This window comes from Streptomyces sp. NBC_01166 (assembly GCF_045039765.1).
Classification (GTDB): domain Bacteria; phylum Actinomycetota; class Actinomycetes; order Streptomycetales; family Streptomycetaceae; genus Streptomyces.
Map to the genome: position 1 here is coordinate 5,347,647 of NZ_CP108613.1, position 114,486 is coordinate 5,462,132.

102 protein-coding genes and 1 pseudogene (2 of these 103 running past the window's edge) are annotated in these 114,486 nt (G+C 70.8%); 55 read left to right on the top strand and 48 right to left on the bottom strand.

The annotated features are described in order from the left end of the window. The 3 genes from OG379_RS24785 to OG379_RS24795 all read left to right on the top strand — a co-directional run. Nucleotides 1-236: the 3' end of a 2-phosphosulfolactate phosphatase gene (locus OG379_RS24785; RefSeq protein WP_405665211.1), read on the top strand. Its footprint begins 466 nt before the window's first position; the window shows 236 of its 702 coding nt (coding positions 467-702); the start codon falls outside the window, past its left edge; its stop codon occupies nt 234-236. Between the two features lie 86 nt (nt 237-322). Next, nucleotides 323-757 carry a VOC family protein gene (locus OG379_RS24790; protein ID WP_405665212.1) on the top strand — a complete coding sequence of 145 codons (435 nt, stop codon included), beginning with the start codon at nt 323-325 and terminating at the stop codon, nt 755-757. Nucleotides 758-882: 125 nt separating this feature from the next. Further along, on the top strand, nt 883-1,440 hold the full coding sequence (locus OG379_RS24795; RefSeq protein WP_405665213.1) for a GNAT family N-acetyltransferase: 558 nt from the start codon (nt 883-885) through the stop codon (nt 1,438-1,440). Between the two features lie 142 nt (nt 1,441-1,582). Here OG379_RS24795 and OG379_RS24800 read toward each other — a convergent pair whose 3' ends face one another. The 3 genes from OG379_RS24800 to OG379_RS24810 form a co-directional block, all read right to left on the bottom strand. Beyond that, nucleotides 1,583-2,164: a hypothetical protein gene (locus tag OG379_RS24800; RefSeq protein ID WP_405665214.1), complete on the bottom strand. Its 582-nt coding sequence runs from the start codon at nt 2,162-2,164 to the stop codon at nt 1,583-1,585. Between the two features lie 17 nt (nt 2,165-2,181). Next, nucleotides 2,182-4,077 carry a hypothetical protein gene (locus OG379_RS24805; RefSeq protein ID WP_405665215.1) on the bottom strand — a complete coding sequence of 632 codons (1,896 nt, stop codon included), beginning with the start codon at nt 4,075-4,077 and terminating at the stop codon, nt 2,182-2,184. A gap of 236 nt (nt 4,078-4,313) precedes the next feature. Next, nucleotides 4,314-5,576: a benzoate/H(+) symporter BenE family transporter gene (locus OG379_RS24810; RefSeq protein WP_405665216.1), complete on the bottom strand. Its 1,263-nt coding sequence runs from the start codon at nt 5,574-5,576 to the stop codon at nt 4,314-4,316. Between the two features lie 226 nt (nt 5,577-5,802). Here OG379_RS24810 and OG379_RS24815 point away from each other — a divergent pair, with 226 nt between their 5' ends. The 6 genes from OG379_RS24815 to OG379_RS24840 all read left to right on the top strand — a co-directional run bounded on the left by OG379_RS24815 (nt 5,803) and on the right by OG379_RS24840 (nt 11,020). Further along, nucleotides 5,803-7,299: a Hint domain-containing protein gene (locus OG379_RS24815; protein WP_405665217.1), complete on the top strand. Its 1,497-nt coding sequence runs from the start codon at nt 5,803-5,805 to the stop codon at nt 7,297-7,299. Continuing rightward, nucleotides 7,289-7,810: a hypothetical protein gene (locus OG379_RS24820; RefSeq protein ID WP_405665218.1), complete on the top strand. Its 522-nt coding sequence runs from the start codon at nt 7,289-7,291 to the stop codon at nt 7,808-7,810. The genes OG379_RS24815 and OG379_RS24820 overlap by 11 nt, the downstream gene beginning before the upstream one ends. 28 nt (nt 7,811-7,838) lie before the next feature. Next, the gene (locus tag OG379_RS24825) at nt 7,839-8,324 is read left to right on the top strand and encodes a hypothetical protein (protein ID WP_405665219.1); all 486 of its coding nucleotides are present in this window, start codon (nt 7,839-7,841) and stop codon (nt 8,322-8,324) included. A gap of 182 nt (nt 8,325-8,506) precedes the next feature. Next, the gene (locus OG379_RS24830) at nt 8,507-8,950 is read left to right on the top strand and encodes a hypothetical protein (RefSeq protein WP_405665220.1); all 444 of its coding nucleotides are present in this window, start codon (nt 8,507-8,509) and stop codon (nt 8,948-8,950) included. A gap of 31 nt (nt 8,951-8,981) precedes the next feature. Next, nucleotides 8,982-10,169, top strand: a complete 1,188-nt coding sequence (locus OG379_RS24835; protein WP_405665221.1) for a hypothetical protein — start codon at nt 8,982-8,984, stop codon at nt 10,167-10,169. 83 nt (nt 10,170-10,252) lie between these two features. Next, nucleotides 10,253-11,020, top strand: coding sequence for a hypothetical protein (locus tag OG379_RS24840; RefSeq protein ID WP_405665222.1), 768 nt, complete (start codon nt 10,253-10,255; stop codon nt 11,018-11,020). Here the strand turns inward: OG379_RS24840 and OG379_RS24845 are convergent. Then, complete coding sequence (locus OG379_RS24845) at nt 10,992-11,381, bottom strand: DUF192 domain-containing protein (protein WP_405665224.1); 390 nt, start codon at nt 11,379-11,381, stop codon at nt 10,992-10,994. The two genes, OG379_RS24840 and OG379_RS24845, sit on opposite strands and share 29 nt — an antisense overlap. A 105-nt stretch (nt 11,382-11,486) precedes the next feature. Here OG379_RS24845 and OG379_RS24850 point away from each other — a divergent pair, with 105 nt between their 5' ends. The 3 genes from OG379_RS24850 to OG379_RS24860 all read left to right on the top strand — a co-directional run bounded on the left by OG379_RS24850 (nt 11,487) and on the right by OG379_RS24860 (nt 13,775). Further along, entirely contained in the window at nt 11,487-12,278 is a 792-nt protein-coding gene (locus OG379_RS24850) for a prepilin peptidase (RefSeq protein ID WP_405665225.1), read from the top strand. A gap of 119 nt (nt 12,279-12,397) precedes the next feature. Continuing rightward, complete coding sequence (locus tag OG379_RS24855; RefSeq protein ID WP_405665226.1) at nt 12,398-13,216, top strand: class I SAM-dependent methyltransferase; 819 nt, start codon at nt 12,398-12,400, stop codon at nt 13,214-13,216. Between the two features lie 103 nt (nt 13,217-13,319). Further along, nucleotides 13,320-13,775 carry a hypothetical protein gene (locus OG379_RS24860; protein WP_405665227.1) on the top strand — a complete coding sequence of 152 codons (456 nt, stop codon included), beginning with the start codon at nt 13,320-13,322 and terminating at the stop codon, nt 13,773-13,775. 12 nt (nt 13,776-13,787) lie between these two features. On the opposite strand, the gene OG379_RS24865 is transcribed toward OG379_RS24860, so the two are convergent. Beyond that, nucleotides 13,788-14,966, bottom strand: a complete 1,179-nt coding sequence (locus OG379_RS24865; protein ID WP_405665228.1) for a winged helix DNA-binding domain-containing protein — start codon at nt 14,964-14,966, stop codon at nt 13,788-13,790. A gap of 320 nt (nt 14,967-15,286) precedes the next feature. Further along, a complete protein-coding gene (gene mgrA, locus OG379_RS24870) occupies nt 15,287-16,324 on the bottom strand; it encodes an L-glyceraldehyde 3-phosphate reductase (RefSeq protein ID WP_405665229.1) in 1,038 nt (345 codons plus the stop codon). A 208-nt stretch (nt 16,325-16,532) separates the two neighbouring features. On the opposite strand from mgrA, the gene OG379_RS24875 reads away from it, so the two are divergent. From OG379_RS24875 to OG379_RS24890, 4 genes are all read left to right on the top strand, one after another. Then, nucleotides 16,533-17,294 carry an isoprenyl transferase gene (locus OG379_RS24875; RefSeq protein WP_393767482.1) on the top strand — a complete coding sequence of 254 codons (762 nt, stop codon included), beginning with the start codon at nt 16,533-16,535 and terminating at the stop codon, nt 17,292-17,294. 332 nt (nt 17,295-17,626) lie between these two features. Then, nucleotides 17,627-18,949 carry a PhoH family protein gene (locus tag OG379_RS24880; protein WP_405665230.1) on the top strand — a complete coding sequence of 441 codons (1,323 nt, stop codon included), beginning with the start codon at nt 17,627-17,629 and terminating at the stop codon, nt 18,947-18,949. A 389-nt stretch (nt 18,950-19,338) separates the two neighbouring features. After that, nucleotides 19,339-20,040: a lytic transglycosylase domain-containing protein gene (locus OG379_RS24885; protein WP_393767479.1), complete on the top strand. Its 702-nt coding sequence runs from the start codon at nt 19,339-19,341 to the stop codon at nt 20,038-20,040. A 133-nt stretch (nt 20,041-20,173) separates the two neighbouring features. Then, nucleotides 20,174-21,580 carry an AI-2E family transporter gene (locus OG379_RS24890; protein WP_405665231.1) on the top strand — a complete coding sequence of 469 codons (1,407 nt, stop codon included), beginning with the start codon at nt 20,174-20,176 and terminating at the stop codon, nt 21,578-21,580. Between the two features lie 241 nt (nt 21,581-21,821). Here OG379_RS24890 and OG379_RS24895 read toward each other — a convergent pair whose 3' ends face one another. The 3 genes from OG379_RS24895 to OG379_RS24905 form a co-directional block, all read right to left on the bottom strand. After that, nucleotides 21,822-22,355, bottom strand: a complete 534-nt coding sequence (locus OG379_RS24895; RefSeq protein ID WP_393767293.1) for an alkyl hydroperoxide reductase — start codon at nt 22,353-22,355, stop codon at nt 21,822-21,824. A 12-nt stretch (nt 22,356-22,367) separates the two neighbouring features. Further along, on the bottom strand, nt 22,368-22,919 hold the full coding sequence (locus OG379_RS24900; protein WP_362938049.1) for a peroxiredoxin: 552 nt from the start codon (nt 22,917-22,919) through the stop codon (nt 22,368-22,370). Between the two features lie 192 nt (nt 22,920-23,111). Next, nucleotides 23,112-23,333 carry a hypothetical protein gene (locus tag OG379_RS24905; RefSeq protein ID WP_405665232.1) on the bottom strand — a complete coding sequence of 74 codons (222 nt, stop codon included), beginning with the start codon at nt 23,331-23,333 and terminating at the stop codon, nt 23,112-23,114. A gap of 210 nt (nt 23,334-23,543) precedes the next feature. Between OG379_RS24905 and OG379_RS24910 the strand changes: the two genes are divergently transcribed. Beyond that, nucleotides 23,544-24,503, top strand: a complete 960-nt coding sequence (locus tag OG379_RS24910; RefSeq protein WP_405665233.1) for a LysR substrate-binding domain-containing protein — start codon at nt 23,544-23,546, stop codon at nt 24,501-24,503. Between the two features lie 30 nt (nt 24,504-24,533). On the opposite strand, the gene OG379_RS24915 is transcribed toward OG379_RS24910, so the two are convergent. The 5 genes from OG379_RS24915 to OG379_RS24935 form a co-directional block, all read right to left on the bottom strand. Next, on the bottom strand, nt 24,534-26,870 hold the full coding sequence (locus tag OG379_RS24915; RefSeq protein ID WP_405665235.1) for an ABC transporter permease: 2,337 nt from the start codon (nt 26,868-26,870) through the stop codon (nt 24,534-24,536). Next, a complete protein-coding gene (locus OG379_RS24920; protein ID WP_405665236.1) occupies nt 26,867-27,553 on the bottom strand; it encodes an ABC transporter ATP-binding protein in 687 nt (228 codons plus the stop codon). Before OG379_RS24920 ends, OG379_RS24915 begins: the two co-directional genes overlap by 4 nt. Further along, nucleotides 27,550-28,074 (bottom strand): PadR family transcriptional regulator, encoded by a 525-nt coding sequence (locus tag OG379_RS24925; protein ID WP_104788700.1) that lies wholly within the window; start codon nt 28,072-28,074, stop codon nt 27,550-27,552. Before OG379_RS24925 ends, OG379_RS24920 begins: the two co-directional genes overlap by 4 nt. 213 nt (nt 28,075-28,287) lie before the next feature. Then, complete coding sequence (locus tag OG379_RS24930) at nt 28,288-28,557, bottom strand: hypothetical protein (protein ID WP_401618331.1); 270 nt, start codon at nt 28,555-28,557, stop codon at nt 28,288-28,290. Beyond that, nucleotides 28,554-29,525 carry an SPFH domain-containing protein gene (locus tag OG379_RS24935; protein ID WP_405665238.1) on the bottom strand — a complete coding sequence of 324 codons (972 nt, stop codon included), beginning with the start codon at nt 29,523-29,525 and terminating at the stop codon, nt 28,554-28,556. The genes OG379_RS24930 and OG379_RS24935 overlap by 4 nt, the downstream gene beginning before the upstream one ends. Nucleotides 29,526-29,747: 222 nt before the next feature. Between OG379_RS24935 and OG379_RS24940 the strand changes: the two genes are divergently transcribed. After that, the gene (locus OG379_RS24940) at nt 29,748-31,982 is read left to right on the top strand and encodes a transglycosylase domain-containing protein (protein WP_405665239.1); all 2,235 of its coding nucleotides are present in this window, start codon (nt 29,748-29,750) and stop codon (nt 31,980-31,982) included. A gap of 111 nt (nt 31,983-32,093) precedes the next feature. Here the strand turns inward: OG379_RS24940 and OG379_RS24945 are convergent, their stop codons facing one another. From OG379_RS24945 to OG379_RS24960, 4 genes are all read right to left on the bottom strand, one after another. After that, nucleotides 32,094-34,037 (bottom strand): SpoIIE family protein phosphatase, encoded by a 1,944-nt coding sequence (locus OG379_RS24945; protein WP_405665241.1) that lies wholly within the window; start codon nt 34,035-34,037, stop codon nt 32,094-32,096. A 380-nt stretch (nt 34,038-34,417) separates the two neighbouring features. After that, the gene (locus OG379_RS24950) at nt 34,418-35,137 is read right to left on the bottom strand and encodes a DUF402 domain-containing protein (RefSeq protein WP_405665242.1); all 720 of its coding nucleotides are present in this window, start codon (nt 35,135-35,137) and stop codon (nt 34,418-34,420) included. A 45-nt stretch (nt 35,138-35,182) separates the two neighbouring features. Further along, a complete protein-coding gene (locus OG379_RS24955) occupies nt 35,183-36,586 on the bottom strand; it encodes a class II fumarate hydratase (RefSeq protein ID WP_405665243.1) in 1,404 nt (467 codons plus the stop codon). Between the two features lie 190 nt (nt 36,587-36,776). Beyond that, nucleotides 36,777-38,441 (bottom strand): fumarate hydratase, encoded by a 1,665-nt coding sequence (locus OG379_RS24960; RefSeq protein WP_405665245.1) that lies wholly within the window; start codon nt 38,439-38,441, stop codon nt 36,777-36,779. Between the two features lie 205 nt (nt 38,442-38,646). Between OG379_RS24960 and OG379_RS24965 the strand changes: the two genes are divergently transcribed. After that, the gene (locus tag OG379_RS24965; RefSeq protein WP_405665246.1) at nt 38,647-39,318 is read left to right on the top strand and encodes a DUF1707 domain-containing protein; all 672 of its coding nucleotides are present in this window, start codon (nt 38,647-38,649) and stop codon (nt 39,316-39,318) included. Between the two features lie 163 nt (nt 39,319-39,481). Next, entirely contained in the window at nt 39,482-39,847 is a 366-nt protein-coding gene (locus OG379_RS24970; RefSeq protein ID WP_393767317.1) for a WhiB family transcriptional regulator, read from the top strand. Between the two features lie 80 nt (nt 39,848-39,927). Here OG379_RS24970 and glpX read toward each other — a convergent pair whose 3' ends face one another. Then, entirely contained in the window at nt 39,928-40,959 is a 1,032-nt protein-coding gene (gene glpX, locus OG379_RS24975; RefSeq protein ID WP_393764474.1) for a class II fructose-bisphosphatase, read from the bottom strand. Nucleotides 40,960-41,103: 144 nt separating this feature from the next. Between glpX and OG379_RS24980 the strand changes: the two genes are divergently transcribed. After that, complete coding sequence (locus OG379_RS24980; RefSeq protein ID WP_405665248.1) at nt 41,104-41,649, top strand: DUF4245 domain-containing protein; 546 nt, start codon at nt 41,104-41,106, stop codon at nt 41,647-41,649. A gap of 90 nt (nt 41,650-41,739) precedes the next feature. Here OG379_RS24980 and OG379_RS24985 read toward each other — a convergent pair whose 3' ends face one another. From OG379_RS24985 to OG379_RS25000, 4 genes are all read right to left on the bottom strand, one after another. Continuing rightward, complete coding sequence (locus OG379_RS24985; RefSeq protein WP_393764470.1) at nt 41,740-42,330, bottom strand: malonic semialdehyde reductase; 591 nt, start codon at nt 42,328-42,330, stop codon at nt 41,740-41,742. Between the two features lie 133 nt (nt 42,331-42,463). Beyond that, the gene (locus tag OG379_RS24990; RefSeq protein ID WP_104791847.1) at nt 42,464-42,718 is read right to left on the bottom strand and encodes an exodeoxyribonuclease VII small subunit; all 255 of its coding nucleotides are present in this window, start codon (nt 42,716-42,718) and stop codon (nt 42,464-42,466) included. 40 nt (nt 42,719-42,758) lie between these two features. Then, nucleotides 42,759-43,970: an exodeoxyribonuclease VII large subunit gene (xseA, locus tag OG379_RS24995; protein WP_405665249.1), complete on the bottom strand. Its 1,212-nt coding sequence runs from the start codon at nt 43,968-43,970 to the stop codon at nt 42,759-42,761. A gap of 30 nt (nt 43,971-44,000) precedes the next feature. Then, nucleotides 44,001-45,344, bottom strand: coding sequence for an APC family permease (locus OG379_RS25000; RefSeq protein ID WP_405665250.1), 1,344 nt, complete (start codon nt 45,342-45,344; stop codon nt 44,001-44,003). Nucleotides 45,345-45,421: 77 nt separating this feature from the next. Here OG379_RS25000 and OG379_RS25005 point away from each other — a divergent pair, with 77 nt between their 5' ends. After that, the gene (locus tag OG379_RS25005) at nt 45,422-46,411 is read left to right on the top strand and encodes a 4-hydroxy-3-methylbut-2-enyl diphosphate reductase (protein WP_393764463.1); all 990 of its coding nucleotides are present in this window, start codon (nt 45,422-45,424) and stop codon (nt 46,409-46,411) included. A 98-nt stretch (nt 46,412-46,509) separates the two neighbouring features. Then, complete coding sequence (gene ppgK, locus OG379_RS25010) at nt 46,510-47,247, top strand: polyphosphate--glucose phosphotransferase (RefSeq protein ID WP_405665251.1); 738 nt, start codon at nt 46,510-46,512, stop codon at nt 47,245-47,247. Between the two features lie 3 nt (nt 47,248-47,250). On the opposite strand, the gene OG379_RS25015 is transcribed toward ppgK, so the two are convergent. After that, complete coding sequence (locus tag OG379_RS25015; protein WP_405665252.1) at nt 47,251-47,862, bottom strand: DUF6542 domain-containing protein; 612 nt, start codon at nt 47,860-47,862, stop codon at nt 47,251-47,253. 229 nt (nt 47,863-48,091) lie between these two features. On the opposite strand from OG379_RS25015, the gene ychF reads away from it, so the two are divergent. Continuing rightward, nucleotides 48,092-49,180: a redox-regulated ATPase YchF gene (gene ychF, locus OG379_RS25020; protein ID WP_393764458.1), complete on the top strand. Its 1,089-nt coding sequence runs from the start codon at nt 48,092-48,094 to the stop codon at nt 49,178-49,180. Nucleotides 49,181-49,311: 131 nt separating this feature from the next. Here the strand turns inward: ychF and OG379_RS25025 are convergent, their stop codons facing one another. From OG379_RS25025 to OG379_RS25040, 4 genes are all read right to left on the bottom strand, one after another. Continuing rightward, nucleotides 49,312-49,461, bottom strand: coding sequence for a hypothetical protein (locus OG379_RS25025; protein ID WP_405665254.1), 150 nt, complete (start codon nt 49,459-49,461; stop codon nt 49,312-49,314). A gap of 269 nt (nt 49,462-49,730) precedes the next feature. After that, nucleotides 49,731-51,005 (bottom strand): MFS transporter, encoded by a 1,275-nt coding sequence (locus tag OG379_RS25030; RefSeq protein ID WP_405668635.1) that lies wholly within the window; start codon nt 51,003-51,005, stop codon nt 49,731-49,733. A 17-nt stretch (nt 51,006-51,022) separates the two neighbouring features. Then, entirely contained in the window at nt 51,023-51,562 is a 540-nt protein-coding gene (locus OG379_RS25035; RefSeq protein ID WP_405665255.1) for an ArsR/SmtB family transcription factor, read from the bottom strand. Between the two features lie 141 nt (nt 51,563-51,703). After that, complete coding sequence (locus OG379_RS25040) at nt 51,704-52,600, bottom strand: LysR family transcriptional regulator (RefSeq protein WP_405665256.1); 897 nt, start codon at nt 52,598-52,600, stop codon at nt 51,704-51,706. A 79-nt stretch (nt 52,601-52,679) separates the two neighbouring features. Between OG379_RS25040 and OG379_RS25045 the strand changes: the two genes are divergently transcribed. Continuing rightward, the gene (locus tag OG379_RS25045; protein WP_405665257.1) at nt 52,680-53,027 is read left to right on the top strand and encodes a DoxX family protein; all 348 of its coding nucleotides are present in this window, start codon (nt 52,680-52,682) and stop codon (nt 53,025-53,027) included. Nucleotides 53,028-53,050: 23 nt separating this feature from the next. Here OG379_RS25045 and OG379_RS25050 read toward each other — a convergent pair. Beyond that, nucleotides 53,051-53,686, bottom strand: a pseudogene (locus OG379_RS25050) (DUF6000 family protein). Between the two features lie 3 nt (nt 53,687-53,689). Further along, nucleotides 53,690-54,421 carry a HEAT repeat domain-containing protein gene (locus OG379_RS25055; protein WP_405665258.1) on the bottom strand — a complete coding sequence of 244 codons (732 nt, stop codon included), beginning with the start codon at nt 54,419-54,421 and terminating at the stop codon, nt 53,690-53,692. Between the two features lie 235 nt (nt 54,422-54,656). On the opposite strand from OG379_RS25055, the gene OG379_RS25060 reads away from it, so the two are divergent. Further along, nucleotides 54,657-56,168, top strand: coding sequence for a cryptochrome/photolyase family protein (locus OG379_RS25060; protein ID WP_405665259.1), 1,512 nt, complete (start codon nt 54,657-54,659; stop codon nt 56,166-56,168). Between the two features lie 66 nt (nt 56,169-56,234). Here OG379_RS25060 and OG379_RS25065 read toward each other — a convergent pair whose 3' ends face one another. Next, complete coding sequence (locus OG379_RS25065) at nt 56,235-58,085, bottom strand: flavin-containing monooxygenase (protein ID WP_405665261.1); 1,851 nt, start codon at nt 58,083-58,085, stop codon at nt 56,235-56,237. Between the two features lie 202 nt (nt 58,086-58,287). Between OG379_RS25065 and OG379_RS25070 the strand changes: the two genes are divergently transcribed. Next, the gene (locus tag OG379_RS25070; protein WP_405665263.1) at nt 58,288-59,307 is read left to right on the top strand and encodes an SMP-30/gluconolactonase/LRE family protein; all 1,020 of its coding nucleotides are present in this window, start codon (nt 58,288-58,290) and stop codon (nt 59,305-59,307) included. 23 nt (nt 59,308-59,330) lie between these two features. Here OG379_RS25070 and OG379_RS25075 read toward each other — a convergent pair whose 3' ends face one another. The 7 genes from OG379_RS25075 to OG379_RS25105 all read right to left on the bottom strand — a co-directional run bounded on the left by OG379_RS25075 (nt 59,331) and on the right by OG379_RS25105 (nt 68,523). Further along, nucleotides 59,331-59,921, bottom strand: coding sequence for a TetR/AcrR family transcriptional regulator (locus tag OG379_RS25075; RefSeq protein ID WP_405665264.1), 591 nt, complete (start codon nt 59,919-59,921; stop codon nt 59,331-59,333). 31 nt (nt 59,922-59,952) lie between these two features. Beyond that, entirely contained in the window at nt 59,953-60,774 is an 822-nt protein-coding gene (locus OG379_RS25080) for an alpha/beta fold hydrolase (protein ID WP_405665266.1), read from the bottom strand. A gap of 72 nt (nt 60,775-60,846) precedes the next feature. Further along, nucleotides 60,847-61,830: a BtrH N-terminal domain-containing protein gene (locus OG379_RS25085; RefSeq protein WP_405665268.1), complete on the bottom strand. Its 984-nt coding sequence runs from the start codon at nt 61,828-61,830 to the stop codon at nt 60,847-60,849. A 62-nt stretch (nt 61,831-61,892) separates the two neighbouring features. Beyond that, complete coding sequence (locus tag OG379_RS25090; protein WP_405665269.1) at nt 61,893-63,776, bottom strand: SMI1/KNR4 family protein; 1,884 nt, start codon at nt 63,774-63,776, stop codon at nt 61,893-61,895. Nucleotides 63,777-63,788: 12 nt separating this feature from the next. Then, the gene (locus OG379_RS25095; protein ID WP_405665271.1) at nt 63,789-64,835 is read right to left on the bottom strand and encodes an RNA polymerase sigma factor; all 1,047 of its coding nucleotides are present in this window, start codon (nt 64,833-64,835) and stop codon (nt 63,789-63,791) included. Between the two features lie 114 nt (nt 64,836-64,949). After that, nucleotides 64,950-65,153 (bottom strand): hypothetical protein, encoded by a 204-nt coding sequence (locus OG379_RS25100; protein WP_393764406.1) that lies wholly within the window; start codon nt 65,151-65,153, stop codon nt 64,950-64,952. A gap of 784 nt (nt 65,154-65,937) precedes the next feature. Then, on the bottom strand, nt 65,938-68,523 hold the full coding sequence (locus OG379_RS25105; protein WP_405665273.1) for a glycosyl hydrolase family 65 protein: 2,586 nt from the start codon (nt 68,521-68,523) through the stop codon (nt 65,938-65,940). Between the two features lie 90 nt (nt 68,524-68,613). Between OG379_RS25105 and OG379_RS25110 the strand changes: the two genes are divergently transcribed. After that, nucleotides 68,614-69,096 carry a cupin domain-containing protein gene (locus tag OG379_RS25110; protein WP_393764402.1) on the top strand — a complete coding sequence of 161 codons (483 nt, stop codon included), beginning with the start codon at nt 68,614-68,616 and terminating at the stop codon, nt 69,094-69,096. Between the two features lie 5 nt (nt 69,097-69,101). On the opposite strand, the gene OG379_RS25115 is transcribed toward OG379_RS25110, so the two are convergent. After that, on the bottom strand, nt 69,102-70,217 hold the full coding sequence (locus tag OG379_RS25115; protein ID WP_405665275.1) for a threonine synthase: 1,116 nt from the start codon (nt 70,215-70,217) through the stop codon (nt 69,102-69,104). 131 nt (nt 70,218-70,348) lie between these two features. Here OG379_RS25115 and OG379_RS25120 point away from each other — a divergent pair, with 131 nt between their 5' ends. The 6 genes from OG379_RS25120 (at nt 70,349) to OG379_RS25145 (ending at nt 77,269) form a co-directional block, all read left to right on the top strand. After that, on the top strand, nt 70,349-71,101 hold the full coding sequence (locus OG379_RS25120; protein WP_405665277.1) for a GntR family transcriptional regulator: 753 nt from the start codon (nt 70,349-70,351) through the stop codon (nt 71,099-71,101). A gap of 203 nt (nt 71,102-71,304) precedes the next feature. Continuing rightward, nucleotides 71,305-73,026 (top strand): purine-cytosine permease family protein, encoded by a 1,722-nt coding sequence (locus OG379_RS25125; protein WP_405665278.1) that lies wholly within the window; start codon nt 71,305-71,307, stop codon nt 73,024-73,026. 214 nt (nt 73,027-73,240) lie between these two features. Further along, nucleotides 73,241-73,423: a hypothetical protein gene (locus OG379_RS25130; protein WP_030123731.1), complete on the top strand. Its 183-nt coding sequence runs from the start codon at nt 73,241-73,243 to the stop codon at nt 73,421-73,423. 54 nt (nt 73,424-73,477) lie between these two features. Continuing rightward, nucleotides 73,478-73,882, top strand: a complete 405-nt coding sequence (locus OG379_RS25135) for a (deoxy)nucleoside triphosphate pyrophosphohydrolase (RefSeq protein ID WP_405665279.1) — start codon at nt 73,478-73,480, stop codon at nt 73,880-73,882. A 182-nt stretch (nt 73,883-74,064) separates the two neighbouring features. Beyond that, entirely contained in the window at nt 74,065-74,502 is a 438-nt protein-coding gene (locus tag OG379_RS25140) for an ATP-binding protein (protein WP_405665280.1), read from the top strand. A 193-nt stretch (nt 74,503-74,695) separates the two neighbouring features. After that, entirely contained in the window at nt 74,696-77,269 is a 2,574-nt protein-coding gene (locus tag OG379_RS25145; protein ID WP_393764482.1) for a SpoIIE family protein phosphatase, read from the top strand. Between the two features lie 25 nt (nt 77,270-77,294). Here OG379_RS25145 and OG379_RS25150 read toward each other — a convergent pair whose 3' ends face one another. From OG379_RS25150 to OG379_RS25180, 7 genes are all read right to left on the bottom strand, one after another. Further along, complete coding sequence (locus tag OG379_RS25150; RefSeq protein ID WP_405665281.1) at nt 77,295-78,008, bottom strand: PspA/IM30 family protein; 714 nt, start codon at nt 78,006-78,008, stop codon at nt 77,295-77,297. Nucleotides 78,009-78,064: 56 nt separating this feature from the next. After that, the gene (locus tag OG379_RS25155; RefSeq protein WP_405668637.1) at nt 78,065-80,185 is read right to left on the bottom strand and encodes a TPM domain-containing protein; all 2,121 of its coding nucleotides are present in this window, start codon (nt 80,183-80,185) and stop codon (nt 78,065-78,067) included. A gap of 57 nt (nt 80,186-80,242) precedes the next feature. Then, entirely contained in the window at nt 80,243-81,709 is a 1,467-nt protein-coding gene (locus OG379_RS25160) for a glucoamylase family protein (RefSeq protein ID WP_405668639.1), read from the bottom strand. A gap of 184 nt (nt 81,710-81,893) precedes the next feature. After that, nucleotides 81,894-83,096, bottom strand: a complete 1,203-nt coding sequence (locus OG379_RS25165) for a glycoside hydrolase family 1 protein (RefSeq protein WP_405665283.1) — start codon at nt 83,094-83,096, stop codon at nt 81,894-81,896. Nucleotides 83,097-83,177: 81 nt separating this feature from the next. Further along, the gene (locus OG379_RS25170; RefSeq protein ID WP_405665284.1) at nt 83,178-84,053 is read right to left on the bottom strand and encodes a carbohydrate ABC transporter permease; all 876 of its coding nucleotides are present in this window, start codon (nt 84,051-84,053) and stop codon (nt 83,178-83,180) included. Then, nucleotides 84,050-85,039, bottom strand: a complete 990-nt coding sequence (locus tag OG379_RS25175) for a carbohydrate ABC transporter permease (RefSeq protein ID WP_405665285.1) — start codon at nt 85,037-85,039, stop codon at nt 84,050-84,052. Before OG379_RS25175 ends, OG379_RS25170 begins: the two co-directional genes overlap by 4 nt. A 2-nt stretch (nt 85,040-85,041) precedes the next feature. Beyond that, nucleotides 85,042-86,289 carry a sugar ABC transporter substrate-binding protein gene (locus OG379_RS25180; RefSeq protein ID WP_405665286.1) on the bottom strand — a complete coding sequence of 416 codons (1,248 nt, stop codon included), beginning with the start codon at nt 86,287-86,289 and terminating at the stop codon, nt 85,042-85,044. A 269-nt stretch (nt 86,290-86,558) separates the two neighbouring features. Between OG379_RS25180 and OG379_RS25185 the strand changes: the two genes are divergently transcribed. Next, a complete protein-coding gene (locus OG379_RS25185; RefSeq protein ID WP_405665287.1) occupies nt 86,559-87,539 on the top strand; it encodes an acetylxylan esterase in 981 nt (326 codons plus the stop codon). A 36-nt stretch (nt 87,540-87,575) separates the two neighbouring features. On the opposite strand, the gene OG379_RS25190 is transcribed toward OG379_RS25185, so the two are convergent. Further along, the gene (locus OG379_RS25190) at nt 87,576-88,631 is read right to left on the bottom strand and encodes a LacI family DNA-binding transcriptional regulator (protein ID WP_405665288.1); all 1,056 of its coding nucleotides are present in this window, start codon (nt 88,629-88,631) and stop codon (nt 87,576-87,578) included. A 208-nt stretch (nt 88,632-88,839) separates the two neighbouring features. Here OG379_RS25190 and OG379_RS25195 point away from each other — a divergent pair, with 208 nt between their 5' ends. From OG379_RS25195 to OG379_RS25270, 16 genes are all read left to right on the top strand, one after another. Further along, nucleotides 88,840-89,316, top strand: coding sequence for a MarR family winged helix-turn-helix transcriptional regulator (locus tag OG379_RS25195; RefSeq protein ID WP_405665289.1), 477 nt, complete (start codon nt 88,840-88,842; stop codon nt 89,314-89,316). Further along, nucleotides 89,313-90,743: an MFS transporter gene (locus OG379_RS25200; RefSeq protein ID WP_405665290.1), complete on the top strand. Its 1,431-nt coding sequence runs from the start codon at nt 89,313-89,315 to the stop codon at nt 90,741-90,743. The genes OG379_RS25195 and OG379_RS25200 overlap by 4 nt, the downstream gene beginning before the upstream one ends. Before the next feature lie 47 nt (nt 90,744-90,790). Continuing rightward, a complete protein-coding gene (locus tag OG379_RS25205) occupies nt 90,791-91,342 on the top strand; it encodes an isochorismatase family protein (RefSeq protein WP_405665291.1) in 552 nt (183 codons plus the stop codon). A gap of 193 nt (nt 91,343-91,535) precedes the next feature. Then, a complete protein-coding gene (locus OG379_RS25210) occupies nt 91,536-93,755 on the top strand; it encodes an ABC transporter family substrate-binding protein (RefSeq protein ID WP_405665292.1) in 2,220 nt (739 codons plus the stop codon). Between the two features lie 335 nt (nt 93,756-94,090). Next, nucleotides 94,091-95,965, top strand: a complete 1,875-nt coding sequence (gene typA, locus OG379_RS25215; protein ID WP_393764370.1) for a translational GTPase TypA — start codon at nt 94,091-94,093, stop codon at nt 95,963-95,965. Between the two features lie 442 nt (nt 95,966-96,407). Further along, entirely contained in the window at nt 96,408-98,033 is a 1,626-nt protein-coding gene (locus OG379_RS25220; RefSeq protein WP_401618506.1) for an ABC transporter substrate-binding protein, read from the top strand. Nucleotides 98,034-98,155: 122 nt separating this feature from the next. Then, the gene (locus OG379_RS25225) at nt 98,156-99,085 is read left to right on the top strand and encodes an ABC transporter permease (protein WP_405665293.1); all 930 of its coding nucleotides are present in this window, start codon (nt 98,156-98,158) and stop codon (nt 99,083-99,085) included. Further along, nucleotides 99,078-100,019, top strand: a complete 942-nt coding sequence (locus OG379_RS25230; protein WP_401513801.1) for an ABC transporter permease — start codon at nt 99,078-99,080, stop codon at nt 100,017-100,019. The genes OG379_RS25225 and OG379_RS25230 overlap by 8 nt, the downstream gene beginning before the upstream one ends. Before the next feature lie 11 nt (nt 100,020-100,030). Continuing rightward, a complete protein-coding gene (locus OG379_RS25235) occupies nt 100,031-101,089 on the top strand; it encodes an ABC transporter ATP-binding protein (RefSeq protein WP_387387423.1) in 1,059 nt (352 codons plus the stop codon). Further along, the gene (locus OG379_RS25240; protein ID WP_393764364.1) at nt 101,082-102,224 is read left to right on the top strand and encodes an ABC transporter ATP-binding protein; all 1,143 of its coding nucleotides are present in this window, start codon (nt 101,082-101,084) and stop codon (nt 102,222-102,224) included. The genes OG379_RS25235 and OG379_RS25240 overlap by 8 nt, the downstream gene beginning before the upstream one ends. Nucleotides 102,225-102,387: 163 nt before the next feature. Next, a complete protein-coding gene (locus OG379_RS25245; protein WP_405665294.1) occupies nt 102,388-104,016 on the top strand; it encodes an ABC transporter substrate-binding protein in 1,629 nt (542 codons plus the stop codon). Nucleotides 104,017-104,109: 93 nt separating this feature from the next. Beyond that, nucleotides 104,110-105,033, top strand: coding sequence for an ABC transporter permease (locus OG379_RS25250; RefSeq protein ID WP_393764360.1), 924 nt, complete (start codon nt 104,110-104,112; stop codon nt 105,031-105,033). After that, entirely contained in the window at nt 105,026-106,018 is a 993-nt protein-coding gene (locus OG379_RS25255) for an ABC transporter permease (RefSeq protein WP_405665295.1), read from the top strand. The genes OG379_RS25250 and OG379_RS25255 overlap by 8 nt, the downstream gene beginning before the upstream one ends. 13 nt (nt 106,019-106,031) lie before the next feature. Next, nucleotides 106,032-107,009, top strand: a complete 978-nt coding sequence (locus tag OG379_RS25260) for an ABC transporter ATP-binding protein (RefSeq protein ID WP_405665297.1) — start codon at nt 106,032-106,034, stop codon at nt 107,007-107,009. Next, nucleotides 106,999-108,135 (top strand): ABC transporter ATP-binding protein, encoded by a 1,137-nt coding sequence (locus tag OG379_RS25265; RefSeq protein WP_393764354.1) that lies wholly within the window; start codon nt 106,999-107,001, stop codon nt 108,133-108,135. The genes OG379_RS25260 and OG379_RS25265 overlap by 11 nt, the downstream gene beginning before the upstream one ends. A 206-nt stretch (nt 108,136-108,341) precedes the next feature. Beyond that, a complete protein-coding gene (locus tag OG379_RS25270) occupies nt 108,342-109,436 on the top strand; it encodes a hypothetical protein (RefSeq protein WP_405665299.1) in 1,095 nt (364 codons plus the stop codon). Nucleotides 109,437-109,466: 30 nt separating this feature from the next. Here OG379_RS25270 and OG379_RS25275 read toward each other — a convergent pair whose 3' ends face one another. After that, on the bottom strand, nt 109,467-111,593 hold the full coding sequence (locus OG379_RS25275) for an alpha/beta fold hydrolase (RefSeq protein ID WP_405665301.1): 2,127 nt from the start codon (nt 111,591-111,593) through the stop codon (nt 109,467-109,469). A gap of 166 nt (nt 111,594-111,759) precedes the next feature. On the opposite strand from OG379_RS25275, the gene OG379_RS25280 reads away from it, so the two are divergent. From OG379_RS25280 to OG379_RS25295, 4 genes are all read left to right on the top strand, one after another. Then, nucleotides 111,760-111,954, top strand: coding sequence for a hypothetical protein (locus OG379_RS25280; protein ID WP_014154257.1), 195 nt, complete (start codon nt 111,760-111,762; stop codon nt 111,952-111,954). A gap of 74 nt (nt 111,955-112,028) precedes the next feature. Next, nucleotides 112,029-112,946: an N-acetyl-1-D-myo-inositol-2-amino-2-deoxy-alpha-D-glucopyranoside deacetylase gene (gene mshB / locus OG379_RS25285; RefSeq protein ID WP_405665302.1), complete on the top strand. Its 918-nt coding sequence runs from the start codon at nt 112,029-112,031 to the stop codon at nt 112,944-112,946. Then, a complete protein-coding gene (locus tag OG379_RS25290; protein WP_405665304.1) occupies nt 112,943-113,404 on the top strand; it encodes a DUF6113 family protein in 462 nt (153 codons plus the stop codon). Before mshB ends, OG379_RS25290 begins: the two co-directional genes overlap by 4 nt. Before the next feature lie 175 nt (nt 113,405-113,579). Beyond that, nucleotides 113,580-114,486: the 5' portion of a hypothetical protein gene (locus OG379_RS25295; RefSeq protein ID WP_405665306.1), read on the top strand. Its footprint extends 1,265 nt past the window's final position; the window shows 907 of its 2,172 coding nt (coding positions 1-907); the start codon lies at nt 113,580-113,582; the stop codon falls past the right edge of the window.

Genomic DNA, 114,486 nt, shown 5'->3' on the forward strand with positions numbered 1-114,486 from the left:
CCCGGAGGGTCACCGAGGCCGGGACGGATGCCGCCGAGTACGTCCGCCGCGCCGCCGGGTCGCGCGCCGCCGCCGAACTGGCTGACGGGGTGCGCCAAGGAGTCCACCCTGATGACGTGGCGCTCTGTCTGGAGGTCGACCGGTTCCCCTTCGCCATGGTGGCGGCCTCGGAAGGCCCCCTCATGGTCCTGCGCCCGCATCACATGCCTTCGCTGACCGGAGAAGGCACGGCCTGACCGGTGCGCCGCGACCCGGACGGGAGCGGGCCGTGGACCACGAAAAGGCCGTGGACCGCGCAAGGCCTCGCCCCTATGGTGGTCCGATGCCGTCGATCAAGCAGGTCCAGATCACCTTCGACTGCGCCGAACCCGAGCGCGTCGCCCGGTTCTGGTGCGAGGTGCTGGGGTACGTCGTACCGCCGCCCCCGGAGGGGTTCGCGACGTGGGACGCATACGACCGCACGCTGCCGGCCGAGCGCCAGGGGGCAGGGTTCGTCTGCATGGATCCCACGGGTGTGGGTCCGCGCATGTACTTCCAGCGCGTTCCCGAAGGCAAGGTCGTCAAGAACCGGGTGCACCTCGACGTGCGGGTCGGCACCGGGCTCGTGGGTGAAGAGCGCGTGGCCGCTCTCGAAGCCGAGTGCGCGCGACTGATCCCGCTCGGCGCCACGCGCGTGCGGCTGCTGGTCGCTGACGAGTACAACGAGTCGTGCCTCTGGATGGAGGACATCGAGGGCAACGAGTTCTGCCTGGACTAGGGCGTGCTCCAGAAGTCCGGCTCTTCTGTCGCAGTTCCCCAACATGCCTCCGGCCAGGGTCTCGGCACCGTCGAAGCCGATCGAGTGTGCCATCCCGGGCGTGGTACCACTTCATGATTCGTAAGATGATCACGAGATGTAACAAGGGGTTGGTGGGCGTGGCGCTCGGAGAGCTGGTGAAACTGCGGGCCATGGGTCCTGCAGACGCCGAGGCGCTGTGGCGCTGGAACCACGACCCCGAGGTCATGCGGTGGATGGACGACTCGTACGCCCAGCCGGTGGAGCGCGTCCGCACGTGGCTGGAGGAGCGTCCCCGCAACACCTACGGCGACTTGCTCCTTGGCATCGAGGCGCTCGCCGACGACACGCTCATCGGTCTGGTCATGCTGCACGATGCGGCCCCGGAGAAGGGGATCGCGAAACTCGATATCTACCTGGGTGAGAAGGCCTACTGGGGCCGCGGCTACGCCACGGATGCAGTGCGGACGATCTGCCGCTACGGCTTCGAAGACATGCGGCTCCACAAGATGACGCTGACCGTGGTCACCGAGAACCGTGCCGCGCGCAAGGTCTACGAGAAGGTCGGCTTTGTCGAGGAGGGCCGGCTTCGTCAGGTCTTCCGCCGTGACGGCAAGTGGTACGACATGTTCACGATGGGTCTGCTGGCGAGCGAGCTCCGCTGAGCCCCGCCCACCCGCGAACTCGGCGCAACGGCCCCCATGCGAACCAGGGGTCGATGGGAAGTTGTGGACGGATGGGTGTGGCGTATGTCCCGTATGGGTGTCCGTCAGTTCCCACCGACGGGGGGAGGGACGACGCCGAGGGCTACTTCACCGTGATCGACTCCACGAATGTGTCCAGGTCCTCCGGGGCCAGTTCGCCCTTCACCGCGTTGAGGCGGATGGCGAACGGTACGTCTTTCGAGTCGACGCCCGCCACCACGACCCCCGTCATCCGCGTCCCCTTCGCCGGGGTCGACTCCTCGCCCGTCGACGTGAACTCGTAGTCGATCCTGCGCGCATCCCGGGCGCTCTCCTCGCCCGCGAGCCGTACGTCCTGGGTGTCCTTGCGGGTCGCCCCGAGCCCGATGCCGGCGCCCGCCGCTGCGGCGGCCTCACCGGCGTCGCCGACACCGGTGGCGAAGTCCAGCTGCACCGAGACCATGCCGGTGCGCAGACCCTTCTCCTCCTTGAGCGCGACCGCGGCGTTGGCCCTGCTGCGCTCGGCCGCCGGCTGGGGGGCGTACCCCTCGCCCTCCGGGTAGCCGACGGACACGCTCTTCGTGTCGAGCGTGGCCCACCCGTCCGGGACCGTGGCGGCGTCCGTGCCGCCGCAGCCGCCGAGCAGCATCAGCGCGAGGGCGGCGGTGACGGCCGCACCGAGCGTCCTGGACTTCGTCAACGTCATCGCCTCTTCGTGTGTGTTCACTGCGCGCAGTAGCTGTACGGGAGATACGTCCGCTTGTCGCCCCGCGGAGCGCCGAGGAATCGCGCGTCCGTCAGCGTCTCCTTCTTGTGCTCGTCGGAGATCGAGAAGCCGAGGCTCATGCCCAGCGACACCTCGAAGCCGAACTCCTGGGCGTCCGACTCGCCGTTGTACCGCATCGTGCTGGACAGCCCGTCCTGGTACATCAGCTGCTCGAAGGGGTCGGTCCCGGCGGGCTTCTCCTGCAGGGAATGGTCGCCGAACATGTACTCGAACGGTGCGGTGTTGTTGCCGGATCCGTCGAGCCACTCCTCGGCGATGGAGCGCTTCGCCTCGGTGATCTTGTCGGTCTCCTTGCCGAAGACGATCGAGTTCGTGCGCACCTCGACGCCCGTCTCCCCGGAGGAGTCGGTGATGCTGCCCTTGCCGCCGCGCTTGTCCTTGCCCTTCTGGCCGTTGTCGCCGCCCACCTCGCCCTTGTCGGACGTCGAGGTCTTCTCCACGGTCTGCGTCATGTCGATCCGTACGATCTTCCCGGATTCCTGGTCGCGGGTGACGGTGAGAGCGCCGGTCCGGGTGTCCTTGGCGCCGGCGGTGGTGCCCAGCGGGCCGGCTGTGCCGCCCACCTTGCCCTCGATCTCCAGCTTGGCGGTGTAGGTGTACGACTCGTTGCCGTTGACGTCGTCCTTGGTGATCGTCACGTCGGGCGAGAACTTGGCCTTGCCGCCCAGCTTGGCTCCGAGCTTCGTGTCGTCGCCCGCCTTGATGGAGAGGCCGCCGTCCGCGTACAGGTTGATGCCGAGGGTCGAGTAGGAGATCTTCTTGTCGCCGATCTTCTTCTCGATGTCCTCCTTCTTGTCGGCCCACTTCATGCCGGAGTACCAGCCGCCGCCGTAGCCGCCGCTGTGCTTCATCGAGGTCTCCCACATCTTCATTTCCTCGATGTCGTCCCGCATCTTCTGGGCGTCCGCCTCGCTCTTGAACACCCAGGTGTCACCGTTGGTGATCTTGATGCCGCCGCCGATGTCGATGTCCGCCTTGCCCAGGCTGCCGAGCTTGACGCCCGGCGTGCTGCCGCTGAGGCCGGCCGACGCCGCGTCGGTGAAGGTCATGTAGACGAGCTTGTCGTTCTCGTCGACCTTTCCGTCCTCGTTCACGTCGGTGTTGGCCTGGGAGACCTTCTGCTGGAAGCCGTACTCCTCGCCCCACTCGAACCAGCCGATCTTCACCTTGCCGCCGGCGGTGTCGGAGAGGTTGGAGATCTGGCAGAGCTTGGGTTCGTAGTCGGCGTCGGTCTTCGGCTTCGCCGTGCCGTCCCCACCCGGCGTGCATCCCTGGCCGTCCCCGGTGAGCGTGCTGATGGCGCAGCGGATGCCCGCCCCGATCCGGCCTCCGAGCCCGGCCAGGGCGAGCGCGGCGACCAGGGCGACGACGAGGACGATGACGCCGAGGTACTCGGTGGCCGTGGCGCCGCTGTCGCGCCAGTCGTACGAGCGCCCGTACACCGGCGGGGGCGCGGCCCGGTCGTCGAGGAGCCGGTCCAGGGCCAGTCCGACGGCGGAGCCGGTGACCATGGCCACGGCCGGCATCAGGAGGCCCTCGGTCCCCACGACGTCCCACGCCACCGCGTAGCCGTACGCGAGCCCGGCGACGGGGACGGCGAGCGCGCCGAGGAGGTGGAGGGGGCGCGAGTCCCGGTGGGACGCGGGAAGGGCGCGTGCGGCTGCCAGGACCGTCAGAACGGTCACGAGGACGCCGGGCAGGTGCAACAACGCGAGCCGCCAGCCGAACAGTTCGAGCCGTTCCTCGGTCGCGAGGGTCTCGACGAGCGCCCGCGTCATCAGGAACCCGGCGAATACGTAGACGAGGGCCCCGGCCGCCCAGCTACGGCTCAAGGAGAGGAACTTGCTGCTTTGTCGCCCGGTGACGCCCGGCGGTATGTGGCCCGCGCTCCTGTCTCCCCAGCCGCTCACGGTCCACCCTCTCGCCGGCACCTGCCCTGTTGTCCCTGAGAGGCGAATGTACGGCGGGGAATCGTGCCTGACCTGGGCCCCAGGCCCCAAAAACGGGCCCAATCCCGGTCACGACCACCCCGGGCGGCAGAGCGCGGGGTCCACCGCCGGCAAGCGGGTCACGCGGGAGGAGAACCGGCGCGGCGGAGGCGGCCGTTGAGCGCGAGGTGCGCGGCGACGCCGAACACCAGCCCCCAGAAGGCCGAGCCGATGCCGAACAGGGTGACCCCGGAGGCCGTGGCCAGGAAGGTGATCAGTGCGGCCTCCCGGTCCTTCTCCTCACGTACGGCGCCCGTCAGCCCGCCGGACAGCGCGCCGAGGAGCGCGACGCCGGCGAGGGCGGCGACCAACTCCTTCGGCAGCCCCGCGAAGAACGCCACGAGGGTCGAGCCGAACGCGCCGACCACCAGGTACACCGCGCCGCAGGCCACTCCCGCGACGTAGCGGCGGCGGGGGTCGCGGTGGGCCTCGGGCCCCGTGCAGATCGCGGCGGTGATGGCCGCGAGGTTCACCGCGTGGGAGCCGAAGGGGGCGAGCACGGCCGAGACCAGGCCGGTGGAGCCGACCAGGAGGCGGTCGTCGGGGCGGTACCCGGAGGCGGAGAGCACGCCGACCCCCGGCGCGTTCTGGGAGGCCAGCGTCGCCAGGGTCAGCGGAACCGCGATGCCGACCAGTGAGGCCACGGAGAACGCGGGGGCGGTGAACACCGGCTCCACCAGTCCGACATGGTCCAGCCGGACGTGCAGCTTCGCGCTCGCCGCGCTGCACGCCACCCCGGCGACCAGCGCCAGGAGGACGGCGTACCGGGGGAGCCACCGCTTGCCCAGCAGATAGGCGAGGAGGACGGATCCGGCGATGACCGGGGTGTGCTCCAGCGACGTGAACACATCCGCGCCGAAGGAGAAGAGGATGCCCGCGAGCATGGCGGAGACGACCGCCCCGGGCACGAGCCGCATCAGCCGCCCGAAGACACCGGTCACCCCGATCAGCGCGATCACGACACCGGACACCACGAAGGCGCCGATCACCTCGTCGTACGCGTACGAGCCGATGCTGGTCACCAGGAGCGCGGCGCCCGGGGTGGACCAGGCCGTGATCACCGGCATACGGGTGCGCAGGCTGAGGGCGATACAGGTCAGCCCGCTGCCGATCGAGATCGCCCAGATCCACGAACCGGTCTGCCCGGCGTCCAGATGTCCGGCGCGGGCGGCCGAGAGCACGATGACCAGCGGGCCGGAGTAGGAGACGACGACCGCGACGACTCCGGCGAGCACAGCGGACAAGGAGAGGTCGCGGACCAGCCGTGGCCGGTCGGAGGGCGTCCCGGACGGAGGCTGCTCCGTACGTTCCTCCGCCGTCGGTACCGATGAACCGGCCGTCATCCGCTGTCGCCCCTCTTCCGCGCTTTCCCGGACTCCGCTGTTCACGGGCCGGGCCCCGTACGGGTCGTACGGACGCTCGGAACCCAAGCACGACGTGCGGTGCCCGCTGTACCGGGTCCGGTACGCGAGACGGGGGCGGGCGGGGCGTCGTTTTGGGTGCGGATGGCTCGGGTTTGGGTCCGCGGGCCCAAGACCCGTACCCCGTCCGGTGGTTAGCGTCACGGGTATGACGGGTCCGGGGGAAGTGCGTCGTCGGTTGCGCCGTTGGGCGCGGGGGAAGACTCCGCGCACCGGGGTGCGTCTGCTGGGACTGCGGCGTTCGCGCCGGGGCGGCCAGCGTGGGCAGGGTGCGATCGAGTACGTCGGCCTGGTCATGGTCGTCGCGGCGATCATCGGTGCGCTGGTGGCGACGGGGATCGGCGCCGAGCTGTCGGAGAAGATCAGCGCGCAGGTGTGCCGGGTCACCGGGGTCGGTGACTGCGGTGGCGGCGGGAACCCCGAGGCACAGGATTCTCCCGGGGACGGCGAGCCCGTGTCCGACGACGGCAAGCCCGAGTCACAGGCGCAGATCGACTACGACGCCGCGCTGAAGGAGCTCCAGGACGCGCAGAACGCGGAGAAGACCAGCTCCGACAAGGCGCTGGAAGCCGCGAAGGAGCTGGCGAAGATCCTCGCCGAGGAGCTGGGGATCACCGACGCCCTGGACTGCATCACCAAGGGCGACATGGGCGCCTGCACCGAGACGTTGATCAACGTGCTGCTGAGTCTGATCGGGGGCGCGGTCGGGAAGCTCGCGGCGAAGTACGGGGCGCCGTGGAAGTGGAAGAAGGCCGCGAAGCTCATCCAGGCCCTCAAGAAGCACGGCGGGGACCTGTACGACGGGCTGAAGGGCCTGGTCAAGAACCGCAAGAAGGTCAAGGACGCGGAGAAGAAGCTCGCCGACGCGCAGAAGAAGCTCGACGCCGAGAAGAAGGACCCGCCCGGGAAGGACCCGAAGGAGGACGAGCCGAAGCCCAAGGAGAGCTGCCCCACCCACAGCTTCCTGCCGGGTACGCCGGTGCTGCTGGCCGACGGCAGCGAGACCCCGATCGAATCGGTCAGGGTCGGGGACCTGGTGCGGGCGACCGATCCGCGGAGCGGGGTCAGCGGCGCCCGGAGGGTGACCGACACGATCACCACCCATGACGACAAGCACTTCACGACACTCCGGATCAGGACCGCCGACGGCAGCTCGTCCCTGATCACGGCGACCGACGCGCACCCCTTCTGGCTGACGGACGAGAAGCGATGGGCGGAAGCGGGTGACATCAGCGCCGGCGGCACGCTGCGGACCGACCAGGGGCGGGATGTCCCGGTCATGTCCGTCACGCGCTTCGTCCGGATGCAGACCACCCACGACCTGACGGTCGCCGGCCCGCACACGTACTACGTCGTCGCCGGTGACTCGCCGGTCCTCGTGCACAACGTGGACTTCCCGGGGGTGGGCACCATCGTCAGCGAAGGCGGTGTGACGATCCAGATCTACTCCAACGATCACGCGCCGGCCCATGCGCACGTGAAGGGGCCCGGGAAGTTCGAGACCCGCATCGGACAGAACGGGAAGCCCCTGAAGGGCGACCCGGAACTGCCGGCCAAGCAGCGGGATATCGTCAACCGGAACATCACCAAGATCCGGAAGAACATCCAGGTATCGATGGAACGGCACAGGAACAATGGCTGCTGAGTCCGAGAACGGTCTGCCGGCACGTCTGTCCGCGCTGGACGCTGCGGTGAACGGCGGTACGACGCCCCCGGGCGAGGCCTCCTGGGAGGACGGCCACGCCCGGTGGGAGCTCTACCGCCGGGCCGCGGAGCAGCCCGCGGCCCACGCGCTCCTGCTGGACGCCGTGCGTGCGGAGACCGACGGGCCGCTCGCCTCGGCCCTCGTGGTGCTGATGCTGGAGAAGACGCCCGTCGCGGCTCACGGCAGCTGGACCGCCGCCCTGGACCCCGAAGTCCGGGACTTCGCCGAACGGCGCTCCGGGGAACTGGCGGTGCTGGAATCCCTGGACCGGAGCGCCTCCGTCCACGACGCCGAGGATGTCGGGGCCTGGTCGGACTGGCTGCAGCTCCGGGTGGCGCAGAGCCGTGAGGAGAGCCGCCTGCCCGTCCTGGACCTGCTGGCCGAGCACGGCAGGACGAAGAGGATCCGCCGCACCGCGGCCGAGTCCGCGGCCGGCCTCCGCAAGGCCTGACGAAGCGCCGAGAGGTGGGGGACCACCGGTGGCGGACTACACCTTCCTGACCGTGCACCGGCCCGCACCGGCCGCCATGGCGATCGCTCTGGCCGAGGTGGTGGGGGTCACGGCGGCCGAGGTGGACGTCGCCGACGAGTCCGACGGGCACCGTGACTGGACGGCCGCGGTGCTGTGCGACCGCATGAGCCTGACCGGTGACCTGGCGCTCTGCTGGGACGTCCGTGTGGCGCCCCGCGTCGCGCCCCCGCCGCCGACCGAGGCCGAAGCCGCCCTGCTGCTCGCGGCCCTGCTCGGTACGACCGTGCTCCACCCGGCCGGAGGGGTGGTGCGTCCCTCGGCCTACTGGGCGGCCACCCCGGACGGCATCAGGACCCGGGCCCGGGTCCTGGACGAGGACGACACGAGCGAGGACGGCCCGCCCTCGCTCATCGTGGACGCCGTCGAGGAGCCGGTCGCCCAGCTGCCCCGTGCCCGCGTGGAGCGCATCCTCGAAGCCGGCCAGGACGGCTGAGGACCCGAGAGCCTCACGTCCGGATCACGTCCTTGCCAGATCCGAACGAAAGACCGAGTTGGGTCCCTGGGCCCAAGACGGCGGCCCGTCGTACCCCTAGCGTCTGCGCTGCAGGTGATCGACGCCCGTCCCGGCGCACCCCCACGGCGCCGGGCCGGGCCGCAAACGGAAGGTGACGGCGCGTGCCCACGGCTGAGCAACTGACCCTGACCGACGGGGAGTCCCGCCTCCTCCAGTTAGGACTGATGGAATGGTGCGGCCCCGCCCGCTGCACGGACGAGTTCGCCGTGGCCATGGGCTTCGACAGCGCCCAGGACCTGAGCCGCCGCGGCATGTCGATACGCGGCGCCCTCGCGGCGAAGGAGGCGCTGGACCCGATGGACTGGGCGCGCGCCCTGCTGGCGACCGAGCTGGCCTTCGTCAGCGACGTGGTCGGCTCGGGATACGAGTGGTCCACCACGACCGGCTGGCCCGACGACAGCACGTTGCGCGTCCTGCGCTCGGCGCAGCTGAAGCTGATCCGCACGGTCGCCCCGCTGGTCGGCCGGGGGCTCGGCACCCGGCAGGCCCCGCACGCGGAGGTCCTGCGGGCCGGAGGAGGGCCGCCGCCGGGCCCGGCTTGGTGACCTCCGGGGCGGCGGGCTCATAATCGGCCGCATGCCCGATCAGCAGACGCGCGCCCGCCCGGTCGCGCCCGGACCCCGCAGCACCCGGCACCGCGCCCTGGCCCTGCTCACCGCCGCCGCACCCGCCCTGGGCGCCTACGCGGCGGTCAGGGCCCTCGGGCTCCTCGTCTTCTGGGTGTCGGCGTCGGCCGCCGGGAAGGACGCCCTGCACCTGCTGGGCGGGCGCTGGGACTCCGTCTGGTACCAGCGGATCGCCCAGGACGGCTACGGCTACACCGTCACCCTCCCCGACGGCGGCGTCCACCCCGACCTGGCCTTCTTCCCGCTCCTGCCGGCCCTGGAACGGGCCCTCGCCGCGGTCACCCCGTTCACCGTGCAGGGCGCCGGGATCGCCGTCGCCTGGGTGGCGGGGCTCCTCGCCGCCTGGGGGATCTTCGCCGTCGGAGCACGGCTGTACGGGCGCCGGGCCGGAGTGGTGCTGGCCGCGCTCTGGGGCGCTTACCCGACGGCGTTCGTCCAGTCCATGGCGTACACCGAGACCCTGTTCACCGCGCTCGCCGCCTGGTCCCTGTACGCCGCGCTCAGAGGCCGCTGGATCGTGGCGGGCGCGCTGTGCGTGCTCGCCGGACTGACCAGGCCCTCGGCCGCCGCGCTCATCGCGGCGCTCGCGATCAGCGCCGCCGTCGTCCTCGTACGGGAGTGGCGGGCCGGGGAGCGGCGGGGCCTGGCGCGCCGGAACGCGCGCATGCTGCTGGGGGTCTGCCTGGCGCCGCTGGGGTGGCTGGCCTATGTGGTGTTCGTCGCCGTGCGGGAGGGCAGCCCGTTCGCGTACTTCGACGTCCAGGCGCAGTGGGGCAACAGCATCGACGGCGGCCGGGCGCTGGCCGCGTTCATCGCCGGACTGCCCCCGGCCGCCGCGCTCGGGCTCTGTGCCGCCCTGGGACTGCTCGGGTGGCTGGTGTTCCTGTGCGTACGGCAGCGGCAGCCGCTGCCCGTGCTGGTGTACGGCATCGCGACCGTCGTCATCTCGCTCATCGGCTCCGGCTACTTCGGCTCCCGGCCGCGCCTGATGATGCCCGCGTTCCCCCTGCTCCTGCCGCCCGCCGTCGCGCTGGCCGGGCTGCGTACGACGGCGCGCACGGGCATCGTCGTCGCGGTGCTCGCCGTCGGCTCCGCCGCGTACGGGGCGTGGACGCTGCTGGGGCCGGGGCCGCCGTGAGTTGGGCCCACGGGCCCACGCGCCGGGGGCACCCCGGTTGTTAGCGTGCTGATCCGGTGTCCGGCGGCCAGGAGCGGTGAGCGATGAGGGTACGTACCACGGTCGTGGCGGCGAGCACGCTGGTCCTCTGTCTGGCGGCCGCCGGCTGCGGGCCGGACGACGGCGAGGACAAGGACAAGGGCGCCGGCAAGAAGGCCGGCGCCTCGCAGGCACCGGCCTCCGGGGCCGCCGCCACGCCCGAAGCCGGTTCCTCCGCCACGCCCGTCGGCGACGGCAGGACCCTCACCGAGGCAGAGCTCGCGAAGGCGGCTCTCACCACGGGCGAGGTGAAGGGCTACGAGGTCGCGCCCCTGGAGGGCACCGACGAGCGCGGCACGGAGAAGGCCGGGACCGAGGCCTGCCGGCCGATCGTCGCGATCATCAACGGCTCGCCCGAACCCACCCCGGCCGCCACCGTCTTCCGTACGGCGATGGACACCGCCGAGGAGGGGAAGGACGACCAGACCGTCGTCACCGAGATCCTCACCTCGCACCCGAAGGGCGGTGCGGAGGAGCTGCTGCGCTCGGTCCGCGAGGCCGCCGGGGCCTGCGCAGGCGGGTTCCGTACGACGAGCGAGGACGGGCCGTCCACCTACACCGAGGTCAGGACTCTGCCCGCGACCCGGGCCGGCCAGGAGTCGTTCGCCTACCAGGTGACGGGCAGCCTGGAGGGGGTCAGGGTCCCGCTCGTCTTCCAGCTCGTACGCACCGGGTCGACGGTCGTCACCTTCTACGCGGCGAACTTCCTCGGCGAGACCGCACCGGAGATCCCGGCCGCACTCGTCACCGCCCAGGCGGCGAAGCTTCCGTAGCGGGCACGGAGACCCGCACCCGTGTCCCGGGCCGCAGGCCCCACCGCTCCATCGCCCCGGCCTCGGCCTCCACCACATGGCGGGCGCGGAGCCTGGGCAGACCGAGCCGGCCGGGCCTCATCGTGCGGACCGCCAGCACACCGAACTTCCGGTCCAGGTAGGCCACATCGATGGTGAACCGCATCCGGAAGGTGTGCACGCCCCCGCACGGGGTGATCAGCAGCGCGCCGTCGACGCCGTCGACGCCGAGCAGCCCCTGCGTCCGCGCCCGGTACGAGGCGGCGACGCGCAGCGGCACCCGGGGCGCCCCCGGGTCCGTCCCGACCGTCAGTGTCCCGCTGCCGTCACGCCATTTCCCCATGGGAACCGACCGTAGCGGCCGCGGCCCGCGTGTGGGTCCGGAACGGCCCGCAGTGGGCCCCCGGGCCCAAGACCCCGCCGCGCGGGCCGGATTAGGGTCGGACCCGTGGAAGCCACTCTGATTGCGGTCGCCGCGCTCTGGGGAGCCGCCGCCGGGCTGCTGCTCCCGCGCGCCGCGTACCGCTTCTCCGTCGAGCCCGAGGATCCCTGGAGGGACGCCTGCCCCGCCGGGCACGCGCTCACGGGGCCCGCCCGGGGGTGGCTCGGCTCGACGAGATGCGCGGCGTGCGCCGTGGCCGTCCCCTCCCTCCCGGGAGGCGGCGCGCCGCGGACCCCGGCACCGGCCGCGCGGGGCCGCTACGCCCCCGGTGTGCTCGCGCCCGTGGTGACCGTGCTCGCCTGCGCGGCCCTCGCCGCGGCCACCGGGACCCGCCCGGAGGCCGCCGTCTGGCTGCTGCTCGCGCCCGTCGCCGTGCTCCTCGCCGTCATCGACCGCCGCGTCCACCGGCTCCCCGACGCGCTGACGCTGCCGCTGGCCGGTGCCGCCGCCGTACTCCTGGGCGGTGTGGCGCTGCTGCCCGAGCACGGCGGGTCCTGGACCTCGGCGCTGCTCGGCGGAGTGGTGCTCGGGGGCTTCTACCTCCTGCTCTTCCTCCTCAACCCGGCCGGCATGGGCTTCGGTGACGTGAAGCTCGCCCTCGCGCTGGGCGTGGCGCTCGGCTGGTACGGCTGGGGGGCGCTCTGCGTGGGCGGCTTCGCCGGGTTCCTGTTCGGCGCGCTGTACGGGGCGGGGCTGATGCTGGTGCGACGCGCCGGGCGCAAGACAGGCATCCCGTTCGGCCCGTTCATGATCGCCGGGGCGCTGACCGGCCTGCTGGTCGGGGGACTCGCTGCCTAGGGGCTCTCGTTTGGATCATGCCGGGCTCGAGTGCCCCGGCACCGCACCTCGCGGCGTCGTCGTCAGCTGCCCGGAATATCGGCTCGCGCCGGGCCGGGGCGGGCTGACACCCTTCCCACATGACCGGATCGTCCGCACCTCTCGTCCCCTCCGCCTCCGACAAGCGCTTCGACACCCTCGTCGCGGAGGCCGACGCCGTCTCCGTCGAAGGCTGGGACTTCTCATGGCTCGACGGGCGGGCCACGGAGCAGCGTCCCTCCTGGGGGTACGCGCGCGCCATGGCGGACCGGCTGGCACGGGCCGGGGCCGCCCTCGACATCCAGACCGGGGGAGGGGAGGTCCTCGCCTCCGCGCCGGTGCTGGCACCGCTCACCGTGGCCACCGAGTCCTGGCCGCCGAACATCGCCCGCGCCACGGCCCTGCTCCATCCGCGCGGCGCCGCGGTCGTCGCGGACTCCGACGAGCCGCCGCTGCCCTTCGCCGACCGGGCCTTCGACCTGGTCGTCAGCCGGCATCCGGTGAAGACCTGGTGGGACGAGATCGCCCGGGTCCTGGCCCCCGGAGGCACGTACTTCTCCCAGCAGGTCGGCCAGGAGAGCGTGTTCGAGCTCGTCGAGTACTTCCTCGGTCCGCTCTCGCCCGAGCAGCGCGGCGCCCGGGACCCGCAGCGCGCCAGGGAGGACGCGGAGGCCGCCGGTCTGGAGGTGACGGATCTGCGCTCCGAGCGGCTGCGCGTCGAATTCCTCGACATCGGCGCAGTCGTCTACTTCCTGCGCAAGGTCATCTGGATGGTTCCTGGGTTCACCGTCGACGCCTACCTGCCGCAACTGCGCTCCCTCCACCGGCAGATCGAGGAGGAAGGGCCGTTCGTCGCGCACAGCGCCCGCTTCCTGATCGAGGCACGGAAGCCGGAGAAAACCCCAACGCCCCTACGCTGAGGGCGGCTTCACAGGCCTCGGATGCAACGGCATCACCTGCCCCTCCGTCCTACCCACGAGTAGTGCGACCCTGGTGGTTGAGCGCACAACGAAGGAGCAGGTCATGTCGGTGGGAAGGGAAATGCCGGGCGGAGAGATCAGCCCGCCGGTCGGCCGGCCGCGCCACGGTAAGGCCGACTGGCTCACGGGGGCGCGGATCATCGCCGTCCACGGCCTGTTCTACCGGCCCGAGGGCCGCGCGGGGGAGCCCGAAGCCGTCGAATTCGTGCTGGAGGGCGGGCAGTCGGTCCTGCTGACCTGCGCCTCCGACCACACGCTGAGCATCACCTCCGGGGCTTGGCCCGAGCTCCCCGACTGGTGTGTGCCCGCCGGCCAGTGGCAGTTCGAACAGCTGAGCCGGCTGCCTCCCCCTCCGTACGGCGGGGCCTGGACGGTCGTCGGCACGCAGGAGCGGCGCGACGAGTACGGAGAGGTGCGCGAGGCCGTACTCCGGTGCGAGAACGGCGACTTCGTGATCGGCGGCGGCGACACGGTGGCGATCCGCTTCGTGGCCGGCTGAGCCCGGCAGGCCCTACGCGTGGCCGCCGACGGTCACCTTTCCCACCGTCAGCTCCGGAGTCCCCTCCAGCACCTCGCCCAGCCGTTCCACCTGCTCCTCCAGCTCCCGCGTCCGCCCGGTGTCCAGCGGGCTCAAGGGTTCCACGGTGACCGCGATCCGCTTCCCCGAGCGGCGCTGGTGCCACACCCCGGCGACCGCGCCGTCCACCAGCAGCACCGGGAAGTTGCCCGCCTGGCCGCCGGCCAGCGCGCGTTCGTAGGCCGCACCGGGAAAGAGCCGCTCACGCGGCCGGGAGGCGATGGCGAACGCGTCGAAGTAGGGCAGCAGCCGCACACCGCGCGGCACCGTCGAAGGGAAACGGGTGTCGCCCGCCGCCACCCAGGCCGCCCCGGAGCCCTCGAACGCCACCTGCTCGATCGCACCGGCCCCGGCCAGGTCCTCGAAGAGCCGCCCGGCCCAGCCGCGCGGCGCCGCGAGCCACTGGGCGAAGTGGACCGGCGTGGCGGGGCCGTAGGCCCGCAGGTAGCGCCGGACGAGAGCGGCCGTCGCCTCCTGGGCGGGCATCGGGGCGGTCCCGGGGTTGGTGTATGCCGCCTTGCGGCCCCGGTTCGGCGCGTAGCACAGGGCGCCCCGGTGGCCCGCCAGATGCAGCACCTGGCGCCAGCGCGGCCACATGCCCTGGAAGGCGGGCATCACCAGGTCGCCCGCCCAGGGGCCGGTGCGGGCGACGACCTCGTCGGAGAGCTCGTCGATCGTGAGCTCGGCACCCGTCAGGGCGCCGGCCACCGCGGCCACGACCGCCTCGACCTGATCGGGAGTCATCCGGGCGTCCTTCGGGAAGGGGCTGCCGCCCGTCGGCACGGCCGACAGGGCCCCCGTCCACATCGGCAGCTCCTCGGCGGGCAGGAGATGCACGGTGCCGCGCGGGCCGAACGTCTTGACCAGGCTCCGGTCGGCCCACAGCGCCGTACGGACATCTGTGCGCGTCGTCCCCGGTGCGCGGAGGCCGACCGAGTGTTCGGCGGCCGACAGCACCTGCGCGTGCGCCCCGAGCATCGCGGCGACGGCACCGGTGACGTCATGGGCGGCACGACCGGCCGGCGACGGGCTCCCGGAGAGGAACTGCCGGTCCAGGCGCCGGGCGTTCGCCTGGGGCCAGCTCACGGTCGTCCTGCGGGCTCGTGTCGTCATGGGCCGAATGTAGGACCCCTACAGGACAGGAACTGTCCTGTAGGGCGTGATCAGCGCCCCGGGAGACCCCCTGGAGCCGTGCCCGCAGCGCAGTCCGGCGAATTCGGAGAGTGATTATTTGGTGGCGTGGCACGCAGCAGCACTTACGAAGGGTTATGGTGGAAACCCCCCCTCGGGCCGGTCCGTAACCCCCCCCACGGACCGGCCCGTTTTTTGTGCCCGGACGGTGTGCCGGATGTGCGGCCCGTGTGCGGGGCCGGTGGCGGCTCCGGGCCGGGCCCCGGTCACCTACCGGAATACGGCGGCGGGGAGCCCGCGTCTCAGCCCCGGTTGGCCCAGATGTTGGTGCTCGCGGTGTCCACCGCGAAGGTGTCGATCTCCTTCAGCTCGGCGGCGGTCAGCGCCGGGGCGGCGAGCGCGGCCATGTTCTCCTCCAGCTGCTTCACGCTCGACGCGCCGATCAGGGCCGACGTCATACGGCTGTCGCGCAGGACCCAGTTCAGCGCCAGCTGGGCGAGGGACTGCCCGCGACCGCGCGCGAGGTCGTTCAGCCCGTTCAGCCGCCGCACCATCTCCTCGTCGAGCAGCCCCGGGTCCAGGGACTTGCCCTGGCTCGCGCGCGAACCCTCGGGGATGCCGGTCAGATACTTCCCGGTGAGAAGCCCCTGCGCGAGCGGTGCGAAGGAGATACAGCCCATACCGGCCGTCTCCAGCGTGTCGAGCAGCCCGTCCGACTCGATCCAGCGGTTGACCATGGAGTACGAGGGCTGGTGGATCAGGGCGGGCACGCCCATCTCCTTGAGGATCCGCGCCGCCTCGGCGGTCTGGGCCGCGTTGTAGGAGGACACACCCACGTACAGGGCCTTGCCCTGGGCCACGGCGGAGGCGAGCGCCCCCATCGTCTCCTCCAGCGGCGTGTGCGGGTCGAAGCGGTGGGAGTAGAAGATGTCGACGTACTCCAGGCCCATCCGCTTCAGCGAGGCGTCGAGCGAGGACAGCAGGTACTTACGGGACCCCCACTCCCCGTAAGGGCCGGGGTGCATCAGGTAACCGGCCTTGGTGGAGATGACGAGCTCGTCCCTGTACGGGGCGAAGTCCTGGCGGAAGAGCTTGCCGAAGTTCAGCTCGGCGGAGCCGGGCGGCGGGCCGTAGTTGTTGGCCAGGTCGAAATGGGTCACACCGAGGTCGAAGGCGCGGCGCAGGATCGCCCGCTGGGATCCGAGGCCCCGGTCGTCGCCGAAGTTGTGCCAGAGGCCGAGCGAGACGGCCGGCAGCTTGAGCCCGCTGCGGCCGGTGCGGCGGTACTCCATGGAGTCGTAGCGCGACGGGTCGGCGAGGTAGGTAAGGGAATCAGTCACGTTTCACTCCTTATCACGGAGTTGTGACAGGCCGGGTTGGGCCCCTGTGCCCCCGCCGCAGTAATGTGGCGGCTTCGGGACATGCCGATCCGCGGCGCGAAAGCGCGGTGTGCGGACCGCACGGCGATCCCCCCGGGGGGCGGCCCCGGACCCCCCGCGAGGGGGAGGACGGGCCCGGGGCCCGTACGGAACCGAGAGGGTGAACTCAGTGAACTTGCGCGACCTGGTGTACGGGCTCTACGCACGCCGGGTGGGAGGCCGCCTGGATCACGACCAGGTGCCCAAGCACATCGGAGTCATCCTCGACGGCAACCGGCGGTGGGCGAAGGCGTCCGGCGGCTCGGCCGTGCAGGGACACCAGGCCGGGGCGGACAAGATCTCGGAGCTGCTCGGATGGTGCAGCGAGACGGATGTCGAGGTCGTCACCCTCTGGCTGCTGTCCACGGACAATTTCGACCGGCCGGAGGCGGAGCTCATCCCGCTGCTCGGCATCATCGAGAACACCGTGCGCCAGCTGGCCTCCGACGGGCGGTGGCGCGTCCACCACGTCGGCACGCTCGACCTGCTGCCCGCCAGGACCCAGACCGTCCTCAAGGAGGCGGAGGAGGCCACGGCGGGCATCGACGGGATAATCGTGAACGTCGCCGTCGGCTACGGCGGGCGCCAGGAGATCGCGGATGCGGTCCGCTCCCTGCTGCTGGAGCACTCCTCCCGGGGTACGACCTTCGAGGAGCTCGCCGAGGTCGTCTCCACGGACCTGATCTCCGAGCACCTCTACACCCGCGGACAGCCCGACCCGGACCTCGTGATCCGTACGAGCGGGGAGCAGCGGCTGTCGGGCTTCATGCTCTGGCAGAGCGCCCATTCGGAGTACTACTTCTGCGAGGTCTTCTGGCCGGCCTTCCGCAAGGTCGACTTCCTGCGCGCCCTGCGTGACTACGCGGCGCGGCACCGGCGCTACGGGGCCTGACGGGCCCCGCGCCCCGCCGGACGGCTGAGGGGCGGGACAGGCACCCCGGGCGACCTTGTCGCAGGCAGGGGCATGGCTTCGCGTGTTCGAGGGAATACAGCTCTCAGGTCGACGTCCGGTCAGCAACCAGGCGGACGTCGCAGCCAAGTGAGCGGCAGGCCCGCTCGCCCGGGAGGCCCTTTGCACACGAAGGACCGCACACCGTGCGGCCGACGCGGAGGGCCGGTGTTCGGCCCGCGCACGGGGTCCGAACCCGGTCCGTCCTCTCCCTTCGGGAAGTTCCGCGACCTCCGTCGCACTCCCCGACCTCGTCCGAGGGGGTACGTCCTTCCGTGGTGACCAGCAGCAAGCGCCGCATGCCCGACAGGCGCACATACGTTCTCGACACCAGCGTCCTGCTGGCCGACCCCAAAGCCGTGACCCGGTTCGACGAGCACGAAGTCGTGCTGCCGATCGTCGTGGTCACGGAGCTGGAGGCCAAAAGGCACCACCCCGAGCTCGGATACTTCGCCAGGCAGGCCCTGCGCCTGCTGGACGACTTCCGGGTCCGGTACGGCCGGCTGGACGCCCCGATCCCGCTCGGGGATCTGGGCGGGTCGCTCCGTGTCGAACTCAACCATTCCGACCCCGGCGTCCTTCCGGCCGGCTACCGGTTGGGGGACAACGACTCACGGATCCTCGCGGTCGCACGCAATCTGCAGGCCGAGGGGTACGACGTCACGGTCGTCTCCAAGGACCTGCCGCTTCGGATCAAGGCGTCCTCGGTCGGTCTCCTCGCCGAGGAGTACCGCGCCGAACTCGCCGTCACCGACTCCGGATGGACCGGGATGGCGGAGCTCACCCTCGCGGCGGAGCAGGTCGACCTGCTCTTCGGCGAGGAGAGCCTGTACATCCCCGAAGCGGCCGAATACCCCGTGCACACGGGGCTGGTCCTGCAGTCCGAGCGCGGCAAGGCGCTCGGCAGGGTCACGGCCGAGGGCAATGTCCGTCTCGTGCGCGGCGACCGGGAGGCCTTCGGGATCCACGGCCGCAGCGCCGAGCAGCGCATCGCGCTCGATCTGCTCCTCGACCAGGACGTCGGCATCGTGTCCATGGGCGGCCGGGCGGGCACCGGCAAGTCGGCCCTGGCTCTCTGCGCGGGCCTGGAGGCCGTGCTGGAGCGCCGTCAGCACCAGAAGGTGATGGTCTTCCGGCCGCTGTACGCGGTCGGCGGGCAAGAGCTCGGCTATCTCCCCGGCAGCGAGTCCGAGAAGATGAGCCCCTGGGCGCAGGCCGTCTTCGACACGCTGTCGGCGGTCGCCGGGCGCGAGGTCATCGAAGAGGTGCTGGGGCGCGGGATGCTGGAGATCCTGCCGCTCACCCACATCCGGGGGCGTTCGCTCCACGACGCGTTCGTGATCGTGGACGAGGCGCAGTCACTCGAGCGGAACGTCCTGCTGACCGTGTTGTCCCGTATCGGGGCCAATTCGCGGGTGGTGCTCACGCACGACGTGGCACAGCGGGACAACCTCAGGGTCGGCCGGTACGACGGAGTCGTCGCCGTGGTCGAGAAGCTGAAGGGGCATCCGCTCTTCGCGCACGTCACGCTCACCCGTTCCGAGCGCTCGCCCATCGCCGCGCTGGTGACCGAAATGCTGGAGGACGGACACATCTGACCCGTAACACCCCATAGATGCCGCCCGGCGAGCCAAGGAGCTTAGCCGGGCGGCATTGTGCTGCGCCGTCATTTCCGAAAAAGCGGTGGGCCAAACGGGGTGTGAGCTTTAACACGCAGCACAGAATTGCAACGCGCCGTGTCCTTCCGGCAGAGTCTTGCTTCCGTCAGGCCCCGCATACGGCACTTGGGCACCTCCAGAGGCGCCACGCACCACACAACTCAACAATCGCCGTCCGTATGCCGCCCGCGAGCACCACGCGGCGCTTCCGCAAGGAAGTCGCCCACCGGGCCCGCGCCTCCCGTGACCCAAGCAGTAGGGAGGCCAGTGTCAGGGGCACGATTGCGCCCGCGAGGTCACCTAAGCGGGCGATGCTGGAAGGACACCGTGTGAGCCGGATCTCGGTCCGGGGGTTCGCCGTGGCATCTGCCACCGCCGTAACCACCGTAGGCGCCGTCGTAGGCGTTGCGTCGGGCAGCACTCCCGCTGCGGACGACAACAACTTCGAGGCGGCCGCAGCCGACACCACGCTGCTCGCAGACATCCCCGCGGGCCAGCAGGCCCAGGTTCAGACCGCTTCGCTGACGCAGCAGGCCGACGCACAGGCCTCCGCGGCCGACGCGGCGGCCAAGAAGTCGGCCGAGGAGACGGCCCGCATCCAGGCCGCCAAGGACGCCAAGTCGAAGAAGCAGGCGGCCGAGGACAAGCTGGAGGCGGAGCGCGAGGCCAAGAAGGAGGCCGAGCGCGCGAGCCGTTCCTCCGTGCGCGACGCCACCTCCTTCTCCGCGCAGAGCTCCTACAGCGTGGCCGAAGTGCAGGCGATGGCCCGCCAGATGGTCCCCGCGGACCAGTTCCAGTGCTTCAGCAACATCGTGAACCACGAGTCGACCTGGAACTATCAGGCGAGCAACCCCTCCTCGGGTGCGTACGGACTCGTGCAGGCGCTGCCCGGCTCCAAGATGTCGTCCGCCGGTGCCGACTGGCAGACCAACCCGGCCACCCAGATCAAGTGGGGCCTCAGCTACATGGACGGCCGCTACGGCAGCCCGTGCGGCGCCTGGTCCTTCTGGCAGGCCAACAACTGGTACTAGGAGCCCCGAAGGGTTCCGCGCTCAACCTCGAGACGCCCCGCACCGTCCTACGGTGGGGGGCTTCTCGCGTGTACGGTCGATCCGGACAGCTCCGGGGGGCGTGCGGGGAGCGGACGGGGGAAAGGGAAATTCCATGTCGAAACTTCCGGGGTGGCTCGGCCGGGTGGGTGCCGAACTCACCGAGATCGGGGCGCGCCTGGAAGAACGCCGCGCCGAGGACGAGCGCCGCGCCGACGCGGACGCCGTGAGCGGCTCGTCGTCGACGCTCTCCACGGTCGTCGCCGAACAGGTGCCCGCCCCGCCCTCCTACGCCCCCTCCGTCGCCGCCAAGCCCGACCCGGTGGCCGCGATCCCCTGGGGGATGCGCGTCGCGGCCGAGGCCGGCTGGCGGCTGCTGGTCCTGGCCGGCACCCTCTGGGTGCTCATGCGGATCATCAGCGCGGTCCAACTGGTCGTCCTCGCGTTCGTCGCCGCCCTGCTGGTGACCGCGATGCTCCAGCCCACCGTCGTACGGCTGAGACGGCTCGGGCTGCCGCGCGGTCTGGCCACCGCGGTCACGGCGGTGCTCGGCTTCGTCGTGATGGGGCTGGTCGGCTGGTTCGTCGTCTGGCAGGTGATGGACAATCTGGACGATCTGTCCGACCGGGTCCGCGACGGCATCGACGAGCTGAAGCGCTGGCTCCTGGACAGCCCGTTCCATGTCACCGAGTCGCAGATCAACGACATCGCGAAGAACCTCAGCGACACCATCGGCACCAATACGGAGGAGATCACCTCCGCCGGGCTCCAGGGCGTCACCGTGATGGTGGAGGTCCTCACCGGGCTGCTGCTGGCGATGTTCTCGACGCTCTTCCTGCTCTACGACGGGAAGCGCATCTGGCAGTGGGTGCTCAAGCTGGTGCCCTCCCAGGCACGGCCGGGCGTCGCGGGCGCCGGACCGCGCGCCTGGCGGACGCTGACCGCCTATGTGCGGGGCACGGTGATCGTGGCCCTGATCGACGCGATCTTCATCGGGCTCGGGATCTACTTCCTCGATGTGCCGATGGCGGTTCCGCTCGCCGTCTTCATCTTCCTCTTCGCCTTCATCCCCCTGGTCGGCGCCGTGGTCTCCGGCGCCCTCGCCGTGGTCGTCGCACTCGTCACCCAGGGCGTGTTCACCGCGCTGATGGTGTTGATCGTGGTGCTCGCCGTGCAGCAGATCGAGGGCCACATCCTGCAGCCCTTCATCCTCGGCCGTGCCGTACGCGTCCACCCGCTGGCCGTCGTGCTGTCGGTCGCGGCGGGCGGCATGGTGGCGGGTATCGGCGGTGCGGTCGTCGCCGTACCCCTGGTCGCCGTGACCAATACGGTGGTCGGCTATCTGCGCTCGTACGGGCAGGACCCCGCGGTGCTCCACGGGTCAGGGCCGCACGGCGCGACGGCGCTCTCGGCCCTGCCGCCGACGGAACCGCCCCGGCCCGCGGACGCACCGGGACCTGTCGCCTCGGACGACCGCGGCGACGAGACCGGGTCGGCCCCGCCGGACGACCAGAAGCCCTAGGTGTTCCGACACGGAGGCTGGGTGCGGTGACACCGCGACACCTGGGCGCGACCCACGAGTCCTGCTGGATGGACCTCAAGATCCATGACCTGTCGGGCACCGCGGCGTCCTCCGGCTCAGCAGCCCGGAAGGGCTGACCTTCCAGTCCGGCAGGGCGCTCCGGCTCCCGCCGCCCGGCGTACATGAAAGAAGGGCCCCAGGGACGGTCGGTCGTCCTCGGGGCCCTTCTCGTTCATGGGTACTACTCGGCGAGCACGGCCTCGGAATCGAGGGTCACGCCGACCGCCTGGATCACCGAAGCAATCTTGACGGCTTCCTGAATGGTCTCACGGTCGACGCCCGCCTTGCGCAGCACCTGCTCGTGGGAGTCCAGGCACTGGCCGCAGCCGTTGATCGCGGAGACGGCGAGCGACCACAGCTCGAAGTCGACCTTCTCCACGCCCGGCTTGCCGATGACGTTCATCCGCAGGCCCGCACGGAGGTTTCCGTACTCGGGGTCCGACAGCAGGTGCCGGGTGCGGTAGAAGACGTTGTTCATCGCCATGATGGCGGCGGCCGACTTCGCCGCGGTGTACGCCTCGGCGGAGAGGTTGGCCTTGGCCTCCGGCTCCAGCTCGCGGAGCACCTTCGGCGAGCGCGAAGCGATCGCGCAGGCCAGGACGGTGCCCCACAGCTGCTGCTGCGGGAGCTCGCTGTTGCCGATGACCGAGCCGAGGTTCAGCTTCAGGTCCTTGGCGAAGTCCGGTATGGCGGACTTCAGTTCATCGAGTGCCATGTCGGTATCAGCTCACTCGCCGGAGAGGAGGGCGACCGGGTCGAGGGTGTTCTCGCCCTTGGTCCAGTTGCAGGGGCACAGCTCGTCGGTCTGCAGGGCGTCGAGGACCCGCAGGACCTCCTTGGGGTTACGGCCCACGGAACCGGCGGTGACCATCGTGAACTGGATCTCGTTGTTCTGGTCGACGATGAAGACGGCGCGCTGCGCGAAGCCGTCCTCGCCCTCGATGCCGAGGTCACGCATGAGCTCGTGCTTCGAGTCGGCCAGCATCGGGAAGGGCAGGTCGGTCAGGTCCGGGTGGTCCTTGCGCCAGGCGTGGTGCACGAACTCGGAGTCACCGGAGAAGCCGAGGATCTGCGCGTCACGGTCGGCGAACTCGTCGTTCAGCTTGCCGAAGGCGGCGATCTCGGTGGGGCACACGAAGGTGAAGTCCTTCGGCCACGCGAAGATCACTTTCCAACCCTCATACGTCTTGTGGGTGATGGTCTCGAACTCCTCACCCTTCTCCAGGGAGACGCAAGCAGTCAGTTCGAACTCGGGGAACTTGTCACCAACGGTGAGCATGATTCTGGGCACTCCTGTGTTGCTTGGGGTTGGACCTGAGCACAGTCCCACATGCCCCATTGATCACGGAAATCGGACACGTCGAAGGGATTGATAGAAGTGGGCGATCAGTGGTAGGCGTCGGCGATCCGTCCCAGCGGCTGAGACTCATGGGAGAGGTCGGCGTGACCGCCGACGGGCGGGGGCTGCTACTCACTTCCCGCCCTCGATCCAGACGACCTCGATCAGCGAGGGGTCGAACCTACGACCACGTCCCGCGGGGTGGACCATCACGGCCCGGATCGACTCGGCTGCCAACGCGTCCATGTCTTTGAACTGCTCGGCAGCCTGTTCGCCGATCTCGCGCCAGTCGGCAGCGTTCGTCCTGAGCGCCTTGTCCTCCGATACGCGCGCATAGGCGCCCACAGGAATCACGTCATGTCCTCCCCGGAAGTTGACTCAAGGGGACGTTAAGGCTGGTGAGGCGTGACTTATATTGGGACATCACACTCGAAAGTGTTGTCCAGTGATACTGGCGTGCACGAAGACGATCTTCCGTCGGGGGTGAACTTACCCGCTGTGGCACTGAGTGCATTGATTGCCGATCTGGATACACTCGGTCCGTACGATCGGAGGTGCCTATCAGTGGCGTATGCAAATCAGGCTATTAGGGTCAAGCAGCCCAGCCTCTCGCAGCTGCGCGCCTTCGCGGCTGTGGCGGAGCATCTGCACTTCCGGGACGCGGCGGCAGCAATCGGGATGAGTCAGCCCGCGCTCTCCGGGGCGGTGTCCGCCCTGGAGGTGGCACTGGGTGTCCAGCTCATCGAGCGCACGACGCGCAAGGTGCTGCTCTCGCCCGAGGGGGAGCGCCTCGCGGTGCGGAGCCGGGCGGTGCTGGAGGCGCTCGGGGAGCTGATGGAGGAGGCCGAGGCGGTGCGCGCGCCCTTCACCGGGGTGCTCAGGCTCGGCGTGATCCCGACGGTCGCACCGTATCTGCTGCCGGCCGTGCTCAGGCTGGTCCATGAGCGCTACCCGGACCTGGATCTCCAGGTCCATGAGGAGCAGACCTCCTCGCTGCTGGAGGGGCTGGGGGCCGGCCGGCTGGACCTGCTGCTGCTCGCGGTGCCGCTGGGGGTGCCCGGCGTCACGGAACTGCCGCTGTTCGACGAGGACTTCGTGCTCGTCATGGAGAAGCAGCACCAGCTCGCCGGGCGTACCGGCCTGCCGCGCGGGACGCTGCGCGATCTGCCGCTGCTGCTGCTCGACGAGGGGCACTGCCTGCGCGACCAGGCGCTGGACATCTGCCGGGAGGCGGGGCGCACCCAGGGGGCGCCGGTGACGACGACCGCGGCCGGGCTCTCCACGCTGGTCCAGCTCGTGGCCGGCGGGCTCGGGGTGACGCTCCTTCCGCGTACGGCCGTGACCGTGGAGACCGGGCGTAACGAGGCGCTGGCCACCGGGTACTTCGAGGACCCCGCGCCCTCCCGCCGGGTGGCGCTGGCGGTGCGGACGGGCTCGGCGAGGCACGAGGAGTTCGAGGAGCTCGCGGCCGCGCTGCGCGGGGCGATGGGGGCGTTGCCGGTCCGGGTGCCCGAGGAGGGGTGAGCGCGGCCCCCGGCGCGCTCACCCCCGCCATCACTCCGTACGCAGCCCGTCCGGGCGCATCAGTCGCCACAGCAAGGGCAGGGAGAGCACGGTCACGGCCACGATGAGGGTGCCGCCCGCGCCCGCCATCGGCAGGAACAGCCACCACTGGGTGACCGACTTGGCCAGCATCCACGTCAGCAGGACCCCCAGCCCCAGGCCGCCCGCCGTCGCGACCAGCAGGCCGACGACCACGGGGAGGGCGGTCTGCCAGAGCACCGACCAGCCGAGGGTGACCCGCCTGGTGCCGAAGGCGACCAGCACCGACAGCAGCCGCTTGCGCTCCCGGAGCTGTTCCAGCTGCGAGACCAGCATGGACACGGCGATCAGCATCAGAGTGGCCACCGCGCCCAGTCGCAACGCCGTCTGGACGCTGGCGTACTGGCGGTCGCGCGCCACGGAGGTCAGGGTGGTGACCCGCATCGTGGGGTCGATCCTGGCCGCCGTGTTCCGCACGTGCTCGGCGACATCCTCCACGCCCTGGTCGACCCTGAGCTGGGCGGTGATCTGGGCGTTGGGCAGGGTCCCCGGGTCGATCGCGCCGGGGGTCGCCATGATGCCCCAGTGCTCCTTGCCGAGCGGATCGAGCCCGGTCCGCACGGTCCGGGCGTCGGCCGGCAGGGTCCAGAGCATCGACTTCGCTCCGGGCTCCAAGCCGTGGGAGGAGTTGAGTTCGACCTCCTTGCCCTTGCGGGCCGTCTCGTCGACCCAGTCGGCCTGCTCCTTGTCGTCCTTCGGGTGGGCGACGAAGACGTCCCCCTCCTTGCAGGAGCCGATCGGCGCCAGCTCCTTCAGGGTGGCGCAGTCGCCGACGGTCAGGGTGGTGGTGGGCTGGATGTCCTCCGCCGCGTACGTCCCCGGCCTGGTCACGTACGTCTCGACCGTGCCGATGACCGTCTCGACCCCTTCGGTCGCCCGGAAGTCCGCGATGGTCCTGGCGGCGGCCTCCCCGCTGACGTCCTCGGAGTAGGTGGTGAACTGCGCCCGTGACGGGTCCTGCCCCGTCATCCGTTCGAAGTCGTCCCCCACGGCGGCGAACAGCATCTGCAGGGCCACCGCGCCCGCCACAGCGACCGTGATGCCGCTGACGGCGCGGGACGCCGCCCCGCTGGTCAGCTGGAGCCTGCGCACGGCGAGCTGCCAGGGCAGGGGACCGCCGCGCAGCCGCTGCACGACCGCCTCGACCAGCCAGGGGAGCAGCAGCGCGAGCCCGACGAGGACCAGCACGGCGCCGGCCGCGATCGGGTAGGGGTTGACGGGGGTGAACTCGTCGACCCGCCCGGTCAGTGCCAGCACGGCGATCCCCGCGGCAGGCACCAGCAGACGCCACCAGAGGCGGCGCCGCCGGCCGGCGGCATGGCGTACGACGCCGAGCGGTTCGATGACCACGGAGCGCAGGGCGGCGAGGGTGACGAGCACCGCGGCGAGGGGCACCGCCACCGCGATCAGCGCGGTCAGCCACCCGGCGGGGACCAGGTCGGAGGGGAAGGCGCTGTGGCCCCACAGTTCCACCTCGCCCACGAACCTGCGGCCGGCCAGGAAGAACGCCGCTCCCGCCACAAGACCGAGCAGCGAGCCGAACAGCGCCTCACCCGCCGCGATCCTGCGGGTCGCCCGGATGTCCGTACCGACCAGGCGCAGGGCGGCCAGCCGGCGGTCCCGGCGTTCGCCGCCGAACCGTACGGCGGTGGCGATGAAGATCGCCACGGGGACGAGGAGCACGACGCAGATGATGATGACCAGGACGACCAGGACGGGCGGCAGCTCGTCGCTCCAGTCCCTGTCCCCGTAACCGCCCACCCGGTGACCGCCGGTGGCCGGGGTCAGGGTGTCGCTGCCCGCGTAGTAGTACAGCTCTCCCGGGGAGAGCAGGCCCGCGTCGACGATCGTCGCGGAGATCCGGTACGGGAGGCGTTCCTTGAGGAGGCTGCCCCCGGGCGAGGCCAGCAGCTCCTTCAGGGCGGGTGAGGCGACCATCTCGCCCGGGGCGGGGAGGGACTCGAGGCCGGGAGGGGTGACCGGGTGCGTGCCGTCCGGCCGCATCAGGAAACCGGTGACGACCTGTCCCCTGAACTCGGTCTCCGCGCCGATCCGCAGCACGGTGGTGTCGGACTTCTCGACCTTGCCGTTCCAGGAGGCCGCACCCTCCGCCCGGGCGCGGTCGCGTGCGGAACGCTCGTCCAGCAGATGGGGGACCGACGAGGCGACCAGCAGCAGCGCCACACCGAGGCCGACCCCGACTGCCGTGAGCGCGGTCCGCGCCCAGCCCTCGCGTCCGCCCGCGGCGGCGAAGCGTATGCCGAGGCCGAGGTCACGCAGCCAGGTCATACGGCGTACTCCAGATCGCGGCACCGGCCGTCGCGTACGACGACGTCGCGGTCCGAGTACGCGGCGACCCGCGCCTCGTGCGTGACGAGTACGACGGCTGTGTTCGCCAGGCGCGCGGACTCGGTGAGCAGCTCCATCACCCGCTCGCCGTTGAGGGAGTCCAGTGCCCCCGTCGGCTCGTCGGCGAAGATCACCTTGGGGGAGGCGACCAGGGCCCGGGCCACGGCGACGCGCTGGCCCTGACCGCCGGACACCTGGCCGGGGCGCTGCGCGGCGAGGTCTTCGACCTCCAGGCGCTCCAGCCACTCCCGGGCGGTGCGTTCGGCTTCCTTGCGCTTGACGCCGTTGAGGCGGAGCGGCAGGGCGACGTTCTCCAGGCAGGTCAGCTCGGGGACGAGCTGGCCGAACTGGAAGACGAAGCCGAAGTCGCTGCGTCGCAGGGCGCTGCGCTCGGCGTCGGACATCGCGGACAGCTCACGGCCGCCGTAGCTGATGGTGCCCGAGTCGGGGGTGACGATCCCGGCGAGGCAGTGCAGCAGCGTCGACTTGCCGGAGCCGGAGGGGCCCATGACGGCGACGACCTCGCCGGGGTGCACGGAGAAGGAGGCCCCGTCGAGCGCGGGGGTCGAGCCGTAGACCTTGTGGAGGTCGTGAGCGGCGAGCAGGGAGCCGGCGGGTGTCACGGGGCGACCACCTCGGCGAGCTTGCCGAGCCGGGCGGCGGTCAGTTCCAGCCAGCGCAGATCGGCTTCGAGGTGGAACAGGGCGTGGTCGCAGATCAGCTGGTCGGCGAGGTCGCCCTGGCGCTTGCGGTCGGTGAGGATGCGCATCAGGCGCAGATGCTCGGAGCGCTGGGCGTCCAGGATGTCGGCGGCGTCGCGGCCGGTGAGCAGCGCGAGGACGACCTTCGTGTACAGGGTCGACTGCAGATACGGCTCGGGCTTCTCGGGCTGCGCGAGCCAGGAGCTGACGTCGGTGATGCCCGCGTCGGTGATGGCGTACCGCTTGCGCTCGGGCCCGCCGTCCGTCTCGACGCCGTCGACCTCGACGAGCCCGTTCTTGAGCAGGCGGGACATCGTCGCGTAGACCTGGCCGTAGTGCAGGGGACGATCGTGCCCGAACTTCTCGTCGAAGGCGCGCTTGAGGTCGTAGCCGTGGCGGGGGCCGGACTCGAGGAGCCCGAGGAGGGTGTGACCGATTGACATGCCGCGCACTATACATGGCATGTATACGCGGTATGAATACGGCCCCGGGGGCGCGGGACGGTGGCCCGCCGCCTCCGGGCCCCCGCGCCTCAATCGCCGCCGCGGCTTGAATGTGCCGGGCCTGCGTCGGGTGGGTCCAGGGGCAGAATCAAGCCCGTTGGGGGTCCCCCCGGACGAAGTCTGGGGGAGATCGAGGGCGAAGCCGGGTCGGGGTCACTCCGGTGGTTCGGGCCGTTCCGGGGGCGGGCTCTTCGGGGGGCGGCCCCGGCGGGGGATCGGTGCCGCGCCGCCCGGGAGCCGGCCCGCCTCCGCGAGCGCCCGCCGCAGCAGGAACTCGATCTGCGCGTTCGCGCTGCGGAGCTCGTCCGAGGCCCAGCGGGCCAGCGCGTCGTGCACCGCCGGATCGAGCCGCAGCAGCATCTGCTTGCGGGCGGGGCCGCGCCGGGCGGGCCGGCCGGGGGGAGGAGCCGCGTCGTCGGTCACTGGTAGAGCGTGCCCGTGTTCAGGACCGGCTGTGCCGCACGGTCACCGCACAGCACGACCATCAGGTTGCTGACCATCGCCGCCTTCCGCTCGGAGTCGAGCTCGACGATGTCCTGCTCCGCGATCCGGGTCAGCGCCATCTCGACCATGCCCACTGCGCCCTCGACGATCTGCTGGCGTGCCGCGACGACCGCACCCGCCTGCTGCCGCTGAAGCATCGCCGAGGCGATCTCGGGAGCGTACGCGAGGTGGCTGAAGCGGGACTCGATGATGCGTACGCCCGCCGCCTGCACCCGCGCCGTGAGCTCGACCGCGAGCTTCTCGGTGATCTCCTCGGCGTTGCCCCGCAGGGAGAGCCCGCCCTCCTCGTGGGCGTCGTACGGGTACTCGATCGCGATGTGCCGGACCGCCGCCTCGGTCTGGGTGGCGACGAACTCCAGGAAGTCGTCGACCTCGAAGAGCGCCTGAGCGGTGTCCTCGACCTTCCAGACGACGATCGCCGCGAGTTCGATCGGGTTGCCGTAGGCGTCGTTGACCTTCAGGACCGCCGTCTCGTGGTTGCGGACCCGGGTGGAGATCTTGCGGCTGGACGTCAGCGGGTTGATCCAGCGCAGGCCGTCCGCGCGGATCGTGCCGACGTAACGGCCGAAGAGCTGGATGACCCGGGCCTCGCCCGGAGCGACCATCTTCACACCGCTCATGCAGAAGAAGGAGGCGACGGCCAGGAGCAGACCGAGGACGACGAGCGGGATACCGACTCCGTTGTGGCCGTCGGAGCCGAGGACACCGCCGATGACGGTCAGGGCCACGCCCAGGAACACCCCGAGGACGGTCAGGAGCAGGCCGAGACCGCCGGGGATGGAGTGGGCGGTCACCTCCCTGACCTGGGGTGCGGGCATCTCAGGGGCGTCGGGCGTCAGATCGGCTCCGGGGCCGGTGGTGCCGGGCAGGTCGTGTGGTGCGGACATGGGTCCCCCGTTTCGTACGGCATAGCGCCGCGCTAGCAATGTGATTACACATTAACGCTCCTCGCAACCTTGTGCACCCCTCACGAGTCGGTTCCTGCAGGAGTGGGTGCTGATTCTCACGCCCGGAAAAGACCGGATCGCTTGCCATTTGTCCGGGCTTTCAGTGTTAGCTGGCAGGTCTGACCGGATCGGTACGAGCAGAAGGACAGGAGCACCACAGCGATGGGTCGAGCGGATGCGCGACGAGCCCAGGGGCGGGGAGCGCGCCGGGCCGCCCGGAGCGGCGGCATACGCCGGCTCTTCACCTGGCGGAAGATCCTGGGCACCTTCTTCGGTCTCTGCCTGCTCGTGATGGGCGCCTTCGCGGCCCTCTACGTGTACGTGGACGTGCCTGAGGCCAACGCCCAGGCGCAGAAGCAGAGCAACGTCTACAAGTACAGCGACGGCACGCTGCTCGCCCGGAGCAACTCCGAGGTCAACCGGGAGATAGTCGACCTGGACGTCGTGCCGAAGCCGGTCCAGCACGCCTTCGTCGCGGCCGAGAACAAGTCGTTCTACCGGGACCAGGGCGTCGACCTCAAGGGCACCACGCGCGGCCTGCTCAACACGCTCTCCGGCAAGGGCAAGCAGGGTGGCTCCACGATCACCCAGCAGTACGTGAAGAACTACTACCTCACGCAGGACCAGACGGTCAGCCGCAAGCTCAAGGAGCTGGTGATCTCCCTCAAGGTCGACCAGCGCATGAAGAAGGACGACATCCTCGCCGGGTACCTCAACACGGTCTACTACGGACGCGGCGCGAGCGGCATCCAGGCGGCGGCACAGGCTTACTACGGCGTCGACGCCAAGGATCTCGACACCGCCCAGGGTGCTTACCTCGCCGCCCTGCTCCAGGCCCCCAGCCAGTACGACTGGGCGAACGCCACCCCCGGCGGCAAGAAGCTCGTCAAGGAACGCTGGGCCTACACGCTGAACAACATGGTGGACGAGGGCTGGCTGGACAAGGCCGAGCGGGACAAGCTGACCTTCCCCGTCCCGGACGCGCCCAAGGCGGCCCCCGGCATGGAGGGCCAGACCGGCTACCTCGTCGAGGCCGCGAACAACGAGATGAAGCGGCAGGGCGTCACCGAGGAGGAACTGGACGCCGGCGGCTGGACGGTCACCCTCAACATCGACAAGAAGCGGCAGAAGCAGCTCGAGAAGTCGGTCGCCGACCAGCTGGAGAACCAGCTCGACCGCAAGAACAGCAAGGTCGACGCGACCGTCCAGGCCGGTGCCACCTCCGTGGACCCGAAGACGGGCAAGGTGGTCGCGCTGTACGGCGGTGTCGGCGCGACCGAGCACTACATCTCCAACGCCACCCGCCAGGACTACCAGCCGGCCTCCACCTTCAAGCCGCTGGTGCTCGCCTCCGCACTGGAGAACGAGTCGGTCACCCAGGACGGCAACCTGATCGGCCTGAACACGGTCTACGACGGCACCAGCAAGCGCCCGGTCGTCGGCAGCGACACCCCGTTCGCCCCGCAGAACGAGGACGACATCAGCTACGACAGTCCGACCGTCCAGACGGCGATGGACAAGTCGATCAACTCCGTCTTCGCGCAGATGGTCGTCGACGTCACCCCGAGCGCCGTGAAGAAGACCGCGCTGGACATGGGCGTACCGGACAAGAACTTCCCGGAGCGTCCCGCGATCACGCTCGGCACGATGAACGCCTCGACGTGGGACATGGCCGGCGTCTACGCCACGCTCGCCAACCACGGCAAGAAGGTCACCCCGACCATCGTGAAGTCCGCCGAGCACCGCGACCGCACCATGGAGCCCGTCGACGGCGTGGGCGGCCAGGCGATCAGCCGGGCGTCCGCCGACACCGTGACGAAGGCGCTGACCGAGGTCGTCGACATCGGTTCGGGCCGGGAGGCCAACACCTCCGCCTACGACGCGGCCGGCAAGACCGGCACCTCCGAGGACAACAAGGCGGCCTGGTTCACGGCCTACACCCCGGAGCTCACCACGGCTGTGGCTCTCTTCGGTGAGTCCACCGCCGAGGGCGGTGGCCAGGTCAGCCTCACCGGCACGGCCAACTCCGGCCGGGCCAACGGTGGCGGTTTCCCCGCCAAGATCTGGGCCGACTACACCCTGGGCGCGCTCGGGGGCGGCTCCGACGCCACATTCGACCTGCAAGGAATCGAAGAGGGGGAGACGCCGGTGACCGAGACCCCCTCGGCCACCCCGTCCGAGACCGAGGAGCCGTCGGAGACCCCGTCCGAGGAGCCCGAGACGCCCAGCGAGACGCCGAGCGAGACCCCCAGCGAGGAGTCGCCCCCGGCGGAGACGCCGAGCGAGACCACCCCCTCCGGGTCGCCGAGCGGGTCACCCAGCACGACGAAGGACCCCGACGACGGTGACTGGCCGCCGGGCGAGCGGCCCGGCAGCGAGGGTGTGCTGGGGCAGTAGCGACGCGTGAGGGGCGGGTGCCGAACCGGCACCCGCCCCTCACGCACGTCCGGCGTCAGCCGCCGTCGACCCTCCGTGGCCCGGGCGGCCCGGGTGGCCCCTGGCCGGTCCCTAGGGGGTGGCCATCTCGAACCAGACCACCTTGCCCGTCGACAGCCGGGTCGCTCCCCACCGCCTGGCCAGCCTGTTGACCAGGAACAGCCCGCGTCCGCCCTCGTCCGTCTCCCGGGCGCGCCGCTGCCGGGGCAGCTGCGGGGAGTCGTCGCCGACCTCGCAGCGCAGGATGTCCGTACGCAGCAGGCGCAGCGTCACCGGCCGCTCGGCGTACCGCACGGCATTGGTCACCACCTCGCTGACCAGCAGCTCCACCTCGTCCGACAGGTCGTCCAGCCCCCACCGGCTCAGCGCCCTGCGGGCCAGCCTGCGGGCCCGGCCGGGCGCCGCGTCCTCCGGCTCCAGGAACCAGTACGCGACATCGCTCGGCGCGATCCCGTCGAACCGCGCCGCCAGCAGGGCGATGTCGTCGTCCCGGTCGCCGGGACCGAGCATGTCCAGCACGTCGTCGCAGAGCGCTTCCAGCGGCGGTGAATGATCCGGGCCCGTCAGCTGGGCGGTGGCGGCGAGCCGCTCCCGCAGGATCTCGATGCCCGTCCAGACGTCCCGTATCCGGGACTCCACCAGTCCGTCCGTGTACAGCAGCAGCGTGGCGCCGGCCGGGGCGTCCAGCTCGACGGCCTCGAAGTCGACCCCGCCGACACCGATCGGCGCGCCCGGCGGCACCCGCAGCACCTCCGCCCGGCCGCCCAGGTGGAGCAGCACCGGCGGCGGATGGCCGGCGTTGGCGATCGTGATGCGGTGCGCGACGGGGTCGTACACCGCGTAGAGGCAGGTCGCCATGCGGTCGCTGCCGAGCCGCTGCGCCTGCTCGTCCAGATGGTGCAGGACCTCCTGCGGGGGCAGGTCCAGGCCGGCCAGGGTCTGCGCGGTGGTGCGCAGCTGGCCCATGATCGCCGCGGACGTCATGGAGTGCCCCATCACGTCACCGACGACCAGGGCGACCCTGCTGCCGGGCAGCGGGATCGCGTCGTACCAGTCGCCGCCGACCCGGGCCGTCTCGGCGGCCGGGAGATAGCGCGAGGCCAGGCGTACGCCCGTGGGCTGCGGCAGGGAGTCGGGCAGCATCGTGCGCTGGAGCTCGTCGGCGATGTAGGCCTCTCGGCCGTACAGCACGGCCTTGTCGATGCCGAGCGCGGTGTGCGTCGCCAGCTGGGCCGCGACCAGGAGGTCGTTCGCCTCGAACGGCGGGCGGTCCGTGCCGCGCAGGAAGACGGCGGCGCCGATCACCCGGCGCCGGCCCCGCAGCGGAGCCAGGATCGCGCGGTGCCCGGTCGGCACGGTCCGGCCGGCTCCCAGCAGTTCGGGCAGGGCGACGCGGGCCGCGGCGGAGTCCCCGAAGACCGGCCGAACCCCTCGGAGCACTTCGGCGAGCGCGCCGCCCGCCCGGATCTCGCACAGGTCGGCGGCCGGCAGCAGCCCGGCCTGCGGGTCGGTGACGGACAGCCGCAGCCGCTCGCCCTCCGGCCCGCTCTCGCTCTCCTCGTCGGCCAGCCGCAGCCTGTCGGTACGCCGCAGCCGCAGCACGAAGGGGTTGACGGGCCGCTCGTCACCCACCGGGAGCGGGTCGCGGAGGTAGACGAGTATGGCGTCGGAGAACGTGGGCACGCTCGCCCGGCAGAGGCCCAGCACGATCTCGTCCAGATCTATGCCGCGCGCGATCCGGCGGGTCGCCGCGCCGACGAACCGCAGCCGGTCCCCTTCGCGCCGCGTGACCGTCTGGGTGTCGGCGACGGAGGCGGCCGTGTCCGCGCCGGGCGCGGGACTCGGTACGGCGTTCGCCGCCGGGCTCTGCGCCGGGTGCGGCACCGGGGAGGGGCCGGGGATCGCGGCGGTGGCAGCGGCGCCCGGCGGGGCTTCCTCCTGCCGGGGCCGGGCGCGTTCCTGTGGCCGGGCGGCGAGGGGCTGCCGGCCTTCGTGGGAGGTGGGATGCTCCGTCACGCGTGGGATTCCGTCCGTCCGGGCCGCTTGTATGAGGCAATCACCTTGTGGGGCGCCACTGTGCCCCGGCAAGAGCGGTGAGAACAACGGCTGTCACCGGATGCCCCTGGAAAAGGGGCCGAAACCGTACGGCCACCAGGGCGACCGGTAAGGGGTCTTCCGGTGGCCGGGCAGCGGACAGCGAACACGTCTCCACCCCTCGTAGTGGTTCGTGCGTCCGCACGGTCCACCCGGCTCCGTGGGCCGTGTGACTCATGCGGTGCGTTCGGTGACTGGTGGTCAGGCCCCTGTCCGGCCACGCCGGTTGTGGCGCGTCGGTCCGGCGGAGCGGTTCATGGAGGGTGATCCTACGTTTGCCCCCCTGGGGTGCATCAAGGGTCTCACGACGGCGTGGGGGCGGGGGTGCGGTCCCAGTCATCGGGCAGCGGGGGGACCTGCCACCTGGGGTCGGGCCGCCAGTGCTCCCATCCGTCGCTGAACGGTGCGCCCCAGTGCTGGATCACCTCGACGGCCGCCAGCCCCGCCTCGCGCACCCGCCGGGCGGTGGCCTCGTCCATCAGCCCGACCCGCTGCGCCTGCGCGAACTCGTCCTCGTCGAGCCACTCCCAGCTGTGGTCGGGACGCACCGAGATGTCGAGGAAGTGGTCCTGCGAATCCACGCCGCCCGACCAGCGTGAGCGCGGCTCCTCGAGGTTGACGTACCAGTTGCGGAACAGCCAGCCGCGGTCCCAGAACAGCCAGACCGACCAGGGGTCGCCCGGTCTGGCGAGCTTCAGGACACCCGAGCCGAACCACCGGGACCGCACCGTCGTGCGCGGGCGTGTGTAGCGGGTGGCGAGCGGTTCGGCGTGCACCTGGGTGCCGTCGGCGAGGACCGGCCTCACACACTCGGTGCCGGACGCCATCCACACGGCCAACAGTTCGTCGGTGTCCTGGACGACGGTGACCGGCCGGCAGATGTGGACCGCGTTGCCCTCACCGTCGCCCGGTCTTCCGTTGTCCCGGTACCGCCAGAGGATCCGGTCCCCCGGCGACCAGCGCCCGCCGTCTCCCGCACCCGCCCCGGTGCCCGCTCCCGTACCCGCTTCCGTCGCTGTCATGAAGAGATCTTAGGGACGGCCGTCCGGCCGCACGTGCGTTACGCGTCAGGGCCGGGTCATACGCAGCACGTCCAGGGCCTCGTCGAGCTGTTCCGGCGTCAGGTCACCGCGCTCGATGTACCCCCCGGCCAGCACTGTCTCCCGGATCGTCGTGCCGTCGGCCAGGGACTTCTTGGCGACCTTCGCCGCCTGCTCGTAGCCGATGTACTTGTTCAGCGGGGTCACGACCGAGGGCGAGGACTCCGCGTACTGCCGGGCCCGCTCCACGTTCGCCGTGATGCCGTCGACCGTGCGGTCGGCGAGCAGCCGGGAGGCGTTGGTGAGGAGCCGAACGGACTCCAGCAGGTTCTTCGCCATGACCGGAAGCATGACGTTGAGCTCGAAGTTGCCGGCCGCTCCTGCCGCGGCGACCGTGGCGTCGTTGCCCGTCACCTGGGCCGCGACCATCAGCACGGCCTCCGGGATGACCGGATTGACCTTCCCCGGCATGATCGACGAGCCCGGCTGCAGGTCGGGCAGGTTGATCTCGGCCAGCCCGGTCCGGGGGCCGGAAGCCATCCAGCGGAGGTCGTTGGAGATCTTGGTGAGCGACACGCCGATCGTGCGGAGCTGGCCCGACGTCTCGACGAGCCCGTCCCTTGCACCCTGCGCCTCGAAGTGGTTGCGGGCCTCGGTGAGCCGCAGGCCCGTCGTGCGGACGACCTCCGCGATCACCGCGGCGGAGAACCCGGGCGGGGTGTTGATCCCCGTGCCCACCGCCGTGCCGCCCAGGGGGAGTTCGGCGAGGCGGGGCAGCGAGGCCTGCAGCCGCTCTACGCCGTAACGGATCTGCGCCGCGTAGCCGCCGAACTCCTGCCCCAGGGTGACGGGGGTGGCGTCCATCAGATGTGTACGCCCCGACTTCACGACCTCAGAGAATTCGGCCGATTTCCGCTCCAGGGCGGTGGCCAGGTGTTCGAGCGCCGGGATCAGATCGGCGGTGACGGCGGCGGTCGCGGCGATGTGGATGGACGACGGGAACACGTCGTTCGACGACTGGGACGCGTTGACGTGGTCGTTGGGGTGGACCTCGCGGCCGAGCCGCTCCGTGGCGAGCGTGGCCACGACCTCGTTGGTGTTCATGTTGGACGAGGTGCCGGAACCCGTCTGGAACACGTCGACGGGGAAGTGCTCGTCCCAGCGTCCCGCCGCCACCTCCGCGGCCGCCTCCTGGATCGCTTCCGCGATGTCCGGATCCAGCACCTTCAGTTCGGCGTTGACCTTGGCCGCCGCGGCCTTGATCCGGGCCAGGGCCTCGATGTGGGCCCGCTCCAGCCGCTGCCCGGAGATGGGGAAGTTCTCCACCGCCCGCTGTGTCTGTGCCCGCCACTTCGCGTGGGCGGGCACCTTCACCTCGCCCATCGAGTCGTGCTCGACGCGGTACTGCGTGTCCTCGGCCGGTTCGCCCATGGTGTTGTTACCTCCTGCTGGAACGAGCGCGGTCGGCGCCCGCGGTATTCCGCTACTCCTGCCCCGGACCGCCGGACGGATCACGCCCCGCCCCGACGTTCACGCGTCCACCGGACCCGCCTCCGGCGCGCCCGCACATGCCGAAGGGGCGCACCCGGTGGCCGGGGCGCCCCTTCGGCGGGGTGTGCGGTCAGCCGAGGCCGGGGCCGCGGACCGGGATGCTGGTGAAGGTCGGGGCCGGGGCGGGCTCGGTGAAGAAGTCGTTGCCCTTGTCGTCGACCACGATGAACGCGGGGAAGTCCTCGACCTCGATGCGCCACACCGCCTCCATGCCGAGCTCCTCGTACTCGACGACCTCGACCTTCTTGATGCAGTCCTGCGCGAGGCGCGCGGCGGGGCCGCCGATCGAGCCGAGGTAGAAGCCGCCGTGCGCGTCGCAGGCGTCCGTGACCTGCTTGGAGCGGTTGCCCTTGGCGAGCATCACCTTGGAGCCGCCCGCCGCCTGGAACTGCGCGACGTAGCTGTCCATGCGGCCGGCCGTCGTCGGGCCGAAGGAGCCGGAGGCGTAGCCCTCGGGGGTCTTCGCCGGGCCCGCGTAGTAGACCGGGTGGTCCTTGAGGTACTGCGGCATCTCCTCGCCGGCGTCGAGCCGCTCCTTGATCTTGGCGTGCGCGATGTCGCGCGCCACGACCAGCGGGCCCGTCAGCGAGAGCCGCGTCTTGACCGGGTACTTGGTCAGCTCGGCGAGGATGTCGTCCATGGGCTGGTTCAGGTCGATCTGCACCACGCCGGACTCGTCCAGGTGCTCGTCCGTGGTGTCCGGGAGGAAGCGCGCCGGGTCCTTCTCCAGCTGCTCCAGGAAGACGCCCTCGGCGGTGATCTTCGCGGTGGCCTGGCGGTCGGCCGAGCACGACACGGCGATGGCGACGGGCAGCGAGGCGCCGTGCCGGGGGAGGCGGACCACGCGCACGTCGTGGCAGAAGTACTTCCCGCCGAACTGCGCGCCGATGCCGATCTTCTGCGTCAGCTCGAAGACCTTCTCCTCCAGCTCCTTGTCCCGGAAGCCGTGACCGGTCGGGGAACCCTCGGCGGGCAGCTCGTCGAGGTAGTGCGCGGAGGCGTACTTCGCGGTCTTCAGCGCGAACTCCGCCGACGTGCCGCCGACGACGATCGCCAGGTGGTACGGCGGGCAGGCCGCCGTACCCAGGGAGCGGATCTTCTCCTCCAGGAACTTCATCATGGAGGCCTCGTTGAGGACCGCCTTGGTCTCCTGGAAGAGGAACGACTTGTTGGCCGAGCCGCCGCCCTTCGCCATGAAGAGGAACTTGTACGCGCCGCCGTCCGTCGCGTACAGCTCGATCTGGGCCGGGAGGTTCGAGCCGGTGTTCTTCTCGTCCCACATGGTCAGCGGGGCCATCTGCGAGTAGCGCAGGTTGAGCTTGGTGTACGCGTCGAAGATGCCGTGCGACAGGGCCTCCTCGTCACCGCCCTCGGTCAGGACGTTCTGCCCGCGCTTGCCCATGACGATCGCCGTGCCGGTGTCCTGGCACATCGGCAGGACGCCCGCGGCGGCGATGTTCGCGTTCTTCAGGAGGTCCAGCGCGACGAACTTGTCGTTGGACGAGGCCTCGGGGTCGTCCACGATGCGGCGCAGCTGCGCCAGGTGGGCGGGGCGCAGATAGTGAGAGATGTCGTGCATGGCCTCGGCCGCGAGGGTGCGCAGGGCCTCCGGAGCCACCTTGAGGAACGTACGGCCGTCGGCCTCGAAGGTCGAGACGCCGTCGGCGGTCACCAGCCGGTACGGCGTGGTGTCCTCTCCCAGGGGGAGCAGATCGGAGTACGCAAACTCTGGCATTACGGCCATTCCTCACTCGGCGACAGCGGCTGACCACCCTTGGACAGCGCATCCACCAGGGTAGAACGCCGCCGACGCGCCGAGCCTGTGAGGTAAGGCTCACCCCGGAACGCTTGATCCCGCACGGCGGATTCGAGCACGGGGGATCCGGTGAGGGGCCGGAGAGGTGCTGTCGCGATCTATCGCGTTTCGGTACGCTGTCCCGGTGGACCTCGAGAAGCAGCCTCAGCAGCCCGTCGCTCCGGCCGGTCCCGCGCCCGCCGGAATCCGCGCATCCGACGCGGACCGCGACCGGATCGCGGACATCCTGCGGGACGCCATGGCCGAGGGCCGGCTGACGGCCGAGGAGCACGCCGAGCGGGTCGACCTGGTCTACCGGGCCAAGACCGTCGGCGAGCTCGAGCCGCTGGTCCAGGACCTCCCGGCAGCGGGCGGCGCCGCCCGCCCGGCCGCCTCGCCCTACGGTTACGGCCCCGAGGCGGCGACCGGGCCCGCCGAGAATCTGGTGGCGGTCTTCAGCAGCTCCACCCGCAGGGGCCGTTGGCGCGTCGGCGGGCGCACGAACGCCTTCTCGCTCTTCGGCAGCGTGGAGATCGACCTGACCGAGGCGCTGTTCGGCCAGCGTCTGACGGTCATCAACGCGACGTCCATTTTCGGCAGTGTCGAGATCAAGGTCCCCGAGAACATCTCGCTGCGCGGCAGTGGAACGGGCATTTTCGGCAACTTCGAGGTCGACACACTGGAATCCGCCGATCCTGAGGCACCGGTGGTCGTCGTGAACGGCTATTCCGTATTCGGAAACGTCGAGGCGAAGCCCAAGCGTGGCAAGCTCATCACCAACCTCCACCGGCAGTTGCGCAAACACCTCGGCCACTGAGGCCGCGCGGCCGGGGCACCGCGAATTCCGGCCAGCGGGCGCCGTGATGGCGCCGTGGGGGCCGGAAGGCGGCGCCACTCAGTGCATAGGCGTGCGTACAGCGGGTAGGGAGTGCTGCATCGCCTCTCGCTCACGAAGCCGAAGCCGTCGTCAGGAGTGGACCGTGCTGCACATGCCGCATCAGCCCCTGCAGGTCGCCGCCGTGCCGTCCCAGCGCACACCCGCGCGGGAGGACCAGGCGGGGCCCTGGCACTCGGAGGCTGTGTGCCGCCGGGACGAAGCCGGGCTGTTCTTCGCCCCGTCGAAGGAGCCGACCGCTGCGCGGCTCGCCCGTGAGGAGGCCGCGAAACAGGTCTGTGCGAGGTGCCCGGTGATGGTGGAGTGCCGGGAGCACGCGCTCATACAGCCCGAGCCCTACGGGGTGTGGGGCGGCCTCACCGCCGCCGAACGCCGTGTGGTGCTCGCCCGGCGCCGCAGGCGCGACATGGAGCTCAAGGCCGCGGCCCCGACGGGACGCATAGCCGGCTGAGTTCCGCTAGCCGGCTGAGTTCCGCGCGCACGGATGTGGGGCCGCCCGGCCGGGCGGCCCCACATCCGTGCGCGCCGGGACTACTTGGCGCGGTCGAAGTCGATCGCGCTGTAGGCGCGCAGCTTCGACAGCCGGTGCGTCGAGTCGATCCTGCGGATCGTGCCCGACTTGGACCGCATCACCAGGGACTCCGTGCTCGCCGTCTCCGCGCGGTACCGCACACCGCGCAGGAGTTCGCCGTCGGTGATCCCGGTGGCGACGAAGAAGACGTTGTCCCCGCTGACGAGGTCGTCCGTCGACAGGACCCGGTCCAGGTCGTGGCCGGCGTCCAGCGCCCGCTGCCGCTCGGCCTCGTCCTTGGGCCAGAGCTTGCCCTGGATGACACCCCCGAGGCACTTTATGGCGCAGGCCGAGATGATGCCCTCAGGGGTGCCGCCGATGCCCATGAGCAGGTCGACACCGGTCCCCTCGCGGGCCGCCATGATCGACCCGGCGACGTCGCCGTCGGAGATGAACTTGATCCGGGCGCCGGTCTCCCGGATCTCCCTGACGACGTTCTCGTGCCGGGGCCGGTCCAGGATGACGACGGTGACGTCCTCCGGGGAGGAGCTCTTGGCCTTCGCGACGCGCCGGATGTTCACGGACACGGGGGCGTTGATGTCGACGAAGTCGGCGGCCTCGGGACCCGTGACCAGCTTGTCCATGTAGAAGACGGCGGACGGGTCGAACATCGCGCCGCGGTCCGCGGCGGCCAGTACGGCGATCGCGTTGGGCATGCCCTTCGCGTTGAGCGTGGTGCCGTCGATCGGGTCGACGGCGATGTCGACCTCGGCTCCGGTGCCGTCGCCGACGCGCTCGCCGTTGAACAGCATGGGCGCTTCGTCCTTCTCGCCCTCACCGATGACGACGATGCCGTTCATCGACACCGTGGAGACGAGCGTGCGCATGGCTTTGACCGCGGCGCCGTCGGCGCCGATCTTGTCGCCGCGGCCGACCCAGCGCCCGGCGGCCATGGCGGCGGCCTCGGTGACCCGCACCAACTCCAGGGCCAGGTTGCGGTCGGGGGCCTCGGGGGAGACCTCGAGCTGGGACGGCAGATGATGCTCGGACATCGGAGCGCACCTTTCTGTACGACGACGACCGGAAAAGAGGGTGCTGTGACTCTATCGGTAGGTCGATAAAATGAGCAGAGCGGGTCACGTATGAGCGGGTGCCCGCTGGCCGGACGCCCGGTGGCCCATGCCACCATTGAGTCCGTGGCAAGCAAGCGAGGCAAGCAGACCGTCCGGGACATGATCCTGTCGATGCTCGTGATCACCGCAGTGGCGGGCGTCGTCTACATCTTCATCCCGCACGACGACAAGGCCGACCCCATCAAGGCGGTCGACTACCGGGTCGAGCTCGCGACGGCCCGTCGCGCCGCGCCGTACCCCGTGGCCGCCCCGGCGGGGCTGCCCGAAGGCTGGAAGCCGACCTCCGTCTCGTACGAGGGGCACAACGGCGCGGGGTGGCACCTCGGCTTCCTCGACCCGGACAAGAGGTACGTGGCCGTCGAGCAGTCGACGACCCCGGCGAAGAAGTACGTCCCCGAGGTCAGCCGGGACGCCAGGAACACCGGGCGCACGCGCGAGGTCTCGGGCCGGGACTGGGAGATCTGGAACGGGCCGAAGTACGACGCGCTGGTGCTGCACGCCGAGGGCGTGACGACGGTGGTCACCGGCTCGGCCCCCGCGGACCGGCTGGCGGAGATGGCCGCCGCGCTGAAGACGGCCGCCCCCTCGGCCGCTCCCTCCGCCTCCTGAGGGCCCCGTACCACCGGAAGAGCCCCACGACGCTCGGCGTCGTGGGGCTCTTCCGCTGTTCCCGGGAGGCCGGCGCCTCCGGGAGGACGGTCAGACGGTCGTGATGACCTCGTCGTAGGAGAGGCGCGGCAGACGCGGGAACCAGGCGTCCTCGCCCGGCTTGCCGATGTTGACGGCCATGATCAGCTTGTGGTCGCCGTCCAGGAACTCCTTCTCGATGCCCGCGGCGTCGAAGCCGGTCATCGGGCCGGCGGCCAGGCCGGCGGCGCGGACGCCGATGATGAAGTAGGCGGCCTGCAGCGTGGCGTTGAGCGCGGCCGACTGCTCGCGGACCGGGCGCTCGGAGAAGAACGCGTCCTTGGCCTGCGGGAAGTGCGGCAGCAGCGCCGGGAGTTCCTCGTGGAACTCGTGGTCCGCGACGAGCAGCGCGACCAGCGGGGCGGCGGAGGTCTTCGGCCGGTTGCCCTCGGCCATGTGCTTCACGAGGCGCTCGCGGCCCTCCGGCGTACGGACCAGGACGACGCGGAGCGGCGACTGGTTGAAGGCCGTGGGGCCGTACTTGACCAGGTCGTAGATCGCCTGGACCTGCTCGTCGGTCACCGGCTCGTCGGTGAACGTGTTGGCAGTGCGGGCCTCACGGAAGAGGAGGTCCTGGGCGGCGGGGTCAAGAACGAGGGACATCTGGAGCGTTACCTTCCGGGCTGTGCGGATCAAGCGACACGATCACCGTAACCGAGAGATAGATTAAACTTCAACTAAATCCGTCCCGGAGTGATCCACCGCACACGAGGTCCCCGAAGAGGCCCGGAAGCGCCTACTCCGCGTCGCCGCCGGCCTCCGAGGGCTCCTCGGGGCGTGCCAGCGCCGCGTCCAGCCGGGCCCGCGCACCCTCCAGCCAGTGCCGGCACACCTTCGCCAGCTCCTCGCCGCGCTCCCACAGGGCCAGCGACTCCTCCAGCGTCGTGCCGCCCGCCTCCAGGCGGCGTACGACCTCGATCAGCTCGTCCCGCGCCTGCTCGTACCCGAGCGTGCCCGTCGCGGCAGCTGTCGTCGTCCCGTCGTCCGTCATGCCGACCACCCTATGCGCGGGCTACGACAAACCCGGCGGCTCACTCCGCGACCCGTACGGTGAACTCGCCCTCGGAGACCCGCGCCCGCAGCTCCTCGCCCGGCGCCCCGGCGTCCGCGGGGGAGCGCACCACATGGCCGTCCGGCCGCTGCAGCACCGCGTATCCCCGCTCCAGCGTCGCCGCGGGCGAAAGCGCCACGACCCGGGCCCGGGTGTGAGAGAGCTCCGAGTCGGCGCGGTCCAGCAGATGCCCGAGGACCCTGCGGCTCCGCCCCACGAGTGCGTCGACCTCCGCTTCCCGCTCGTCCACCATCCGCTGCGGCCGCTCCATGGAGGACCTGCCCAGCGCATGCGCCAGCCCCCGCTCCTCCCGGTCGATCAGCCCCCGCACGGTCCGGAGCGCCCGGTCCCGGAGCTGCTGGACGCGGTCGAGCTCCTCACCCACGTCCGGGACGACCTTCTTCGCCGCGTCCGTCGGTGTCGACGCCCGCACATCGGCCACCAGGTCGAGCAGGGGCGAGTCAGGTTCGTGCCCGATCGCGGAGACCACCGGCGTGCGGCACGCCGCCACCGCCCGGATCAGCGCCTCGTCGGAGAACGGCAGCAGGTCCTCGACGCTGCCCCCGCCCCGGGCGACCACGATCACGTCGACCTCGGGCAGCCCGTCCAGCTCCTGGACCGCCTGGACCACCTGATTCACGGCGTGCACACCCTGCACAGCGGTGTTGCGCACCTCGAAGCGCACCGCCGGCCAGCGCCGCCTGGCGTTCTCCAGCACATCGCGCTCCGCCGCCGACGCCCGTCCCGAGACCAGGCCGATCAGCTGCGGCAGGAAGGGCAGCGGCCTCTTCCGGTCCAGGGCGAAGAGCCCCTCGGCGGCCAGTGACTTCTTCAGCTGCTCCAGCCGCACCAGCAGCTCGCCGATGCCCACCGGCCGTATCTCCGTGGCCCGCAGGGAGAGCTGCCCGCGCGGGGCGTACCACTCGGGCTTGGCGAGGACGACCACCCGCGCGCCCTCCGTCACCACATCGGCGATCCGGTCGAAGACCTGCCGGAAGCAGGTCACGCTCACCGAGATGTCGTGGGAGGGGTCGCGCAGCGTCAGGAACACCACCCCGGCACCGGGCCGGCGTGACAGCTGGGTGATCTGCCCCTCGACCCAGACCGCACCGAGCCGGTCGATCCAGCCGCCGATCAGCCGCGACACGTCGCCGACGGGCAGCGGGGCTTCCGGGGACGTAGTGAGAGCCATACGGGCGAGCGTATCGGCCGGTACGGACAATCAGGCCGCCCGCCGCCCCCACTGCACCGCGAGCACCACCAGTCCGATCCCCAGCCAGCACAGGCCCACCAGCTGGGCGCTCGTCGTCGCCTCCAGGATCACCGCGACCAGCACGCCCGCGCCCACCACCGGCACCACGATGTGGCGCCACCAGTTCGGCGGCCCCTCCATCCGGCGTACGGCGAACCAGCCCACCACCGACGCGTGCAGCAGCACGAACGCGGTGAGCGCGCCCACGTTCACGACCGACACCAGGTGGTCGAGGCCGTCGTCGCGCCGGGCCGCCCACACCGCCGCCACCAGCGTCACGACCGCGGCGCACGCGATCGCGACACGCGGCACCCCGGACCGGCTGTCCACCCGGGACAGGAACGACGGCAGCCGCCCCTCCCGCCCCATCGCGAACACCAGCCGACCGGCCGCCGCCTGCCCGGCCAGCGCCGCGAAAGCCGCCCCGATCGCCTTGCTGGCGGCCACCAGATCGTGCAGCCAGGAGCCGACCGAGGCGTCCACCGCGTCGTAGAACGCGGACCCCTGCTTCACCGGATCCGCCGCCAGCTCCGCCGAGCTCACCGGTTCCAGCAACGCCGCCAGATACGACTGGACCACGAACAGCGCACCGGCGAGCACCAGGCAGAACAGCACCGCCCGCGCCACCTTCGCCGAACCCCCCGTCACCTCCTCCGCGAACGAGGCGATCGCGTCGAACCCCAGATAGGACAGCACCGCCACGGACACCGCCCCCAGCACCGCCGTCATCGAGAACCCGGTGTCGCCGGTGAGCGGCGACAGCCAGCCCCGCTGCGCCCCGTCCCCGGCCAGCACCACCACCGCCGACACCACGAACACCAGCAGCACCACGATCTCCAGGGCGAGCACCGCGAAGCCCACCCGGGCCGCCGCCCGTACGCCCCAGAGGTTGAGCAGTGTCGTCACCACGACGGCGATCGCCGTCCACACCCACCGCGACACCTCGGGGACCAGCGCGTTCATCGCGATTCCGGAGAAGAGATAGGCGACGGCCGGGATGAGCAGGTAGTCGAGCATCGCCATCCAGCCGGCGATGAACCCCGGCCCCTCCCCGAGCCCCTTGCGGGCGTACGCGAAGACCGAACCGGCGAGCGGGGCCACCCGGACCATCTGGGCGTAGCTGAACGCGGTGAAGGCCATCACCAGGGTCGCCACGAGATACACCAGCGCCACGGCCCCGTCGGACTTGGCGTCCAGGGTGCCGAAGACGCCGACCGGGGCCATGGGCGCGATGAACAGCAGCCCGTAGACCACCAGGTCCCGGAACCCGAGTGTCCGCCGCAGCTTTCCTTCTTCCGCGCTGCTCCCCGCCATGAACCCTCCGTCGCTGGTTGCGTACGCATCAGTCTCGCGACCCCGTCGGCCCGGCGCCTGTTCGGTACGGCCTTACGATGGGACGCATGACTGCTTCTCCTGCCCGCCGTGTCCTGCTCGCAGCGCCCCGTGGCTACTGCGCGGGCGTGGACCGCGCCGTGATCGCCGTCGAGAAAGCACTGGAGCAGTACGGTGCCCCGGTCTACGTCCGTCACGAGATCGTGCACAACAAGTACGTCGTGCAGACCCTCGAGAAGAAGGGCGCGATCTTCGTCGACGTGACCGCGGAGGTGCCCGAGGGCTCCATCGTGATGTTCTCCGCGCACGGGGTCGCCCCGACCGTCCATGCCGAGGCCGCCGAGCGCAAGCTCGCCACGATCGACGCGACCTGCCCGCTGGTCACCAAGGTCCACAAGGAAGCCGTCCGCTACGCCAAGGAGGACTACGACATCCTCCTGATCGGTCACGAGGGCCACGAGGAAGTCATCGGCACGAGCGGCGAGGCCCCCGACCACATCACGCTGGTCGACGGCCCCGACGACGTGGCGAACGTCGAGGTCCGCGACGAGTCGAAGGTCGTCTGGCTCTCCCAGACCACGCTCTCCGTCGACGAGACGATGGAGACCGTCGGCGCGCTCAAGGAGAAGTTCCCGAACCTCCTCTCCCCGCCGAGCGACGACATCTGCTACGCCACGCAGAACCGTCAGATCGCGGTGAAGAAGCTGGCCGAGGACGCCGAGCTGGTCATCGTCGTCGGCTCGAAGAACTCCTCCAACTCGATCCGCATGGTCGAGGTCGCCCTGGACGCCGGCGCGCCCGCCGCCCACCTCGTGGACTTCGCCGCGGAGATCGACGAGGCGTGGCTGGAGGGCGTCACCACCGTCGGGCTCACCTCCGGCGCCTCGGTGCCCGACGTCCTCGTCGACGGCGTGCTGGAGTGGCTGGCCGAGCGGGGTTACGCGGACGTCGAGACGGTGAAGACGGCCGACGAGTCGATCACCTTCTCGCTGCCCAAGGAGCTCCGGCGCGACCTGCGCGCCGAGGCCGCCGCGCTCTCCGCCCAGTGACCGGGGGTTGCCCGGCCCCCGGCCGGGCGACCCGGGTGCACCCGCCGGTTCGCCCTTCCGGGGAGTGATCCTCGCCACCTGCCCGTACCGTGGATCACATGGAGATCTTCGGTGTGGATATCGGCGGTTCGGGGATCAAGGGTGCGCCCGTGGACCTGGACCGCGGAGAGCTGGCGCAGGAGCGCCACAAGGTACTGACACCTCACCCGGCCACGCCCGAGAGCGTGGCCGACGGTGTGGCCGAGGTCATCGGCCATTTCGACTGGCAGGGGCCGGTCGGCATCACGTTCCCCGGAGTCGTCACCGGCGGCATCACCAGGACCGCGGCCAACGTGGACAAGGGCTGGATCGACAAGGACGCCCGGGCGCTGCTCAGCGACCGTATCGGGCGGTCCGTCACGATCCTCAACGACGCCGACGCGGCCGGTGTCGCCGAGATGACTTTCGGCGCGGGCCGCGACCGCAAGGGCACGGTGATCATGCTGACGTTCGGTACGGGCATCGGCAGCGCGGTCTTCACCGACGGGCAGCTCGTCCCCAACACCGAGCTCGGCCATCTGGAGCTGCACGGTCACGACGCGGAGAAGCGCGCCTCCACGAAGGCCAAGGAGGACGAGGACCTGAGCTGGAAGCACTGGGCGCACCGGGTGCAGAAATACCTGGTCCACGTGGAGATGCTGTTCTCGCCCGAGCTCTTCATCATCGGCGGGGGCGTCAGCCGCAAGGCGGAGAAGTTCCTGCCGCTCATCGAACACGTGCGGGCCGAGATGGTCCCGGCCCAGCTGCAGAACAACGCGGGCATCGTCGGTGCGGCGATGGCGGCTGCCGGCAAGTAGCGTCTAGGCGCGGGGGCGGCGGTCGGCCCGGTCGGCCCTGACCAGGTGTCGCTGCCGCTCCCGCATATGCCGGATCTTCCGTACGGACGCGATGAGACCCGCGATGAGCGTGCCCCCGTACAGCCAGCCCGCCTGGACGGCGAGCGCGGTCACGACGGCCATCGCCTGCCCGCCGAAGCCGCCGGTGCCCCCGGCGACGGGGATCACGCCGACCGCGAAGGCGATGGGCACGATGATCGGGGCGGTCACCAGGTCGGCGGGCCGGACCCAGAGGGCGGTCAGGGCGCTGACGGGCAGGAAGAGCAGCCCGTACACGAGCTCCGAGCCGCCGAAGAGCAGCCGGTCCGCGCAGGCCAACAGGAACATGACCAGGGCCGCGAAGAGGCCGGCGCCGATGCCGGTCAGCCGGGGATTGGGGAATCTGCGCAGCGCCAGGACCACGGGCGGGGCCCCGCGCCGGGGCCCGGGACCCGGACCGGCCGCCGGCGCCGGGGCGACCGCGACCCCCACCGGATAGCCGGCCGCACCCGTGGCCTCGCCGAGGCCGCCGGGCGGTGCGGGCCGGCCCTGCGGGGGCTGGGTGCGCTGCGGGATACGTGTCCTGTGCTGGTCCACCCCGACAACCTAGGACGCCGGGTGCACTCTTTCGGGCGTTGGACACGCGTTTTGGGTGACCTTGGCGTTGCGTTCGATACCGCACGGCCGAAACAGGCCCGTTCGGCCCCCGGCCGGCCTCCGTCCCCGCACCCGTGACGGGCCGACCGGCCCCGCCCGTAAACTGGAGAATCGGTCCACCCCCGGCCCGCCCGCACAGCCCCTCTCCTCACTTCAGGAAGTCGCCAAAGTGTCGCTCACGATCGGAATCGTCGGCCTGCCGAATGTCGGCAAGTCGACCCTTTTCAACGCCCTGACCAAGAACGACGTGCTGGCGGCCAACTACCCGTTCGCCACCATCGAGCCGAACGTCGGCGTCGTGGGGGTCCCCGACCCGCGCCTGAACAAGCTCGCCGAGATCTTCAGCTCGCAGAAGCTGCTCCCCGCCACGGTCGACTTCGTCGACATCGCGGGCATCGTGCGGGGCGCGAGCGAGGGTGAGGGCCTGGGCAACAAGTTCCTCGCGAACATCCGCGAGTCCGATGCGATCTGCCAGGTCATCCGCGCCTTCAAGGACGAGAACGTCGTCCACGTCGACGGCAAGGTCTCGCCCAAGGACGACATCGAGACGATCAACACCGAGCTGATCCTCGCCGACCTCCAGTCCGTCGAGAAGGCCGTCCCGCGTCTGACGAAGGAGGCCCGCCTCCAGAAGGACAAGGTCGCGGTCCTCGCCGCCGTCGAGGAGGCCCAGAAGATCCTCGAGGCGGGCGACACGCTCTTCTCCCAGGGCATCACGGCCGGCACCGAGAAGGGCCGCCTGCTCCACGAGCTGCACCTGCTCACGACGAAGCCCTTCCTGTACGTGTTCAACGTCGACGAGGACGAGCTCGTCGACGAGGACTTCAAGAACGAGCAGCGCGCCCTGGTCGCCCCGGCGGAGGCCATCTTCCTCAACGCCAAGATCGAGTCCGAGCTGATCGAGCTGGACGACGACGAGGCCCTCGAACTCCTCCAGTCCATGGGCCAGGAGGAGCCCGGCCTGGCCACCCTCGGCCGCGTCGGCTTCGACACCCTGGGCCTCCAGACCTACCTCACGGCAGGCCCGAAGGAAGCCCGCGCCTGGACGATCAAGAAGGGCGCCACGGCTCCGGAGGCGGCCGGTGTGATCCACACCGACTTCCAGAAGGGCTTCATCAAGGCGGAGATCGTCTCCTTCGACGACCTCGTCGAGACGGGCTCGGTCGCGGAGGCCCGCGCCAAGGGCAAGGCGCGCATGGAGGGCAAGGACTACGTGATGCAGGACGGCGACGTGGTGGAGTTCCGCTTCAACGTGTAGTCGCGTCGATGAGTGCGTGAGGCATCTCGTCAAGCGTGCAGGCCGGAACGGGTCCGCCTCCTCGGAGGTGGACCCCTTCATTTTCCCGTACCGGACGGGTGCTGGACCTTCTGATTCCCCGGCGGGGCGATTCAGGTGTCGTAGATCGTGGCGCGGTGTCCGACGCGGATGACCCACATGATCAGTTCGCCGTTGGTCAGGATGCGGAGATCGGTGTCGCGCGGAACCTTGCGGAGTTCGGCTCGGGCTTCCGGGTGGAAGACGGTGCGGTACTCACTCACTTCGCGCCAGCGTCTCCTTGCCAAGTGTGCGCGGACGTCGCGGATGGACTCCATGGGCATCTGCGTCATACGCCCAAAAGGTGCCAGATATCTCATGTGTACCCAACGGCTACTGACCTCGGGCGGGCCCCAGGTCGGGCTGGATGACGTATCACCCTGCTGGATTGCGTGCTGGATGGGATCTTCAGCACCAGCGTTTCCGCAGGTGGGAGCCCAGATCAAAGGGGTCCGACTCTCCGGGGTCGGGCCCCTGGCGTTGTCGGAAAGCGTCACGACGGCGCGGATGCGTCCTCCTGAACGGGCTCCTCGGAATCCGGGTGACCTGGACGGTCGGTCGAGGCGGCGCCACGCAGTGCCGCCTCGACCCGGCGGTTGCTGGTCATGGTCGCCGTGACGGCGGTCATGGCCAGGAGGAGGCCGCCGGCTGTGTAGAGCGGGGTGCGCACGCCGTACGTGCCGGCCAGCCAGCCGCCGAGGAAGGCGCCGAACGGGGCGGCGCACATGGCGAGCATGCGTGAGGTGGAGGCGACCCGGCCCATCAGATGGGGCGGGACGATCGCCTGCCGGAGCGAGGGTGCGAGCACCATCGTGGCGCCCATGCCCGCCCCGCAGACGGCGAGCGCGAGCCCGGCCACGTAGGGATTCGGGGCGGCGGCAAGCCCCAGGACGGCCAGTCCCTCGACCGCGGCCGTGCAGGTCAGCGCAGCGCCGGTGCCGAGCCGTCGGCCGAGGAAGGAAGCGATGCCCGCGCCGAGCAGGCCGCCAGTGGCCTCCGCCGTGAGGAGCAGGCCGTAGCCGAACGTGTCGATGCCGAGGCGGTCGTGCGCGAAGAGGGCGAGTACGGTCTCCACCGCGAGGAAGGCGACGTTCCCGACCGCGGGACGGAGTGCGAGCCCGAGCAGCAGCCGGTCCCGGAAGACGTACGAGGCCCCGGCCCGCGCCTGGTGGAGCAGCGACTCGCGGGCCTGCGGTACGGGCCGGGGCGCGGTGGGCAGCGACCGTACGAGCAGTGCGGAGAGCGCGAACGACACCGCGTCGGCGAGCAGCGGAACCGCCCGTCCCAGCGCGAGCAGCGCACTGCCCGCGGGCGGCCCCGCGAAGCCGGACATGGCGGTCTGGGCGCCGCGCAGGCGGGAGTTGGCGCGCGCCAGGAGTGCGGGGTCGCGGCCGAGCAGATCCGGCAGATAGGCCGTGGCGGCCGTGTCGAAGAAGAGCCCGCCGAGGCCGAGCAGGAAGGCGACGGCCGCGAGCAGCGGAATGCTCAGCACGTCGAGCGCGGCGGCCACCGCCGGTATCGCGAGCAGCGCCGCACGCGCCGCGTCCGCGACCCACATCGTGCGCCGGCGGTCCCACCTGTCCACCAGCGCACCGCCGAGCACCCCTAAGAGCAGCCATGGCAGCGTCCCTGCGGCGGTGACGACCGCGAGCGCCATCGGATCCCGCGTCAACGCCAGCGCGAGCAGAGGCAGCGCGGCATGCGTCACCCCGTCGCCGAACGAGGACACCGTCTGCGCGGTCCACAGCCGACCGAACCCGACCGGCAACGTCCCTGCCTTGGGTGTCACTTGGATCTCCCCTCGGCCTGCTCGCGCGGCGCCGGCCGGAACAGCGCGAAGGCGAGCGACACGTCCGGCAGCGACGGATCGGACAGCTCCTGGTACTCGTCCGCCAGCGCCTCCAGTCGCGCCCCCAGCTCCGCGAACTGCTCCCCGGTGAGCCGCAGATGCGCCATCCGTACGTGCCGCTCGCCCTCCACCGGTGCGGCCTCCAGGTCCGCCACCGCCTGCCGCATCAGCACATCCGGGCCTCCCTCGCCCGGATCCGGCAGCACGATCGCCCGCGCGGCCATCGCGTAATACCGCTCGGTGACCCCTCGCACCTTCCGCGTCCGCACCACCTTCACCAGGCCGGCCCGCTCCAGGAGGCGCACGTGGTAGCTGGAACTCCCCTTCGCGAGCCCCAGCCGCTCGGCGATCTGCGTGATCGTCGCCGGCTCGAAGCGGAGCACGGCCATGATCCGGTGACGCGTGAGGTTGGAGACGGCGCGTAGCTGCTCGTCGGTGGTGACGTGAAACGTCTCGGGAAGGTCTTCAGCAGGCATGCGCCCAATGGTCAACGATTCTTGACCATTGGGCAAGGGGATTCCGTAAGAGTTTTGGAGCTCTGAGGGGAACTGTTACGGACGACCGTCCATCAGCGCGGCCGCGAGGCGGTGCCCGTGGCGCGTCCCGGATCGGAGTCGTCACCGTGGTCGGAGCACGGTCAGGCACGAGTCGACGAAATCCTCGACGACGGGGTTGTCGCCGGCGGCCAGGGGCCGGACGACAGCGACGGTGCAGGGGGAGACGCCCGTGACGGGGCGCTGGGTGATGCCGGGGCGGGGGTAGTACCGGGCGGCCGCCGATGGGGCGAGTGCGATGCCGTAGCCGTTGGCGATGGCGTTCAGCCAGTCGTCCGGGTGGCGCGTCTCGGCGCCGATGCAGGGCGGGTTGCCCTCGCGTGCGTCGGTCGCCAGCCACCAGTCGCGCCATTCGCCGGCCTCCGGCGGGGAGGCCACGAACGGCTCGTCCCAGAGCTCCCGGAAGGCGATCGACTCCCGGTCCGCCAGCCGATGACCGGACGGCAGCAGCACGCAGCGAGGCTCGGTGAACAGCTCGGTCACCCGCAAGCGTTCCTGGCCGGGGAAGGGCAGATACAGCAGCGCGGCATCGACGCCGCCGTCAGCCAGCCCTGCCGTCGGCTCGGACCACACGCCCTGCCGCAGCTCCACCCGCCAGCCCGGTCGGAGGTCGCCGAACGCCGAGATGATCGCGGGGGTCGCCTCGTTGGCCCCGCTGCCCATGATGCCGACCCGCAGTATCCGCTCCGCCCGGCTCGCGGCGGCCTTGGTCTCCCGTACCGCGTCGTGGAGCGCGTCCAGCAGGACCGGCACACGATCGGCCAGTGCCCGGCCCGGGCCGGTGAGGGTCATGCCGGTTCGCGAGCGGATGAAGAGCTGCACGCCCAGCTTCACTTCGAGCTGCTTGATCTGTTTGGTCAGGGAGGGTTGCGCCATGAACAGGCGTTCCGCGGCACGGGTGATGTTGCCCTCATCGGCCACGGTGGCGAAGTAACGCAGCAGGCGGGTGTCCACATCCATGCCATCAGGCTATGGACGCAGGTATTGGACCGCCACGGTAGGGGCCCGCGAGGGTGGAGGTGATCCGGAAAGGACCCTCATGTATCCCGCTTATCTCGTCCTGACCCTGCTGACCGCCACCGCGACGGGCATCGGCGCCTATATGGACTTCACCCGACACCCCAAGATCGTTGCCATTGCGGAGCGGCTCCAGGTGCCGGTGTCCTGGATGTACCCACTCGGCGCCTGTCTGGGCGCGGCCTCGGTGGGCCTGCTGGCCGGCCTGGTCGTACGGCCCTTCGGGGTCGCGGCTGCGGCGGGCCTGGTCCTCTACTTCATCGGCGCAGTCGTTACCCACCTGCGGGTGCGCGACCATCAGCTCGGCGGTGCGCTGCTGTTCCTGGGCCTGTCCGCTGCGACGCTCGCCACAGCCCTCGCTGCCTCATGAGCATGCGGAAGCAGGACACGGGCTCAGGTCACGGACACCCAGCCGTCGGCGAAGTCGCACTGGACATCGGTCCGGCGTCGCTGCGCGGCGGGGGTGTATCCGGGGTCGCCCTGGAGGTGCGCGAGGGCCTGGACCCAGCGGTCCCAGAGGCCGTCGGGCTCCGTGAACCGGTCGGCGTGTCGGGTGCCGAGGTGGGCGTCGAGGCGGAGGAGGGCACCGAGGGCGGCGGGCCGGTCGTAGCGGAGGTCCGTGCGGGGGAGGTAGTGGTCCAGGTACGAGGCGAGGACCTCGGCGTCCGCGTGGGTGCCGAAGCGGGCCAGGGCGAATCAGTAGGCGCCGCCGGAGAAGCAGAACTCGCCGGCCAGGAGGAGGCCGCCGATGCGTTCGCGGAACGTGGCGCGTCGGCCTACGCCGATCAGCCAGGCGGCGGTGAAGCGTGAGCGCCACTCGTAGCCGAGGACTGCCTCCAGTTCGGCGTCGGTGATCGTGCGTGCGTCGTCGATGAGTTGACGCGTGAATCGTTCGGCGTGTGGCCACCCGGGCCGCAGGACGCGACCGCTCTTCAGGTCGCGGTAGTGCGGGTGGTCCGAGTCCTTCCTCGTCACGTAACGCTCGATCACGTGGCCGTAGCCGATCTCCTCGGGGTGCTGGAACGGCATGGGTCACCTCTCCGGGTGCAGGTCGGTACGGTCGATCCAGGTGGGCGTGACGAAGATGTCCTTGCCGACCGGTGCTTCGGTGGCTTCCAGCAGGGAATGCGTTCGTGTTTCCTCGACCAGTTCCTCCCAGGGTGCCGCCCAGTCGACCTGCCAGTCGGGGCCCGTGTAGGAGACGTAGTACGTCCGCTCGCCTTCCACCTGCAGAAACTGGGAGTACAGGATTACCTGGCTGTGGTCGGCAAGGTCGTTGATGACCTCTTCGAAGGCTGCGGAAGGCCGGCAAAGGCCGCCCGGGTCGGTTGTGTCGCCCAGGCGGGCGGTGAGCGGAGGGATGACCGGGGTACGGGCGCCGAGTTCGGTCAGAGCCCAGCGGATTCCCGCGGGCTCGCTCCAGTCCGGTGGCGTCGCCCGTTCCAGGCAGGCGCGGTAGGCGCGGCGCAAGGGGGCGCCCGTGCCCTCGATCTCCAGGGTTGCCAGAGCCATGGCCGCCCACTCGCGGACGGTCGGGTTGTCGCTGTCCAGCAGCCCTACGAGAGCGGGTCCGCAGCTCGGGTCGGCCACCCCCTCGAAGACCTCGATGGCGGTCAGCTGCCCGAAGCTGCCGAGGGAGAGCAGCCCTTCGACGGTGGCGGGGACGGCTGCGGAGCCGATCCGGACCAGTTCCGCGCGAGCGTCGTAGGACGCCTCGGCCTCGCCGTCGAGTTGCTGGACGAGTCTCTCGATGCGGGAGGTCATGACGCCGGGTGGTCGAGGCGCCAGAAGGCGGGGAGCCACCAGCAGAGCACCGGGTGGTCGTCGGGCCGCGGGACGCGGGCCTCTGCTGCCGGGTCCTCGAACGAGTCGCGGGATGGCGAAGTGCGGCCCCCGGCGTGTGCCGGGCGCCATCCGCGCCGGCGTGCGTTTTGATCTGTGAGGGAAAGTGCCGCGCCGCACGCCGGCCGGGCGATGGTTCGTCGAGGGAGCGCTCGCAATGGCTGAGGAGGAGTCCGGCGCCACCCACTGGCTGTTCGGCGATCAGCTCGGTCCCCATTTCGTCGATCCGGCGTTGGGCGGCCCGCAGCGGAACGCGCCGCTGCTCATGGTCGAGGCCCGCAGCGTTTTCCGACGGCGGCGGTTCCACCGTGCGAAGGCCCACCTGGTCCTGTCCGCGATGCGCCATCGGGCCGCCGAGCTCGGTGACCGCGTGCGGTACGTCAAGGCGGACACCTACCGTCAGGGCCTGCGTGAGGCAGTGGGGGACGGCGCGGTGACCGTGCACCATCCCACCTCCCACGCGGCCCACGCCTTCGTGCGCTCGCTGCCATCCGTGAGCGTCCTGCCGGCGCGCGGCTTTCTCGTGACGCACGACGAGTTCAGGGGCTGGGCGGACGGCCGCGGCGAGAAGCACCTCCGGCAGGAGGACTTCTACCGTTGGGTCCGCAGGACGCACGACCTGCTGATGGAGGGCGACCGTCCCGTCGGCGGCCGGTGGAACCTGGACCACGACAACCGGCAGCCCCCGCCGCGCGGCGTCAGCGACCTGGGGCTTCCTGCGGCCTACCGCCCCCGGGAGAGCGACATCGACGCCGAGGTACGGTCCGACCTCGACCGCTGGTCGCGTGAAGGGGACGTCGAGTTCGTCGGTGAGGACGCACCCCGCACGTTCCCCGCGACCCGCCGGGAGGCGCTGGCCGCCCTCCGCCGCTTCGTGGAGCACCGGCTCGCCTCGTTCGGAGCGTACGAGGACGCGGTTCTCGCCGGGGACACGACGATGAGCCACAGCCTGCTCTCCTCGTCGCTCAACCTCGGCCTGCTGGACCCCGCGGAATGCGTCGAACGGGCGGAGGCGCGGTGGCGGTCCGGCGATGTGCCGCTCAACAGCGCCGAGGGATTCGTGAGACAGATCGCCGGATGGCGTGAGTTCGTCTGGCACGTCTACTGGTACTTCGGCGAGCGGTACCGCGCGAGCAACACCCTGGGCCATCAGGAGCCGCTGCCGGACTGGTTCACGGAACTGTCCCCGGACGGCACGGAGGCGAACTGCCTCACCCACGTCCTGGAGCAGGTCAGGACCACCGGCTGGACGCACCACATTCCGCGCCTGATGATCCTGGGCAGCTATGCCCTGCAGCGAGGGTGGGCGCCCGGGGCCGTCACCGACTGGTTCCACCGCAGCTTCGTCGACGGCTACGACTGGGTCATGGTCCCGAACGTGGTGGGCATGTCGCAGTACGCGGACGGGGGCCGCATGACCACCAAGCCCTACACGTCCGGAGGCGCGTACATCGACCGCATGAGCGACTTCTGCGGCCCCTGCAGGTACAAGCCGTCCGTACGGGTCGGTGAGGACGCCTGCCCATTCACCGCCGGGTACTGGAATCTCCTGCACCGCCACCGCGACCGGTTCGAGCGCAACGCGCGGATGACCCAGGCGGTGCGGGGGCTGGACCGGCTCCGCGATCTCGACGCCCTGCTGGAGCAGGAACGCGACCGCCGGGGTTGAGGACGTCTGACCCCCGGTCCGCCGGGGCGGGACCGGCTTCCCGCTCCGGCGGTCGGCTTCGTTCCGTCAGCCGCCGCTCCCGTCGGGGACGAGGCTCTCGGTGCGGGTCACCGGTCGCGGGGCGGTCCTGGGCCGCAGAACCTCGTCGACGGAATCCTCGCGCCACTGCTTCAGCAGTTCGTGGAAGGCGACGGCGCCGTGGGGGTAGGCGCTCGGGGAGTTCGGACGGCCGAGTCCCTCACGGTTGTAGTAGCCGGGGGTGCACCCGGCGTGGAACCACTCGTGGTCGGGCGCGTCCTTGGCCATGACGGAGATCCATGCGTCCTCGGCCTCGCGTGAGGGTTCCAGGAGGGCGTCCCCGGCCTCGGCCGCCGCGACGAGGGCGGCGGCGTGGACCGCCTGCTCGTCGAGGACGTGCGTGAAGTTGACGCTGCTGGCGTTGTGCAGAGACCCCATCCGGATCAGGTTCGGGAAGTTGTTGCTGGTGAAGCCGTGCAGCGTGCGCGGGCCCTCCTGGGCCATCGCGTGCAGAAGCTGGGTGCCGTCCCGGCCGTGGACGGGAAGCTTGCCGGAGTGGATGCCGGAGACCCCGACGGAGAATCCCGTGGCGAAGATCAGGCAGTCGAGTTCGTAGGTGTCGCTGCCGACGACCACACCGTTTTCGGTGACGCGCTCGATGCCGTGGGTGTCCGCGGTGTCGACCAGGGAGACGTTGTCGCGGTTGAACGCCGGGTAGTACTTGTCGGAGAAGGTGGGGCGCTTGCAGGCGTACCGGTACCAGGGCTTGAGCTTCTCCGCCGTACCGGGGTCGGTGACGCTCTGCTCGACACGGGTGCGCAGTTCGTTCATCTTCGCGGCGTCGGCCACCTCGTACGCGGCTTCGAAGGCCGGGCCCTCGCCCTCGCGGCCGAAGCTCGGCAGGAGCTTCTCCAGGAGGCCGGCCGAGGAGGTCCAGCCGTCGGCGACGAGGTCCCGTTCGGCCGCCTCGCCGGAGACGATGCGCAGGAAGTTCTCGCGGCGCTCCCGGGCCCAGCCGTCACGGTCGGCGCCCACGTCCTCCGCGGTGGTACGGCGGTTGGCGCGCACATCCACGCTGGAGGGGGTGCGCTGGAAGACGTAGACGTGCCGGGCGTCCTCGGCCAGCATCGGAATGACCTGGACGCCGGTGGCGCCGGTGCCGACGATGCCCACGCGCTTGCCGGCGAGGCCGGTCAGGCCGCCGTCCGGGGTGCCGCCGGTGTAGGCGTAGTCCCAGCGCGACGTGTGGAACGTGTGGCCCCGGAAGGTCTCGATCCCGGGTATCCCGGGCAGCTTCGGCTCGGTCAGCGTGCCGGTGGCGGCGACGACGTACGTGGCGTGGAACGCGTCGCCGCGGTCGGTGGCCACGATCCACGTCTCGGACGCCGTGTCCCAGGTGAGCGAGGTGACCGCGGTGGAGAACAGGGCGTCCGGATAGAGGTCGTACTTCTGCGCGATGCGCATGGCGTGGCGGCGGATCTCCTCACCGGGGGAGTACTTCCACTCCGGCACGTACCCGGTCTCGTCGAGCATCGGCAGATAGACGTGCGACTCGATGTCGCAGTGGATGCCCGGGTAGCGGTTCCAGTACCAGGTGCCCCCGAAGTCGCCGCCCGCCTCGACGATCCGGACCCGCTCCACGCCCTGCTGCCGCAACCGCGCCCCGGAGAGGATCCCGCCGAACCCGCCGCCGATCACGGCGACGTCCACGGTGTCGTGCAGTGCCTCGCGCGCGGCCGGCTCCCCCGCGTACGGATCGGCGGCGTAGTAGCCGAACTCGGCGTCCGTGCCGAGGTACTGGCGTGCTCCGTCGGGCCGTACGCGCCGCTCGCGTTCCAGGTCGTAGCGCCGCCTCAGTTCGGCGAGTTCGTCGGGGGCCGGCGCTTGAGTGGTGCTCATGTGGGGGTGTCACTCCAATCGGTCAGCCGCCCTGGGCTGAACGGCCATCAGCTACCGTAGCAACGACCGGACAACGATGTCCGGTTGCCTGTGCGGGTGGCCGGAAACACTCGCACAGGACGTCTCCTCACCCCTGCTCGGGCCCGTCGGCCTCCGGTCGGCGGCCCTCTCGCCACCCGCAGACAGGAAGAGTGATCCCCCCATGCGACGATCCCCGGTCCGGTCCCTTGCCGTACTCGCCGCCCTCGGCGCCCTCGCCCTCACCGGATGCGGTACGGAGACGAGTGCCTCCGCCGGCGGCGAAGCCCCCGTCGGCTCGGACAGGACCATCCGCGCCCACCAGGTCATGCAGTTGACGAAGGTGCACGAAGAGACCGGGATGACCTTGCTGGAGGGCCCGACCTTCGACGAGAACGGCGACCTGATGGTCGTCGACGTCACCGCACCCGAGGGGAACCCCAAGGTGATGCGCGTCGACGTGCGGAAGAAGAAGTCGCACGCCTTCCACACGGACGGCCGGGGGGCTTACACCTCGGCCCAGTTCAGCCCGTACGACGGACGGCTCTACCTCACCGACTACGCACACGGCGAGATCGTCAGCCTGGCCCCGGGCGGCGGTGACCCGCGGACCTTCTTCTCCGGCGAGGTGGACGGCGCGCGGATGAACCCCGACGACATCGCGTTCGACGAGGAGGGCAACCTGTACGTCAGCGACTCACGCAGCCTGTCCGCCGGCGACGCGCACGCCCGGGTGGTGCGCATCGGACGCGACGGTGCGAAGGCCACCGTCCTGGCCGGGGGACTGGCCTCGGTGAACGGGATCTCGTTCGACACGGACTACCAGGGGCTGTGGATCAGCGAGCTCACCGAGAACCGGATCTCCTACCTCCGTCTCGACGGAAAGGGCGGGCTGGCCTCCCGGCACACCGCCATCCGCGTGGACGCCGGGATCGCCCAGACCGACTCGATCGCCGTGGACGCGGACGGCAACCTCTACCAGGCGCTGCACGGCCGCGCCGCCATGGCCGTGTACGACAAGCACGGCGAGCGCCTCGCGACGGTCGAGATCCCGGCCGGTGCCCGTGGGCTCGAGTCGGCGACGAACGTGGCGATCACCCCCGGCGGGACGAAGGCGTACATGACCGTCAGCGGACCAGCCGGCGGCTACCTGTACACCTTCGACGCCCTGGCGGAGGGTGTGCGGCAGTCCAACGGCGGCTGACGCCCCGTCTCTGACGCCCCGTCTCAGACCTCGAAGGGCCGCACCGGACCCACCTCGACGCCGAGCAGCCCCCAGGCCGCCGCCGCCCGGCGCTCCCGCACCTCACGTGTGGGACCGCCGGCGGCGCCGGAGACCATGGCCACGGCCAGCATGAGATCGTTCTGCGCGCTCAGCCGGTGCCCTTCGGGCAGGCGCTCCCGCAGGGCACGCTCGACCCGGTCCGAGAGGGTCAGGGCGTGTGCGAGCGCTCCGGAGCGGGCGACGGACGCGCGCACGTGCAACAGGCCGAGGAAGGCCGCCGACTCCGTCAGGTGCCAGGTCAGGACGCCGAGTACGTCGGCGAACAGCATGTCCTCGGCCCCGGCGGCCTGTTCGATCTGCCGTACGTTCTCCTCCAGGACCGCGGTCGCCACCGCGTCCCGGTCGGGGAAGTGCCGGTACAGAACGCCCTGCCCGACCCCTGCCCGCCGTGCGATCGCGGAGAGCGGGGCGTCCAGTCCCTGTGCCGCGTAGATCTCCCGGGCGGCCGCGATCAGAGCGGCGCGGTTGCGGGCGGCGGCCTTCGGGCCGCCGTTCGCGGGCCGTCTCACGTCCGGCAGAAGGGGCTGGCTCATCCCGAAAGGGTACCGGCCGTCCGGAACGGGCCTACCGCTCCCGTCCGGCGGCCACGCGGGTGCCGAGGAAGGTCAGGAGCGCGTCGTTGAAGGCGTCGGGCCGCTCGGCTCCGGGGAGGTGCCCGGCCTGCTCGATGACGACGAGATCGGCGGACGGGATCAGGCGGTGCATGGCCCGGGCCTCGCTCACCGGGGTGTAGGCGTCGTCGGCACCCACCAGGACGAGGGCGGGTACGGAGGTCCCGGCGAGGGTGTCACGGTAGTCGGGCCGTTCGGCCCTGCCGCGCAGTGCGGCAGCGGCCCCTTCCGGGGCGGTGGCGCGCATCATGGCCAGGACGTGCGCGGCGACGTCCGGGAGGCCCGTGACGTTGTACGGGGCGATCATCCTGGAGATCACCTCCTCCGCGTAAGGCCCCATGCCTTCCGCGAGGAGCCGGTCGGCCAGGGCGATGCGGAAGGCCTTGCCCTCCTCGGTCTCGGCGACCGGGGAGGTGTCCGAGAGGACGATCCCGCGCACCCGTTCCGGACGGGTCCGCTGGAACTCCATGGTGATCTGGCCGCCCATGGAGACCCCGCCGATGACGACGGACTCCAGGCCGATCGAGTCCAGGAGTCCGGCGATGTCGTCGGCGAAGTCGGAGAGCAGGCACGTGCCGGGCACGACCTCGCTGCTGCCGTAGCCGCGGAGGTCCGGTGTCACGACGCGGTATCCGGCTGCCGTGAGCGCCGGGACCTGGGGAGCCCACAGGGTGCGGTCGAACGGATGGCCGTGCACGAGCACCACGGGTATGCCGTCCGAGGGCCCCTGGTCGTCGTAGTGGATGGACACGCCGTTGACCACAGTCCTGATCATGCGGGGCACTGTAATCGCCGCCGCTTTCCGGGGCCGTTGTTTTCGGGAGGGCCGTCTTCCGGGACAGCCCGCCTAGAGCATGCTGAGTGCCCTCATCGCGTCGTGTTCGATGCGCGACAGCTCATGGAGGACCGAGCCGGCCTGCGTGAGGTGCGTCGCGTCGCCGGACTCGCCTGCCGTCGCGACGAGTGCGGCCACCTCTGTCCAGAGTGTGGCGGCCTCGGTGTACAGGCCGTGTCCGGTCCGCAGACGGCGGTCGTCGATCAGCAGGGCACTCTCGGCGAGGAAGTCCCGGTAGAGATTGCGGAACAGGGCGCCGCCGGTACCGGCCCTCTCCATGAGGACAGCGGCCTGTGGCAGGTCCTCCTCCGGACTGTCGGTGCGCCGCAGCCACTTGGGCACCTGCTTGGCGGCCTTCTCGATGCCCCGGTGGCCCAGGTTCGCGATGGGCGGGTTCAGGAAGGTGCCGGCGCAGGCCCTGATCGCGGGAATGATCCGGTCCTGCGGTGACGGCAGCCCGGCGGGCGCCGTGAGGGTGAAGGAGCGGTGCCTGGCGGTCATGGGGCCGCGCTCGGCCCGGGCCCTCGCCAGGGCGGCGAGGCCGGTCGAGACGGCTCCGCCCTGTGGCTCCGTGTCCACCAGGTAGGCGTTCTGTTCGTCGTATCCGTACATGGCCACGACGTGCCCGCCGAAGTGCACCTCGGTGCTGAAGTAGTCCAGGTGGTAGCTGTCGAGCTGAAGGCCGACCGGCCGGCCGGCGTCGATGGGCGCAGCCACGTTCTGCCACGCCTTGCGCGCGGAGGTGGTCTCCCCGACCAGCAGCTCCAGACCCAGCCTGGCGGCCAGGTTCCTGGTGAGCTCGAACGGCTTGACCCGGCCTCCCAGGAAGGGGAAGCCCATGCCCTTGCTGTCCCAGTAGATGAAGGACAGCCCGGAGCCGAGCCCGAACAGCATGGGCTCGGACAGGTCGACACCCTCGTGCCGCAGCAGCACGCCCAGCGCCGTCGTCTCGCAGTGCTGCATGCCGCGGGCGTCGATGCCTTCCACCATGGTCATGCCGCTCATTCTTGCCCCCTCGCCGGACGACGGCGCCGTAACGCGGTGACGTACGGGGGCGTTCAGGAACGGTGCCGCACGAAGCGGATGTACGCGAACGACTCCCCCTCGCGCGGCGCCCGGGTCCAGGACCGGGTGGTGAACGTACGGAGACTCCCTCGGGTCAGCGCGAAGCGCGGAAGCGACAGCCCGAGTTCGGTGTGCAGGGCCTCCAGAACACGCAGTTCGTTGTCCGCCTCGGATCGCTCCGGGCGGAACAGCCGGACGGGGTCCAGGGCCTCGGGTATCGCGCCGGAGCGCTGGATGTCCGTACCCCGCACGGTGAACGCGTACAGCTCCTCGCCCTGTTCGGCCACCGACAGGTGGAACGCGGTGGGGTGGCCCTCCGGGTGCATGCGCGCGGGGTCGCGCCACACCACCACCGCGCGGCCGGCGGAGGAGGCGGCCGGAGCGGGGGAGACGAACCGCTCGTTCAGGTGGTTGGGGTCGCCGTCGAAGGCGAAGATCCACTCGTCGGTGGAGCGCCCGACGGCGACCACGGCCCGGTCCTCCCAAGGCTCCGCGTGTCCCGTCTCCGGCGCGGGCCGCCGCCAGGTCGCCGTGCTCTGATCCGCCGGAGCGCCCAGTCGGGCGCCTTTCCCGCCGATCAGGGCGGGCAGGCGGGCGGGGTCGGCCCCCTCGACCCAGACACAGCGGTACCCGTCGGACGCCCGCCGGTTCGAGACGGCCTCTGTCAGCCAGGCGAGCCCCGGCGGGTCGAGATCGGGTGTGGGCTCGGGGACGGGGCCCGTCTCCCCGGCCCGTGGTGTCGCGAGGATCTCCCGCCCCCGCTCCGGGGTGATCAGCGGCCCCAGGACCGGATCGGCGAGCAGGCCGACCGGAGCGATCAGCGAGGGCCCGGGAGCCTCCCACAGCGGGAGCGCGTCCCGCAACAGCCGCCACGCGGCGTCGGTCGCCCCCCAGCGGGCCGGCTCCCGGGCCTCGGCGACGGCCCTGCCCCACGGGCCGGGAGGCTCGTAGCGATGGGTGCCGTCGCGCATCGCGCCCAGCACGGCCTCGGCGGTCTCCCGGGCGACCCCGCGGGCGGCCATCATGCCGAGCCAGTGGTCGTCCCCGCCCGGCCGCCATTCGCCGCGTGCCGGTTCCATCGCCTGCACGGGGAGGAGTTCGGGCAGATAGCGCGCGTCGGCCACCAGAAGGCCGTAATCCCGGGAACCGCGCGGCGCCGGCAGATGCCGGAGCTGGTTCAGCAGGACGGCGCTCCGTGGCCGTCCGAAGGACAGCGCCTCCTCGAGCAGGGGCAGGGCCTCCTCGTGCCGTCCCCGTAGAGCCAGCAGACGGGCCTCCTCGACGTGCGCGTCCTGGGCGCGGGTGGTCGCGTTGACGAAGTCGGGCCGTCCTGCCCGGTCGCCGTGGAAACTGCGGTACATGGCCTCCATGTACGCGCGGAACGACGGGTAGCGGTCAGGGTATTCACCGCCCCAGCCCTTGTAGAGGTAGAGCGCCCACTCGCCGTCCTCGTCGCTGTCGCCCGGGTCGAGCAGGGCGTACGACATGTCGGAGTCCGTCTCCAGCCGTAGCGCGCGGCGCCACATCCCGGCCAGCAGGACTTCCTCCTCGCGCGGGTGGTCGCCCAGGCTCTCCTCGTACATCGGGGTCATGCCGAACGGATCCTGGAACCAGTCGATGTCCGCGACGCCGCCGAGCTGATAGACCCCGGCCGTCTGGTCCACATGCCACCCGTCGCTCACGGCCAGGAACTCACGGTACGAGGGCGGCAGCCGACGCCCCAGCCGCCTCTCGGCCGCGGCGATCACAGCCTCGTCCGCCCCGGGTCTGCCCTGGCTGACGAGGGTCTGTCCGTCCTCGTCCTCCTCCTCGCGAGGAACCCACTCCTCCTGCCAACGCCCCAGGAACGTGTGCCAGTCGAAAGACTCACTGTTCATGACCGGATGGTCTCACCGGGCACTGACAACAGCAGAGGGCAGAGGAAGGAGCTCGGCCGTGCCGGACGGCACCGGAGGCGGCTTCGAGGAAGCGACGTCCGAGGCGCCCGCGGGAAGGGACGGTATGGACGCGGGCGTGGTCACGGAAGGCAGTTCCGTCGTCAGGTCGACGGGGCTGATCCGTATCTTCACAGCCGCCGAGAGGTGCGGCTCGTACGTCGTCGGCGGGTTACCCGAATCGGGCCGCGGCGTGTCCTGGTCCGCCCCTCCGGCGCGTTGCGGGGCGGGGGAAGGGGGCGGCGGAGTGCGCGGACGCTCCGGAGCCGGGCGAGGGGCGGGGAACTCCGTGTCCGTGGCGGGCCGCAGGGTGGAGGCGCCGGCCCTCGGAGGCGGGGCGTCCGGCCTCTCGGAGGGAGCGGCAGGCAGGGACAGTCCCACCGTGGCCACTGTCACCGCCGCCGATGTCGCCACCGCCGACTGCGTGACGCCCGTGCGCGGGAACCTGCGCACGGACACCCAGACGGTCAGGGCCAGGGTGACACTCCCGGCGAGGGCGCCACGCAGCTGCCGTCTGGCCCTGGCGAGCAGCGACTCGGCCCCTCGGTAGCTCAGCCCCATGGCCAGGGCCACCTGCCCGACGTCGAGATCCTGGGACCGGAGCCGCAGCGCCTCCGCCTGACGGGCGGGCAGCAGCTCCGCGCTGCGGGCGGCCAGCCATCTGGCCTCGGCGCGGTCGCATGCCGCCTCCTCGACCGGACGGGGCTCGGGCGGAGCGGCGCAGAGGCTCTTGCTCACCTCCGAGTCGCGGGCGACCTGGCGGTTCCGTTCGGCGCACACGCGCACGGTCGCGTGCCTGAGCCACGAGCGCACCCGGCCGTACTGGACGCTCCGGTCCTCCACCGCGCGGAGCATCGCTTCGTGGACGGCGTCCTCGGCCTCCTCGGCGCTCGACGAACGGCGGCGCGCGATCTCCAGCAGCTCGTCCCGGTGGCTCCAGACGAGCTCCCACCGATCGCCCGGGCCGGGCGGGCGGTGAGCTGTGCGTGGATGGTCCGTCACGTTCGAAAGCTCTCCGGTCCGTGGCTTCGGAGCCCGATGCGTGTCGATCGTGGCCCCACGGCCCCTATGCCCCGCGGCCCGGTGGGCATCGGGGCATACGGGCTCGGCGTCGGCTCAGGCCGACAGCGTGGCGGCGGAGCCGAGCCCGGCGACACCCAGCCCGTCGGCGCTGAGGGCGCCCGAGAGTCCGGCGGAGAGCGAGGAGAGCGGCGTCTCGAGGGAGACCTCGCCGGCCAGACCGGCGGAGACGCCACCGGACACGCCGTCCAGGTCCGCGTCGGAGATTTCCTGGGTCTGTACCTGGGGGGCGGAGCTCATGAGATGAATTCCCTTCACGTTGTTTCGAATGGCTGGGCCAACTCCGTCAGGAATGCGGGCCCTTGCCTGTTTCACGGCTTGGGGGCTTCCGTGGTGTGGAGGATGAAAGCACGTGAGCGCGTTGCGGGGCCACCCACCCCAAGGCCCCTTGCGCCGGCTTTTCCACATCGAAAGGCCGGGCCGTCACATCGGTTCAAGGACCGGTACGGTTTCTTCACTCGACCGATCGACGGACTTTCCATCGGCGGAATCTTTAATACGCTGCGAACGGGACATTCTCCGCGAGGAGGCCGGGGATTCACTCCGTGCGTGAAGAGTCGCCGGAGGCGGCGGGTCACCTGCGTGCGCCTTGTGGAGATCCGCCGCACATGGCCGGGGCCCGGGCCTGGCAGCCGCAGGCGGCGAAGGGGGGAGTGGCCCGCCGGGCCGTGCCGTGATCGACGTCCGCCGCTACCCCGGCCTACTTCTTCACGGAGAGGCGTGCCGATTCGGTGAGTTCCCCGTAGAGCCCGTTTGTCGCCGCTCGTATCCGCAGCAGGAGTTGAGGTTCTTCCGCAAGGCGGTGACCGCCGAGTCGTGCGGATGGCCGCGCGTGGCTGACGGACGGCGGCGCGCGGGGAGTGCGGGTGGATACGGGTAATGGCTCCACCCGCACCCCTCGGCTGCGGATCCGGCCGGATTCGAACCGGCGTCCTCGCGGTTTTGGAGACCGGCTCGACGACCTCTGCGCTACGGCTCCGCCGCCCGGAATCCTAGCCCGCGACTTCGGCCGGGCCGCGACCGTCTATTCGCTTGCCATGGCGGCCAGTTCGGCCACCCCCGTCGGCTTCTCCGCGTCGGCCGAGCGGACGGTGAGCCTGACCTGGCGGGCCAGGGCGCCCGGTTCGTACGGGTGCCAGGTGCGGCCGTCCAGGGAGGTCTCCAGGGTGTGGGAGGCCGGTGCGATGTCCGTCCAGCGGGGTGTGAGCGAGGCGAGCCGGGTCACGTGACGCAGCGGCACCGTCAGCGTGCCCGTCGCTCCGTCCGGTGACCAGGAGGTCGACCGGCTGCCGTCCACCGCCGCCTCGGCGTACAGGCCGGGGGCCTCGGAGGTGGCCGTCGCCGGGCGGCAGCGGGCCGCGTCGGACGTCGGGGCGAGGTCGGGGCGGCGGGTGGGGAGCGTGAGTGTGCCCGAGAGGCGGCGTGGGCCGGCCGGGGTGTGGACCGTGAAGGGCGCGCCGTCCGTCAGCCGGACCGTGGTCGTCCGGGGGCCGACGGCGATGTCGTACGTACGGCCCCGGTAGCGCAGCCCGGTCAGCTCCACGCCCTCGCGGAGCTGCGGGGGCAGGAGCGGGTCGAGGCGTACGCCGTCCTCGCGGAGCCTCAGGCCGGTCAGACCGTGCGTGAAGACCTGGAGGAAGCCGCCCTTGCCGGTGAGGAAGTCCTCGGCGGGGAAGCCCGAGAGCGGGTCCTGGGCCCCGGACTTCTCGCCCCGCGCCTCGGAGAAGAGGTTGTAGGGACCACGGACGAACGGACGTGCGGCGCGTCGGAGATACGTGTACGTGGCGCAGCCCGGCTCACCGATCGTGGCGGCGTCGATCGCGTGCACCGAGTCGGTCATGGCGGGGCCGTCCGGGTCGGTGCGGGCGGCGTAGTGGTCGAGCGTCGCGGCTGCCGCGCCCGCCGCCATCGGCCACTCCAGCGGGTAGATCAGCAGCACCGTGTCGGCCTGTTTGATGGTCGAGCCGTTGTAGCCGGCGTACTGGAGGAAGAGCTTCCGCTCGGCGTCGTACGGGATGCGCAGTCCGTCGGCGACCCTGGTCCAGCCGGCGGGCGCCGGGTGGCCGAGGAGCTCTGCGGCGCGGGTGGCGTTACGCAGGGCGGTGGCGGCGACCGCGTTGGTGAAGACGCCGTCCGTGACGCCGTTGCTGTACTCGTCGGGGCCGGCGACGTTCTCCACCGAGTAGCTGCCGTCGGAGTTGGCAGTGGCGCGCGACTCCCAGAAGTCGGCGATGCCCTTCAGCAGCGGCCAGCCCCGGCCGGCGAGCCAGGCGCGGTCACCCGTGGCCAGGTAGTACTGCCAGACGGCGAGCGAGATGTCGCCCTGGAGATGGTTCTGGGTGAGGCAGTGCGGCGGGTCCCAGCTCTGGCACTCGGAGTCCAGGCGCCCCTTGCTCGCGCTCGTCCAGGGGTAGAACAACCCTTCGTGGCCCAGCTTCTCGGCGTTGGCGCGGGCGGCGTCGCGGGTCCGGTAGCGGTATTCGACGACCGAGCGGGCCAGGTCGGGGCGGGTGGCGAGCAGCCCCGGATACATCCAGGTCTCCGCGTCCCAGAACACCATGCCCGCGTAGTTGTCGCTGGTCAGCCCGGCCGGGGCGATGCTGTCCGAGGAACCGGCCCGGGTGTTGGCGAGGAGCCCGTACTGCGCGGCCCGCAGCCAGGCCTGCAGGTCCGGGCTGCCCGGCGTCCTGACGTCCGAGGCCCAGGCCCGGCGCCAGGCCGCCGCGTTGGAGGCGAGGACCCCTGACCAGCCGCGCCGGGCCGCGCGGTCCGCCGCCGCCCCGGCCGAGGCGAGCGGGGTGCGGGAGGTGAGCGAGGTGTCGACGCCGACGTACTTCTCGAAGGTGTACGACTGTCCGGCCCTCACCCGGGCCGTGCGGGCGCCGTCGGTACCCCGCTGGGCGATCGCCCCCGACGTGCCCGTGCCGAGCGTGCGGAACGTGCCGTCGTCCGCGACCGTGACCCGGCGCGCCCCGCGCTCGTCCAGCCGGCCCGTCACCGTGGCGGTGCCGCTCCAGTGCGGGGTCATCCGCAGGCGTACGGCGCCGGTGTGCACGTCGGAGCGGTCGGCCAGCACCTCGTAGGTCAGGTCGGTGGCGCGGCCGTCGGCCGTGGTCCACCGCAGGGAGGTGACCACGACGCCGCAGCGCAGATGGAGGGTCTGACGGTAGCGGGAGACGCGGCCGGCGGGGGTGGCGGAGCCGTACGTCTCGGAGCCGACGCGCACGTCGAGCGTGGTCCAGGACGGCAGCGCGGCGATCACCTCACGGCCCTCGGCGAGGCCCTTGTCGCGGGCGTAGAGCCCGGAGACGAAGGCACCGTCGTACCGTGGGGTGTAGAGGGGCCAGCCCGTCTTCTCGCCCGTGGCGGCGTATCCGGCGCCGGTGGCGGGCACGCGGTGGCCCAGGTAGCCGTTGCCGACATAGGGGTCGTATCCAGAGGCCTCGCCGAAGGTGGTGGACGTCGGCGCCCACGAGGCGTCGGGGTGCGTGCCCGTCCTGCCGCACACCGGATCCGGGGCGGATGCGGTGGCATGCGAGAGCGGCGGGAGGGGGAGGACCAACGCGCCCGCGACGACCGGTGCGAGAAGAGAGATGCGCTTGAGGCTCACCCCACGAAGGTAGGGAAGACGACGCCGCCGGCGCGGTACCGGCGCGCGGGACGAGCGGACCGGTCCACGACCGGAGACAGGGAGAGCGGCATGTCCTATCCGGAACCCGTGTACACGGACGGCGCGGGCGAGATCAGCGCGACGTACCGTCCGGCCGACACCGCCCCGAATCTGCTGACACGCGGCGGCGGATCCACCCACTACCTGGCCACGACGGAGTCGACGCACGGCGAATTCGGGCTGTACCGGATCAACATGGGCCCCAGGGCGGGCGGCCCGGCCGAGCACTTCCACCGCTCGATCTCGGAGTCGTTCTTCATCCTCGACGGGACGGTGCGGATCTACGACGGCGAGCGATGGGTCGACGCCACCCAGGGCGACTTCCTGTACGTGCCCCAGGGCGGCCTGCACGCCTTCCGCAACGACTCCGAGGAACCCGCGTCCATGCTGCTGCTCTTCACGCCGGGAGCGCCCCGTGAGGAGTACTTCGAGAAGGTCGGGCAGGTTTCCGACTGGCCCGAGAAGCAGCGGGCGGAGTTCTTCTTCAAGCACGACACGTACTGGACGGGCTGAGGGCCCTACGGCGCGAGGCCCGTCTTGAGGCCGGCGCCGCAGAGCGGGACGACCACGCTGCGGTCCGTCATGCCGCCCACGGCCGCCCAGCACGCGACGCCGGTCGTCTCGACGAAGAAGCCGCGGCGGGCCAGGTCCTTCTGGGCCGCGCGGATCTGATCCTCCGTCACGGTCAGGAAGGTGCCGCCCGACTCCCGGACGGCGGCGAGGATCTGCCGGGCGCGTGGCGGCCGGGGGATGGCGATCCCCTCGGCGAGGGTGGCCCGCGGCCGGTCCGGGGCTCCGGACAGCCCGTCGGCCCCCGCCCGGAACGCCGTGGCCAGCGGGGACACGGCCTCGGCCTGCACGGCGATCAGGGCCGGCCTGCGGTCGATCAGGCCGTGGGCGAGGAGTTCCGCGGTGGCGAGGGCGGCGCCCAGGAGCAGGGTGCCGTTGCCGACCGGCACGGCGATGGCGTCGGGCAGGGTGCCGCCGAGCTCTTCCCAGATCTCGTAGACGTACGTCTTCGTGCCGTGCAGGAAGTACGGGTTGAAGACGTGCGAGGCGTAGAAGGTGCCGGGTGCGTCGGCGGCGGCCCGGGCGGCCGCCGCAGCGGCTTCGCGGCCACCGGGCACGGTCTCGGGCCGGGCGCCGTGGGCGCGGATCTGCTCCGTCTTCTTGGGTGAGGTCCCCTCGGGCACGTAGACCGTGCACGGCAGCCCGGCCCGGGCGCAGTACGCGGCGACGGCCGTCCCCGCGTTGCCGCTGCTGTCCGCGACGACCAGCTCCGGGGACAGCCTGCGGGCCAGTTCGGCCAGCATGACGGCGCCGCGGTCCTTGAAGGAGAGCGTGGGCATCAGGTAGTCGAGCTTGGCCGAGACCCGGTCCGTGAGGGGGACGAGGGGGGTCCGGCCCTCGCCCAGGGAGACCGCCGGGGCGGCGAGGGGGAGAACCTCCTCGTAACGCCACAGCGAATTGACGCGTCCGCCCAGTGCGCCGAGGCGGACCGGCGGCAGGACGCCGGTGTCGAGGTCCCAGGGGCCCCCGCAGACCGGGCAGCACCAGGCCGGTGTGGCGGAGTCGGCCCTGGCCCCGTCCTGCGGGCAGAGATAGGTCGCCGAGGGCACCCGGGTGTCCACCATGGGGCGAGTCTATTCGGTATGCGCAGGTGGGCGGGGAATCATCACTTCGAGTGAAACCCTGGCCTGTGCTTGCGGTACTCAACCCACGGTTGCAACGCTGTTGCTGTCTGTCAACCTGTTGGGAGTGGCCTGTGGCTTTCGGTGAGCAGCCCGCCTATCTGCGCGTGGCGAGCGATCTCAGGGAGAAGATCGTCAACGGCGCGCTGCCGCCCCATACCCGCCTGCCGTCGCAGGCCCGTATCCGTGAGGAGTACGGCGTCTCGGACACCGTGGCGCTGGAGGCCCGCAAGGTGCTGATGGCCGAGGGGCTCGTCGAGGGCCGGTCGGGCTCCGGCACGTATGTGCGCGCGCGTCCGGTCCCACGCCGGATCGCCCGCTCCGGCTACCGGTCGGGGACGGGGGCCGGTCCGTTCCGTCAGGAACAGACGGCGGAGGGGGCGCGGGGGACCTGGGAGTCCCGCAGCGAGCAGGAGGGGGCGAGCGACGAGATCGCCGAGCGGCTCGGGATCGAGCCGGGCGACCGCGTGATGCGCACGAGGTACGTCTTCCGGGAGGCGGGCGAGCCGATGATGCTCTCCACCTCCTGGGAGCCCCTGGCCGTCACGGGGCGCACGCCGGTGATGCTGCCGGAGGAGGGCCCGCTGGGCGGCTGCGGTGTCGTCGACCGCATGGCGGCGATCGACGTCGTCGTGGACAACGTGGCGGAGGAGGTCGGTGCGCGCCCCGGCCTGGCGGAGGAGCTCCTGGCGCTCGGCGGGGTGCCGGGCCATGTGGTGATGGTGATCGGGCGGACCTACTACGCCTCGGGGCTTGCGGTCGAGACGGCCGACGTGGTCGTCCCCGCCGACCGCTACAGGATTGCCTACCATCTGCCGGTCAAGTAGCCGCCGGGGCGCGTGGGGTGACAGGTGGGACGGCTGTGGTGACCGCTGGGAGCGACAGCCTGTCCGCACCGGTTGATGCGGAGTTAACGAACCCGCGCCGCACGTAACCGGCGGGCAACCGTCCGCCGCGCCCCCTTGTCATGTCCAAGTCTTAACTTCCCGTTCGTCACCCGCACACCGGACCGACGAACGGGAAGTCACCGATGACGGACATCGCAACGCCCACGGCGGGCGAGGCGCCGCGACAGGAGCCGCAGGAAGGCCCCCGGCCGCCCCGGCGCAGCTACGCCAAGCTCGCGGCCGACGAGAGCCGCGAGGACTACTCCCTCCGCTACGCGCCGCACTCCTTCCGGCGCTGGTCGCCCTCGACGGTCGCGGGGACGGCGCTCGGCGGCATCGCGTATCTGGCCGACTTCGCGATCGGGGCGTCGATCGTCTTCACGTACGGCTTCACCAGCGGGCTCGCCTCGATCCTTGCCGCGGCGGCGATCATCTTCCTCACCGGCATCCCGATCGCCCGGGCCTGCGCGAAGTACGGCCTGGACATGGACCTGGTGACCCGCGGGGCGGGCTTCGGCTACTTCGGCTCGACGCTGACCTCGCTGATCTACGCGTCCTTCACCTTCATCTTCTTCGCGCTCGAAGGCTCGATCATGGCGCAGGCCATGCACCAGGCAGTCGGGCTCCCCGTCGAGGCCGGCTATCTGATCACCACGCTGATCGTCATCCCCATCGTGTTCCGGGGCATGGGCGCGCTGGCCAAGGTGCAGGCCTGGACCCAGCCGGTCTGGATCATCGGCATGGTGCTCCCCTTCGTGGTGCTCGCAGTCGAAGCCCCAGGTTCCTGGGGCGCGTTCAGCTCCTTCACGGGTACGGAGGGGGCGGAGCCGGGCTTCTCCTGGATCGCCTTCGGACTCGGCACGGGCGTCGCCCTCTCGCTCATCGCCCAGATCGGTGAACAGGCCGACTACCTGCGCTTCATGCCGGCCAAGACCGCCGAGAACAAGCGCCGGTGGAACCTCGCCGTCCTCGCGGCCGGCCCCGGCTGGGTGGTCATCGGGGCCGCGAAGCAGCTCGGGGGCGCCTTCCTCGCCTTCGTCGCGCTGGAGGCGGTCGGCAAGACGCACGCGCTGGAGCCCATCGCACCACAGATCGAGGCGCTGAAGCCGTGGCTCGGCTCGTTCGCGCTCCCGGCCGCCGCCCTCTTCGTGATCGTCTCCCAGGTCAAGATCAACGTGACCAATGCCTACAGCGGCTCGCTGTCCTGGTCGAACTTCTTCTCCCGGATCACGCACAAGCACCCGGGCCGGGTCTGGTACATCTTCCTCAACCTCGCCATCGCGCTGACGCTGATGGAGATGAACATGTTCGCGGCCCTCAACAAGCTGCTGGGCTTCTACTCCAACGTGGGCATCGCCTGGATCGCGGCCGTCGCCGCCGATCTGGTCATCAACAAGCGGATCGGGCTGAGCCCCCGTTACATCGAGTTCAAGCGGGCCTACCTCCACGCGGTCAATCCGGCCGGCTTCGGGGCGATGGTGATCGCGTCGACCGTCTCGATCCTCGCCTTCTTCGGCCTGTTCGGCAGGTACGCCGAGGCCTTCTCGACCTTCATCGCGGCCGGGCTCTCGCTGGTCCTCTGCCCGTTGATCGCCTGGCTTACGAAGGGGAAGTACTACCTGGCCCGGCCGAACCCGGTGAACGGCCCGGACGTCGACATCGTGGACATCACCGCCACGCACACCTGCGCGGTGTGCGAAACCGCCTACGAGCTCCCGGACATCGCCGACTGCCCGGTCCGGTCGGGGCCGATCTGCTCCCTGTGCTGTTCGTTGGACGAGGAGTGCGGAGACGTCTGCCGCAAGGAACCCGCGGCCGGCCCTGTGCTGATGCCGATGCCGGTCGTGCGGACAGCCGCCGGCTGATTCCGTAGAAGCGCCGGCCAGTGGCCGGGAGGGGGCGCATTCGGTGGAGTGCGCCCCCTTTGGTATGGCCGGATGCGTGTCTCTTTGTGTAAACACGCATCCGCTGAGTGAAGGTCAGGCGTACGCTCGGGCATATGCGTACTGCGGTTTCCTGGGGATCCTTAGAGACGTGCACGCGGGTGGGGAGAGGGGCGGGATGCAGGGGAAGGAACTCATGACTGACAGCGGTGCCGTGCTCCCCTGGCTGGTGATCAGACAGGACGACAACGGCAACAGATACCGCGTCGGGCGTTATGCGACGCAGGACGAGGCTCAGAAGATCGCCGACGGCCTGGACCGTCACGGACACGAGCAGCTCTACTGGGTGGAGCGAACGAGCCGGAGCGCGCGCCCTTAGGCCGTGACCACCCGGCGCCACCGGCGGGAGAGAGCCACGGTTACGCTCCCGCACATGAGTGATTCCGTGGTGGTGGCCGGGGCCGTCTGCGACGGCGGGCGGCTCCTGGCCGCCCGCCGCAGTGCCCCGCCGGAGCTGGCCGGACGCTGGGAGCTGCCGGGCGGCAAGCTGGAGCCCGGGGAGAGCGGTGAGCAGGCGCTCGTGCGGGAACTCCGCGAGGAGCTGGGCGTGGAGGCGGAGCCCCTGGAGCGCATCCCGGGGGAGTGGCCGCTGAAGCCCGGCCTCGTGCTCCGGGTGTGGACGGTGCGGCTGCTGTCGGGCGAGCCCACCCCGCTGGAGGACCACGACGAGCTGCGCTGGCTCGCGCCGGAGGAGACGGACACCGTCGACTGGCTGGACCAGGACCGCCCCGCCGTGGCCGAAGCCGTACGCCGACTGCGGGAGGCCTCGCGGGCCTGAGCGACGCGGCCGCGAGGCCCTGCCGCCCCGGGCCGGCGTCCCGTTTTCCGCCTGCCTGTCGGCATGGCGACGTACACCCGTACGCCCCATAGGTCGGTGTCTGCGATAGGTTGCGCTGAATATCGGGTAAGTGCCGATTAGACCCCTTGAACAGGGTGCGCCCCCGTTGCCGGCTCTGGGAAGTGATCGGCGTGACCGATACCGAAGGCGATTCTGCCGAGTGGAGCTTTCCGGCGGTGCCGGGCTCCGTGCGCAGCGCCAGGCATGCGGTCCGTGACGCACTGCACCAGTGGGGGTTCGACACGGCGGTCGGTGACGTCGCCGTGCTCCTCGTCAGCGAACTCGTGACCAATTCCCTGCGCCATGCCTCCGGCCCCATCGGCGTCCGGCTGAGGTGGCCGCATCCCGACGGTGAGGCGCCCGACGCAGGTGCCGAGGGGCGGGGCCTGCTGGTGGAAGTCTCCGATCCGGTTCCGGATCCGCCCACCGAACGCACGGCCGGACCCGAGGACGAGGGCGGTCGCGGACTGCAGCTCGTGGCTTGTGCCGCGCGCCGCTGGGGGACCCGGCGCGGGAAAAGTGGCAAGACCGTGTGGTTCGAGCTCGCTCTGCCTGGTTAGGAGTGGGGAGGGACGCACAGCGATCACCGGAGGTCGGGCAGAACCTGGCTGAAAGGGACTGAGACCTTGCTGTGATCGTGAACGCCGTGCCGGTGAGGGCCGTAGTGCTGAATACTGCGGGCAGGACCGGTCCGGTGTGTGAGCTGGAGGGGACGGTCGCGTGAGCGAGATACCTGGAACGGCGGGCGACGTCATGTGGCAGAGCAGCCCGCCCGGCTCGATCTATGACTACATCAGGGTCGCATCGTTCTCGATCGGGCCCGACGGGCTGATCGAGCAGTGGAGCCGGCGGGCCGCCGGTCTCTTCGGCATGGCCTCCGACGAGGTGGTGGGCAAGGACCCGGTCGAGGCCTTCATGCCCGCCGAGCTGCGCCCGGATGCCCACAGGCGGGTCGCCGAGATCCTGGACGGCAAGGAGTGGACGGGCGTCGTCCCGTTCCGGATCCCGGGCGAGAACGGGGTCGGCGGGCTTGCCGAGATCTATGTCATGCCGAGCGAGACGGGGGCCGGTGAGCGCGCCGCGCTCTGCATCGTGGTCGACGTCAGAGCGCTGCGGCGCATCGAGACGGACCTCGCCGCCTCGCAGGCGATATTCGGCCAATCTCCCTTCGGTTTCGTCCTCTTCGGTACGGACTTCACCGTCGTGCGCGCCAACAAGCGGTTCGCCACCGTCTTCGGCGGCGAGGCCGACGACCACCGCGGCCGCACGGTGGACGACTACCTGACCCGCCCGGAGGCCGAACGCCTCTCCAGCACGCTCAAGCGGGTCCTGGAGACCGGTGACGCCGTCACCGACCTCCAGCTCGTCGGCACCCCGCCCGGCACCACGGGCCGGCGCCACTGGTCCATGAACCTCTACCGGGTGCACAGCGGCGCCGGGCGTCCCGTGGGTATCGCCGGACTCGCCACCGACGTCACGCAACGGCACATCGCCGCCCGCGAGGCCGCCAGCGCCCGCCGTAATCTCGCCCTGCTCAACGAGGCCAGCGCCCGCATCGGCAACTCCCTCGACCTGGAGACCACAGCCCGGGAACTGCTGGACGTCGCGGTGCCCGTCTTCTGCGACCTCGCCTCCGTCGACCTCTACCAGGGGCTGCTCACCGGCGAGGAGGCCTCGCCCTCCAGCTGGGGCAGGCACCAGGAGTCCGGCACCGGCTCCGCGGAGCTGCGCCGGGTCGCACAGGCCAGCGCCGTATCCGACGCCCTCCCCGGAACCTTCTCCGCCGTGGGCGGTGGGGTGGATGCCGCCGGAGAAACGGGGCCGCCCGCTCTCGGTTCGGTCCACCGCTACCCGTTCCACTCGCCCTGTGCCGTCGCCCTGCGCACCGGCCGCGTCGAGGCCGTGCCCGGCGACGAACGCGGCTTCGTCCACTCCACCCTCGCCGTGCCGATGGTCGCGCACGACGTCGTCGTGGGCCTGGTCCAGTTCTCCCGTACCAAGGGCAGCGAGCCCTTCGGCGAGCGGGACCGGGCGCTGGCCACCGAGCTCGCCGCCCGCGCGGCCGTCTGTATCGACAACGCCCGCCTCTACCGCCGGGAGCACGAGCGGGCGCTCATCCTCCAGCGCAGCCTGCTCCCGCCGGGCGACCCCGAGGCGGCGGGTCTGGACATCGCCTGCCGCTACCTTCCGGGCAACACGGCCACGGAGGTCGGCGGCGACTGGTTCGACGTGATCGAGCTTCCCGGTCACCGCACGGCCCTGGTCGTCGGCGACGTGATGGGCCGTGGACTGCGGGCAGCCGTCGCCATGGGTGAACTCCGCACCGCCGTGCGCACGCTGGCACTCCTGGACCTGGAGCCCGCCGAGGTCCTCTCGGCCCTGGACGAGGTCGCCCGGGGTCTTGGCACCCCGGGCGGCGGCGAGCGGAGCGAAGGCTTCGGCGCGGGCGGCGGCGCCCAGTGGCCCTCGCGGGCCGCCCACAAGTCACGGGAGGCAGACCTCTCCGAGGTGTATCTGGCGACCTGCGTGTACGCGGTGTACGACCCGGTCACCCGGCGGTGCACCTTCGCCAACGCCGGTCACCTCCCCCCGGTGGTGGCCGAGCCGGGCGAGCCCGCCCTCCTGCTCGACGTGCCCCCGGGCATGCCGCTCGGCGTCGGCGGCGAGCCCTTCGAGGAGGTCGAGGTGGAGCTCAAGGAGGGCGCCCTCCTCGCCCTGTACACCGACGGGCTCGTCGAGTCGCGCGACCACCCGCTCGACGAGGGCCTCGACGCCTTCCGGCATGCCCTCGCCGAACCGTCGCAGCCCCTCGAGGACGTCTGCGACCACGTGCTGACGACCCTCGACACCCGGCACGGCGAGGACGACATCGCCCTGCTGATGGCCCGTATCCAGGGGCTCGCCCCGGACGCGGTGGGCGACTGGCGGCTTCCGCGGGAGCTCCGCTCGGTCGCCCGCGCCCGTGAGCTGGCCCGCACGCAGCTCATCAGCTGGGGCCTGGACGACCTGGTGGACACCACCGAACTGCTCGTCAGCGAACTCGTCACCAACGCCCTGCGCTACGGCGAGGGAGAGATCCGGCTCAGGCTGCTCCGCGACCGCACGCTCGTCTGCGAGGTGTGGGACGCGGGCCTCGTCCAGCCGCGGCGCCGGCGCGCACGCGACACCGACGAGGGCGGGCGCGGGCTGCAGCTCGTCGGGCTGCTCAGCGCGGCCTGGGGATCGCGGCGCACCCCGCGTGGCAAGACGGTCTGGTTCGAGCTGGCGCTCCCCGACGGAGAGCCCGCCGCCGAACTCTCCGTGGACCAGTTGCTGAGCATGTACTGACGGGGTCCGGCCGGCGCGGTCCAGGTCAGGAAGCGGACTTCAGAGCGGCCAGCCGGGCCTCGATCTCCGCACTGTCCCCGAGGCTGTCCAACTGCTCGAACTGGGCGTCCAGCGACGACGCGGCGAGTTCCTGCTTGCCCACCGCCCTCGCCTCCTCGCGCCGCACCTTGTCCTCGAAGCGGCCGAGTTCGCTCGTCGGGTCCATGACGTCGATGCTCTTGACCGCGTCCATCATCCGGTTCTGCGCCTGGGCGGACGCGGCGCGCGCGACCAGCTCGTCGCGCTTGGACTTCAGCTGGGTCAGCTTGTTCTTCATCTGGTCGAGACCCGACTTCAGCTTGTCCACCACCACCGTCTGCGAGGCGATCGCCGGCTCGGCCGTCTTCGCCTCCTGCTCCGACTGGAGCTGCCTGCCCAGCGCCACCTTGGCGAGGTTGTCGAACTTGTCGGCGTCCACCCCCGCTCCCGCGGCCCGCAGCTCGTCGGCCTTCCTGCTGGCGGCGAGGGCCTTCTGGCCCCACTCCCTGGCCGCGTCGACATCCTCCCGGTGGTCCTCCTCCAGCAGCCTGAGATTGCCGATGGTGGCGGCCACCGCCTGCTCGGCCTCCGCGATGTTGTTCGTGTAGTCGCGGATCAGCTGGTCCAGCATCTTCTGCGGGTCCTCCGCCTGGTCGATCAGGGCGTTGATGTTGGCCCGCGCCAGCTGAGTGACGCGGCCGAGGACGGTCTGCTTGGTCATGGCACCTCTCCTTGTGCGAGATCTCTTCGTACGAAAGCCGGTGGGGCGTGTCGCAGTCAGAAGCGGCCTCCGCCGCCGCGCCGGCCACGGGTCCCCCCGCCGCCGAAGCTGCCCGGCCCGCCGCCGAACCCGCCCCCGGAACCAACCGACCCGCCCCCGAATCCGCCGCCGAACCCCCCGCCCCGCCCGCCGAGCAGCCCGCCGAGGAGGATGCCGCCCAGCACGGCACCGCCCGTCCCGCCCCCGCCGCGTGGACCGCCGAAGCCGCCCCCGTCGCCGTAGCCGCGTACGTCCTGCTCGGCCAGGCTCCGCGCCTGCGCGGCCAGCGCGTCCGCCTGCTGCGCCTCGGCCAGGGCGGCCTGCGGGTCGTTCCCCTCCGACAGCACCCGGGCCCTCTCCCACCGCCGCTGCGCCTCCGCCAGCCGGGTGCGTGCCTGGCTGCCGACCGCACCCCGGTTGGTGGTGATGTAGTCCGCGGCGGCACCGATCGCCGCCCGCGCGGTGAGCATCGCCTGGTCGAGCAGCGAACGGGCGCGCCGGGTGCCGTGCTCCTGTTCACGGGCTCCGGCCAGCGCCTCGTCCAGCGCGGCGTCCGCCTCCTCCACCCTGCGCAGCGCGTCGATCGGGTCGTACGGGCCGGAGCCGATCTCCGCCCTCACATCGCCGGCCACCGCCTCGGCGCGGGCCACCCGGCCCCGCAGATCCGCGGTCGGCACACCCTCCGGGGTACCGTCCAGCAGCCCCCTTGCGTCCGCGAGGTCCGTCTCCGTCTCGGTGAGCGCGCCCGGCAGCTTGTCCGCGGCCTCGGCCAGCTCCCCGGCCCGCCGGTCGACCGCGTCCACGAGGGTGGCCACCTGCTTGATCGCGCCCTCCGCCGCACGGACGTAGACCGCGGCGCGGGAGTTGTCCTCGCTGTCCACGGCCTGGCGCGCCTGGTTGAGGGTGGAGGTGACGAAGACCAGGCGGTCCTTGGCCTGTTCGACGTCCCCGGCGGCGGGAGCGGTCGCGGACCCGGCGTACCGCTCCCGCATCGTGCCGAGGGCCGTGTCCGCGGCGGAGACGCGAGCGACCAGGTCGCGGTAGGCGGTCTCGGCGGTGGCCACGGCCTGCGGGGCGGTCTGTTCGAGGGAGCGCAGCCGGTCGAAGTCCTCGGACACGGCGTCCAGGCGTCCGTCGGCGTCCGCGCAGCGGCTGATGATCTCGTCCAGCATGCGGCGCCGTGTCGCGTCGTCCTCGGGGAAGGCGTCGTCCAGCTGCTGCCGCAGCCGGAAGGCCGCCGTCAGCTCGTCCTTGGCGTACCGGACCGCCTCGGCGAATGGAGCCGCGGCCTCCTCGCCGAACTGGGCCGTGGCGAATCCGAGCTCCTCCTCGCTGGTGCGCACGGCGTCGTCCGTGTCGACCAGGTCCTCCTTCGCCCGCGCGTCCAGGTCCGGCAGGGGGACCGGCGGTTCGGCCGCCGCCCCGGCCTCGCCGCCCCAGCCGCCCGCCGCCGGTGTCGTCCGGGTCTTCGTACGCCTTCTGCGGCGGGTGAGGGCGAAAGCCGCGACGGCGCACACGACCACGAGCACGGCCACGGGCACGATCAGGTTCGCCGAGGCACCGCTGTCGGAGTCGCCCCCGGGATCGGCGGCGCCCGGCGTGATGGCGGGGGCCGGTACGGGTTCGCCACCGAGCACCGCGGCATAGCCGTCGGCGGCGCCGATCGCCGCTCCGGCCCAGTCGTTCTGCCGGAGTGCCGGCTCGATCGCCGTGTTCGCCACGTCCTGGAGCTGAGTGTCGGTGAGGCGTGCTCCCTGGTCGACGGAGTAGGCGTACTGCCGGTCGTGCGTTGCCACGGCCAGCAGCACGTCCTCCTGGCCCAGGCCGTTGCGGTTCGCGGTCTCGTCGGTCCAGGTCTGGGCGTCCCGGCCGGAGAAGTCACGGACGTACGCCACGAACAGCTGCACCCGCTGCTCTTCGAACAGGCGGTCGAGTGAGGCCTCGACCTGCCGCTCCCGGTCACCGAGTGCGTCCACCTTGTCGGTGATCTGCCCCTCGCGGGACAGGGTCACGGGGTCCTCGGCCCGGGCTCCCGGAGCGCCCGGCAAGGCGGTCCAGACCACCGCCGCCAGGGCGGCGATGAGGACCCTGCCGGGTATCGAAAGCCGGGACATCCCGGTACGGCTCGCAGGCGGCATCACATTTGGGAGGCTATGTCCGCCCCCTGCCGCCCGCGACCCGGCACCGAGGACCGGTCAGATGCTGAAGCGCTCCGCGGCGAGCAGTGGGCGCACCCGCGTCCGGAAGCCGCCGGACCGGAACGGCCGCTGGAGCAGTCCGGGCCTCAGGGCCTGGGCCAGCGCCGCGATGATCATGCCCTGATCCAGTGCCAGCATGAAGTCGCTGACCCGGCCGGTGCCCACATTGACCGAGTCCCGGAAGCCGTACCCCTCGTGGTACGCGCCGAGGTCGCGGTCCAGCGCCCGGAGGTTGTCCACCGCCTCCCGGCGGGCGTACGGCAGCGCGAGGAACGAGGCGTGCGGGGTGACCACACCGTTGGTGAACGCCGACGGGTCCGGCAGCGGCGCGCCGTCCGTGGTGTACGTGCGGTCCGTGTTGGACGCGTAGCCGTCGACCTGCATGCCCAGCGCGTCGACGCCGTACTCCTGGTAGCCGCCCTCGGGGACGTTCGCGGGGGAGAAGCCCCAGTAGCCGTACCCCGCCTCCCGCAGACCGTGCTCGATCTGGCTGCGGACGTAGCGCTGGTGGCTGCGGCCCCAGGACCGCGGCGACCACTCCGGCTCGGGCACGAAGAGCGGCACCATCAGCGCCTCGAACATCGAGCCGCCCCAGGTGGGGACCAGCTTCCGTCCGCCGTGGGTGTAGTGCCCCTGCCAGACACGCACACCGTCCATCACGGCGTACGCGCCACCCGGGTGCTGCTCCTGCTCGTGCTCGGGCAGCATCGTGCGCAGCAGGTGCCAGTAGTGCCGGGACGGCAGGGAGCCATCCGCGATGCCGAGGTAACTCGCCATGCGGGGCTCGGTGTTCAGGGCGCCGTAATGGTGGGCCGTGGGCTCCTCCGTGTCGGTCCAGAAGCCGCCGCGCAGCTGTCCGGGGCCGGCCACGGGGTCGTACGGGTCGTACGGCGTGTAGTAGTACGACCAGTCGGCGGTGGAGAGGATCCGCTCGATACGGGGGCGGAGCGACGGCGCCGCGTCGGCGGCGATCCGCAGTCCGGTGACCAGCCAGGCGTTGTCCACCGAGGAGAGGAACGGGCGGACGGGGTCCCCGGTGCCGGGCCACTCCGTCAGCACGGAACCGTCGTGGGCGTCGTACCAGTTGAGCCAGAAGCCGTGGTGGCGCTCCAGCTTCTCGACGGCGGAGACGGTCCGCTCCAGCGTGCGCAGCATCGCGGCTCCGCCGATCACGCCGAGCCCGCCGGCCGCCACCGCCGACCAGAGGCCGCAGCCGATGTTGGTCGGCGAGGTCTGGCGGGACACCACGGGCGCGGAACCGCTGACGTCGATCTTGTCGGCGGTGAGGCCGAATCCGGTCGTCATCGCCTCGACCGAGCGGTACGTGTCGCGGAACCAGGCCAGAAGCTGCCCGGATCCGGATCGGTCTGCCGGTGCGGCGACGGCGTGCGGGGCGGTGAGGGCCCCGGCCGACAGGGCGGCGGCCCCCGCCCCGGCGGCGGTGAGAAATGTGCGACGGTCCATCGGATACCTCTCGGGAAGAGTCATCGACTGTCACGGTGCGCGGGCCCGGACGCGTCCGGGCGGGGTGGCGGGGGAGCCGTCGCCGGTCAGGTGGCGGCGGCTCCCCCGCCGGAGGGACCGTCGCGACGGTCCCTGCTCCGGGGCCGGCCCGACGCCTGCTCGGGGCGCCGGGCCGAGGCGGTTGTCAGCCGGCGGTGCGGGGCAGTTCGCGGGATCGGCCGAGGGAGCCCAGCCACTCGGCGGAGGGGCGGGCGGTCCGCTCGAACGTCTCCCGGTCCACGCCGATCAGGCCGAAGGTCGGGGTGAACGAACCCCACTCGTAGTTGTCCAGGGCGCTCCAGGCCAGGTAGCCCTGGACGTTGAGCCCGTCCTCGATCGCGGAGGCCACCTCGTTCAGCGCGCCCGCGTAATAGGCGACGCGGCGGGTGTCGTCGGAGGTGGCGATGCCGTTCTCCGTGACGATCAGCGGCATTCCGGCGCCGACGACCTCGGCGGTGTGACGCAGGGCGTGCCCGACGGCGGCCGGGTAGTACTCCCACTGCGTCAGCGTCCGCTCGACGTCACCGGACGCGGGGACCGGGCCGTCCGGGCCGATCTCCGTACGGGTGTAGGACTGGACGCCGATCCAGTCGTCGCCGCGGGCGGCCTCGATGAAGACGTCCTCGCGCGGGTGACGGTAGGCGGCGGTGACCTCCTCGGCTCCCGGACGCGCCTGGTAGACCTGGTTGGCGATCGTCCAGCCGACCTGGATCCCGGCGTCGAGCGCCCGGACCTCCTTCACGGCCGCGTGGTGCGCGGCGATGACCGCCTCGGTGGTCTCGTCGTCCGGGGTGGGCAGTCCGGCGGGCGGGAAGCCGATGTCGCCGCGCTTCGCCTGGCCCGCCATCACGGCGATCATGTTCGGCTCGTTGATGGTGCAGACGTGGCTGACGCCTTCGGAGATCACCGGTGCGCAGGCCGCGACGTACCGGGCGAAGAGCTCCACGGCGCCGTCCGCCGTCCAGCCTCCGCGCGCTTCGAACCACTGGGGCACGGTGAAGTGGTGGAGGGTGACCATCGGGCGCAGCCCGCGGGCGATCGCACCCTCGACCATGCGCCGGTAGTGGGCCAGCTCCGCCCGGGAGAACCGTCCCTCGGCGGGCTCGATGCGCGCCCATTCGACGGAGAAGCGGTAGTCGGTGAAGCCGAGGGACGCGAGCAGGTCCATGTCCTCGTGCCAGCGGTGGTAGCTGTCGCAGGCGTCGAGGCTGGGCTCCTGGATGTGCGTGCCGGTGGAGTGCTCCTTGACCCACCAGTCACTGTTGGTGTTGTTGCCCTCGATCTGGTGGGCGGCGGTGGAGGCGCCCCAGAGGAAGCCATCGGGGAACGGGACCGGGGTGTGCGTCATCGCGAAACGTCTTTCCTGTGCGTGAAGGGGGACGGGCCGGGGTGGGGTGCGGCCTCGTGGGTGTGCGGAGGGCGGGCCGGGCTACTTCATGCCGGCCGTGGCGATGCCCTGGGTGAAGTGCCGCTGCAGAGCGATGAAGAGGATCAGCACCGGCAGCACGACCAGGAAGGCTCCGGCCATCAGCATGCCGTTGGAGCCGCCCGCCTTGTTGGGGTCGGTCGCGAACGTGGCCAGGGCGACCGGGAGCGTGTACTTGTCCGGGTCGTTGGTCGCGATCAGCGGCCAGACGAAGTTGTTCCAGGAGCCGAGGAACGTGAAGATCGAGAGCGTCGCGAGAGCGGGCTTCACCAGCGGCATCACGATCCGCCAGAAGATGTACCACTCGCCGGCGCCGTCCATCCTGGCCGCCTCCAGCAGCTCGTCCGGGATCGACTGCATGAACTGCCGCATCAGGAAGACTCCGAACGCCCCGGCCGCGAAGGGCAGCACCAGACCGGCGTACGAGTCGATCAGCCGGAGCTTGCTCATCAGCACGAAGAGGGGCAGGAGCATCAGGTTGCCGGGCACCATCAGGGCGCCCAGGACCACACCGAAGATCTTGTTGCGGCCGACGAACCTCAGCTTGGCCAGGGCGTACCCGAGCATCGAGCAGAACACCAGGTTCGAGACGGTGACCAGCACCGCCACGATCACGGAGTTCATGAAGTAGAGCGGCAGGTCCAGCTTGTCCAGCAGCTCACGGAAGTTCGCCAGGGTCCACTCGGTCGGGATCCACACCGGGGGACTGGCCGAGAGGTCGCTCGTCGTCTTGAAGGACGAGACCGCCATCCAGAGGAACGGCGCCGACATGATCAGCAGGCCCAGCGAGAGCAGGACGTAGACCAGGGGCCGCCCGAAGGCGCGGGACTTTCCCGTGGGCGCCGCCCGCACGGCACCGGGTGCTCGGTGGACGGTCATTTCGTGTTGTCCTTCAGCAGTCGGAGCTGCAGCACCGTGATGCCCATGATCACCACGAAGAGCACGTACGCCATGGCGCTCGCGTAACCCATGTGGAAGAAGTTGAAGCCCTCGCGGTACATGTTCAGCGACACGGTCAGCGTGGAGTCGGAGGGGCCGCCCTGCGTCATCACGAACGGCTCCTCGAAGACGTTGAGGTAGCCGATGGTCGTGATCACGGTGGCGTAGAGCAGCGTGGGCCGCAGCAGGGGCACCGTGATTCCGCGGAACTCCTGCCAGATCCCGGCGCCGTCGAGCCGAGCGGCCTCCCTGACCTCGGGCGGGATGGCCTGCAGGCCGGCGATGAAGAGCACCATGACCGTGCCCACGTTGCGCCAGACCGCCATCGCGATCATCGACGGCATGGCCAGGGCCTCGGAGCCGAGGAAGTCCGGTGCGGTGAGGCCCACTTCGGAGAAGAGACCGGCGACGAGCCCGTCGCTCGGATCCAGGACGAACCGCCAGACGACGGCGACGGCCACGATGGTGGTGACCACAGGCGCGTAGAAGCCGACCCGGAAGAAGGTCCTCGCCCGGTCGATGCCGTTGTTCAGCAGCACGGCGACGACCAGCCCGAGGGCGATCGTCAGCGGGACGCCCACCACGACGAAGTACGCCGTGTTGAAGAGCGACTTGAGGAACTTCTCGTCGCCGAACAGCTCGACGTAGTTCTCGAAGCCGATGAAGTTCGCTTCCCAGGGGCGGGTGACGTTGCGCAGCCCGAAGTCGGTGAAGCTCATCAGCAGCGTGGCGAGGATGGGGAACGCCATGAAGACGGTGAACAGGACGAGGAACGGGGTGGAGAAGAGCCAGCCCGCCGCGTTCTGTACACCCATCGAGCGCTTCCTGCGCCCCGCGCCGTCCCGGCCGCCCCCGGTCGGGGGCGCCCCGCGGCCGGGCGCCTTCACCTTGGCCGGCTGCGCGGCGCTTGAGGTCGTGGTGCCCATGGCTACTGCTTCACGAGGCTTTCGATCTCGGACTGCGCGGTCTTCAGCGCGTCCTCGGCGGATGCCTTGCCCTGCGTCACCTTCGCGATCGCCTGGTCGACCTTGTCGGTGATCTCCGTCAGCCTGGCGGAGGACGGCGAGGACTTGGCGGTGTCCATCTGCTTCTTGAAGATCTGGAGGTTCGCGTCGTCGGCGAGCTTGCCGGAGTCCCAGGCCGCGGTGTTCGCGGGGAGGTCCTTGGTGCGCTCGTACCAGTCGGCCTGGCCGTCCGTGCCGGTGAGGTAGGCGATGAACTCCTCGGCGGCGGCCTTGTGCTCACTGTCCTTGGAGACCACCAGCGAGGAGCCGCCGGCCATGGAGGCGGAGGTCCTGTCCGCCGGGACGGGGGCCACCGCCCACTTGTCCTTGATCTGCGGCTGCCCCTCGTTCAGCAGGGTGACGTGCCAGGGGCCGCCGAAGAACATCGGGACCCGGCCGTTGCCGAAGTCCTTCACCACGTCGTATCCCGGCTGCACCGACTTGTTGGAGATTCCCTTGTCGAAGTACGAGCCGTACTCCTTCAGCGCCCTGACCGCCGCAGGGCTGTCGATGACCGCCTCGCCCTCGTCGTCGACGATCTCTCCGCCGGCGGAGTACAGGAAGGGGTAGAAGTTCTGCACCGTGTCCAGGCCGCTGGGCTGGATGGACAGGCCCCACTTGGTGCCGGCCTTCTTCTGGTACGCGGTCGCCAGGTCCTGCATCTCCCGCCAGTCGGCGGGCGCCTTGTCGACGCCTGCCTTCTTCGCCAGGTCGGTGCGGTAGTAGAGGACGCGGGTGTCGACGTACCACGGCACGCCGTACGCGGTGCCGTCCACCTCGCCCTGGTTCCAGCCGGCCGGGAAGAAGTCCGCCTTGTCGAAGACCTTCGTGTCGACCGGCTCCAGGACGCCGAGCTCGGCGAACTCTCCCATGTAGCTGCCGCCCATCTGCGCCACGTCCGGCATGGTGCCCGCCGCGGCGGCGGAGACGAGCTTCTGGTGGGCGACGTCCCAGCCGACCGGGGTCACCTTGACGGTGACGTTGGGGTGGGACTTCTCGTACACCTCGGCCACCTCGGCGAGCTTCTCGCCCTCGGCCCCCATGGCCCAGACGGTGAGCGTCTGCTTCGCATCCGCGGCGACGTCGTCGCCACCTGAGCTGCCGCACGCGGAGACGGAGAGGGCGAGCGACACGGCGACGGCGGCGGAGGCGGTTCTGGCGGTGCGGGACATGGAGGGCTCCTCCTCGAGCAATCCGAATGTATGCGCTGCCTGTAAGCGCATACATCACTCTGCGGCAGTCGTTCGGGAATCCGCAAGAGGGTGCTGGGTCACACTCGTGCAACGTGCTCGACACCTGGAGGTCCCTGAGGCCTCGCCGTGGAACCGTAAGCACACCGTTTGCGGATTTGAAGTGGATGTGAGTGATTCCGCTTGTTTCGAGGGGTTAGGAGCCCAGGGGCGGCCCGGTGGAGCCTCGGAGAGGCCCTACTGTCCTGCTCATGGCCCCGTTCGCGCACGACTTCCCCTTCGACCCCGCCTACGGCAGGACGCTCGACGACCTGCTGCGCATACCGGCGCCCGCGCCGCCCGGGGACTTCGAGGACTTCTGGAGGGCGCGCCACCGGGAGGCACTGGCGGTCGTCACGGCGCCCGAGGTGGGTCCGGTCGAGGAGGAGCGCGACGGGATCCGCCTGCACGGCGTGACCTTCACGTCCGTCGGCGGCGTACGCCTCGGCGGCTGGCTCGCCCTGCCTGCCGGGTGCGACGCGGAGCACGGCTTCGTCATCGGGCACGGGTACGGCGGCCGCCAGGAGGCCGGGCCCGACGTGCCGCTGCCGCTGCCCCGGTCCGCCGCGATCCTGCCCTGCGTGCGCGGCATGGGGGCCCGGGGTCTGCTGCCCGGCGTCCCGGACGAGGCCGCGGGGCATGTCCTGCACGGCATCGGCTCGCGCGACACCTATGTCATCGGCGACTGCGTGGCCGATCTCTGGTGCGCGGCCACGGCGCTCCAGGAGCTGCTGCCCCGGCTGGCCGGCCCCGGTCGCCTCGGCTACCTCGGGGAGAGCTTCGGCGGCGGGCTCGGGGCCCTCGCGCTGCCCTGGGACGAACGGTTCGGCGCCGCGCAGCTCACCGTCCCGACCTTCGGGAACCATCCGCTGCGGCTCACCCTGCCCTGCGCCGGCAGCGGGGAGTCCGTGCGCGCCCACCACCGCGAGCACCCCGAGGTGACGGAGGTGCTGCGGTACTTCGACGCGGCGACGGCCGCCGCGCGGCTGGAGCTGCCGACGCTCGTGGCGGCGGCCCTGTTCGACCCCTCGGTGCCGCCGCCGGGCCAGTTCGCCGTGCACAACGCGCTGTCCGGCCCCCGGGAGCTGATGGTGCTGAGAGCGGGGCACTTCGCGTACGAGGGGCTCGCGGACGAGAGCGCCGAACTCGCCGTGCGGCGCGAGCGCTTCTTCGGGGCGTGGCTCCGAGGCTGATCGCGGCTCCAGGACACCGTCCCGGGCCGCCGCAGGTCAGCCGCAGCCGCAGCTGGCCCGGCGGGCCAGGGAGACGGGCAGCTCCAGCGACACCGGGGCACGGCCCGGGTCGGCAAGTCGTTGCACCAGCAATTCCACAGCCTGCTCGCCCAGTTGGCGGATCGGCTGCCGGACGGTCGTGAGGGACGGGCGCACGATCCGGCTCAGCGGGATCCCGTCGAAGCCGGTCACTGCGATGTCCTCCGGCACCCGCACCCCGCGCCCCTCCAGCGCACGCAGCGCCCCCACCGCCATCTGGTCGTTGGCGAAGAGCATCGCCTCCGGCGGCTCGGTGTCCCGGTCGAGCAGCGCCTCGGCGGCACGCGCCCCCTCGGCCCGAGTGATCATCGCGGTCCGCAGGTCCGGCGCGTCCGGAACCGGCAGCCCGGCGTCACGGCACGCGTCGCGGTAGCCGTGGAACCGCGCCTCGGCGTCCGGGGAGTCCGGATCGCCCCCGACGAAGGCGAGCCGGCGCAGCCCGTGGTCCTCGATCAGATGGCGGGCCAGCTCCCGCTCGCCGGCGGCGTTCGCGACGACGATGTGGTCGAGGTGGTCGATCTCGCGCGGTCCGGCGAGCATCACCACCGGGAGCCGGCGCGATATGACCTCCAGGTCCTCGGTCGGTACGGTCTGCGCCAGTACGGCGAAGCCGTCCACCCGGCCCGCGACCTTGGCGACGAGGCTCTCCGGCCCGCCCTGCAACGACGCGGCGATCAGGAGGGCGTAGCCGTGCCGGCGGGCCGCCCGCTCCATGCCGCGGATGATCTGGTCGGAGTACAGCATGGCGGCGTCGTCGGCCCCGCTGTCGGTCTCAGCGTCGGCCTCGGCGTCCGGATCGGCGTAGTCGGGGAAGCAGAGCCCCAGCACCCCGGTGGTGCGGCTGGCCAGCCCCCGGGCGTTGCCGCTCGGCACGTAACCGAGCTCGCGGGCAGCCTCCAGCACCCTTTCGCGCGTCTGGGCGCGCACGGAGTCGGGGTTGCGGTAGACCCGGGAAACCGTGGCGATCGAGACGCCCGACCGCTCGGCGACGTCGTACACCGTAGGGGCGCTCACTCGACCGACCGTCCGCTTCTTCTTCGTACGCTGCACCCGCTGCTGCGGGTGGCGGCCCTCTCCTGAAAGCGCATTCACCCTAGATCGCGGGCCCGGCGGCGGGCAACAGCGGGCCTGCTCGCGCGCCATCCGTGGCACGCGCCGGTCTTTGCCCAAGGATAGACAGGCTGCCTTGCAAGATGCCCTGTCCATCTTTACGGTGGAGAGCATGCCCGGAACGTCCGAAAACCCCGATGCCGCAGCGCCGCGGATCCCCGTCGACCCCACGGCCGAGGATGTCGCGACAGATCTCTCGGCTGTGGTCGGGCGGCTGCTCAGGCGGCTGCGGAGCTCCTCGGCCGACAGTCTGCTCACCCCCTCCCAGCGCTCGGCCCTAGCCAGACTGGAGGACGGCGGACCGGCCACCACGGCGGCGCTGGCCAGGGCGGAGCTCGTGCGGCCCCAGTCGATGCGGCTGACCCTCGGCGCGCTGGAGAGCCAGGGGTTCGTCACCCGCACCCCCGATCCGGAGGACGGCCGGAAGTCGCTCGTGTCGGTGACCGAGGAGGGGAGCGCCGTCCTCGCCGGGGTGCGGGCCGCCAAGCGGAGCTGGCTGGCCGAGGCGATCGCCGGCGAACTGGACGGGGCGGAGCGCCGGGCGCTCGCCGAGGCCGTCGAGCTCATCGGCCGTCTGGTCGACAAGTGACCCGGTACGGGACGGATGTGACCCCCGGCGCGCCGGTGGCGGCGCCCCGGCCCGCCCCGCCCGTGGAGGACGGCCCCGGATTCAGCGCCCGGCTCACCGCGCCGCTGCTGATGGGCTCCCTGCTCAACCCGCTGAACACCACGATGATCTCCACCGCCCTGGTGGCCATCGGGCACTGCTTCGGCATCGGTGCCGCCGACACCGCCTGGCTCATCTCCGTCCTCTACCTCGCCAGCGCCGTCGCCCAGCCCGTCCTCGGCAAGCTCGCCGACACCCTCGGCCCGCGCCGGGTCTTCCTGGCCGGCCTCGTCGTCGTGGTCGTGTCCGGGGTGGTCGGTGCGCTGGCCCCCGGTTTCGGCACCCTGATCGTCTCCCGGCTGCTGCTCGGCATCGGTACGTCGGCCGCCTACCCGGCCGCCATGGCCGTCCTGCGTGACGAGTCGCGCCGGCTCGGCCGGCCCACCCCCCGCCCCGTGCTCGCCAGGCTCTCCTTCGCGGCCCTGGGCAGTGCCGCCGTCGGCCCCGCGCTCGGCGGGCTGCTCGTGTCGGTCGTCGGCTGGCGCGGCATCTTCGCCGTCAACGTGCCGATCGCCCTGCTCGCCTTCGGCGCCGCGCTGCTTTGGGTCCCGGCCGACCCGCCGCGCGACCGGGCCGCGGACGGGGGCGCGCCGAAGCTCTCCCTGGATCCCCTGGGCATCGGGCTGTTCACCACCGCGCTGACGGTGCTGGTCTTCTTCCTGCTCGACCTCGCCCACCCGCAGTGGTGGCTGCTCGCCCCCTTCGCCGTCCTGACGGCAGTCCTGGTCCGGTGGCAGCTGCGCACCCCGCAGCCGTTCATAGACATCCGGATGCTCGCTGGCAACGGCCCCCTGCTGCGCACGTACCTGCGCCACGGCCTCGGCTACCTGCTGATCTACTGCGTCATGTACGGCTACACGCAGTGGCTGGAGGAGGCCCGCGGCTTCTCCTCCGGGCACACCGGGCTGCTCATGCTGCCGATGTCCGTCACCGCGCTCGTCTGCTCGCTGCTCGGAGCCCGCACGAAGGGGCTGCGTGCCCCGCTGACCGTGGCCTGCCTGCTGCTCACCGCCGGCGCGGGCATCCTCGTGTTCCTCTCCGGTGACACCCCGCTCGCCGTCCTGCTGCTCGCCGGAGCGTGCTTCGGCGCCCCGCAGGGGCTCATCGGCACGAGCAACCAGGCGGCCGTCCAGGCCTACGCGCCCCCCGAGAGCATCGGCGCCGCCGCCGGACTCCAGCGCACCGCCCAGTACATCGGCGCCATCACCGCGTCCAGCCTGATCGCCCTGGCCTACGCCGACGCGGCGAGCGACGCGGGACTGCACCTCATGGCTGCGGTCTCCGTCGTCCTGGCCGTGCTGCTGGCCGTCCTGACCCTCACCGACCGCGCCCTGCGCGCCCGCGCCTGAAATCCCCCAGCACATATCCGCACATCAGCACATCAAGGAGTACGCACATGACCGCCACCGTCCTGGACCCCCGGACCGCACTCGTCGTCGTCGACCTGCAGAAGGGCATCGTCGCCCTCCCGACGGCCCACCCGGCCGAGGGCGTCGTCGCCAACTCGGTGACCCTCGCCGAAGCCTTCCGGGCCAAGGACCTCCCGGTCTTCCTGGTCCGCGTGACGGGCGGCGCCCCCGGCCGCACAGAGGGCCGGGCCCCGGCCGGCAAGCCCGCCGCGGACTGGGCCGACATCCTGCCCGAGCTCGGCCCGCGCGACGGAGACACCGTCGTCACCAAGCAGCAGTGGGGCGCCTTCCACGGCACGGCGCTCGACCTCGAACTGCGCCGCCGCGGCATCACCCAGGTCGTGATCACCGGCATCGCCACCAGCATCGGCGTCGAGTCCACCGCCCGCGCCGCGCACGAACACGGCTACCACGTCACCGTCGCGACCGACGCCGTCACCGACATGGACGCCGACGCCCACCGCAACAGCGTCGGGAAGATCTTCCCGAGGCTCGGCGAGACCGACACCACCGCCGCGATCGTCAAGCTCCTGGGCTGACCGCCGCCGGGCCGGTTCCGGGGCCGCACGGGTGACGTCCGCGGCCCCACCGGCCGCGCCTGCCGCCTCCCTCGCGTGAAGGTGCTTTCAGTGGATCAGCGAATCAGTCTGATCAACTGCAAATGCCACCAGAACGCATCATCCGGTCCATTCCGGTACGGGGTGGGCCGGGCCGGCCCCGGAGGTATCAGCCATGGCCCACGTCGGCGTCCCACGCGGGACGGCCCGAAAGCGCCGCTCGGTCGCGCTCCTGGCGACAGGTGTGCTCACGATCCCGGTACTGGCGGGCTGCACCTCGGACAGTGAGGGCCCCACCGCGGTGGCCGTCCCGCAGGACATCGCCCCGGCCTCCCGGGACCGGGTGACCGAGGGCTCCACCCTCACGTGGGCGATCGACGCGGTCCCCGCCACCCTCAACACCTTCCAGGCCGACGCCGACAGCGCGACCACGCGGATCACCGGCGCCCTCCTGCCCTCGCTCTTCCCGCTGGACGCGCGGGGGGAGCCCGAGCTGAACCCCGACTATCTGGAGTCGGCGAAGGTCATCGAGCAGGAGCCCAGACAGGTCGTCCTCTACAAGCTCAACCAGCAGGCCGTGTGGAGCGACGGCCGGGAGATCGGCGCCCCCGACTTCGTCGCCCAGTGGCGCGCGCTGAGCGGCAAGGACTCGGCCTTCTGGACCGCGCGCAACGCGGGGTACGAGCGGATCGAGAAGATCGAACGCGGCAAGGACGATCTGCAGGTCCGGGTCACGTTCTCGAAGCCGTACGCGGACTGGCGCTCGCTCTTCTCGCCGCTGTACCCGAAGGAGGTGACCGGGTCGCCCGGCACCTTCAACGACGGCGCCAGGGCCGCACTGAAGAACACCGCCGGACCTTTCCGGCTGCGCAGCGTGAACAAGGACAAGGGCACGGTCGTCCTCGACCGGAACCCCCGCTGGTGGGGCGACGAGGCCAAGCTCGAATCCCTGGTCTTCCGCGCAGTCGAGCCCGAGGACCGCACCGACGCGCTGACCGAGGGCACGGTGGACGTCGCCGACATCGACTCCGCCACGGCGAACAGCATCGCCCTCGCGGCCCGTTACCGGGGCGGGAACGGGCAGCCGCCCGCCCACGGCCCGGGAGCCGACGTCACCCCGGCCGCCGCCCTGCGGTCCTGGGCCCTGGCCCACGGTTCGGACGAGGAGGCCGCCGAGACCGCGCAGGCCGCCCGCGAGAAGAACCGGGAAGCCGTCGCGGTGTACGCCGCCGAGCAGAAGGCGCTGAAGGGCTTCGCCGTACGCAAGTCGCTGGAGCCCGCCTACACGCAGCTCGCGATGAACGGCGAGTCCGGGCCGCTCTCCGACGACCGGGTGCGCCGCGCCATCGCCCGCACCCTGGACCGGCAGGAGCTCGCCGACACCGTGCTGAAGCCGCTCGGCCTGCCCGCGAAGCCGCCCGGCAGCCACCTGGCCCTGGCCGGGCAGCCGGCCTACAAGGACGGCAGTGGCGCGCTCGGCGACCGGGACACCAAGGAGGCGCAGGCGCTGCTGGCCGACGCGGGATGGACCGTGGGCGGGGCCGTCCGCAAGACCGAGGACACCAAGGCGGGCAGCGAGGCCGAGAAGAAGGCCGCGGAGAAGAAGGCCGCGGAGAAGAAGGCCGAGGAGAAGGGCGCCGACAAGGCGGACAAGGACGACAAGGCCTCGCGCGAGGAGGGGACGTACATCGTCGGCGACGAGAAGCCGGGCGACCGCCCCGCCCGCGACGCCGAGGTCACCGCGCAGGACAAGCAGCCCGGAGGCGCCCCCGGCGCCTACGCCCCCGCGGGCACGGCCGCACCCGCCCCCGCCGCCGTCAAGGACCGCCTCGGCAAGGGCGGCAAGCCGTTGACCCTCCGCTTCGTCCTGCCCTCGGGCCCCGGATCGCAGCCGCTGCGGACCGTCGGGGAGAAGATCGTCGAGATGCTGGACGCGGTCGGCATCGGCACGCAGATCACCAAGGTCGACGACGACAGCTACTTCAAGGACCACATCGCCTCCGGCGACTACGACATGGCGCTGTACTCCTGGCCCGCCACCGCCTACCCGGCGACCGACGGGCGCCCGATCTTCGCCAAGCCGGAGCCCGCCACCGACGGCTCGCTCCTCGTCGAGCAGAACTACACGCGGGTCGGCTCGGACCACATCGACCAGCTCTTCGACCGCGCGGTCTCCGAGCTCGACGCCAACGCGTCGAGGGACCTCCTGAAGCAGGCCGACGCACGGATCTGGGCCGCCGCCGGATCGATTCCGCTGTATCAGAGGCCACAGCTGGTCGCCGTCGACAAGAAGCTGGCGAACATCGGTGCCTTCGGCTTCGCCGCCCCTCGTTACCAGGACATCGGATTCACCGGGCGAGAAGCGGCAGGTTCCCCCGCGAATCGGAAGAAGTAGCAGGTCAAGGCCGTATTCAAAGCTCAGATACAGCTCAATTCCCTTGCCCGCCGGAGTCCCCGGCGGGCAAGGTGGTGTCCGCCCAGACCCGGGCTGCTCGTCTTCCCACACCCCTTGCCGTCCGGCCACGCACCGGCTGGACGATGACGTAATACCGGCTGAATATCGGCTGAATAGTGGCTGTAGCCCTGCCCTGTGGATCGGGCCGGGAAGCCCCGGACCGATCGGGCCCGTACCATTGGACTAGCCGTGGCGTGCCGCCCGGCGGGCGTACGAGGACTCGAAGACCGACTGAGACGCCTGATCCCACGATCCGAGAGAAGCGCAAGCCACCCATGCCCACGCGCCACGACATCCGTAACGTAGCCATTGTCGCCCACGTCGACCACGGCAAGACCACGCTGGTCGACGCCATGCTCAAGCAGGCGGGCGCCTTCGCCGCGCACGCCGCCGAGAACCTCGACGAACGCATGATGGACTCGAACGACCTGGAGCGTGAGAAGGGCATCACGATCCTCGCCAAGAACACGGCGGTGAAGTATCACCCCAAGGACGGCGGGGACCCGATCACGATCAACATCATCGACACCCCCGGCCACGCCGACTTCGGCGGCGAGGTCGAGCGTGGTCTGTCGATGGTGGACGCGGTCGTCCTGCTGGTCGACGCCTCCGAGGGCCCGCTGCCCCAGACCCGCTTCGTGCTGCGCAAGGCCCTGACCGCCAAGCTGCCGGTCATCCTCTGCATCAACAAGACGGACCGGCCGGACTCCCGGATCGCCGAGGTCATCGACGAGACCTACGACCTCTTCCTGGACCTGGACGCCGACGAGGACCAGATCGAGTTCCCGATCGTCTACGCCTGTGCCCGTGACGGCGTCGCCTCGCTGACCAAGCCGGAGGACGGCACCGTCCCCGCGGACAGCGACAGCCTGGAGCCCTTCTTCACGACCATCCTCTCCACGGTCCCCGCGCCGGAGTACGACGAGGCCGCCCCGCTGCAGGCCCACGTCACCAACCTGGACGCCGACAACTTCCTCGGCCGTATCGCGCTGTGCCGCGTCGAGCAGGGCGAGCTGCGCAAGGGCCAGACGGTCGCGTGGATCAAGCGCGACGGCACGATCTCCAACGTGCGCATCACCGAGCTCCTGATGACCGAGGCGCTCACCCGCAAGCCGGCCGAGAAGGCGGGCCCGGGTGACATCTGCGCCGTCGCCGGTTTCCCGGACATCATGATCGGCGAGACCCTGGCCGACCCCGAGAACCCGATCGCGCTGCCGCTGATCACGGTCGACGAGCCGGCCATCTCGATGACCATCGGCACGAACACCTCGCCGCTCGTCGGCAAGGGCGGCAAGGGCCACAAGGTCACCGCCCGTCAGGTGAAGGACCGTCTGGACCGCGAGCTCATCGGTAACGTCTCGCTCCGCGTCCTGGACACCGAGCGCCCGGACGCCTGGGAGGTCCAGGGCCGTGGTGAGCTCGCGCTCGCCATCCTGGTCGAGCAGATGCGCCGTGAGGGCTTCGAGCTGACGGTCGGTAAGCCGGAGGTCGTCACCAAGCAGGTCGACGGCAAGACGCACGAGCCGATCGAGCGCATGACCATCGACTCCCCCGAGGAGCACCTCGGCGCCATCACGCAGCTGATGGCGACCCGTAAGGGCCGTATGGAGACGATGACGAACCACGGCTCCGGCTGGGTCCGCATGGAGTGGATCGTGCCCTCCCGCGGCCTCATCGGCTTCCGTACGGAGTTCCTGACCCAGACCCGCGGCACGGGCATCGCGCACTCCATCTTCGAGGGCCACGAGCCCTGGTTCGGGGACCTGCGCACCCGTCACAACGGCTCGCTGGTCGCCGACCGCTCGGGCACGGTGACGCCGTTCGCGATGGTCAACCTCCAGGAGCGCGGTGTCATCTTCACCGAGGCCGGCACCGAGGTCTACGAGGGCATGATCGTCGGCGAGAACTCCCGCGCCGACGACATGGATGTGAACATCACCAAGGAGAAGAAGCTCACCAACATGCGTGCGGCTTCCGCGGACACCACGGAGAACGTGGTCCCCGCCCGCAAGCTCTCGCTGGAGCAGTCCCTGGAGTTCTGCCGCGAGGACGAGTGCATCGAGGTGACCCCGGAGACCGTGCGTATCCGCAAGGTCGTCCTGGACCAGAAGCAGCGCGGTCGCACGGCCTCGCGCGCGAAGAACGGCTGACCTGGTCCTGATCGCCCGCGTCGGCGTCCGAACCGTCGGAACGAGCCATTGACATGAGGCCTGGACCCCCGCAGACACTGTGGGGGTCCAGGCCTTTCGTCAACCTGTTTTCCTGACCGAGGTGTCCGGATATCGTGCGTCGCTCTCCGGAACATGTGTTAACGGTCCGTTTCGGGGGTGTCTGTCTGGGATCACTTTGTCCGGATTTCGGGCAACCATGGCTTCTCGATGTTGTCAAACCGAGACCCTTTAAGTGTGGTTTACAGCCCGGTGTTCCTTAATAGTTGGCTCCATTGAGCTCGGGTCAATGGGTCGGCGCACTGTGGGGAGTGCGGACTCACGAGCACACTCGGGGCACTGCAAACGATCGCCGTCAGGGGTGTCGGTGGATCTGTCCAGTGCCCCTCTTGTAGTCAAAAGTGGACTCATGAGGAGGAAACCCATGCGCGGTGCCAAGAGCGCCAAGTGGGTCGCGGGAGCGGCAATCATCGCCCTGGCCGCGACTGCCTGTGGCGGGGGCGACAGTGACGACAGCAGCAATGCCTCGAAGGAGAAGGGCAAGCCCGCGGGCTACGTCTCCATCGACGTCGGTGAGCCGCAGAAGCCGCTGATCCCGGCCGACACCAACGAGTCGCTCGGCAGCTACGTCATCCAGTCGCTGTTCACCCAGCTCCTGGACTTCGACGCGGACGGCAACATCGTCTACACGAACGCCGAGTCCGTGAAGTCGACGGACAACAAGACGTGGACGGTCAAGCTCAAGTCCGGCTGGAAGTTCCACGACGGCACCCCGGTCACGTCCGAGTCCTACATCAAGGCTTGGAACTGGTACGCCAACAGCAAGAACGCCCAGCAGAACGCGTTCTGGTTCGAGGACATCAAGGGCTACGCGGACGTGCACCCCGAGAAGGGTGACCCCAAGGCCACGGAGATGTCCGGTCTGAAGGCGGTCGACGACACGACCTTCACGATCGAGCTCAACAACGCGGTGCCGTACTACGAGTACAAGCTCGGCTACACCACCTTCGCCCCGCTGCCCGAGGTGTTCTACAAGGACACCAAGGCGTTCGGCCAGGCCCCGGTCGGTAACGGTCCCTACATCTTCGAGAAGTGGGACCACAAGAAGCTCATCCAGGTCAAGGCCAACCCTGACTACCAGGGCCCGAACAAGGCCAAGAACAAGGGTGTCCTCTTCAAGAACTACGCGACCGTCGAGGCCGCGTACCAGGACCTCCTCTCCGGCAACCTGGACATGATTCGCCAGGTCGGCCCGAAGGACCTGCCGAAGTACAAGACGGACCTCGGTGACCGCGCGATCGACGAGCCGTACGCGGCCATCCAGTCGATCGTCCCGACGTTCTACTCGAAGACCTTCAAGGACATCGACCCGAAGGTCCTCCAGGGTCTGTCGATGGGCATCGACCGCGACACGATCACCAAGACCGTGCTCAACGGCACCCGCAAGCCCGCCACCAGCTTCACGCCTCCGGGCGTCGCCGGCAACCAGGACCTGGGCACCGACGTGTTCAAGTTCGACGCGGCCAAGGCGAAGCAGCTCGTCACCGAGGGCGGCGGCGTTCCGGACAACAAGATCTGGATCCAGTACAACGCCGACGGTGGCCACAAGGAGTGGGTGACCGCGGTCTGCGAGTCCATCCGCAACTCGACCGGGGTCGACTGTGTCCCGGACGCCAAGCCGGACTTCCAGACCGACCTGGAGGCGCGTGACAACGACCAGGTCAAGTCGATGTACCGCGGTGGCTGGGTTGCCGACTACCCCGTGAACGTCAACTTCATGCGGGAGCTGTACGGCACCACGGCCGAGGCCAACAACGGCCGGTTCTCCGACAAGGAGGTCGACGCGGCCTTCAAGAAGGGCGACAACGCGAAGACCCTGGACGAGTCGATCAAGGCTTACCAGGACGCGGAGAAGCTCCTCCTGGACAAGATGCCGGCGATCCCGCTCTGGGAGTACAAGACCAACGGTGGCTACTCGAAGGCTGTCGACAACGTGACGATCGACTTCCACGGTGACTACAACATCACCGAAGTCACGGTCAACAAGTAACACACGCCTGAGGGCCCCCACTCGGCCATCAGCCGCCCACACCAGGCAGTAGGTCCCGGGGGGCCGCTCTCCGTAACCGGAGGGCGGCCCCTGGGCTGCTTTATCCCTAATCGGAGGCAAACATGGGGCGTTACGTCGCGCGGCGACTGCTCCAGATGATCCCGGTCTTCCTCGGGTCAACCTTGCTGGTCTTCGCCATGATGTACGCGCTGCCCGGCGACCCCGTGCGCGCGCTCGCAGGCGAACAGGCCGTCGACCCCACGCAGATCGCGGAAATGAAGAAGGAGCTCGGGCTCGACCTGCCGCTCTGGCACCAGTACTGGAACTACCTCGTGAACCTGTTCCAGGGTGATTTCGGCACACAGATCGCCAGTGGGCGACCCGTCGCCGACATCATTTCGGAAGCGTTCCCGATCACCGTCCGGCTGGCCCTGTTTGCCTTCATCTTCACGGTCGTCGTCGGTATCTCCATGGGCATCTTCGCGGGCCTGAAGGCCGACACCCTTCGCGACCGCGGTCTGCTCGTCCTGACGCTCCTGCTCATCTCGGTCCCCTCGTTCGTGCTGGGCTTCCTCGGCCAGTACCTCTTCGCCTTCCAGCTCGGCTGGGTCGAACCCAACGTGAGCCTCGAGGCGAGTTCGAGTGAGCTGATCCTGCCCGCGGTCGTCCTCGGGTCCTTGTCGCTCGCCTACGTGGCGCGACTGACCCGCACCTCGGTCGCGGAGAACCTGCGCTCCGACTACATGCGCACCGCCGTGGCCAAGGGGCTGCCGCGCCGTCGCATCATCGGCGTCCACCTGATGCGCAACTCGCTGATCCCCGTGGTCACCTTCCTCGGCACCGACCTCGGTGCCCTGCTGGGCGGGGCCGTCGTCACCGAGGGCATCTTCAACATCAAGGGCGTCGGCTACAACGTCTTCGACGCGCTCCGGCACCGCGAAGGCGCCACCGTCGTCGGCATCGTGACGCTGATCGTCGTCGTCTATCTCATCGCCAGCCTGGTCGTCGACCTGCTCTACGCGGTCCTGGACCCGAGGATCCGTTATGCCTGAGACGCTCAAGGAAGCCACCCCGGACACGCCCGGGGCCGTGGCGGCACCCGCCGCCGCCTCACCGGTCGGCAAGCCCCGCAGCCTGTGGTCGGACGCCTGGCACGACCTGCGGCGCAGCCCGCTGTTCGTCGTCTCGGCCGTCCTGATCTTCTTCCTGCTGGTGATGGCGATATTCCCCGGCCTGTTCACCGGCGCCGACCCGCGCTACGCGGACCTGGCCCACCACTACCTGCAGAAGCCCAAGTGGGGGAACTTCTTCCAGGAGGACTGGTTCGGGTACGACATCCAGGGGCGCTCGATCTACGCGCGTGTCGTCTACGGTGCCCGTGCCTCGATCACCGTCGCCGTCGTCGTCACCGCCCTGGTCACGATCCTGGGCACCGTGGTCGGCATGCTCGCCGGTTACTTCGGCGGCTGGATCGACACGATCCTGTCCCGGGTCACCGACATCTTCTTCGGCGTGCCCTTCATCCTCGGCGCGATGGTCGTCCTGACCTCGTTCGAGGAGCGCAAGATCTGGGTCGTCATCCTGGCCCTGGCCTTCCTCGGCTGGACCCAGATCGCCCGTGTCGCGCGCGGCTCGGTGCTGACGATCAAGCAGGCCGACTACGTGATGGCGGCCAAGGCGCTCGGCGCCTCGACCACCCGCATCCTGCTCCGGCACATCCTGCCCAACGCGATCGCCCCTGTGATCGTCGTCGCGACCATCGCGCTCGGCGGTTACATCTCGGCCGAGGCGACCCTGTCCTTCCTGGGCATCGGGCTCGCCGAACCGACCGTGTCGTGGGGTGTCGACATCTCCTCCGGCCAGGAGCAGCTGCGTAACGCCGCGTTCGTCCTGATCATCCCGTCGGTCATGGTGTCGATCACCGTTCTGGCGTTCATCATGCTCGGCGATGCGGTGCGCAACGCCCTCGATCCCAAGCTGCGCTGAGGGAGGCGTACATGACCATCATCGACAAGACGGCGGATGTTCCTGCTCCGCGTGGTTCGAACGACGAGAGCGGCCCGCTGCTCGAAGTCCGCGACCTGCACGTGGAGTTCCACACCCGCGACGGCGTCGCCAAGGCCGTCAACGGAGTCAACTACAGCGTCAGCGCCGGCGAGACCCTCGCCGTGCTCGGCGAGTCCGGCTCCGGCAAGTCCGTGACCGCTCAGGCGATCATGGGCATCCTGGACATGCCTCCGGGCCGCATCCCCAAGGGTGAGATCTTCTTCCGCGGCCAGGACATGCTCAAGATGTCCAACGAGGAGCGCCGGCAGATCCGCGGCCAGAAGATCGCCATGATCTTCCAGGACGCGCTCTCCTCGCTGAACCCGGTCCTCTCCGTGGGCTACCAGCTCGGCGAGATGTTCCGCGTGCACCAGGGCCTCTCCAAGAAGGAGGCCAAGGCCAAGGCCATCGCGCTGATGGACCGCGTGCGCATCCCGGCGGCCAAGGAGCGGGTCAACGACTACCCGCACATGTTCTCCGGCGGTATGCGCCAGCGCATCATGATCGCGATGGCGCTTGCCCTGGAGCCCGACCTGATCATCGCGGACGAGCCCACCACGGCGCTCGACGTGACCGTCCAGGCGCAGGTCATGGACCTGCTCGCGGAGCTCCAGCGCGACTTCAACATGGGCCTGATCCTGATCACGCACGACCTCGGCGTGGTCGCCGACGTCGCCGACAAGATCGCCGTGATGTACGCGGGCCGGATCGTCGAGACCGCTCCGGTCCACGAGATCTACAAGCGCCCCGCGCACCCGTACACCAAGGGCCTGCTGGAGTCGATCCCGCGCCTGGACCAGAAGGGCCAGGAGCTCTACGCGATCAAGGGCCTGCCGCCCAACCTGCTGCACGTGCCGTCCGGCTGCGCCTTCAACCCGCGCTGCACGATGGCGCAGGACATCTGCCGTACGGACATCCCGGCGCTGCGCCCGGTGACCGAGCAGGACGGCACCGAGCTGGTCGGCCGCGGCAGCGCCTGCCACTTCTGGAAGGAGACGATCCATGGCTGACCTCGACAAGGGGTCCGTGGACGCCACCCCGAACGTCACCGAAGTGGCGACGGTCAACGCGAGCACCGAGTCCGAGGCCGTCGCGGCCATCGACGCGCCGGTCTCGCAGGGGGAGCCGATCCTCCAGGTGCGCAACCTGGTCAAGCACTTCCCGCTGACCCAGGGCATCCTGTTCAAGAAGCAGGTCGGCGCGGTCAAGGCCGTGGACGGGATCTCCTTCGATCTCTACCAGGGCGAGACGCTCGGCATCGTGGGCGAGTCCGGCTGTGGCAAGTCCACGGTCGCCAAGCTCCTGATGACGCTGGAGCGGGCCACCGCCGGTGAGGTCTTCTACAAGGGCCAGGACATCACCAAGCTGTCCGGCCGTGCGCTGAAGGCCGTGCGCCGCAACATCCAGATGGTCTTCCAGGACCCCTACACCTCGCTGAACCCGCGTATGACGGTCGGCGACATCATCGGGGAGACCTTCGAGATCCACCCCGAGGCGGCCCCGAAGGGTGAGCGGCGCCGCAAGGTGCAGGACCTCCTGGACGTCGTCGGTCTGAACCCGGAGTACATCAACCGGTATCCGCACCAGTTCTCCGGCGGTCAGCGCCAGCGCATCGGGATCGCCCGGGGCCTCGCGCTCAACCCCGAGATCATCATCTGCGACGAGCCGGTCTCCGCGCTCGACGTGTCGGTGCAGGCGCAGGTCATCAACCTGATGGAGAAGCTCCAGGACGAGTTCAACCTCTCCTACCTCTTCATCGCGCACGACCTGTCGATCGTCCGGCACATCTCGGACCGGGTCGGCGTCATGTACCTCGGCAAGATGGCCGAGATCGGTACGGACACGCAGATCTACGACCACCCGACGCACCCCTACACCCAGGCGCTGCTGTCGGCGGTCCCCGTTCCGGACCCCGAGGCCCGTGACGGACGCGAGAGGATCATCCTCTCCGGTGACGTCCCGTCGCCGGCGAACCCGCCGTCCGGCTGCCGCTTCCGTACGCGGTGCTGGAAGGCCCAGGACAAGTGCGCCACCGAGGTGCCGCTGCTGGCCATCCCCGAGCGCTTCAAGGCCTCGGACACGCCCGCCGCGCACGAGTCGGCGTGCCACTTCGCCGAGGAGAAGGACGTCGTCCACGCGGCGTAGCACTCCGTCAGCCCGAACCAGGACGCCCGGCCCCGCGAGGGGCCGGGCGTCCTGGCGTTCCGGCGGCCTCCTACGGCGTACGGCGTATGCCGACATGCGACGGAGTGTCATATGGGGTGATATGGGGCATTGAGCCACTCAAGGGAACCCTAGGAGGCACTCCATGCGCGGAGCCACACAGGCCAGGTGGGCCGCATGCGCCGTCGCTGTCGCCCTGGCGGCCACGGCCTGCGGCGGCGGGGACAGCGGTGGCGGCGGTGGCGCCGACGGGATCGTGAGCTCGTCCTGGGGAGACCCGCAGAATCCGCTGGAACCGGCGAACACGAACGAGGTGCAGGGCGGCAAGGTCCTCGACATGGTCTTCCGCGGGCTCGTGCGCTACGACCCCAAGACCGGCGAGGCCAAGAACGAGATCGCCGAGAAGATCGAGTCGACGGACTCGCAGAACTTCACGATCACGATCAAGGACAACTGGACCTTCAGCAACGGCGAGAAGATCACCGCGAAGTCGTTCGTCGACGCCTGGAACTACGGCGCCGCTCTGAAGAACAACCAGAAGAACGCCTATTTCTTCCAGTACATCGACGGTTACGACAAGGTGCACCCGGAGTCGGGCTCCGCGTCCGCCACCACACTCTCCGGCCTCAAGGTGGTCAACGGCACGACCTTCACGGCCAAGCTGTCGCAGAAGTTCTCGCTCTGGCCCGACACCCTCGGCTACGCCGCGTTCGTGCCGCTGCCCAAGGTCTTCTACACCGACCACGACTCCTGGCTCTCCAAGCCCGTCGGCAACGGCCCGTACACGATCGACCAGTACGCCAAGGGCTCGTCGATGAACCTGCGCCGGTGGGACGACTACCCCGGCGCGGACAAGGCGCAGAACGGCGGTATCGACCTCAAGGTCTACACCGACAACAACACCGCCTACACCGACCTGACCGCGGGCAACCTCGACCTGGTCGACGACGTGCCGGCCTCGCAGCTCAAGAACGTCGAGGCGGACCTGGGCGACCGGTACATCAACACACCCGCCGGCATCATCCAGACGCTCGCCTTCCCGTTCTACGAGAAGGCCTGGAACACCCCGGACGCGATCAAGGTCCGCCAGGGCCTGTCCATGGCGATCAACCGGGCCCAGATCACCGACCAGATCTTCCAGAAGACCCGCACCCCCGCCTCCGACTGGACCTCTCCGGTCCTCGGCGAGGAGGGCGGCTTCAAGAAGGGCCTCTGCGGCCCCGCGTGCGAGTACGACAAGGCGGAGGCCAAGAAGCTGATCGAGGAGGGCGGCGGCATCCCCGGCGGCCAGCTCAAGATCTCGTACAACGCCGACACCGGCTCCCACAAGGAATGGGTCGACGCGGTGTGCAACAGCATCAACAACGTCATGGGCAACAACAAGGCGTGTGTCGGCGGGCCCGTCGGCACCTTCGCCGACTTCCGCAGCCAGGTCTCCACCCAGAAGCTGACCGGAGCCTGGCGCGCGGGCTGGCAGATGGACTACCCGCTGATCCAGAACTTCCTCCAGCCGCTCTACTACACCAACGCCCCGTCCAACGACGGCAAGTGGAGCAACCAGAAGTTCGACGACCTGGTCGACAAGGCCAACGCGGAGAGCGACAAGGCCAAGGCCGTCACCACCTTCCAGGACGCGGAGAAGGTGCTCGTCGAGCAGATGCCCGTCATTCCGCTCTGGTACCAGAACGGCAGCGCGGGCTACTCGGACAGGGTCGAGAACGTCTCGCTGAACCCCTTCAGCGTCCCGGTGTACGACCAGATCAAGGTCAAGTGACCCGCTGAAGCCGGGTGGCCGGTGCGGCGTACCGCACCGGCCACCCGGCTTTCCCGGCCCTCCGCCCGTACGCCCCGACCCCCGGAGCCCCTCATGGGACGTTATGTGATCCGGCGGCTGCTGCAGATGATCCCGGTCTTCTTCGGCACCACGCTGCTGATCTTCCTCATGGTGAACGTGATGGGCGACCCCATCGCGGGCCTCTGCGGCGACCGCCAGTGCGACCCCGCGACCGCCGCCCAGCTGCGCAGTGAGTTCGGCCTCGACAAGCCGGTCTGGCAGCAATACCTGACCTACATGGGCAACGTCTTCACCGGCGACTTCGGAACCGCGTTCAACGGCCAGAAGGTCACGGAGCTGATGGCCACCGCCTTCCCGATCACCATCCGGCTCACCATCGTCGCGATCGTGTTCGAGATCGTCATCGGCATCAGCCTCGGCGTCGTCACCGGCCTGCGCCGGGGCCGGCCCGTCGACACCACGGTGCTGATCCTGACGCTGGTCGTCATCTCCGTACCGACGTTCGTCACCGGCCTGCTGCTCCAGCTCCTCCTCGGAGTGGAGTGGGGCATCATCAAGCCGTCCGTCTCCTCGGAGGCCCCGGTCGACGAACTCATCGTGCCCGGCCTGGTCCTGGCCTCCGTCTCCCTGGCCTACGTCACCCGGCTCACCCGTACGTCGATCGCCGAGAACGCCCGCGCCGACTACGTCCGCACCGCCGTCGCCAAGGGCCTCCCCAGACGCCGCGTGGTCGTGCGGCACCTGCTGCGCAACTCCCTGATCCCCGTCGTCACCTTCATCGGCACGGACGTGGGCGCCCTGATGGGCGGGGCGATCGTCACCGAGCGCATCTTCAACATCCACGGAGTCGGCTACCAGCTCTACCAGGGGATCCTGCGGCAGAACTCCCAGACCGTCGTCGGGTTCGTCACCGTCCTGGTCCTCGTCTTCCTGGCGGCCAACCTGATCGTCGACCTCCTGTACGCCGTACTCGACCCGAGGATCCGCTATGCCTGAGCAGAAGCCGTGGGACGAGACGACGGGAAGCGGAGCGATCTCGGGTGCCGGCGCGGGCGGGGCGATGGACCTCGCCATGGACGAGGGCACCACGCTGGAGAAGACGCCCGGCGGCCCCGAGGGCACCGGGCCCACCGGCAAGCCGCGCAGCCTGTGGTCTGACGCCTGGCGGGACCTGCGCCGCAACCCGGTCTTCATCATCTCCGGGCTGGTGATCCTCTTCCTGGTGATCATCTCGATCTGGCCGTCGCTGATCGCCGACCAGGACCCCCTCAACTGCGACCTGGCCAAGGCCCAGGAGGGCTCCCAGCCCGGACACCCCTTCGGCTTCGACGGACAGGGCTGCGACGTCTACACCCGCACCGTCTACGGCGCGCGGACCTCGGTGTCCGTCGGCGTCCTCTCCACCCTCGGGGTCTCGCTGCTCGGGGGCGTGCTGGGCGGCCTCGCCGGCTTCTTCGGCGGGACCTGGGACGCCGTGCTCTCCCGCATCACGGACGTCTTCTTCGGCATCCCCGTGGTCCTCGGCGGGCTGGTCTTCCTGTCCGTCGTCACCAGCTCCACCGTCTGGCCCGTGATCGGCTTCATCGTGCTGCTGGGCTGGCCCCAGATCGCACGAATCGCGCGCGGCTCCGTCATCACCGCCAAACAGAACGACTACGTCCAGGCCGCCCGGGCGCTGGGCGCCTCGAACTCGCGGATGATGCTCCGGCACATCACCCCCAACGCCATCGCCCCGGTGATCGTCGTCGCGACCATCGCCCTCGGTACGTACATCTCGCTGGAGGCGACCCTCTCGTTCCTCGGGGTGGGCCTGAAGCCGCCGGCGGTCTCCTGGGGGATCGACATCTCCGCCGCCTCCCAGTACATCCGCAACGCCCCGCACATGCTGCTCTGGCCGGCCGGGGCGCTGGCGATCACCGTGCTCGCCTTCATCATGCTCGGCGACGCGGTGCGCGACGCCCTCGACCCCAAGCTGCGCTGAGGAGTCCGCTGCCATGTTGCTCGAAGTGCGCGATCTGCACGTGGAGTTCCACACCCGGGACGGTGTGGCCAAGGCCGTCAACGGGGTCAACTACTCGGTGTCCGAGGGGGAGACGCTCGCCGTCCTCGGCGAGTCCGGCTCGGGCAAGTCCGTCACCGCCCAGGCGATCATGGGCATCCTCGACATGCCGCCCGGGAAGATCAGCGGGGGCGAGATCCTCTTCAAGGACCGCGACCTGCTGAAGCTCAAGAACGAGGAGCGCCGGCGGATCCGCGGTCAGGAGATGGCCATGATCTTCCAGGACGCGCTGTCCTCGCTGAATCCGGTCCTCAGCGTGGGCGCGCAGCTCGGCGAGATGTTCGTCGTGCACCGCGGGATGTCACGGGGTGACGCGAAGGTCAAGGCGATCGAGCTGATGGACCGGGTGCGCATCCCGGCGGCCCGGCAGCGGGTGGGCGACTTCCCCCACCAGTTCTCCGGCGGTATGCGCCAGCGCATCATGATCGCGATGGCGCTGGCCCTGGAGCCCGACCTGATCATCGCCGACGAACCGACCACCGCCCTCGACGTGACCGTCCAGGCCCAGGTGATGGACCTGCTCGCGGAGCTGCAGCGCGAGCTCAACATGGGCCTCATCCTCATCACCCACGACCTCGGCGTGGTCGCCGACGTCGCCGACAAGATCGCCGTGATGTACGCCGGCCGGATCGTCGAGACCTCGCCCGTCCACGAGATCTACAAGGCGCCGGCCCACCCGTACACCAAGGGCCTGCTGAGGTCGATCCCGCGCCTGGACCAGAAGGGCCAGGAGTTGTACGCGATCAAGGGGCTCCCGCCCAACCTGCTGCACATCCCCCCGGGCTGCGCCTTCCACCCGCGCTGCCCCATGGCGCAGGCCGTCTGCCGCACGGACGTGCCGCCGCTCTACACCGTGGACGAGGAACGCCGGAGCGCCTGCCACTTCTGGAAGGAGACGCTCGATGCACGCTGACGAGACGGGCCGCGGGGGCGGCGGTTCCACGCTCCAGGCCGAGGCGCCCGTACGCCCGTACGCCGAGGGCGACCCGATCCTGGAGGTGCGCGGGCTGGTCAAGCACTACCCGCTGACCCGGGGCATCCTCTTCAAGAAGCAGATCGGCGCGGTCAAGGCCGTCGACGGTGTGGACTTCGACCTCGCGGCGGGCGAGACGCTCGGCATCGTGGGGGAGTCCGGCTGCGGCAAGTCGACCGTCGCCAAGATGCTCGTCCACCTGGAGCCGCCGACGGGGGGCTCGATCCGCTACAAGGGCGAGGACGTCACCAAGCTGTCCGGCCGTGCGCTGAAGGCCGTGCGCCGCAACATCCAGATGGTCTTCCAGGATCCGTACACCTCGCTGAACCCGCGTATGACGGTCGGCGACATCATCGGGGAGCCGTACGAGATCCACCCCGAGGTGGCGCCCAAGGGGAGCCGCCGGCAGAAGGTGCAGGACCTGCTCGACGTCGTCGGTCTGAACCCGGAGTACATCAACCGGTATCCGCACCAGTTCTCCGGCGGTCAGCGCCAGCGCATCGGCATCGCCCGGGGCCTCGCGCTCAACCCCGAGATCATCGTCGCCGACGAGCCGGTCTCCGCGCTCGACGTGTCCGTCCAGGCCCAGGTCGTCAACCTGCTGGACCGGCTGCAGACCGAATTCGACCTGAGCTTCCTCTTCATCGCGCACGACCTGTCGATCGTCCGGCACATCTCCGACCGGGTCGGCGTCATGTACCTGGGCAGGATCGTCGAGATCGGCACGGACGAGGAGATCTACGACCACCCGACGCACCCCTACACCCAGGCGCTGCTGTCGGCCGTCCCGGTGCCCGACCCGACGGCCCGCGAGCACCGCGAACGGATCATCCTCCACGGTGACGTGCCCTCCCCGGCGAACATCCCGTCCGGCTGCCGCTTCCGCACCCGGTGCTGGAAGGCGCAGGAGCGGTGCGAGCTGGAGGTGCCGCTGCTGGCGGTCCCGGCGGTCTTCCGGGACACGGTGACGCCGGCCCGGCACGACTCGGCGTGCCACTTCGCCGAGGAGAAGCAGGTGGTGCCGCCGGAGGACCTGCGGGAGAGCCCCGAGGACGACAAAGGATGATAAATGAGCCTCATGTTCGTTAACACAGAGGCAACTTGACCGTCGTCGCACCGATATACGGACCTCTCACCATAGAGAGCGTACGGCCGTGCGGGTGCCGTGGACCGGCCGGGGCGTTCATCACGTCGCCCCGGCCGGTTACCCGTTCCCGCCCTTCCCCAGAGGTCCCCTTGTCCATCGGCGGACCGCGGTGGAGTATCGCCGGTGTGATACTCACGCGGGGAGCCAGAATCACCGGAGCGGTGCTGTGCGCCGTGCTCGCGGCCGTCGTCGCGGCATGGATCGTGCGGGATCTCCGGGCCGTCGGCGACGTATCGGTCCTCCTGCGCTACTGGGCCGGTTACACGGACGGGTGGCCGAAGGCACTGCCGGCCACCCTCCAGGCCGATCCGGTGCTGCTCGTCGTCTACGTCCTCGCCCTGATCGCCGCGCTGCGCTCCTCGGTCGCCGCTTCCACACTGGTCGTCACCGGCCTGGTCACACTCGTCCTGAGGCTGCCGGGTGTCTGGACCATCGGATCGTCCTGGATGGACGGGCGGTTCGGCGACGAACTGCGCACCCGCGCCCTCATCGGCACCTTCGTCGCCCTGGCCGCCGGCCTCGCGCTCGTCGTCACCGGAGCCGCGGGCCGCAGACAGCCTGAGGGCACCTACGAGCCACTGCCCACCCGGCCCGGACGCGGCGCCGGGGTCACGGCCTTCATGGTGCTCGGCACCTCGGGGGCGGTCCTGATCGCCTGGGAGATCCGCCAGCTCTTCACCCTCCCCGACGCGATCTATCCCGCCTGGTTCATCGGCGGAAAGGCCCTCACGCTCGGGCTCACGGCAACACCGCCCGGCTGGAGCAGCATCGCGCTCGGGACGGCCTGCCTCGTGGTGGCCTGGACCGCGCTCTTCCGCGCCGTCCACGCCCGTCCGCTCGGCATGATCGTCTCCGGATTCCTGCTGGCCTCCGGCGGCTGCGGAATCGCCCGCGTCCTCGACAACGGGTGGCTGGAGGACTTCGGCGGGGTGCCGGTCGAGCAGCAGCTCAGCATGCTCACCTCGTTCCTCCTCGCCTTCGCCGGGGCCGCGGCACTCCTCGTCCTGGCACGCAGGGGCTTCGAGAGCACCGACGGGCAGGACGAGGGGTACGGCGGCTACGGCTACCCGCAGACCGGGGCGCAGGGTTACGGCTATCCGCAGACCGGGGCGCCCGGCTACGGCTACCCGCAGGCCGACACGCCCCGATACGGCTATCCGCAGAGCGGCGGCGGGCCGGGCAACCCGCCGCCGCCCGCGTCCCCGCCGCCCGGCTGGTGACGACCGGGACCCAGAGGCTCCGCCCGGGGCCTACGCCCTGGACAGCCCCAGGGACCGCCGGAGGAAGTCCACCTGGAGCAGCAGCAGGTTCTCGGCCACCTGCTCCTGCGGGGTCATGTGCGTCACCCCGCTCAGCGGCAGCACCTCGTGCGGGCGTCCGGCGGACAGCAGCGCGGACGAGAGCCGCAGCGCGTGCGCGACCACCACGTTGTCGTCGGCCAGACCGTGGACGATCATCATCGGCCGCACCGTGCCGGCCGGCTCGGAAAGCCCCTCGTCCGTGACCAGGGAGTTGCGGGCGTACACCTCGGGCCGGGTCGTGGGGTCGCCGAGATAGCGCTCGGTGTAGTGGGTGTCGTACAGCCGCCAGTCCGTCACCGGAGCGCCGACGACGGCCGCGTGGAAGACATCGGGGCGCCGCAGCACCGCGAGTGCCGAGAGATAGCCGCCGTACGACCAGCCCCGCATGGCCACCTTGGAGAGATCCAGCGGGAAGCGCCCGGCCAGGGCGTGCAGCGCCTCGACCTGGTCGTCCAGGGTGAGCGTGAGATCGTCCCGCACCGCCTTCTCCCAGCCGGGCGAACGGCCGGGCGCGCCCCGGCCGTCGGCGACGATCACGGCGAAGCCGTGGTCCGCGAACCACTGGGACGTGAGGTGCGGATTGTGAGCCGCGACCACCCGCCGGCCGTGCGGGCCGCCGTAGGGATCCATCAGGACCGGGAGCGGCCCGTCCGATTCCTTGTATCCGGTGGGGAGCAGCACGGCGCACGGGATCCGCCGTGCGCCCCCCTCCGTCAGCCGGACGTTCGCGGTCAGGACCGGCTCCTGGGCGAGATTCGCCACATCGGCGATCCGCTTGCCGTCCCGCAGCACCCGCACGACCGTTCCGGGGTGCTCCAGGGACGCCGACACCAGCACCGTCACGCCGCCCGCGCGCACCGCGGAGTGCACCCCGGAGCCCTCGCTGAGGCGCTCCACGCCCAGCTCGTTGACCCGGTACACATGGCTCTGCCCCGTCTCCGGGTCCGCCGCGCCCTCACCCGCGGTCGCCTGCACCAGGATGTCGGACTCCCCGATGTCCAGCACCGCCTGGATGTGCAGCTGGTCGCCGGTCAGCGGCCGGTCGCCGACCGAGAGCACCCGCGCGCCCCCCTCGTCGGCGACCCGCACGAGTCGCCCGTCGGGCGCCCAGGCGGGCACCCCGGCGAAAAGATCAAGCCACACGCCGTCCTCGTCGACGTGCACCGTGCGAGTCGCGCCGCTCTCCGTGTCAACGGCCAGATACAGCTGACTGCGCTGGTCACGGGCCTGCACCAGAAGCAGCGGGGCGCCGTGCGAGGACCAGTGGACCCGCGCCAGATAGGGGAAGCGGGACCGGTCCCAGACAACCTCCGTGCGGGTCCCGTCCAGGCTCATCACGAAGAGCCGCACCTCGGCGTTGGCCGTCCCCGCCGCCGGATAGGCCACCTCGGCCGGCTTGCTCCCGGGGTGTGCCGGATCGGCGATCCACCACCGCTGTACGGCGCTGTCGTCGCCCCGGGCGACGAGCAGGCGGTCCGAGTCCGGCGACCACCAGAAGCCGCGGTAGCGGCTCATCTCCTCGGCCGCGACGAACTCCGCCAGGCCGTACGTGATGTGCGCGTCCTCCGGCTCGGCGACCGGCCGGTCACCGTCGCCCTCCGCCCCCACGACGCGCAGCGCGCCCCGCGCCACGTAGGCGATGTGCCGGCCGTCGGGGGAGGGGCGCGGGTCGATCACCGGACCCGGTACGGGCAGGGCACGTGCCGTGCCCGCCCTCAACTCGGCGACGTACGCCTTCCCGGAGAGCGCGAAGGCCGCCAACTCGGCCGCGTCGTCCACCGCGTAGCCGACGATGCCCGCGGAGCCCTCCCGGGTCCGCTCGCGCCGCGCCCTCTCCTGGGGGGACAGCTTCTCCACCGAACCGCCCAGCAGGGTGCCGGGATCGGCCGCGATCCGCTCCTCGCCCGTCCCGGTGTCCAGCACCATGAGCCGGTTCGCCCGGTCGGTGCCGGAGGACGACCGGAGGAACAGCACCCGCGTCCCATCCGGTGAGACGGTGAAGGCGCGGGGTGCGCCGAGGGTGAACCGCTGAGTCCGGGCGTGCTGGCGGGGAAAGGTCAACTTCTGCGAGGTCATGGCCCCGAACCTAGCTGCAGACGACCGGTCCGTGCGCCCCTCGTGCTGCTGTGCCCCGATCAATGCGTCGGCACGGATAGTTATGATCCGTAGCGCTCGGTGGGTATGAACCTGCTGGCTCCATGTGTGCTGCCTGTCCCGACCGTACTGATGGAGGTGAACCGCCGTGGCACTCTCGATTTCGGCGGTGGTGCTGCTGGCGATCGTCGTCTTCCTGCTGATCCGGAAATCCGGACTGAAGGGCGGACACGCGGTGGTCTGCATGTTGCTCGGCTTCTACCTCGCGAGCTCGTCGATCGCCCCGACCATCTCGGAGGTGACGTCGAACGTGGCAGGCATGATCGGGGGGATCAAGTTCTGACGTGCACCCCGCCGGGCGCCCCCGACACCGTGGGGCGTTCGGCCGGCGGGCCGGCCTGCTCGTAGGGTGGTCCCATGAAGGACCTCCCCGCCCGCCGTCTGCTCCTGGTGCACGCGCACCCCGACGACGAGTCGATCAACAACGGCGCCACCATGGCCAGGTACGCGGCCGAGGGGGCCCACGTCGCCCTCGTGACGTGCACCCTCGGCGAAGAGGGCGAGGTCATCCCGCCGGACCTCGCGCATCTCGCCGCCGACCGGGACGGCGGACTGGGCGAGCACCGTATCGGCGAACTCGCCGCCGCGATGCGGGCGCTCGGGGTCACCGACCACCGGTTCCTGGGCGGCCCCGGCCGGTTCCGTGACTCCGGGATGATGGGCACCGAGCAGAATCACCGGCCCGGTGCCTTCTGGGCCGCCGACCCCGACGAGGCGGCCGGCCATCTCGTCGGAGTGATCCGCTCGCTGCGCCCCCAGGTCCTCGTCACGTACGACCCCGACGGCGGCTACGGCCACCCCGACCACATCCAGGCGCACCGCGTCGCGATGCGCGCGGCGGACCTGGCCGCGGATCCCGCGTACGACGCCGACGCGGGAGCCCCGCACACCGTCGCCAAGATCTACTGGAACCGGGTGCCCCGCCCCGTGGCCGAGGCGGCCTTCACACGGCTGCGGGAGACCGCCCCCGACGCCTTCCCGGGGATCGCCGCGGTCGACGACGTGCCCGGTGTCGTGGACGACGCGGTGATCACGACGGAGATCGACGGTACGGCCTACGCCGCGGCGAAGACCGAGGCCATGCGGGCGCACGCCACCCAGATCGCCGTGGACGGGCCCTTCTTCGCTCTTTCGAACGACTTGGGCCAGCCCCTTTTCACCACCGAGTACTACGAGTTGGTGCGGGGCGCCCCGGGCGGGGACGACGGTTCCCGCGAGCACGACCTCTTCGCGGGCGTGCCGGACGCGGCCCTCGCACCGGGAGCACAGGAATGAGCAGCAGGCAGAGGCCACGCGCCTCGTCGGAGGCACCGCGCACCAACGCCCCGCCGAGGAGCCCCGCGCCCACCGGTATCGCCGCGCCCTTGAACCCCGCGCGGATCCCCCTGTACGTGGGACTCGCGGTGCTCGGCGCGGTCGTCGGGATCGCGGGCACCCTCGTCCAGGCGGCCCTGTTCCCGGGCGGGTTGCTGCTCGCCCTCGCGGCGTCGGCGGGCCTGTTCTTCGGCGGCCGGGTGCTGACAGGGACACAGCTCGGCGCGCTGGCACCGGCGGTGGGCTGGTTCATCGCCGTCCTGGTCCTTCTCGGCGGACGCCCCGAGGGCGACTACGTCTTCGGCCAGGAGCTCGGCCTGGCGCTCTTCATGCTCGGAGGGACGGCCGTCGCTGTGATGTGTGCCACGATGTCGCGGCTGCCGTATCCGGCCGGCGACACCGGCCGGACCGGCACGTGATGTGGTATGTCCGCTCCCGGATTGCCCCTCCGCGCGGTGATGGGTGCATCCTTGTTCCCCCCGGGCGCGGAGAGTCTTACGGTGGCGGCCAGTATGGTGGTGCGCGCGCCGAGCCGTCCCCTGGCCTGCGGCATGGGGGAAGTACGGGCGGCGGAGCCAATCGGGAGAACCTGCTTTGAGTCGTGAAACTGACAGTTCGTCCTCCGGGCCCCAGGGGCGCGGAGGAGCCGCGTACCCGTCGGGTACGCCGCCGTACGGATCACGCCAGTATCCGTCGCTGCACCCGTCCCAGGACGGGTCGGAGGAGACTCCGGAGCCTGCGGATCCGCCTCAGCCCGAGGAGCCGAGAACCGAGACGACGCTGACGACGCGTATCCGGATCAACATCCCGGGCTCGCGTCCGATCCCGCCTGTCGTCATGCGTACGCCGATGAGTGACGCGTCCGCCGACCGTCCGGACCCCGAGCGCACCGGCTCCACCCCGCGGCCCGGCGCACCCGCGCCGTCGTCCGGCGGAGCGCCCGCTCCCGGCCCGGACGCGCGCGACGGCGGCCCGGCTGCCGACGCCCCGGCCGAGAGGCCGGCCAGGGAGAAGAGCGGCAGCGACTGGTTCGCCCCGCGCAAGGCCCCGGCCCCCGTCCCGGGTGCGGGCGCCGCGCCCGCGGCCTCGGTTCCGGGCGCGCCCGGCCAGGGGCGCGGCCCCGGCCAAGGTCCCGGCCCCGGCCAAGGTCCCGGCCCCGGCCAAGGTCCCGGCCCTGGCCAGGGTCCCGCCGGGCAAGGCCCGGGCCAGGGCCCCGGTGGCGGATCCGCCGGCGGTCCTTCCGGCGCGGGCCGTGGCCCGACACCGCCGCGCCCTGACGCGCCGTACTTCCCCGACGGTCCGCGGCAGCCCGGCGACCGGGGCGGCGCGCCCCGTCCGGGCCGCAGCGCCCTCGACGACCTCGACTCCGGTCCTCGGGCCACACCGAACCCCGGCATGCGGCCGCCGGCCGGCCCGGGCCCCTCGGGGCCCACCACCGGCCCGGCCACCGGAAGTTCGTCGCTGACGCCGAACCTCGACCGTCTTCCCGGCGGACCCGGCC

Excerpts from the sequence above, each read along its gene's own strand:
- OG379_RS24790 (WP_405665212.1), top strand. The coding sequence starts at position 323 with ATGCCGTCGATCAAGCAGGTCCAGATCACCTTCGACTGCGCCGAACCC.
- OG379_RS24795 (WP_405665213.1), top strand. The coding sequence starts at position 883 with ATGATCACGAGATGTAACAAGGGGTTGGTGGGCGTGGCGCTCGGAGAG.
- OG379_RS24800 (WP_405665214.1), bottom strand. The coding sequence starts at position 2,164 with ATGACGTTGACGAAGTCCAGGACGCTCGGTGCGGCCGTCACCGCCGCC.
- OG379_RS24810 (WP_405665216.1), bottom strand. The coding sequence starts at position 5,576 with ATGACGGCCGGTTCATCGGTACCGACGGCGGAGGAACGTACGGAGCAG.
- OG379_RS24815 (WP_405665217.1), top strand. The coding sequence starts at position 5,803 with ATGACGGGTCCGGGGGAAGTGCGTCGTCGGTTGCGCCGTTGGGCGCGG.
- OG379_RS24820 (WP_405665218.1), top strand. The coding sequence starts at position 7,289 with ATGGCTGCTGAGTCCGAGAACGGTCTGCCGGCACGTCTGTCCGCGCTG.
- OG379_RS24835 (WP_405665221.1), top strand. The coding sequence starts at position 8,982 with ATGCCCGATCAGCAGACGCGCGCCCGCCCGGTCGCGCCCGGACCCCGC.
- OG379_RS24840 (WP_405665222.1), top strand. The coding sequence starts at position 10,253 with ATGAGGGTACGTACCACGGTCGTGGCGGCGAGCACGCTGGTCCTCTGT.
- OG379_RS24845 (WP_405665224.1), bottom strand. The coding sequence starts at position 11,381 with ATGGGGAAATGGCGTGACGGCAGCGGGACACTGACGGTCGGGACGGAC.
- OG379_RS24855 (WP_405665226.1), top strand. The coding sequence starts at position 12,398 with ATGACCGGATCGTCCGCACCTCTCGTCCCCTCCGCCTCCGACAAGCGC.
- OG379_RS24860 (WP_405665227.1), top strand. The coding sequence starts at position 13,320 with ATGTCGGTGGGAAGGGAAATGCCGGGCGGAGAGATCAGCCCGCCGGTC.
- OG379_RS24865 (WP_405665228.1), bottom strand. The coding sequence starts at position 14,966 with ATGACGACACGAGCCCGCAGGACGACCGTGAGCTGGCCCCAGGCGAAC.
- OG379_RS24890 (WP_405665231.1), top strand. The coding sequence starts at position 20,174 with ATGTCGAAACTTCCGGGGTGGCTCGGCCGGGTGGGTGCCGAACTCACC.
- OG379_RS24895 (WP_393767293.1), bottom strand. The coding sequence starts at position 22,355 with ATGGCACTCGATGAACTGAAGTCCGCCATACCGGACTTCGCCAAGGAC.
- OG379_RS24900 (WP_362938049.1), bottom strand. The coding sequence starts at position 22,919 with ATGCTCACCGTTGGTGACAAGTTCCCCGAGTTCGAACTGACTGCTTGC.
- OG379_RS24915 (WP_405665235.1), bottom strand. The coding sequence starts at position 26,870 with ATGACCTGGCTGCGTGACCTCGGCCTCGGCATACGCTTCGCCGCCGCG.
- OG379_RS24925 (WP_104788700.1), bottom strand. The coding sequence starts at position 28,074 with ATGTCAATCGGTCACACCCTCCTCGGGCTCCTCGAGTCCGGCCCCCGC.
- OG379_RS24935 (WP_405665238.1), bottom strand. The coding sequence starts at position 29,525 with ATGTCCGCACCACACGACCTGCCCGGCACCACCGGCCCCGGAGCCGAT.
- OG379_RS24940 (WP_405665239.1), top strand. The coding sequence starts at position 29,748 with ATGGGTCGAGCGGATGCGCGACGAGCCCAGGGGCGGGGAGCGCGCCGG.
- OG379_RS24950 (WP_405665242.1), bottom strand. The coding sequence starts at position 35,137 with ATGACAGCGACGGAAGCGGGTACGGGAGCGGGCACCGGGGCGGGTGCG.
- OG379_RS24955 (WP_405665243.1), bottom strand. The coding sequence starts at position 36,586 with ATGGGCGAACCGGCCGAGGACACGCAGTACCGCGTCGAGCACGACTCG.
- OG379_RS24960 (WP_405665245.1), bottom strand. The coding sequence starts at position 38,441 with ATGCCAGAGTTTGCGTACTCCGATCTGCTCCCCCTGGGAGAGGACACC.
- glpX (WP_393764474.1), bottom strand. The coding sequence starts at position 40,959 with ATGTCCGAGCATCATCTGCCGTCCCAGCTCGAGGTCTCCCCCGAGGCC.
- OG379_RS24985 (WP_393764470.1), bottom strand. The coding sequence starts at position 42,330 with ATGTCCCTCGTTCTTGACCCCGCCGCCCAGGACCTCCTCTTCCGTGAG.
- OG379_RS24990 (WP_104791847.1), bottom strand. The coding sequence starts at position 42,718 with ATGACGGACGACGGGACGACGACAGCTGCCGCGACGGGCACGCTCGGG.
- xseA (WP_405665249.1), bottom strand. The coding sequence starts at position 43,970 with ATGGCTCTCACTACGTCCCCGGAAGCCCCGCTGCCCGTCGGCGACGTG.
- OG379_RS25000 (WP_405665250.1), bottom strand. The coding sequence starts at position 45,344 with ATGGCGGGGAGCAGCGCGGAAGAAGGAAAGCTGCGGCGGACACTCGGG.
- OG379_RS25005 (WP_393764463.1), top strand. The coding sequence starts at position 45,422 with ATGGGACGCATGACTGCTTCTCCTGCCCGCCGTGTCCTGCTCGCAGCG.
- ppgK (WP_405665251.1), top strand. The coding sequence starts at position 46,510 with ATGGAGATCTTCGGTGTGGATATCGGCGGTTCGGGGATCAAGGGTGCG.
- OG379_RS25035 (WP_405665255.1), bottom strand. The coding sequence starts at position 51,562 with ATGCCTGCTGAAGACCTTCCCGAGACGTTTCACGTCACCACCGACGAG.
- OG379_RS25040 (WP_405665256.1), bottom strand. The coding sequence starts at position 52,600 with ATGGATGTGGACACCCGCCTGCTGCGTTACTTCGCCACCGTGGCCGAT.
- OG379_RS25045 (WP_405665257.1), top strand. The coding sequence starts at position 52,680 with ATGTATCCCGCTTATCTCGTCCTGACCCTGCTGACCGCCACCGCGACG.
- OG379_RS25055 (WP_405665258.1), bottom strand. The coding sequence starts at position 54,421 with ATGACCTCCCGCATCGAGAGACTCGTCCAGCAACTCGACGGCGAGGCC.
- OG379_RS25060 (WP_405665259.1), top strand. The coding sequence starts at position 54,657 with ATGGCTGAGGAGGAGTCCGGCGCCACCCACTGGCTGTTCGGCGATCAG.
- OG379_RS25065 (WP_405665261.1), bottom strand. The coding sequence starts at position 58,085 with ATGAGCACCACTCAAGCGCCGGCCCCCGACGAACTCGCCGAACTGAGG.
- OG379_RS25070 (WP_405665263.1), top strand. The coding sequence starts at position 58,288 with ATGCGACGATCCCCGGTCCGGTCCCTTGCCGTACTCGCCGCCCTCGGC.
- OG379_RS25075 (WP_405665264.1), bottom strand. The coding sequence starts at position 59,921 with ATGAGCCAGCCCCTTCTGCCGGACGTGAGACGGCCCGCGAACGGCGGC.
- OG379_RS25080 (WP_405665266.1), bottom strand. The coding sequence starts at position 60,774 with ATGATCAGGACTGTGGTCAACGGCGTGTCCATCCACTACGACGACCAG.
- OG379_RS25085 (WP_405665268.1), bottom strand. The coding sequence starts at position 61,830 with ATGACCATGGTGGAAGGCATCGACGCCCGCGGCATGCAGCACTGCGAG.
- OG379_RS25090 (WP_405665269.1), bottom strand. The coding sequence starts at position 63,776 with ATGAACAGTGAGTCTTTCGACTGGCACACGTTCCTGGGGCGTTGGCAG.
- OG379_RS25100 (WP_393764406.1), bottom strand. The coding sequence starts at position 65,153 with ATGAGCTCCGCCCCCCAGGTACAGACCCAGGAAATCTCCGACGCGGAC.
- OG379_RS25110 (WP_393764402.1), top strand. The coding sequence starts at position 68,614 with ATGTCCTATCCGGAACCCGTGTACACGGACGGCGCGGGCGAGATCAGC.
- OG379_RS25115 (WP_405665275.1), bottom strand. The coding sequence starts at position 70,217 with ATGGTGGACACCCGGGTGCCCTCGGCGACCTATCTCTGCCCGCAGGAC.
- OG379_RS25125 (WP_405665278.1), top strand. The coding sequence starts at position 71,305 with ATGACGGACATCGCAACGCCCACGGCGGGCGAGGCGCCGCGACAGGAG.
- OG379_RS25130 (WP_030123731.1), top strand. The coding sequence starts at position 73,241 with ATGACTGACAGCGGTGCCGTGCTCCCCTGGCTGGTGATCAGACAGGAC.
- OG379_RS25135 (WP_405665279.1), top strand. The coding sequence starts at position 73,478 with ATGAGTGATTCCGTGGTGGTGGCCGGGGCCGTCTGCGACGGCGGGCGG.
- OG379_RS25145 (WP_393764482.1), top strand. The coding sequence starts at position 74,696 with ATGTGGCAGAGCAGCCCGCCCGGCTCGATCTATGACTACATCAGGGTC.
- OG379_RS25150 (WP_405665281.1), bottom strand. The coding sequence starts at position 78,008 with ATGACCAAGCAGACCGTCCTCGGCCGCGTCACTCAGCTGGCGCGGGCC.
- OG379_RS25155 (WP_405668637.1), bottom strand. The coding sequence starts at position 80,185 with ATGCCGCCTGCGAGCCGTACCGGGATGTCCCGGCTTTCGATACCCGGC.
- OG379_RS25160 (WP_405668639.1), bottom strand. The coding sequence starts at position 81,709 with ATGGACCGTCGCACATTTCTCACCGCCGCCGGGGCGGGGGCCGCCGCC.
- OG379_RS25165 (WP_405665283.1), bottom strand. The coding sequence starts at position 83,096 with ATGACGCACACCCCGGTCCCGTTCCCCGATGGCTTCCTCTGGGGCGCC.
- OG379_RS25170 (WP_405665284.1), bottom strand. The coding sequence starts at position 84,053 with ATGACCGTCCACCGAGCACCCGGTGCCGTGCGGGCGGCGCCCACGGGA.
- OG379_RS25175 (WP_405665285.1), bottom strand. The coding sequence starts at position 85,039 with ATGGGCACCACGACCTCAAGCGCCGCGCAGCCGGCCAAGGTGAAGGCG.
- OG379_RS25180 (WP_405665286.1), bottom strand. The coding sequence starts at position 86,289 with ATGTCCCGCACCGCCAGAACCGCCTCCGCCGCCGTCGCCGTGTCGCTC.
- OG379_RS25185 (WP_405665287.1), top strand. The coding sequence starts at position 86,559 with ATGGCCCCGTTCGCGCACGACTTCCCCTTCGACCCCGCCTACGGCAGG.
- OG379_RS25195 (WP_405665289.1), top strand. The coding sequence starts at position 88,840 with ATGCCCGGAACGTCCGAAAACCCCGATGCCGCAGCGCCGCGGATCCCC.
- OG379_RS25205 (WP_405665291.1), top strand. The coding sequence starts at position 90,791 with ATGACCGCCACCGTCCTGGACCCCCGGACCGCACTCGTCGTCGTCGAC.
- OG379_RS25210 (WP_405665292.1), top strand. The coding sequence starts at position 91,536 with ATGGCCCACGTCGGCGTCCCACGCGGGACGGCCCGAAAGCGCCGCTCG.
- typA (WP_393764370.1), top strand. The coding sequence starts at position 94,091 with ATGCCCACGCGCCACGACATCCGTAACGTAGCCATTGTCGCCCACGTC.
- OG379_RS25220 (WP_401618506.1), top strand. The coding sequence starts at position 96,408 with ATGCGCGGTGCCAAGAGCGCCAAGTGGGTCGCGGGAGCGGCAATCATC.
- OG379_RS25225 (WP_405665293.1), top strand. The coding sequence starts at position 98,156 with ATGGGGCGTTACGTCGCGCGGCGACTGCTCCAGATGATCCCGGTCTTC.
- OG379_RS25230 (WP_401513801.1), top strand. The coding sequence starts at position 99,078 with ATGCCTGAGACGCTCAAGGAAGCCACCCCGGACACGCCCGGGGCCGTG.
- OG379_RS25235 (WP_387387423.1), top strand. The coding sequence starts at position 100,031 with ATGACCATCATCGACAAGACGGCGGATGTTCCTGCTCCGCGTGGTTCG.
- OG379_RS25240 (WP_393764364.1), top strand. The coding sequence starts at position 101,082 with ATGGCTGACCTCGACAAGGGGTCCGTGGACGCCACCCCGAACGTCACC.
- OG379_RS25245 (WP_405665294.1), top strand. The coding sequence starts at position 102,388 with ATGCGCGGAGCCACACAGGCCAGGTGGGCCGCATGCGCCGTCGCTGTC.
- OG379_RS25250 (WP_393764360.1), top strand. The coding sequence starts at position 104,110 with ATGGGACGTTATGTGATCCGGCGGCTGCTGCAGATGATCCCGGTCTTC.
- OG379_RS25255 (WP_405665295.1), top strand. The coding sequence starts at position 105,026 with ATGCCTGAGCAGAAGCCGTGGGACGAGACGACGGGAAGCGGAGCGATC.
- OG379_RS25260 (WP_405665297.1), top strand. The coding sequence starts at position 106,032 with ATGTTGCTCGAAGTGCGCGATCTGCACGTGGAGTTCCACACCCGGGAC.
- OG379_RS25265 (WP_393764354.1), top strand. The coding sequence starts at position 106,999 with ATGCACGCTGACGAGACGGGCCGCGGGGGCGGCGGTTCCACGCTCCAG.
- OG379_RS25275 (WP_405665301.1), bottom strand. The coding sequence starts at position 111,593 with ATGACCTCGCAGAAGTTGACCTTTCCCCGCCAGCACGCCCGGACTCAG.
- mshB (WP_405665302.1), top strand. The coding sequence starts at position 112,029 with ATGAAGGACCTCCCCGCCCGCCGTCTGCTCCTGGTGCACGCGCACCCC.
- OG379_RS25290 (WP_405665304.1), top strand. The coding sequence starts at position 112,943 with ATGAGCAGCAGGCAGAGGCCACGCGCCTCGTCGGAGGCACCGCGCACC.